This window comes from Sporosarcina sp. Y1009 (genome assembly GCF_057669865.1).
Map to the genome: position 1 here is coordinate 1 of NZ_JBYHFO010000014.1, position 81,453 is coordinate 81,453.

Annotated in this window: 92 protein-coding genes and 1 riboswitch; of the genes, 29 read left to right on the plus strand and 63 right to left on the minus strand. The window is 38.3% G+C overall.

What is annotated here, in order from left to right; translation table 11 throughout:
• Positions 1-320: 320 nt before the first annotated feature.
• The gene (locus tag AC25Y1_RS14860; protein ID WP_488148785.1) at positions 321-1,184 is read right to left on the minus strand and encodes a nucleotidyltransferase-like protein; all 864 of its coding nucleotides are present in this window, start codon (positions 1,182-1,184) and stop codon (positions 321-323) included.
• Between the two features lie 128 nt (positions 1,185-1,312).
• On the opposite strand from AC25Y1_RS14860, the gene AC25Y1_RS14865 reads away from it, so the two are divergent.
• Entirely contained in the window at positions 1,313-1,690 is a 378-nt protein-coding gene (locus AC25Y1_RS14865; protein WP_488148786.1) for a YgzB family protein, read from the plus strand.
• Positions 1,691-1,735: 45 nt separating this feature from the next.
• On the opposite strand, the gene perR is transcribed toward AC25Y1_RS14865, so the two are convergent.
• The 3 genes from perR to bcp all read right to left on the minus strand — a co-directional run bounded on the left by perR (position 1,736) and on the right by bcp (position 3,718).
• Positions 1,736-2,179 (minus strand): peroxide-responsive transcriptional repressor PerR, encoded by a 444-nt coding sequence (gene perR / locus AC25Y1_RS14870; protein ID WP_488148787.1) that lies wholly within the window; start codon positions 2,177-2,179, stop codon positions 1,736-1,738.
• Between the two features lie 104 nt (positions 2,180-2,283).
• On the minus strand, positions 2,284-3,228 hold the full coding sequence (locus AC25Y1_RS14875; RefSeq protein ID WP_488148788.1) for a D-2-hydroxyacid dehydrogenase: 945 nt from the start codon (positions 3,226-3,228) through the stop codon (positions 2,284-2,286).
• Positions 3,229-3,241: 13 nt separating this feature from the next.
• Positions 3,242-3,718, minus strand: coding sequence for a thioredoxin-dependent thiol peroxidase (gene bcp, locus AC25Y1_RS14880; protein ID WP_488148789.1), 477 nt, complete (start codon positions 3,716-3,718; stop codon positions 3,242-3,244).
• Positions 3,719-3,862: 144 nt separating this feature from the next.
• Between bcp and AC25Y1_RS14885 the strand changes: the two genes are divergently transcribed.
• Together AC25Y1_RS14885 and AC25Y1_RS14890 are read left to right on the plus strand one after the other, a co-directional pair.
• Positions 3,863-5,167: a glutamate-1-semialdehyde 2,1-aminomutase gene (locus AC25Y1_RS14885; RefSeq protein WP_488148790.1), complete on the plus strand. Its 1,305-nt coding sequence runs from the start codon at positions 3,863-3,865 to the stop codon at positions 5,165-5,167.
• A gap of 48 nt (positions 5,168-5,215) precedes the next feature.
• Complete coding sequence (locus AC25Y1_RS14890; protein WP_488148791.1) at positions 5,216-6,298, plus strand: FUSC family protein; 1,083 nt, start codon at positions 5,216-5,218, stop codon at positions 6,296-6,298.
• Positions 6,299-6,344: 46 nt separating this feature from the next.
• Here the strand turns inward: AC25Y1_RS14890 and AC25Y1_RS14895 are convergent, their stop codons facing one another.
• The 10 genes from AC25Y1_RS14895 to mutY all read right to left on the minus strand — a co-directional run bounded on the left by AC25Y1_RS14895 (position 6,345) and on the right by mutY (position 16,718).
• Positions 6,345-7,241 carry an ABC transporter permease gene (locus AC25Y1_RS14895; RefSeq protein WP_488148792.1) on the minus strand — a complete coding sequence of 299 codons (897 nt, stop codon included), beginning with the start codon at positions 7,239-7,241 and terminating at the stop codon, positions 6,345-6,347.
• 17 nt (positions 7,242-7,258) lie between these two features.
• A complete protein-coding gene (locus tag AC25Y1_RS14900) occupies positions 7,259-8,263 on the minus strand; it encodes an ABC transporter permease (protein ID WP_488148793.1) in 1,005 nt (334 codons plus the stop codon).
• A 101-nt stretch (positions 8,264-8,364) separates the two neighbouring features.
• Positions 8,365-9,960, minus strand: a complete 1,596-nt coding sequence (locus tag AC25Y1_RS14905) for an ABC transporter substrate-binding protein (RefSeq protein WP_488148794.1) — start codon at positions 9,958-9,960, stop codon at positions 8,365-8,367.
• Positions 9,957-10,970, minus strand: coding sequence for an ABC transporter ATP-binding protein (locus AC25Y1_RS14910; protein WP_488148795.1), 1,014 nt, complete (start codon positions 10,968-10,970; stop codon positions 9,957-9,959). Before AC25Y1_RS14910 ends, AC25Y1_RS14905 begins: the two co-directional genes overlap by 4 nt.
• A complete protein-coding gene (locus AC25Y1_RS14915; RefSeq protein ID WP_488148796.1) occupies positions 10,945-11,964 on the minus strand; it encodes an ABC transporter ATP-binding protein in 1,020 nt (339 codons plus the stop codon). The genes AC25Y1_RS14910 and AC25Y1_RS14915 overlap by 26 nt, the downstream gene beginning before the upstream one ends.
• A gap of 145 nt (positions 11,965-12,109) precedes the next feature.
• Entirely contained in the window at positions 12,110-13,855 is a 1,746-nt protein-coding gene (locus tag AC25Y1_RS14920; RefSeq protein WP_488148797.1) for an ABC transporter ATP-binding protein, read from the minus strand.
• Between the two features lie 26 nt (positions 13,856-13,881).
• Positions 13,882-14,445: a nucleoside tri-diphosphate phosphatase gene (gene ntdP, locus AC25Y1_RS14925; protein ID WP_488148798.1), complete on the minus strand. Its 564-nt coding sequence runs from the start codon at positions 14,443-14,445 to the stop codon at positions 13,882-13,884.
• A 181-nt stretch (positions 14,446-14,626) separates the two neighbouring features.
• Positions 14,627-14,845, minus strand: a complete 219-nt coding sequence (locus AC25Y1_RS14930; RefSeq protein ID WP_488148799.1) for a gamma-type small acid-soluble spore protein — start codon at positions 14,843-14,845, stop codon at positions 14,627-14,629.
• Positions 14,846-14,908: 63 nt separating this feature from the next.
• Entirely contained in the window at positions 14,909-15,655 is a 747-nt protein-coding gene (gene fabL / locus AC25Y1_RS14935; protein ID WP_488148800.1) for an enoyl-[acyl-carrier-protein] reductase FabL, read from the minus strand.
• Position 15,656: 1 nt separating this feature from the next.
• Positions 15,657-16,718, minus strand: coding sequence for an A/G-specific adenine glycosylase (mutY, locus tag AC25Y1_RS14940; protein WP_488148801.1), 1,062 nt, complete (start codon positions 16,716-16,718; stop codon positions 15,657-15,659).
• A gap of 136 nt (positions 16,719-16,854) precedes the next feature.
• Here mutY and AC25Y1_RS14945 point away from each other — a divergent pair, with 136 nt between their 5' ends.
• Positions 16,855-17,844 carry a metal-dependent hydrolase gene (locus AC25Y1_RS14945; RefSeq protein WP_488148802.1) on the plus strand — a complete coding sequence of 330 codons (990 nt, stop codon included), beginning with the start codon at positions 16,855-16,857 and terminating at the stop codon, positions 17,842-17,844.
• A 78-nt stretch (positions 17,845-17,922) separates the two neighbouring features.
• Here AC25Y1_RS14945 and AC25Y1_RS14950 read toward each other — a convergent pair whose 3' ends face one another.
• Both AC25Y1_RS14950 and recX read right to left on the minus strand, forming a co-directional pair.
• A complete protein-coding gene (locus AC25Y1_RS14950; protein WP_488148803.1) occupies positions 17,923-18,255 on the minus strand; it encodes a YfhH family protein in 333 nt (110 codons plus the stop codon).
• Entirely contained in the window at positions 18,245-19,054 is an 810-nt protein-coding gene (gene recX / locus AC25Y1_RS14955; protein WP_488148804.1) for a recombination regulator RecX, read from the minus strand. Before recX ends, AC25Y1_RS14950 begins: the two co-directional genes overlap by 11 nt.
• 91 nt (positions 19,055-19,145) lie before the next feature.
• Here recX and AC25Y1_RS14960 point away from each other — a divergent pair, with 91 nt between their 5' ends.
• Positions 19,146-20,054, plus strand: coding sequence for a TIGR01777 family oxidoreductase (locus tag AC25Y1_RS14960; RefSeq protein ID WP_488148805.1), 909 nt, complete (start codon positions 19,146-19,148; stop codon positions 20,052-20,054).
• 46 nt (positions 20,055-20,100) lie between these two features.
• A complete protein-coding gene (pdaA, locus tag AC25Y1_RS14965) occupies positions 20,101-20,904 on the plus strand; it encodes a delta-lactam-biosynthetic de-N-acetylase (protein WP_488148806.1) in 804 nt (267 codons plus the stop codon).
• Between the two features lie 22 nt (positions 20,905-20,926).
• Here the strand turns inward: pdaA and AC25Y1_RS14970 are convergent, their stop codons facing one another.
• A complete protein-coding gene (locus AC25Y1_RS14970) occupies positions 20,927-22,099 on the minus strand; it encodes an MFS transporter (protein ID WP_488148807.1) in 1,173 nt (390 codons plus the stop codon).
• Positions 22,100-22,645: 546 nt separating this feature from the next.
• Between AC25Y1_RS14970 and AC25Y1_RS14975 the strand changes: the two genes are divergently transcribed.
• On the plus strand, positions 22,646-24,544 hold the full coding sequence (locus tag AC25Y1_RS14975; protein WP_488148808.1) for a heavy metal translocating P-type ATPase: 1,899 nt from the start codon (positions 22,646-22,648) through the stop codon (positions 24,542-24,544).
• Positions 24,545-24,562: 18 nt separating this feature from the next.
• On the opposite strand, the gene AC25Y1_RS14980 is transcribed toward AC25Y1_RS14975, so the two are convergent.
• Together AC25Y1_RS14980 and AC25Y1_RS14985 are read right to left on the minus strand one after the other, a co-directional pair.
• Positions 24,563-25,453 (minus strand): YihY/virulence factor BrkB family protein, encoded by an 891-nt coding sequence (locus AC25Y1_RS14980; RefSeq protein WP_488148809.1) that lies wholly within the window; start codon positions 25,451-25,453, stop codon positions 24,563-24,565.
• Positions 25,454-25,560: 107 nt separating this feature from the next.
• Positions 25,561-25,935, minus strand: coding sequence for a YtxH domain-containing protein (locus AC25Y1_RS14985; protein WP_488148810.1), 375 nt, complete (start codon positions 25,933-25,935; stop codon positions 25,561-25,563).
• Between the two features lie 335 nt (positions 25,936-26,270).
• On the opposite strand from AC25Y1_RS14985, the gene AC25Y1_RS14990 reads away from it, so the two are divergent.
• From AC25Y1_RS14990 to AC25Y1_RS15005, 4 genes are all read left to right on the plus strand, one after another.
• On the plus strand, positions 26,271-26,492 hold the full coding sequence (locus tag AC25Y1_RS14990) for a DUF1128 domain-containing protein (RefSeq protein WP_488148811.1): 222 nt from the start codon (positions 26,271-26,273) through the stop codon (positions 26,490-26,492).
• A gap of 189 nt (positions 26,493-26,681) precedes the next feature.
• Entirely contained in the window at positions 26,682-27,914 is a 1,233-nt protein-coding gene (locus AC25Y1_RS14995; RefSeq protein ID WP_488148812.1) for an aminopeptidase, read from the plus strand.
• Between the two features lie 151 nt (positions 27,915-28,065).
• Entirely contained in the window at positions 28,066-28,206 is a 141-nt protein-coding gene (locus tag AC25Y1_RS15000) for a hypothetical protein (RefSeq protein ID WP_488148813.1), read from the plus strand.
• 108 nt (positions 28,207-28,314) lie between these two features.
• Positions 28,315-28,878: a beta-class carbonic anhydrase gene (locus AC25Y1_RS15005; RefSeq protein WP_488148874.1), complete on the plus strand. Its 564-nt coding sequence runs from the start codon at positions 28,315-28,317 to the stop codon at positions 28,876-28,878.
• 119 nt (positions 28,879-28,997) lie between these two features.
• Here AC25Y1_RS15005 and AC25Y1_RS15010 read toward each other — a convergent pair whose 3' ends face one another.
• Both AC25Y1_RS15010 and AC25Y1_RS15015 read right to left on the minus strand, forming a co-directional pair.
• The gene (locus AC25Y1_RS15010) at positions 28,998-29,543 is read right to left on the minus strand and encodes a GNAT family N-acetyltransferase (protein ID WP_488148814.1); all 546 of its coding nucleotides are present in this window, start codon (positions 29,541-29,543) and stop codon (positions 28,998-29,000) included.
• 6 nt (positions 29,544-29,549) lie between these two features.
• Complete coding sequence (locus AC25Y1_RS15015) at positions 29,550-31,352, minus strand: M3 family oligoendopeptidase (RefSeq protein ID WP_488148815.1); 1,803 nt, start codon at positions 31,350-31,352, stop codon at positions 29,550-29,552.
• Between the two features lie 164 nt (positions 31,353-31,516).
• Here AC25Y1_RS15015 and AC25Y1_RS15020 point away from each other — a divergent pair, with 164 nt between their 5' ends.
• Positions 31,517-32,242, plus strand: coding sequence for a tryptophan-rich sensory protein (locus AC25Y1_RS15020; RefSeq protein ID WP_488148816.1), 726 nt, complete (start codon positions 31,517-31,519; stop codon positions 32,240-32,242).
• Between the two features lie 40 nt (positions 32,243-32,282).
• On the opposite strand, the gene thiT is transcribed toward AC25Y1_RS15020, so the two are convergent.
• Positions 32,283-32,843, minus strand: coding sequence for an energy-coupled thiamine transporter ThiT (gene thiT / locus AC25Y1_RS15025; RefSeq protein WP_488148817.1), 561 nt, complete (start codon positions 32,841-32,843; stop codon positions 32,283-32,285).
• Positions 32,844-32,963: 120 nt separating this feature from the next.
• Positions 32,964-33,064: riboswitch (TPP riboswitch) on the minus strand.
• 81 nt (positions 33,065-33,145) lie between these two features.
• Between thiT and AC25Y1_RS15030 the strand changes: the two genes are divergently transcribed.
• Together AC25Y1_RS15030 and map are read left to right on the plus strand one after the other, a co-directional pair.
• Complete coding sequence (locus tag AC25Y1_RS15030; protein WP_488148818.1) at positions 33,146-33,487, plus strand: magnetosome magnetite crystal formation protein family; 342 nt, start codon at positions 33,146-33,148, stop codon at positions 33,485-33,487.
• 120 nt (positions 33,488-33,607) lie between these two features.
• Positions 33,608-34,354 carry a type I methionyl aminopeptidase gene (map, locus tag AC25Y1_RS15035; protein WP_488148819.1) on the plus strand — a complete coding sequence of 249 codons (747 nt, stop codon included), beginning with the start codon at positions 33,608-33,610 and terminating at the stop codon, positions 34,352-34,354.
• Between the two features lie 48 nt (positions 34,355-34,402).
• On the opposite strand, the gene AC25Y1_RS15040 is transcribed toward map, so the two are convergent.
• The 4 genes from AC25Y1_RS15040 to AC25Y1_RS15055 all read right to left on the minus strand — a co-directional run bounded on the left by AC25Y1_RS15040 (position 34,403) and on the right by AC25Y1_RS15055 (position 38,712).
• Positions 34,403-35,530 carry a DEAD/DEAH box helicase gene (locus AC25Y1_RS15040; RefSeq protein ID WP_488148820.1) on the minus strand — a complete coding sequence of 376 codons (1,128 nt, stop codon included), beginning with the start codon at positions 35,528-35,530 and terminating at the stop codon, positions 34,403-34,405.
• 132 nt (positions 35,531-35,662) lie between these two features.
• Positions 35,663-36,358 (minus strand): cysteate racemase, encoded by a 696-nt coding sequence (cuyB, locus tag AC25Y1_RS15045; protein WP_488148821.1) that lies wholly within the window; start codon positions 36,356-36,358, stop codon positions 35,663-35,665.
• A 39-nt stretch (positions 36,359-36,397) separates the two neighbouring features.
• Positions 36,398-37,441: a lipid II:glycine glycyltransferase FemX gene (locus AC25Y1_RS15050; protein ID WP_488148822.1), complete on the minus strand. Its 1,044-nt coding sequence runs from the start codon at positions 37,439-37,441 to the stop codon at positions 36,398-36,400.
• A gap of 50 nt (positions 37,442-37,491) precedes the next feature.
• Entirely contained in the window at positions 37,492-38,712 is a 1,221-nt protein-coding gene (locus AC25Y1_RS15055; RefSeq protein WP_488148823.1) for a carboxylate--amine ligase, read from the minus strand.
• Positions 38,713-38,993: 281 nt separating this feature from the next.
• Here AC25Y1_RS15055 and AC25Y1_RS15060 point away from each other — a divergent pair, with 281 nt between their 5' ends.
• A complete protein-coding gene (locus AC25Y1_RS15060) occupies positions 38,994-39,170 on the plus strand; it encodes a hypothetical protein (protein WP_488148824.1) in 177 nt (58 codons plus the stop codon).
• Positions 39,171-39,428: 258 nt separating this feature from the next.
• Here AC25Y1_RS15060 and AC25Y1_RS15065 read toward each other — a convergent pair whose 3' ends face one another.
• The gene (locus AC25Y1_RS15065; RefSeq protein ID WP_488148825.1) at positions 39,429-40,289 is read right to left on the minus strand and encodes a YitT family protein; all 861 of its coding nucleotides are present in this window, start codon (positions 40,287-40,289) and stop codon (positions 39,429-39,431) included.
• A 148-nt stretch (positions 40,290-40,437) separates the two neighbouring features.
• Entirely contained in the window at positions 40,438-41,109 is a 672-nt protein-coding gene (locus AC25Y1_RS15070; protein WP_488148826.1) for a hypothetical protein, read from the minus strand.
• A gap of 265 nt (positions 41,110-41,374) precedes the next feature.
• Between AC25Y1_RS15070 and AC25Y1_RS15075 the strand changes: the two genes are divergently transcribed.
• Positions 41,375-41,689, plus strand: a complete 315-nt coding sequence (locus AC25Y1_RS15075; protein WP_488148827.1) for an alpha-helical endospore appendage domain-containing protein — start codon at positions 41,375-41,377, stop codon at positions 41,687-41,689.
• Between the two features lie 243 nt (positions 41,690-41,932).
• Entirely contained in the window at positions 41,933-42,577 is a 645-nt protein-coding gene (locus AC25Y1_RS15080) for a collagen-like protein (RefSeq protein ID WP_488148828.1), read from the plus strand.
• Positions 42,578-42,733: 156 nt separating this feature from the next.
• Here the strand turns inward: AC25Y1_RS15080 and AC25Y1_RS15085 are convergent, their stop codons facing one another.
• The 6 genes from AC25Y1_RS15085 to AC25Y1_RS15110 all read right to left on the minus strand — a co-directional run bounded on the left by AC25Y1_RS15085 (position 42,734) and on the right by AC25Y1_RS15110 (position 50,406).
• A complete protein-coding gene (locus tag AC25Y1_RS15085) occupies positions 42,734-43,429 on the minus strand; it encodes an RluA family pseudouridine synthase (RefSeq protein ID WP_488148829.1) in 696 nt (231 codons plus the stop codon).
• A 156-nt stretch (positions 43,430-43,585) separates the two neighbouring features.
• A complete protein-coding gene (locus AC25Y1_RS15090; protein ID WP_488148830.1) occupies positions 43,586-44,995 on the minus strand; it encodes a SpoVR family protein in 1,410 nt (469 codons plus the stop codon).
• Complete coding sequence (gene yhbH / locus AC25Y1_RS15095) at positions 44,995-46,161, minus strand: sporulation protein YhbH (protein ID WP_488148831.1); 1,167 nt, start codon at positions 46,159-46,161, stop codon at positions 44,995-44,997. The genes AC25Y1_RS15090 and yhbH overlap by 1 nt, the downstream gene beginning before the upstream one ends.
• Before the next feature lie 134 nt (positions 46,162-46,295).
• Positions 46,296-48,191 carry a PrkA family serine protein kinase gene (locus tag AC25Y1_RS15100; protein WP_488148832.1) on the minus strand — a complete coding sequence of 632 codons (1,896 nt, stop codon included), beginning with the start codon at positions 48,189-48,191 and terminating at the stop codon, positions 46,296-46,298.
• A gap of 157 nt (positions 48,192-48,348) precedes the next feature.
• Positions 48,349-49,320 (minus strand): 2-hydroxyacid dehydrogenase, encoded by a 972-nt coding sequence (locus AC25Y1_RS15105; protein ID WP_488148833.1) that lies wholly within the window; start codon positions 49,318-49,320, stop codon positions 48,349-48,351.
• A 477-nt stretch (positions 49,321-49,797) separates the two neighbouring features.
• Entirely contained in the window at positions 49,798-50,406 is a 609-nt protein-coding gene (locus AC25Y1_RS15110) for a class I SAM-dependent methyltransferase (RefSeq protein WP_488148834.1), read from the minus strand.
• A 211-nt stretch (positions 50,407-50,617) separates the two neighbouring features.
• Here AC25Y1_RS15110 and AC25Y1_RS15115 point away from each other — a divergent pair, with 211 nt between their 5' ends.
• Together AC25Y1_RS15115 and AC25Y1_RS15120 are read left to right on the plus strand one after the other, a co-directional pair.
• Positions 50,618-50,764, plus strand: coding sequence for a YjcZ family sporulation protein (locus AC25Y1_RS15115; RefSeq protein WP_488148835.1), 147 nt, complete (start codon positions 50,618-50,620; stop codon positions 50,762-50,764).
• Positions 50,765-50,884: 120 nt separating this feature from the next.
• Positions 50,885-51,043, plus strand: a complete 159-nt coding sequence (locus AC25Y1_RS15120; RefSeq protein WP_488148836.1) for an SAM-dependent methyltransferase — start codon at positions 50,885-50,887, stop codon at positions 51,041-51,043.
• 117 nt (positions 51,044-51,160) lie between these two features.
• Here the strand turns inward: AC25Y1_RS15120 and AC25Y1_RS15125 are convergent, their stop codons facing one another.
• A complete protein-coding gene (locus tag AC25Y1_RS15125) occupies positions 51,161-52,006 on the minus strand; it encodes a DUF2268 domain-containing putative Zn-dependent protease (protein WP_488148837.1) in 846 nt (281 codons plus the stop codon).
• A 346-nt stretch (positions 52,007-52,352) separates the two neighbouring features.
• Here AC25Y1_RS15125 and AC25Y1_RS15130 point away from each other — a divergent pair, with 346 nt between their 5' ends.
• Entirely contained in the window at positions 52,353-53,000 is a 648-nt protein-coding gene (locus AC25Y1_RS15130; RefSeq protein WP_488148838.1) for a VTT domain-containing protein, read from the plus strand.
• A gap of 249 nt (positions 53,001-53,249) precedes the next feature.
• Here AC25Y1_RS15130 and AC25Y1_RS15135 read toward each other — a convergent pair whose 3' ends face one another.
• Together AC25Y1_RS15135 and AC25Y1_RS15140 are read right to left on the minus strand one after the other, a co-directional pair.
• The gene (locus AC25Y1_RS15135; RefSeq protein WP_488148839.1) at positions 53,250-54,296 is read right to left on the minus strand and encodes an LLM class flavin-dependent oxidoreductase; all 1,047 of its coding nucleotides are present in this window, start codon (positions 54,294-54,296) and stop codon (positions 53,250-53,252) included.
• A gap of 12 nt (positions 54,297-54,308) precedes the next feature.
• Positions 54,309-55,289 (minus strand): glutathione S-transferase family protein, encoded by a 981-nt coding sequence (locus AC25Y1_RS15140; RefSeq protein ID WP_488148840.1) that lies wholly within the window; start codon positions 55,287-55,289, stop codon positions 54,309-54,311.
• Between the two features lie 119 nt (positions 55,290-55,408).
• On the opposite strand from AC25Y1_RS15140, the gene AC25Y1_RS15145 reads away from it, so the two are divergent.
• Entirely contained in the window at positions 55,409-55,780 is a 372-nt protein-coding gene (locus tag AC25Y1_RS15145; protein ID WP_488148841.1) for a hypothetical protein, read from the plus strand.
• Positions 55,781-55,852: 72 nt separating this feature from the next.
• Here AC25Y1_RS15145 and AC25Y1_RS15150 read toward each other — a convergent pair whose 3' ends face one another.
• Both AC25Y1_RS15150 and AC25Y1_RS15155 read right to left on the minus strand, forming a co-directional pair.
• Positions 55,853-56,479: a GyrI-like domain-containing protein gene (locus AC25Y1_RS15150; protein ID WP_488148842.1), complete on the minus strand. Its 627-nt coding sequence runs from the start codon at positions 56,477-56,479 to the stop codon at positions 55,853-55,855.
• Positions 56,480-56,608: 129 nt separating this feature from the next.
• Entirely contained in the window at positions 56,609-57,142 is a 534-nt protein-coding gene (locus AC25Y1_RS15155) for a helix-turn-helix domain-containing protein (protein WP_488148843.1), read from the minus strand.
• A gap of 109 nt (positions 57,143-57,251) precedes the next feature.
• Between AC25Y1_RS15155 and AC25Y1_RS15160 the strand changes: the two genes are divergently transcribed.
• The 4 genes from AC25Y1_RS15160 (at position 57,252) to AC25Y1_RS15175 (ending at position 59,413) form a co-directional block, all read left to right on the plus strand.
• Positions 57,252-57,461 (plus strand): tautomerase family protein, encoded by a 210-nt coding sequence (locus AC25Y1_RS15160; RefSeq protein ID WP_488148844.1) that lies wholly within the window; start codon positions 57,252-57,254, stop codon positions 57,459-57,461.
• Between the two features lie 78 nt (positions 57,462-57,539).
• Positions 57,540-58,187 (plus strand): alpha/beta hydrolase, encoded by a 648-nt coding sequence (locus AC25Y1_RS15165; protein WP_488148845.1) that lies wholly within the window; start codon positions 57,540-57,542, stop codon positions 58,185-58,187.
• Between the two features lie 19 nt (positions 58,188-58,206).
• Complete coding sequence (locus tag AC25Y1_RS15170; RefSeq protein ID WP_488148846.1) at positions 58,207-58,614, plus strand: DoxX family protein; 408 nt, start codon at positions 58,207-58,209, stop codon at positions 58,612-58,614.
• A 136-nt stretch (positions 58,615-58,750) separates the two neighbouring features.
• Positions 58,751-59,413: a reverse transcriptase-like protein gene (locus AC25Y1_RS15175; RefSeq protein ID WP_488148847.1), complete on the plus strand. Its 663-nt coding sequence runs from the start codon at positions 58,751-58,753 to the stop codon at positions 59,411-59,413.
• A 59-nt stretch (positions 59,414-59,472) separates the two neighbouring features.
• Here AC25Y1_RS15175 and AC25Y1_RS15180 read toward each other — a convergent pair whose 3' ends face one another.
• From AC25Y1_RS15180 to AC25Y1_RS15205, 6 genes are all read right to left on the minus strand, one after another.
• A complete protein-coding gene (locus tag AC25Y1_RS15180; RefSeq protein ID WP_488148848.1) occupies positions 59,473-59,943 on the minus strand; it encodes a DMP19 family protein in 471 nt (156 codons plus the stop codon).
• A gap of 69 nt (positions 59,944-60,012) precedes the next feature.
• On the minus strand, positions 60,013-61,029 hold the full coding sequence (locus tag AC25Y1_RS15185) for a DUF1835 domain-containing protein (RefSeq protein WP_488148849.1): 1,017 nt from the start codon (positions 61,027-61,029) through the stop codon (positions 60,013-60,015).
• Between the two features lie 241 nt (positions 61,030-61,270).
• Positions 61,271-61,831 (minus strand): hypothetical protein, encoded by a 561-nt coding sequence (locus AC25Y1_RS15190; protein WP_488148850.1) that lies wholly within the window; start codon positions 61,829-61,831, stop codon positions 61,271-61,273.
• Between the two features lie 778 nt (positions 61,832-62,609).
• Complete coding sequence (locus AC25Y1_RS15195) at positions 62,610-63,050, minus strand: carboxymuconolactone decarboxylase family protein (protein ID WP_488148875.1); 441 nt, start codon at positions 63,048-63,050, stop codon at positions 62,610-62,612.
• A 244-nt stretch (positions 63,051-63,294) separates the two neighbouring features.
• Positions 63,295-64,605 carry an ATP-binding cassette domain-containing protein gene (locus tag AC25Y1_RS15200; protein WP_488148851.1) on the minus strand — a complete coding sequence of 437 codons (1,311 nt, stop codon included), beginning with the start codon at positions 64,603-64,605 and terminating at the stop codon, positions 63,295-63,297.
• Between the two features lie 28 nt (positions 64,606-64,633).
• On the minus strand, positions 64,634-65,881 hold the full coding sequence (locus tag AC25Y1_RS15205; protein WP_488148852.1) for an ABC transporter permease: 1,248 nt from the start codon (positions 65,879-65,881) through the stop codon (positions 64,634-64,636).
• Positions 65,882-66,147: 266 nt separating this feature from the next.
• On the opposite strand from AC25Y1_RS15205, the gene AC25Y1_RS15210 reads away from it, so the two are divergent.
• Positions 66,148-66,720 (plus strand): hypothetical protein, encoded by a 573-nt coding sequence (locus AC25Y1_RS15210; protein ID WP_488148853.1) that lies wholly within the window; start codon positions 66,148-66,150, stop codon positions 66,718-66,720.
• 184 nt (positions 66,721-66,904) lie between these two features.
• Here AC25Y1_RS15210 and AC25Y1_RS15215 read toward each other — a convergent pair whose 3' ends face one another.
• Positions 66,905-67,108, minus strand: a complete 204-nt coding sequence (locus AC25Y1_RS15215) for a hypothetical protein (protein ID WP_488148854.1) — start codon at positions 67,106-67,108, stop codon at positions 66,905-66,907.
• Between the two features lie 525 nt (positions 67,109-67,633).
• A complete protein-coding gene (locus tag AC25Y1_RS15220) occupies positions 67,634-67,819 on the minus strand; it encodes an SWIM zinc finger family protein (protein WP_488148855.1) in 186 nt (61 codons plus the stop codon).
• Positions 67,820-68,335: 516 nt separating this feature from the next.
• Between AC25Y1_RS15220 and AC25Y1_RS15225 the strand changes: the two genes are divergently transcribed.
• Complete coding sequence (locus AC25Y1_RS15225; protein WP_488148856.1) at positions 68,336-68,539, plus strand: hypothetical protein; 204 nt, start codon at positions 68,336-68,338, stop codon at positions 68,537-68,539.
• A gap of 342 nt (positions 68,540-68,881) precedes the next feature.
• Entirely contained in the window at positions 68,882-69,250 is a 369-nt protein-coding gene (locus AC25Y1_RS15230; protein WP_488148857.1) for a hypothetical protein, read from the plus strand.
• A gap of 28 nt (positions 69,251-69,278) precedes the next feature.
• Here the strand turns inward: AC25Y1_RS15230 and AC25Y1_RS15235 are convergent, their stop codons facing one another.
• From AC25Y1_RS15235 to norA, 10 genes are all read right to left on the minus strand, one after another.
• Positions 69,279-69,992: a class I SAM-dependent methyltransferase gene (locus AC25Y1_RS15235; RefSeq protein WP_488148858.1), complete on the minus strand. Its 714-nt coding sequence runs from the start codon at positions 69,990-69,992 to the stop codon at positions 69,279-69,281.
• Positions 69,993-70,012: 20 nt separating this feature from the next.
• Positions 70,013-70,681 (minus strand): HAD family hydrolase, encoded by a 669-nt coding sequence (locus AC25Y1_RS15240; RefSeq protein ID WP_488148876.1) that lies wholly within the window; start codon positions 70,679-70,681, stop codon positions 70,013-70,015.
• Positions 70,682-70,694: 13 nt separating this feature from the next.
• Positions 70,695-71,180 carry an HIT family protein gene (locus tag AC25Y1_RS15245; protein ID WP_488148859.1) on the minus strand — a complete coding sequence of 162 codons (486 nt, stop codon included), beginning with the start codon at positions 71,178-71,180 and terminating at the stop codon, positions 70,695-70,697.
• Between the two features lie 53 nt (positions 71,181-71,233).
• Positions 71,234-71,710 carry a hypothetical protein gene (locus AC25Y1_RS15250; RefSeq protein WP_488148860.1) on the minus strand — a complete coding sequence of 159 codons (477 nt, stop codon included), beginning with the start codon at positions 71,708-71,710 and terminating at the stop codon, positions 71,234-71,236.
• Positions 71,711-71,751: 41 nt separating this feature from the next.
• Complete coding sequence (locus AC25Y1_RS15255) at positions 71,752-72,123, minus strand: hypothetical protein (protein WP_488148861.1); 372 nt, start codon at positions 72,121-72,123, stop codon at positions 71,752-71,754.
• A gap of 25 nt (positions 72,124-72,148) precedes the next feature.
• Positions 72,149-72,595: a hypothetical protein gene (locus tag AC25Y1_RS15260; RefSeq protein WP_488148862.1), complete on the minus strand. Its 447-nt coding sequence runs from the start codon at positions 72,593-72,595 to the stop codon at positions 72,149-72,151.
• A gap of 32 nt (positions 72,596-72,627) precedes the next feature.
• Entirely contained in the window at positions 72,628-73,062 is a 435-nt protein-coding gene (locus AC25Y1_RS15265) for an SMI1/KNR4 family protein (RefSeq protein ID WP_488148863.1), read from the minus strand.
• A gap of 163 nt (positions 73,063-73,225) precedes the next feature.
• Positions 73,226-74,176: a hypothetical protein gene (locus AC25Y1_RS15270; RefSeq protein ID WP_488148864.1), complete on the minus strand. Its 951-nt coding sequence runs from the start codon at positions 74,174-74,176 to the stop codon at positions 73,226-73,228.
• A complete protein-coding gene (locus AC25Y1_RS15275; protein ID WP_488148865.1) occupies positions 74,166-74,699 on the minus strand; it encodes a sigma-70 family RNA polymerase sigma factor in 534 nt (177 codons plus the stop codon). Before AC25Y1_RS15275 ends, AC25Y1_RS15270 begins: the two co-directional genes overlap by 11 nt.
• Positions 74,700-74,897: 198 nt before the next feature.
• Complete coding sequence (gene norA, locus AC25Y1_RS15280; RefSeq protein ID WP_488148866.1) at positions 74,898-76,061, minus strand: multidrug efflux MFS transporter NorA; 1,164 nt, start codon at positions 76,059-76,061, stop codon at positions 74,898-74,900.
• 174 nt (positions 76,062-76,235) lie between these two features.
• Between norA and AC25Y1_RS15285 the strand changes: the two genes are divergently transcribed.
• On the plus strand, positions 76,236-76,676 hold the full coding sequence (locus AC25Y1_RS15285) for a universal stress protein (protein ID WP_488148867.1): 441 nt from the start codon (positions 76,236-76,238) through the stop codon (positions 76,674-76,676).
• 48 nt (positions 76,677-76,724) lie between these two features.
• Here AC25Y1_RS15285 and AC25Y1_RS15290 read toward each other — a convergent pair whose 3' ends face one another.
• From AC25Y1_RS15290 to AC25Y1_RS15315, 6 genes are all read right to left on the minus strand, one after another.
• The gene (locus AC25Y1_RS15290) at positions 76,725-77,240 is read right to left on the minus strand and encodes a DUF2798 domain-containing protein (protein ID WP_488148868.1); all 516 of its coding nucleotides are present in this window, start codon (positions 77,238-77,240) and stop codon (positions 76,725-76,727) included.
• A 155-nt stretch (positions 77,241-77,395) separates the two neighbouring features.
• Complete coding sequence (locus AC25Y1_RS15295) at positions 77,396-77,959, minus strand: TetR/AcrR family transcriptional regulator (protein ID WP_488148869.1); 564 nt, start codon at positions 77,957-77,959, stop codon at positions 77,396-77,398.
• A gap of 441 nt (positions 77,960-78,400) precedes the next feature.
• Positions 78,401-78,964 carry a phosphoglycerate mutase family protein gene (locus AC25Y1_RS15300; RefSeq protein WP_488148870.1) on the minus strand — a complete coding sequence of 188 codons (564 nt, stop codon included), beginning with the start codon at positions 78,962-78,964 and terminating at the stop codon, positions 78,401-78,403.
• 33 nt (positions 78,965-78,997) lie between these two features.
• The gene (locus AC25Y1_RS15305) at positions 78,998-79,810 is read right to left on the minus strand and encodes a DUF1835 domain-containing protein (RefSeq protein WP_488148871.1); all 813 of its coding nucleotides are present in this window, start codon (positions 79,808-79,810) and stop codon (positions 78,998-79,000) included.
• 470 nt (positions 79,811-80,280) lie between these two features.
• A complete protein-coding gene (locus AC25Y1_RS15310; protein ID WP_488148872.1) occupies positions 80,281-80,835 on the minus strand; it encodes a GNAT family N-acetyltransferase in 555 nt (184 codons plus the stop codon).
• A gap of 53 nt (positions 80,836-80,888) precedes the next feature.
• Positions 80,889-81,203: a hypothetical protein gene (locus tag AC25Y1_RS15315; protein ID WP_488148873.1), complete on the minus strand. Its 315-nt coding sequence runs from the start codon at positions 81,201-81,203 to the stop codon at positions 80,889-80,891.
• Between the last annotated feature and the right edge of the window lie 250 nt (positions 81,204-81,453).

Here is an 81,453-nt window from a genome sequence, read left to right on the forward strand (position 1 = left end):
CGATATATCTTGACGTTTTGCTGTTCAGTTTTCAAGGTTCAATATTTCAATCTAATTACCTAATCAAGTCCTCTAATCGAAGTGTTGCAATTAATTAATAACGACTTATTATATTGAAACAACATCGTTTTCGCAACGTCCTCTAAAAGCGACTTCTCAAATATAACATCGTCTTCCAAAAGAGTCAAGAACTATTTTTAATTCATTTCAGTTCAATGAATCTGTTGAAGCGACAAACAATAGAATAACACATATTTACTAGAACTGTCAACATAATTTTAATGGAGCGCTAAACTAGTGCTCCATTAACTATGTTCCAGTCACTTAACCTTATATTCGCGGTGGAATATCATTTCATTTTTAGACATCGATTCAACCACTTGAATAAAACCTTTTTCTACAAGAAATTCAATGAAGACTTCTAATTCAATAGAGTAGATACGCAACTCCTCGTGGTCATGAAGTTCTTGGATCTCCCAACTTCCTTTCGTTGCCATCACCTCTAATAAATGTTGTGCACCATCTGCTGTTCTATTATGGATGAAAAATTCACTCGCTAGAAATAGAAGTTCTAGGCGTTTTTGTAATGGTTCTTCACTGGTAATTAACTCTTCATAAAGTTTGTAAATTGCTGGGTCAATTTTTTTCACCTGAGACCAAATTGTAACTTCCGGCGATATTCCTTTTTCAATGATTGCTAATCTAGCTAGATTATGCAATGAATTGACTACATGATTATACGCATCCATATAGTTTTCGTGATCAAAGAATGTTTTTCCTTCTATATAAGCGCGCACAAGTCTAGATAACTCAATTCCCATTTTTATTTTCCTACCTATAAATGGATACTCTATTAATTCTCTCTTCAACTTCTCAACATATTCGTTACGGTCAAAATAAACTTTACCGTAAAAAAGCCAATCCACTACTTTTCTTTGCGTGCCGACTAGTAACCACTTTTGAAGTTGACTTTTACTAATCACATGCATCGATGCTATGCCAGAATCTGAAGTATAATGTTTAGTGAAAATGGGTCTATCCTCATTTTCTGTAATGATTAGGAGAATCGCATCAAACATATCTGTTATTGGATCTCCATCATTTCTTTTTTCAACAAGTATAACACCGAGTGTCTCGGGATCACTTGCACGTTCCTGGTAAATTGATCTTAATACTTGTTCCAATCACAAAACCTCCCCGCAGCTTTACTTTCGACAATCAAACCTAAAATCCTTTTTTAAGGCTTCAAAAATATCGCATGAAATTTTTTTATGCTATAGTAGTTGAGGATATACCAAGGAGGTAACAACTGATGAAACCATATAAAAACAAAATAAATCGAATTAGAACATTTGCACTCTCACTTATCTTTATAGGTGTAGTCATTATGTATCTAGGAATATTCTTCAGAAAAAATGAGATTGTTATGCTTATCTTTATGTTCCTAGGTGTACTCGCAATTATTGCCAGCACGGTTGTTTATGCATGGATTGGGATGCTCTCGACTCGAGCTGTTCAAATTGTTTGCCCTAGTTGTGGCAAACAAACGAAAATGCTCGGCCGTGTAGATATGTGCGGACACTGCCGTGAACCACTCACTCTTGATCCTTCGCTTGAAGGTAAAGAATTCGACGTATCATATAACCGACCAAACAAAAAAGCCCAGGATACAAAAAACAAAGAACAATAAAAATATCCAGCAACCTTTTTTACTCAAAGGCTTGCTGGATTTTTTTTAATTCATTTCTACTGTTTTTTCTGCACATGCTGGACAAGTCCCATAGACTTCCAACCGATGAGCATTAACCTGGAAACCAGTTACATGAGAAGCAAGATGTTCAACTTCCTCAAGTCCAGGATAATGAAAATCAACAATTTGATCGCATTCCGTACAAATGATGTGATAGTGATCATGTGTAACAAAATCAAATCGACTTGATGAGTCACCATATGGTAACTCTTTAATCAGATTAACACCTTGAAACACACGAAGATTATTATATACCGTTGCAACGCTCATGTTCGGAAAAGTACCTGCAAGTGATTTATATATTTCATCGGCCGTTGGGTGTGACTTAGAAGTAACAAGATATTCTAATATCGCATGTCTTTGCGGAGTAATACGTACCCCTTTTTCTTTCAACGTGTCCAGCGCGCCTCTTAACGTGACTTCAGACATCGCTATGCACCTCAATCCTATAGAGATTCTTACTTTGTAATGATTATAATTAGTGTACTTAAAAAGATGCTTGATTGTCAACTAAAGCGATGCCTATCATTTTCTTAATAACCGAACTTTAGGTCAATGACATTACTAAATTCTTTGTCATTCTCAATCCATTTCGTTAAATTTTCTTTAAAAACAACAAGTGATCTTTCGATATATTTTCCAGACTTGCTAGAAACATGTGGTGATACTGTACAGTTCGAAAGCGTCCATAATTCATTGTCCGCTTTCAATGGTTCTTCTTCAAATACATCCAGTACCGCATGCCCGATTAGATTATCCTTTAAAGCTTCCACAAGTATTTGTTCATCGATGATATCACCACGTCCAAAATTCATAAACACTGCAGTCTCTTTCATTGCATGAAGGTGATCCGTACTTAAGAGAAATTTTGTCTCTGGAGTGCTAGGAAGCACAGAAATTACAAAATCTGCTATAGGTAGGTTTTCCACCAACTCATTAAAGGTGATAATTTCGTCCATTGAGTCTACGTTTCGTCCTGAACGATTACAGCCAATTGTACGAACACCAAAAGCTTGTAACAGACGCCCAATTTCAGAGCCAATTGCCCCAGGACCCAAAATGAGTGCAGTACTCCCTTTTAGTTCAGTCGATTGAAACTTTGTAGACCATTGTTTGGTTTCTTGAATGGCATAGATTTCGGGAATTGATCTTTTCAGTGCTAAAATATGCGCGAGCACTGACTCTGCCATTGGGGTTTTATGAATGCCTCTAACATTGGTCACGAGTATGTCTCGTTCAGCAATTTCCTTCAGCGGCATTTTTTCTACACCGGCCGAGGCGACCATCAACCATTTTAATGCTTTCGCGCGGTCAAGTACCGCTACATCGATATTACCTCCATAAGTGACAATAACATCCGCTGACTCAACTTCCTTATGTTCAACTTTTCCATTGAAATAGAATGTCACTGTTGGAAACTCTTCGATGAGTGCTAACTCTTCATGTTCCTTTATTTTAAGTGTAAATAATACCTTCATTGCTCATTCCCCCTCAGGCGTTTACGATTTCCGACAATGTCGATAATGCTTCATCGATATGGCCTTTAACCTTTACTTTACGCCATTCCTTGACGATTTTTCCAGAAGGGCTAATTAGAAATGTGGAACGTTCAATCCCCATATATTCCTTGCCAAACATCTTCTTCAATTTCCAAACATCGTACATTTCTGCCACTTCATGATTGTCATCGACTAGCAGCGAAAATGGTAAACCTTTATTTTCGATAAACTTAGTATGGGAAGCTTCATCATCAGGGCTCACGCCTAAAATGACTGCATTCAATTTACTGAAGTCCTCATAGGAATCTCGAAAATCACAAGCTTGTGTTGTACATCCTGGTGTCGCATCTTTTGGATAAAAGTACAAAATAACATATTTTTCTCCTGCAAAATCAGCAAGTGAAACTAGGTCACCTTTTTCATTGCGAAGCGTAAATTGTGGGGCTTGTTGTTCTTCAAGGTTTGTCATCATCGATTCCTCCATTATAATTTAGATACAATGCTTTCGTTCTACCTTAATGGTACTTGACACATCAGTTACTTTCAATTTCTTTGGCGTATCAAGTGAATTTTGTTTAGAATAGAGAGGTAAGATACGAACGGAGGAAACAACATGATTAGAACACAGTCCGAAACAATCTATAACGAAGCAACCGAGCATATTGTGGGCGGCGTTAATAGTCCATCGAGAGGTTACCATGCAGTAGGCGGGGGTTCTCCAACTGTCATGGAACGTGCAGAAGGTGCATATTTTTGGGATGTAGATGGCAATAAATACATTGACTATCTAGCTGCATATGGTCCGATTATTACAGGTCATGCGCATCCACATATTACAAAAGCAATTACGCATGCTGCTGAAACTGGTGTGTTATATGGGACACCGACACAACACGAAGTGAAGTTTGCAAAAATGCTTAAAGAAGCCATGCCGAAGATGGATAAAGTCCGTTTTGTCAATTCTGGTACTGAAGCGGTCATGACAACAATTCGTGTTTCGCGTGCTTATACGGGAAGAACTAAAATTATGAAGTTTGCAGGATGCTATCACGGACATTCTGACTTAGTCCTGGTCGCAGCGGGATCTGGCCCTGCAACATTAGGTACTCCGGACTCTGCTGGTGTGCCGAAGTCCATCGCTGAAGAAGTGATTACCATTCCTTTCAACGATCCTGAAGCTTATAAAAATGCTATGGCAAAATGGGGAGATGAAATCGCTTGTATTCTCGTCGAACCTATTGTTGGGAATTTTGGAATCGTAGAACCTAATGAAGGTTTTTTAGAGTTAGTGCATGAACTTGCATCTAACCACGGGGCACTTATCGTGTATGATGAAGTCATTACAGCATTCAGGTTCCACTACGGCGGCGCACAAGATATGCTTGGTTTAACACCTGATTTAACTGCATTAGGTAAAATTATTGGTGGCGGATTGCCAATAGGCGCATACGGTGGCCGAAAAGAAATCATGGATCAGGTTGCACCGTTAGGACCAGCTTATCAAGCGGGGACGATGGCTGGAAATCCAGCTTCGATGCTATCAGGAATTGCATGTTTAGAAGTATTACAAGAACCGGGTGTTTATGATGAAATGGATCGTCTCGGTGCTTTACTCGAAAATGGCATTGTAGAATCTGCTAAAAAACATGGCATCACATTGACCACAAATCGACTCGGCGGAGCCCTTACATTGTTTTTCACTGATGTAAAAGTCGAAAATTATGAACAAGCTGAAGCGACAGATGGAGAGATGTTCGGTAAGTTCTTCAAATTATTACTTCAAAACGGGATTAATATTGCACCATCCAAATATGAAGCTTGGTTTTTAACAACTGCCCATACAGAAGACATTATTCATAAAACAGTTACCGCAGTTGATAAATCATTTCATGAACTTGCAACTGTTCTTAATAGCTAACTTAGGAAATTAGCGTAAATACTTTCCACTAAGAAAGGGAGAGTTCGTATGAGACTTGGTGCCCGTATTATTAAAACTGGCGTTGCAATCGTGTTGGCATTATTCATAGCCGACTTGCTCCAACTCCCGCAAACTGTGTTCGCAGGGATTGCAGCTATTTTTGCGGTCCAACCCTCCATATATCGTTCGTATTTAAGAATTGTTGAGCAAGTTCAAGGTAACGTAATCGGCGCTGTTGTCGCAATTACTTTTGTGCTCATATTCGGACATCAACTCGTCGTTATCGGGTTAGCAGCTGTAATGATTATATTAATCATGAACAAATTAAAGCTTGAAACTTCCATTACAATGGCCCTGGTCATGATGATTGCCATTATGGAGATTCAAAATGATGACTTTCTAATCTATGCCGTTCTCAGATTTACAACGTTTTTCGTAGGCGTTTTCGCTGCCTTTTTAGTTAACTTATTGTTTATGCCACCCAAATATGAAACTAAATTATTTCATACAATCAATCAAACCCAAGACGAAATCATTCGCTGGGCTCGAATTACTGGTAGGCAAACTTCCGATCATATTTCAACTAAAAAAGCGTTGAAAACGATAAAGGCTAGACTCACTACAATCGATCAAACATTTCTTTTCTATAAAGAAGAACGCGGCTATTTCAAAAAAACAACGTGGGCAAAGGCAAGAAAACTCGTTGTGTATCGCCAAATGATCGCAGCATCTAGAAGTAGTTATGAAGTTCTGCAACGAATTCATAAATTTGAAAACGAGCTAATCGATTTACCTGAGCAATTTCGAATGATGGTCCAGGAAAGACTAGATTCACTACTCACCTACCATGAACAATTACAACTTAAATTTGTGGGCAAGTTGAAAACTGAAAATATGAATTCTGATACCAATGAAGAATATATTCAGCGACATGAAGTATTAGAGATTTTCGTGAAAGAAATTGCGTTAACTAAGGAAGAGGAAGAGTTTTCTGCCTATCATCTTCTTCACGTTCTATCTGCAATTTTGAACTACGAAGAGCAATTAGAACATCTAGATACATTAATTGTTTCGATTCACAAGCACCATAAAGTAAAGATTAATGTCAATAACTACGAAGGTAGTTTTTAAATAATAATCCCGCACATCGACCGTAAAATCGTTGTGCGGGATTATTTTAGTTTTTCATCTTCGGATCCATTGCATCGCGTAAACCATCTCCCATTAGGTTAAAACCTAGGACGGTCAGCATGATGGCAAGCCCGGGAAAGATCATCGTCCAAGGTGCCGATTGTAAATAATTTTTCGAATCTGCTAGTATTTTTCCCCATTCAGGTTGGGGAGCTGCAGCGCCTAATCCGAGAAATCCAAGGGCCGCTGCTTCAAGAATCGCAGTCGCAACTGCAAGTGTTCCTTGAACAACAACAGGCGCCATGGAATTGGGCAAAATATGAGAAAATAATATTCGTAAATCCTTCATGCCCACTCCCTTGGCCGCGGTAATATATTCATCTTCCTTAATGCTCAACACCTTAGAACGTATTAAACGGCCAAAATTCGGTACGTTGATAATGGCAATGGCAATCAGCGCATTTTGCAGGGAAGGGCCAAGTACTGAGACGATCGCAATTGCCAGTAGAATCGAGGGAAAAGCGAGCATGATATCAAAGATTCTTGAAATAATCGTATCCACCCAACGACCATAATATCCCGCGACAATACCAAGAATACTGCCGACTACGACTGACCCAATCACTGAAAAGAACCCCACCCACAAAGAAATACGCGCACCGTGAATAATTCTCGATAAAATATCGCGCCCAAAGTCATCCGTTCCAAGCCAATATTCTGCCGAAGGAGGTAGAAGACGATCAGCCATAAATTGCTCATTAATCCCTTCTTTTGCTAAAAACGGGCCTACTATCGCAACAATTATAAAGAAAAAAACAATCACTACACCAACAACGGCAACCTTGCTTTTCTTAAATCCCTTCCAAGCCTCACGCCAAGGACCCGCGGATCGATCAATATCAGCTTCCGCGACTCCATCTACTTTCGGTAATAGTTCAGACATCGCCACTTCCCCCTTCCTTAATCATATTTAATCCTTGGATCGATGAAGCTATACAATAAGTCGACCAACAAATTTATCATGACAAAGAAAAATGCAATGATTAAAATACCTGACTGAATTACGGGATAATCCCGGTACCCAATTGCATCGTAAATGTATCGACCCACACCTGGCCAAGCAAAAATGGTTTCAGTTAATATTGCACCGCCGAGAAGCATGCCCATTTGTAGACCTATTACTGTTAATACTGGAATAATTGCATTTTTAAGCGCATGTTTATAAACAACCCAAAACATTTTTTGTCCTTTTGCTCGCGCCGTGCGAATATAATCGGAACGCATGACTTCGAGCATACTCGATCTAGTCATCCGTGCAATAATCGCCATCGGAATTGTCGCAAGTGCAACCCCAGGTAATATTAGATGGCGAATGACTTGCCAAAGTTGGTCAAAACGGCCAGCTATGATTGTATCTATAATATACAAATTCGTTATCGCTTCCACGGGATCTCGAACTTGCATCCGTCCAGTCGTTGGCAACCACCCCAACTCCAACGAAAACAACCATTGTTCCATAAGACCCAACCAAAAGATCGGCATCGAAACACCCACAAGTGCAACAACCATTGCTGTATAATCGAACCATGAATTTTGAAACCAGGCAGAAATAATTCCCGCATTAATGCCGACAACAATGGCAATAATCATTGCAAAGAAAGCAAGTTCAGCCGTAGCTGCTAAATAAGGCCAAATTTCATCTGCTACAGGCGCGTGGGTTCTCATTGATTCGCCTAAGTCACCTTTTAAAATACCACCAAGATATTTAAAATATTGAATATACCACGGATTATCGAGTCCTAACTTCACCGTCAGCGCTTCAACAGCCTCTTTCGTTGCTTGTTGACCAAGAATCATTTGTGCTGGATTTCCAGGAATCGCTCTGATAATCATAAAAACAATAAAAGTCATCCCCAGCAACACTGGGATAAGATGCAGAAGCCGTTTCCCTATATAGCTTAGCAATCAATTCACCCCTTCGACTTTACAGGATACTTTTCGTATTATGTACGAATAGTTGGAATGAAAAAGAGGAGAATCCGTCAGACTTCTCCTCTTTTCATTAATTACTCAAAGTCTACATTTTTCAAAATATCCGAACCCGTTGGATGTGCTAGGAATCCTGTTAAATCTTTAGCCCCTCCAAGAAGCGGTGTTGAGTGTGCTAGAGGTACCCATGGTGCTTCTTCATGAATGATTTCCTGTGCTTTTTTATAGAGCTCAATACGCTTATCTTCATCTACTTCGGACTGAGCTTCAATGAACAAATCATGCATGGCATCATTTTTAAAGTACGTATAGTTGTTACTACCGATATTATCTTCATCTAGTAATACATACATGAAGTTATCCGCATCTCCGTTATCCCCAGTCCAACCAAGCATAAATGCATCAGCGTCTCCTTTACTCGCTAATTCCAAGTATGTTGCCCATTCATGCGTAACAATTTTTGCGGTAACGCCAATATCCTCTAGATTTTTTTGAATAACTTCAGCTACTTTTTCACCGTCTGGCATATAAGGACGCGGAACTGGCATTGCCCACAGTTCCATTTCAAAACCATCCTCAAACCCAGCTTCTTTTAGTAATTCTTTTGCCTTTACCGGATCGTATTCATAACCTTCAATATCATCGTTATAACCTGAGATTGATGGTGGCATTGGATTTTTAGCTATCTCAGCGCGTCCTTCAAAAAACGATTCGATAATCGTTTTCTTATCAATCGCGTGGTTCATCGCTTGACGAACTAATTTATTGTCAAATGGTGGACGTGTAACCGTTAAACCAAGATAACCGACATTCATCGATGGACGTTCGAATAACTGTAACTCTTCACTTTCTTCAATTTTTTTGCCGTCTGAAGGATTAATGCCATCCGCTAGATCAATATCTCCTGCAAGTAATGCGTTCAAGCGTGCCGAGTTATCTGGAATCGATAAGAAAATAACCTTTCCTAGTTTCGGCAGTCCATCTTGCCAATAGCCGTCGAATTTTTCTATTGTAATTGAGTCATTTGGCTTCCATGCAACAAATTTAAAAGGACCCGTTCCAACTGGGTTTCTTGCAAATTCATTGTCACCTTTTTCAAACGCAGTTGGACTTGCGATTGCAAACATGTCCATCGCAATGTTTTTCAGAAAAGGCGCTTGTGGTCTTTTCAGTTTAATAACGACTGTGTAATCGCCATCTGCTGTCACTGATTCAATAACATGGCTCTCATCGTCTTTAAAGCCGCCGAACATAGAGGCATAGTACGGGAACATCTCTTCATCACCGTTTGCCCATCTTTCAAAGTTTTTGACAACTGCATCGGCATTAAAGTCAGTATCGTCATGGAACTTAATTCCTTCTTCTAATTCAAACGTATACGTCAAGCCGTCATCAGACGTTTTCCAATCATTTGCGAGCCCTTTATTTATGGTGGTGTCTTGTTCACCAAAATTAAGAAGCGTTTCAAAAAGATTTACTGTAACTTTAAAGGTTTCCCCTTCAGTTACCCGTGATGGATCCAGCGATGTTGAATCTCCACCACGTCCAAATACTAATGTTCCCCCACTTCCTTCTTTATCTTTAGTTCCAGTATCCTCACCACATGCAGCAAGAACAGTTGATAAAACGAGTAGCAGTAAAATTGCTAATGACCTTAGCTTACCTTTTCTCATCGACTAACCCCTCCGTCTGTTTTTATATCATTGCGCGCACCATCTGCATAAAGATGACACGCAACAGAATGACCTTTTTTAATGTCTAACAGCTGCGGAACAACTTGCGTACAAATATCCATTTTAAATGGACATCGCGTATGAAAAGTGCATCCAGTTGGTGGATCTGCTGGATTGGGTATATCTCCTTCTAAAAAAACTTCTTGCTTGATATAGTCCGGATCCGGAACTGGAACTGCAGATAATAAGGCTTGTGTATATGGATGGAGTGGATTTGCATAAAGTTCTTCACTCTCTGAAACTTCCACCATTTTTCCTAGATACATAACGCCCACTCGATCACTAATATGGCGAACCACTCCGAGGTCGTGAGCGATGAAAATATAAGTTAAGTTAAATTCTTTTTGCAAGTCTTGCATTAAATTCAAAACTTGTGCCTGAATCGATACATCAAGCGCTGATACAGGTTCATCTGCGATGATCAATTTCGGATTTGTCATCAGTGCTCTTGCAATTCCTATTCGCTGTCTCTGCCCTCCACTAAATTGATGTGGATAACGTTTGGCATGAAAGTCACTTAATCCAACAACTTCTAAGAATTCACGAATTTTTTTATTTCTCTCTTTCACGTTTTTCATTCCATGAACTAATAATGGCTCCCCTAAAATTTTTTCGACTGTATGTCGTGGATTGAGTGATGCATATGGATCTTGAAACACCATTTGAATATCACGCCGCGTTTTCCGCATTTCTTCCGCAGATAATTTCGTAATATCTTTTCCGTCGAATTCGACCGTACCTTCAGTGGGTTCAAGTAATCTTAATAGCATTCGACCAGTTGTCGATTTACCACAACCTGATTCCCCGACAATCCCTAACGTTTCTCCTTCATTTACGTAAAAGGAGATATCGTCCACCGCTTTAACTTGACCGACCACCCTTCCAAACACGCCTTTTTTAATGGGGAAATACTTTTTTAAGTGCTCAACTTTCAATAAGGGTTTTGTCACGCGCTGCCACTCCTTTTTCGTCATATAGGAAGCACCGAGTTTGGTGGCCAGTGGATGCCTGATATAATTTCGGATTTTCGATGAGACAACGGTCAAATGCATATTCACAACGAGCAGCAAACCTACAACCATTTTCGATCGTACCTGGTCTTGGGACATTACCTGCAATGGAATACAATCGGTCCTTTTTATATCTTATGTCTGGCACGGATTGAATAAGCCCTTTTGTGTAAGGATGCTGAGGATTTTCAAATATGGTCTTAACGGGGGCTTCTTCAATGATTTGGCCTGCATACATGACAATTACACGTTCGCATGATTCAGCAACAACGCCGAGGTCATGCGTGATAAGGAGAACGGCTGTGTTTAGTCGAGTGTTTAGTTCTTTCATAAGTTTTAATATTTGGGCTTGTATTGTGACATCAAGTGCAGTTGTCGGTTCGTCTGCAATTAACACCTCAGGATCACAAACAAGCGCCATAGCAATCATGACACGTTGCCTCATTCCTCCGGACAATTGGTGGGGATAATCCTTCATTAAGTCGCTTGCTCTAGGTAGTCCAACAAGCTTAAGCATGTCAATAGCGCGCTGTGATGCTTGTTTTTTCGACCATTTTTTCTCATGGATTAATACTGCTTCAATAAGCTGATTGCCAATCGTAAAGAGCGGATTTAAAGAGGTCATTGGCTCTTGAAAAATCATCGCGATATCATTTCCGCGAACATGGCGCATTTGTGCTTCAGATAACTTTAGTAAATCCTGCCCTTTAAACCTTATTTCTCCTCCGACTATTTTACCTGGTGGACTTGGTATGAGCCCCATTATCGAAAGTGAAGTAACGCTTTTTCCACAACCTGATTCGCCAACTATACCAAGCACTTCTCCCTCGTTTAAGTGGAAGTCGATATGATCTACGGCTGGAATTTCTCCTGAGTCAGTGAAAAAAGTAGTCTGCAAGTCTTTCACTTCTAGAATTGTTTTCCTATCCTCCATCAGATCACCCTTTTCTATTCATCTGATTAATTAGCATATTTCAATTATACTGTGAATGATAAATAATACAACAAGTATTTCGGTTGTTAAAATAAAAAGAACGATATTGCAGTCCCATAATTGGGCGACAATATCGTTCAATAATTTAAATATGTTGTACTTGGAATAAACTGAAGTAAATTCCTTCTTTTTTCATTAATTCTTCATGTGTGCCCATCTCTTTCACTTCGCCTGCATCGACTACAAAAATCTTATCTGCATGTGTAATGGTAGATAATCTATGGGCTACAATAAGTGTTGTTCTTTCATGCGCCAGGACCTCTAATGAATCTTGAATGAGTGCTTCACTTTCAAGGTCTAAGGCTGAAGTTGCTTCGTCTAAAATAAGTAATGGCGGATTTTTCAAGAATACGCGCGCAATCGCAATGCGTTGTTTTTGACCTCCTGAAAGTTTAACGCCGCGCTCTCCAACAGTCGTGTCATATCCTTCTGGAAGCTCTTCTATGAAATCATGTGCATTTGCAGCAATCGCGGCGGCAATGACTTCTTCATCCGTTGCGTCGTGTTTACCCATCATGATATTGCTTTTTACAGAGTCGCTAAATAATATACTATCTTGCATGACAATGCCTATTTGATCTCTCAATGATTTTATTTTAACATCTCGAATATCATGCCCATCAATTCTAACTGCCCCGTTTTTCACATCATGGAACCGTGGAATTAGCCCGACAATTGTCGACTTTCCTCCACCACTCATCCCCACGAATGCGACTGTTTCACCAGGACTTGCTTTGAAACTAATTCCTTTTAATACATTTTCGCCATTTTCTTCATAGGAAAAACTGACATTATCGAACTCGATTTCACCCTGAATTTCAGGAAGGGAAACTGCATTTTCTTTGTCTGTTATATCGTACTTTTCTTCCATTAATTCAAAGACACGGTCCATAGATGCAAATGATTGTGTCAGTGAAGTTGAAGAATTTACTAGCCTACGAAGCGGACTATACACACGCTCAATAAACGCGATAAACGCAACCATCGTTCCAACAGAGAGATTTTCGTTAATGACTTGGTACCCGGCATAACCAATAACGAGAAGTGGTGCAACATCTGTAATCGTATTGACTACTGCAAAAGCTTTAGCATTCCACCTTGTATGGTCAATTGCTTTATCTAAAAAGTTGCCGTTTGTTTTATTGAAACGTTCCTGCTCTACATCTTCTAGCGCAAAACTTTTAATAACACTGACTCCTGAAACACGTTCATGTAAATAACTCTGGACATCTGCAAGAGCCTGTGATCGTTTTCTAGTCAAAGTACGGAGTTTTCCAAAGAAGTGTTTAACGCTATAACCGTAAAACGGAAAGGCAAGGAGCGTAACGATTGTAAGGGGAATATCCATTGTCAGCATGATTCCAACCGCAATAAGAATCGTTGCCAAGTCAAGCCAAACGTTCATGAGACCTATCATGACGAAATTTCTGGTTTGCTCAACGTCATTAATCACACGTGAAATGACTTCCCCGGCGCGCGTATTTGAATAATAACGCAAACTAAGCTTTTGTAAATGTGAATAAAGATTTTCACGAATATCGTATAAGATTTTATTGCTCACCAACTGAGCATAATATTGTCGGTAGTATTCGACTGGAGGACGGACGGTAAAGAAGATCAGCATCGTTCCCCCGACCCAGTAAAATAATTGTTTCGTCGCTTCCTGCGCTGATAATGATGGTTCACCGATAATATCATCGATGACGATTTTCATTAGTAGCGGCATGAATAGTGGTATTGCAAATTTAATGATTCCAATGACTAAAGTTAGTATTATCAACCATTTATATGGCTTAACAAATTTTAAATAACGCTTAATACTGCCACCCATCAATTTTTCCCCCTACTACAGAAAACTTATTCGTTGTGCGGCGGTTGTTCACTGCTTTGAATTTTCTTTTGAAATTCATACCTTGCCGTCCATGCTTCTATGAAATCTGGGGCAAATGGACCGCGTCGCTGCTTTATCCAACCAAGTAATTTATCGAGATTATTGTATAATATTTGATCGAAAACCTCTGGATAGTTCATTTGCTTTTTATGGTCTTCATATTCATCTTCATCTAAAATCATATAACTCATATCTGGAAACACTTTTACGTCCAAATCATAATCGATATATTTCAACGTTTTATTGTTGTAAACAAATGGAGAACTCATATTAACATAATAATAAACCCCATCTTCTCTGAGCATGCAAATAATATTAAACCAATATTCTGCATGGAAATAACAGATGGACGGTTCTCTTGTCATCCATGTTCGGCCGTCAGCTTCTGTAACTAGCGTTCGCTCATTGCCTCCGATGATAATATTACGTGTTCCTTTTAAAACAATTGTTTCTTGCCACACCCGATGGATATTGCCATCATGTTTATAACTATGTACTTGAATTGTTTCCCCTTCCTTAGGAATCACCATTTTTCACCACACCTTTTCGTCGCCCTAGAGTTTCGATACGCTTATATTATTTCACTAGTATATCAATAGAACGGTTAAAGATGAAACCATAGCATTTATTTCCGCAATAATTGTTTATACTCAACCATGCAAAAAACCGGCAGAAGTATTTAGCTTCTGCCGGCAGGTGATGTCTATCCACTTATCTAGAACCGTTGTCGAATCGATTAGCACGCATGCCTGAAGATTGTTGTTGCTTTTTAGCTTCAGACTGCTGGTTTTGTTTCCTAACCTGATTTAAATCAGTTTCGGATCCAAATTCCTCACCCATCGGATTTTGAGATTGACCTTGTAAGGATTGCTGATTCTGTTTTCTAACTTGATTAACGTTAGTTTGATTCGGGTTTTGGTTTTTAGTCATGGATATTCACCTCCGTGCTCCTTAACATGTGCAGGAAATTATTTTTTATCCATGTATTTTTATTTACATGACAATTGATCGTCCACCGTCCACAATAATCGTTTGACCGCATATCATGTTCGAGTCATCTGATATTAAGAACATAGCCGTTTTAACCATATCTTCAATTTCAACCATGCGACCTGCTGGCGTATTTTTTCGGGCGTCGTCAAGCAATTCTTCCCGATTCGGAAAATGTTTTAACGCATCTGTATCTAATGCGCCGCCTGACACCGAGTTAACAACAATTCCTTTCGGCGCAAACTCGACAGCTAAATAACGCGTCAAAGATTCTATTGCTGCTTTCGAGACACCGATTGTTGTGTAATTTTCAAGATAGCGAATAGAACCAAGTGAGCTAATTCCAATAATTTTACCGCCATTATCCATGAGTTTAGCTGCTTCTTGCGCGCCAAATAACATAGCTTTCGCGTTAATGTTCATTGTCCAATCCCAATGCGTTTCCTCTAGTTCCATAATTGGACGCAAAACACCAGAAGCTGCGTTGGATACGAAAACATCTAATCGGCCAAACTCATCTTTAACTTGTTCAAACATGGTACGAAGTTTTTTCACATCACCCACATTTGCTCGAAGCATGATCGCTTTTCTACCTAATGCTTCAATTTCTTTCACAGTTTCTTCTGCGGCAGATTTACTACGGGCATAATTAACAACAACGTCATAGCCATTTTTTGCGAGCTCGATTGCGAGTGCTTTCCCCAATCCTCTTGAACTTCCTGTGACCATAGCGACTTTATTTTTCGTCATATTAAATTCCTCCATTTTTAATAGATTCCCATATTTTTATAATGGGGACTGGTTTAGGTAACGATTCAACTTCTTCTCTTGTGAAAAATTGATAACCTTCAAGAACCGTTTGTCCCACAGCTAATCGGGCTCGAAAACCTTTCATCTCCCAAGTTATATGAGTGAAGATATGCTTAAATTCAATGATTTCACTTAGTGATTTTATTTCCAATCCTGTTTCCTCTGTAAAATGATTGGCAGGAGAAAGATTGTTTTTGTATTCAACAATTGGAAATTCCCATAAGTTTGCTAGTAGTCCACTGTCCGGACGTTTCCTTAGCAACCAATCTCCTTCTTCATTTTGAATTGCGAATGAAGCAACAGGAATAACTTTACCTTTTTTCTTTTTGGTTCGAACTGGCAATTCGTCTTGACGTCCTTCATCGAATGCTGCACAAAATTCACGAACGGGACAAAGTAGACATTTGGGTCTCGGTGTACAAATTGTTGCACCAAGTTCCATTACTCCCTGATTAAAGGAAGACGGATCTTGTTGATCGATCAGCGACATAATAACTTCTTCAAATATTCGTTTCGTTTTTGGGATGGTGATGTCTTCTTCAATTATAAGCAATCTTGACATCACGCGCATTACATTACCATCTACAGCATGTTCTGGGACGCCAAAAGCGATGCTGAGTACAGCGCCAGCAGTATAAGGACCGACACCTTTTAATGTTGAAATTTCTTTTCGATTGTTCGGTACAATACTTCCGTAGTTTTCGACAACTTCGCGAACACCACTCTGCAAGTTTCGCGCTCGAGAATAATAACCAAGACCTTCCCACATTTTTAGTAGTTCATCTTCATCTGCAGTTGCTAATGATTCCATCGTAGGGTATTTGTCGATGAACCGATTATAATAGGGGATAACTGTGTCGACTCGGGTTTGTTGAAGCATCACTTCTGATACCCATATATAGTAAGGATCCGATGTTTGTCTCCACGGCAAATCCCTTTTCTCCTCGTTGTACCAAGTAATAAGTGCCTGACGAAATTTTTCTTTTTCTTCTATAATTCGCATGTTTTCCTCCATAAAGCGTATGTTATGATTACATAGAAAAGGGTATACAAGAAATAAGAATATCCCTAAGGACAATTCCAATTCCATTTTTGTTAGGAAGATGTCATTTTATCTTCCGTAAAAGGAGCTGATTTTTTTGGATACTGGAACTCATATTGTCATGGGTGTTGCTATTTGTGGAATTGCCTTATCAGATCCCGTCGTTTCTGTGGATGCAGTAACAACGAGTGCAGTGTTTAGCGGTATTATTATTGGTTCGCTGATTCCAGATATCGACACTGTTTTAAAACTTAGAAATAATGCGGTATACATCCGACATCATCGCGGAATAACACACTCCATTCCTGCAGTGCTATTATGGCCGCTTTTGCTAACAATATTATTAACATTGATTTTCACCGGTTCTAGTTTTTTTCATGTATGGGCATGGACATTTTTAGCTGTTTTCGTCCATGTATTTGTCGATATCTTTAATTCTTATGGGACGCAAGCCTTGCGACCTTTTTCAAAGAAATGGGTAGCCATTGGGGTTATTAATACTTTCGATCCAATTATTTTCACTTTGCATTTACTAGCCATTACGATATGGCTCTTTGGTGTAAAACCAATTTATCCGATTTCGATTATGTATGGCGTCATATTCATCTATTACTTGATACGTTTTGCCTTGAAGTATGCGGTTAAACGCGCAGTTTCGAATCGGATTCCAGATGCAATTGAGATTATTATTGCGCCAACCATTCGATTTTTCCAATGGAGAGTCGCCGCCTCTACCGAAACCCACCATTACGTAGGACGTGCATATGGGCGTTCAATTACGATTTATGACCAATTTACAAAAGATCCATTGCCAGACTTGCCTGAGGTTAAGGCTGCCTTAGCGAATACTGATGTAAAATCATTTACCGAATTTTCACCGATTTACCGATGGGAAATCACAAAGATTGGTGAATTATGCGAAATCCGATTAATCGATTTACGTTATCGAAACAAAGACTACTACCCGTTCGTCGCTGTCGCTCATGTCGATTCTGATATGAATGTGATTAATTCATACACTGGGTGGATTTTCTCAGAGGACAAGCTCAACAAGAAACTGAATTTCATGCCACATTCGCGAACCTAATTTAGGGTTGAAAATTTACAAGAGAACCGAGTGTTTCAAACACTGGGTTCTTTTTCGTACATTTATGCTAAGTAAGTGTTATTTTCCTGTTTTCACTGGTTTTAACATGGATATAGGCAATGCTTCGTTAGTTAGATTACCGCCTAATCTATGCCCCCAGGCAAAACGCCCTTTTAAATAGTCCACCTGGAAAAACATACCTTCATCGCCTTCGATGCGATAAATTTCTCCTTTTTCAATTGTTGCTGGATCGATTAAAAAAGCCTCAGCCATTAGCATTTTACGTTGATAAACTGCAAACTCATTGAGAATTCCCAGTTGCTCTGCTTTCCGTGATTTTTCACGTAAATTTGCAATTTCAGTGCGTAACTCATGTTCTGTCATATCGCTATACTTTTTCTCAGTTGTCATTTTCATTCTCCTTCATCTCGATAAACCGATCGATTCGGTCAAGTGGAATTCCTTTTTGGTACATGGATTGTTTTACACGATTGTTTAAATCTCTTCCGCTAAATTTCGAACTGTAGCGACGCCAAGCTTTTTCGCCAATGGACTCCGTTACACCTGCCCATTCATCTTCATCAATCGTTAAATCTAGATTTTCTAAAGCTTGTTTACTTACTTCATACGAATACCCTTTTCTCAATAAAACGTTATGAATCCGCTGTTTGGTTTGTGCAGGGGATTGGGACCGTTTTTTTGAAGCTTCTTTTTCAGCCAACTTCTTAGCAATTTCTACTTGTTCATCGACTGAGTAGGTATCCAACACTTGCTCTTGCAATTCTTTTCCAATCCCCTTTTTTTGAAGTTCCTGCTGGATTGCACGTGGACCACGGCTAGATGATCTTTTCTGTGTTTCTAGCAAAGCTGCAGAAAATGTTTCATCATTTAAAAAGCCTAAATTTCTTAATTTCACAATTGCTTCCAGAACAATTGCTTCTCCGTAACCTAAATCTAATAGCTTTTGCTTCACTTCAAATTCACTACGCATACGAAACCCCAAAAAATGTAGCGCTCGATTAAACGCCTTACGAATTTCATCTTCATAGACCATTTCATCGACTGACCAATCTTCCAAGGATATCCCTTTTGTCAATTCGAATTTAACTAATACAGATTCATGCACACTGAATGCATACTTGTCATCTAGAAAAATATTATAGCGTTCCTTATCTTTCTTTTGTTGTGTTATCTTTGTAATAACAGGCACTTTGATTCCCTCCTGTACTTTTCTTTAGTATACATCTTCACCCTGCTAGATTCAGCTTTATAAATTACCGATAAAAGATGGGGCGATAAATATGAAAATTGTACTTGCTGGTGGCTCTGGGCTAATTGGCCGAAAAGTAGCAGAAACATTGAGAGCTGCGGGACACCAAATTACTATCCTCACTAGGCACCATAAACCGAATGAACATGGCATTTTTTATGTACAGTGGCTCCGTGAAGGTCTTACGCCAGAAGATGAAATCGGCTTTGCAGATGCTTTTATCAACCTTGCGGGTGTTTCTATTAATGATGGACGATGGTCGGCAAATCATCAACAACAAATTTATGAAAGTCGAATGGCAGCAACAGATGAACTGCTTCGAATCATTCGAGCACTACCAACAAAGCCCGCTACATTAGTAAATGCAAGCGCAATTGGCATATATCCTGCCGACAACCACACGCATTATACAGAAGAATCAACCCAAGTTGCAAATGACTTTCTCGGAAGGACCGTTCTTGATTGGGAACAAAAAGCATTTGAGGCAGAAAACGATGGACTCCGCGTTGTTTCAACAAGATTTGGTGTCGTTCTTAGTTTAGAAGGCGGTGCATTTCCATTGATGGCACTTCCTTATAAATTATTCGTAGGTGGTACAGTCGGTAGTGGTAAACAATGGGTCTCTTGGGTTCATATACAAGACGTCGCAAACGCGATTCTTTTTGCGATTGAAAACAAAAACATCAGTGGTCCAGTAAACGTAACTGCACCTTCTCCACTACGCATGAAGGAGTTTGGCGAAACGATTGGCGCTGTCCTTCGAAAGCCACATTGGATTCCTGTGCCGTCATTTGCGATGAAATTAGTGCTAGGTAAAAAGAGCGCTTTAGTATTAACCGGACAATATGTAACACCAAAAAAACTACTTGAAAATGACTTTAAATTTTCCTTTCCCACATTAGAATCGGCTCTAAAAGAGCTATATACTAAAAACGTATAATTACAAATTAGAAACGCATCCTACTTAAAAAGGAGGGTGCTTTTTTATGGATAAATTTCATTGGCGAGGTTTTTTACTGGCTACCATCATTATTTTCGCGGGGATCTTATTCAACCCCTTTACTGCTGCCGCAGAAGAATTTCACTGGGGATTTAAAAAAGCAACAAATGGTGTACCGCCAGATGCAGGAGCGGCTTTTAATGGAATCCTCGACAAATACGGTGCCATCTACAAAGGAAATGCAGATGAAAAAGTCGTTTACTTAACATTTGATAATGGTTACGAAGCGGGATATACCGAATCGATTCTTGATACGTTAAAAGCCGAAAATGTCCCAGCAACTTTTTTTCTAACCGGTCATTATCTAACGAGTGCCACACCAATACTGAAACGCATGGTTAAAGATGGTCATATAATCGGGAATCATTCATATGATCACCCAAATATGGCAAACTTATCGGAGAAAGAAATGGAAGATGAGTGGAGCAGGTTCGACAACAAGCTCAAAGAATTAACAGGAATTGAACGAACCGTTTATGTAAGGCCACCGAAAGGAATTTTCAACGAAAAACTACTTAGTTTCGGCAACGAACTTGGCTATCGCCATATGTTTTGGTCCGTTGCTTTCATCGACTGGCATAAAGATAAGCCACGTGGAAAAGATTATGCTTATGGTGAACTGATGAAACAATTGCATCCCGGTGCAGTCATCCTAATGCATACAGTCTCCTCTGACAATTCACAAGCACTCCCATCTTTTATCAAAGAAGCCAAGAAGGAAGGCTATCAGTTCAAATCTCTAGACGACCTCGTCATGGAGTACGAGGGAATCGATAAATCGGTATTTTAACGAACTCAAGCCGCGCCCGGTTTTATACGAGGCGCGTTTTTGGTTTTTTAACGACTGAAATGATGAAAATTATGCCAAGAAAGAGCGAAATGAGCAATAAAAAACTAAATGTCGCTTCAAACTCTAAAAATAATCCACCTAAAAACGGGCCAGATAAACTCCCCAAACTAAAGAAAATTCCGCATAATAGATTCCCAGTTGGTAATAATTCTGTCGGTGTTAAATCTGACATATATGAAATACCAAGCGAATAAATGGAGCCGACAAATAGCCCTGCAATAAAGAATGTGACCAAAACGAGAACCGTAGAAGATTCAACTAGACTTGCCGCAAAAAACGCTGTAGCACCACCGCCGAGCGCTATAACAAATACTGGTCGTCTGCCAATCCGATCAGAAAGTATGCCGAGCGGGATTTGCGAAATGATGCCACCTATAGAAAATGTCGCTAGCATAATTGAAACAGCAGCTACGTCAACACCGTTACGAAGCGCATACACGGGGAAAATAGCATTAAGAGATGATTCGAGAAACCCATAACCAAATGGGCCTAAAAATGCTAACCAAGCAAAAGCTGATGTCGTCTTAAATCGATTCATAAAACCAGTTTCAGCGGCGGTTCCTTTTATGACATCAGGGAATTCATTTTTCAATAAGAAAATTAGCGACCAAGCCAGCATGCATAATACACCTGAAACAATAAAGGGTAATCCTTCAAACACGTTAACCAGCGGGACAAATAATGGACCTGCCGCAAACCCAACTCCGAACGACAATCCATACACAGCAATATTTCGACCCAGTCGGTGTTTCAGCGAAAAACTTGTAATCCATGTCTGAGAGGAAAAATGCAATGCATGATCTCCAATGCCTATAATTAATCGCAAGACAAACCAAAAAACCATACTTTTCCACAAAGGGAATAATAATAAAGAACAAAAGACAAATAACCCACCAATAACAATAATAGGTTTAAATCCAAACCTTCTTAAGGGGGCTTCCATAAATGGCGAGATAAGCAGCGTTCCGATATATAATCCTGTCGCATTTAACCCGTTTAGTGCGCTTGAAACACCATCTTTTTCAAATATGACTGAGATTAGTGGAAGAAGCATTCCTTGTGAAAACCCCGAGATTGCAACAATCATAACAAGGACTCTAAATCGCGTTTTCTCAACATTTTTAAAACTACTCATCCGTGCACACTTCTCCATTTCCATTGTGAAATCGTGTTTAATTCTACCATATAAGATAGCTAATTTCGCATGAAATACACAATGGGTATTCTAGAGAACTCAAAAGGCTTAGACCATCTCTGAATTTCAGATGAACTAAGCCTTTTATGTTTGAAATGATTCTTGACTATCTTCTACCATAAATCGTATTTGTCCTCGTTGGGATACTTCAATACCAACAGACGTTTACGAATCCCCTCCTCCGATGCTGAATTTGAGTTCGTCTATACAAATATAGCGTCCTCCCTTCCGCTTGATTACTATTATATTAACACATTAATTATCTATTAACAATCTTATAACTACCTGAAAATTCAATTGAATCTAAAGTACTAAATACACCTTCTCTCTTGCCAGATAATTAAACGAATAAATCTCTTACTATTCAATACTTCATATGCTATAATTAGAATCATTATCATATAACACTAATACTAATATACTTTCTGAACGATAGAAACTTCTGGGTAAGTTGGGGCATATGAACATTAAATAGGAGGCATTGTAATGGAAATCACGACTCAAACGCAACGTAAAATAAACTGGATTGAGCATCATGAATTGATAGCTGCGATGATTTCAGGGATTTTAATATTAACTGCATGGTTAATCGGAGAAAACGAATCAGCACCGCTATCCATTTCACTATATATCATTGCATTCATCATCGGGGGGTATGCAAAGGCAAAGGAAGGTATAGAAGAGACAATTAAAAACAAAGAACTGAATGTCGAAATGCTCATGGTGTTTGCGGCAATTGGATCTGCACTAATTGGCTACTGGACGGAAGGCGCAATTCTTATATTTATATTTGCCCTTAGTGGTGCGTTAGAAACTTATACACTAAACAAAAGCCACAAAGAAATTTCTTCACTGATGAAAATGCAGCCTGAAGAAGCGTGGCTCATACAATCAGACGGAACTTCGAAAAAAGTCGCGACTGACTCTCTTCAGCTCGGAGCAGTATTACTAGTCAAGCCCGGAGAACGTATCCCTGCTGACGGTAAAATCTTGGATGGAACGACATCTGTTGATATGTCAGCGATTAACGGAGAATCGATTCCCGTTACAAAAGGGATTGGCGACGAATTATTTGCAGGTACAGTTAATATAAACGGTTCAATTCAATTAGAAATGACAAAACCGAGTTCTGAAACACTTTTCCAAAAAATCATTACACTTGTCCAAAGCGCTCAAAGTGAAAAATCCCCTTCTCAACAATTTATTGAAAAATTTGAAGGGACTTATGTAAAAATCGTCCTAATTGCAGTGTTGGTGATGATGTTTCTACCTCACTTTTTATTGGGGTGGGATTGGACCACCACTTTCTACCGCGGAATTGTTCTGTTGGTCGTCGCTTCACCTTGTGCATTAGTCGCTTCGATCATGCCAGCGACTTTGGCGTCAATATCAAACGGGGCTAAAAATGGGGTGTTGTTTAAGGGTGGCCTTCATCTGGAACTCTTAAGTTCAGTAAACGCAATTGCTTTCGATAAAACAGGTACGTTAACAACCGGAAGGCCAATTGTTACTGACTTCATCGTACGCGAAGGAGAAGACGTTGAAGAAACGCTAGCGCTCGTTGCTGGCATTGAGTCACAATCTAATCATCCACTGGCCATTGCAATTACAAATTTCGCCTTAAAGAAAGGGATATCCCCTTTACAAGGCATTCAAATTGAAGATTTTCCCGGACATGGTCTTCGAGCAATTTATCAAGACAAAGAAGTGCTTGTAGGCAATCCAAGATTTGTTGGTGAAGAACTGGCAGAAAGTTTTAATGAAGGTACCGCACTGAAACTTACCGAAGATGGCAAGACCGTTGTGTTCTTAAAAGATGATAATGGGATTGTAGCAGCCATTGCTCTAAAAGACACTTTACGAAAAGAAGCCATTCAAGCAATTAAAGCATTAAAAAAATCTGGTATCCAGACAATTATGCTCACTGGTGATAATGAAAGAACAGCAGCCGCAATTCAAAAAGAAGTTCAGATTGATCATTATGTTGCAGAATGCTTACCCGAAACGAAAGTTGAAAGATTAAAAGACCTTCTTAAAGAATACAAAACCGTTGCAATGGTCGGTGATGGCATTAATGACGCACCTGCACTTGCTACAGCAACATCAGGCATAGCGATGGGTGACGGGACAGATGTCGCACTTGAAACAGCTGACATTGTCCTGATGCAAAATGATTTAACCAAAATTTCATATGCGATTAAATTATCACGAAAAATGCAACGCATCGTTAAACAAAATATATTCTTTTCTATTGCTGTTATCGCAGTGTTGATTGTTTCAAACTTTATGCAAGTAGTCGATCTACCCCTCGGCGTAATCGGGCATGAAGGCAGTACGATACTGGTTATTTTAAATGGACTACGAATGTTAAATAAGTTGAGCTAACAAAACAAAGCAATGCGGTCAGGTGATCGCATTGCTTTTCTCTTTGGCTATAATCTCTTGTCGGCGTTCACTCATGACTGCATTAATTTGACCGCCGAGCATTAAAATAATGGCAGAGAAGTATAACCACATCATCAAGACAATAATTGCCCCAATACTCCCGTATGTATTTGAGTAATTTCCAAAACTACTCACATAATACGAAAACCCAAGAGATGTAAGGATCCAACCCAATGAAGCAAAAGCAGCACCGGGAAGAACACTTTTAATATGCAACTTTATGTTTGGCACAAGCCAGTATAAAATCGTAAAAACACCGAATATCAAAAACGGCGGAATAATCCATCTTAAGTTATTCCATAAGGATAGAAAACCAGCTTCTAATCCCAGATAAGAAAATGCAAAGATTCCAATTTGCTTACCGAATATCGGCAAAACGAGTGCGACAATTAACGCTGAGATTAGTAATACTGTGAAGACTACAGACATACCCCGTGCCACAATATAGGACCTTGTTTCTTCTTTAAAATAAGATCTGTTAAGTGCTTTTGTCAGTGCATTCATACCTTTCGAGGCAGACCACACAGTCGCTATCGCCCCTACTGATAATAAGCCCGAATTCCGGCTACTTAAAATTTCACCCAATGTGTCCTCAATAAGCAAGGCTACACTTTCAGGCGCGTAATCTCTTATAAATAAAAAAAGCTCTGATTGATCTAAATTCAAATACGGTAATAACGTAAAAAGAAAGATTAATAGAGGAAAAAGAGATAATAAGAAAAAGAAAGCGAGTTGTGAACCAAGACCGGTAACATCAACTTTCCTTATTCTTGTGATTAATCCTTTTATAAATCCACTAAAAGTTGTCACATCAAACGTATTTAAATCTCCCTCTTTTATCTCATCCATAAACTTTACGACGGCTAAATTCGAAAAACTCGAATTTTTTTTTTGTTTTTCTCTAGGAGTATTTGAAGTATTTTTCTCCACTGCTTCCCCACTCCTTTCCCCAAAACTTACTTTACTTGTGAGTTACTTACTGAATGATCCTTAACGATTGATTTATAATCATCTTTCGCATCTGTAAATGCATCCTTAGTGTCAACAACTAACTTCTTCACTTGTGGACTTAGTTCTTTTAACTCATCAACTTTCGATTTGAAATAAGTAGCATCATTTGCAATTTGTTCATAAATTGATTGGTATTTCTCAGCTTGCACTTGGATTTTTGATTTGACCACATCTGGATTTTTCGAATAATACCGCATATCATAAAAAAAACTCTTCGATTTATACGTGACGTGTTCACGTGTTGCTCTATCACACAAACTGATAAATGCACCAGCCAATGCACCGATAACGATAAACCTTCCTAATTTGCTTTCGCTCATTTCATACCCTCCACTAATAAAGAATTTGCATATTGCATTATACCCCTAATATTACATAAAAAAACATGGATGAACGAATATTAAAATAAATCTTGACGAAAGATTTCTCATTTCGGAGGAGAGTGGATAATCTTTAATCTGATTAGAGAAGGATGATAAAGTCTATTCAACATGGATGCAAACGAGAACAAGCTAATTTAGTATTTTTTAGAAACCAAGACCAAAATAGAACAAGCTGAATCGAAAAAAATCTTAATCTTTTTATCCATTCCATTTGACAGGTTTAACAAATAATGAAATGATTAACGGTAGTTAACGAAAGGCGGCTACTAATCATGGATTTAACACAACCGACTGATGAAAATATTATGTATATGGTTGAACAGATAAAAGAAAAACTTCGCATGGTAAATGTCGATGCGATGAAAGCAGAACACTTCAATACTGATAAATACGACGACTTGCTGTACATGTATAATATGGTGATGAAGCGTAAGCATATCAGTTCAAATGAAATCGAAGCAATTGCTGCGGAGCTAGGTTCATTACGTAAATAATAGAGAAGCTTTCTATCCATACTCTTGGATTGAAAGCTTCTTTTTTTGTTGGACATGCGGGATGTCCAATGTATGCTAATTCCAGATAAGATAACTTCATAGATTCCGAATGCGTAAATTCACAAAACAATGTATACTCTCTGGTTAGATATTGGTACTATTGAAACTATACTGAAAGGAGTAGTTAATATGTCAACATTTGAACAACAGCTATCCAATTACGCAGAACTAGCCGTAAAGGTTGGTGTCAATATTCAACCTGAACAATATCTCTTTATAAACGCATCCACTGAAACTACTGAATTGGTTCGTCTAATCACTGAAAAAGCCTATGATGCTGGCGCACGCCAAGTAATTGTCGATTTTACAGACGATGTGATTTCACGATTACGGTTTGAAAAAGCCCCAGCTGATTCTTTTGCTGAATTCCCTGAATGGAAGGTAATGGAACGTGAACAACTTGCTGCGAAAGGCGCTGCCTTCATGACAATCGTCTCGCAAAGCCCTGATTTATTGCAAGGCATTGATCCTTCACGAATTGGTGATGCACAAAAAGCTTCTGGGCAAGCACTTGATCGTTTTAGACAAGATATGCAAGCTGACAAATTTAGTTGGACAGTCATTGCTGCACCATCTAAAGCATGGGCAGCAAAAGTATTTCCAGAACTTTCTACTGAGGAACAAATTCCAGCCCTTTGGGAAGCTATTTTCAAGTCGGTTCGTGCGGATACAGACAATCCAGTTCAGTCTTGGATTGATCACGATAAAACATTGCATGAAAAAGTCGATTATTTAAATGAAAAACGCTACAAGAAACTACATTACCGAGCACCTGGCACAGATCTTATCGTCGATTTACCAACAGGACATTTATGGTGCGGAGCCGGTAGTTTAAACGTAGAGGGACATAGTTTTATGGCAAATATGCCAACAGAAGAAGTTTTTACGGTGCCTCATAAAGATGGTGTTAATGGATTTGTTTCAAGTACAAAACCATTAAGTTATGGCGGGAATATTATTGATAACTTTAAAATCACTTTCGAAGCTGGCCGGGTGACTGATATCCAAGCTGAACAAGGTCATGAAGTACTAGCCCGGTTAATCGATACGGACGAAGGCGCTAAACGTCTTGGTGAAGTCGCACTTGTACCACACGCTTCTCCAATCTCACAATCAAATGTTCTTTTTTATAATACTTTATTTGATGAAAATGCATCTAATCATTTTGCCCTTGGGAGTGCGTATGCATTTTGTCTTGAAGGCGGAAAAACGATGGCTCGGGAAGAACTTGAGCGTAATGGTTTAAATCAAAGTATTACCCATGTTGACTTTATGGTTGGTTCTGAAGAAATGGATATTGACGGCGTCAATGAAGACGGCACAACTGAAGCAGTGTTCCGCAATGGTAATTGGGCATTTTAACTTAGGCGTACAATTTAACGTAATTACGCACCATTAATTGTTCATTAATTCGACACATTTCAGGAGGAATCTTTCTTAACCTCTTAAAATTAGCATCTAAATAAGGTATAATACAGACAGAGAGATTACACTTATGAGAGGGGTCAGTGAAATGGGCTTAATGTACGCAACAGTTATTGGATATACAGTCATGCTTGGTCTATCAGCAGGATTCATCATGTACTTTCTAACTAAAACATTTGATTCTTCTGATGCAGTTAAAATAGATCCAAAACCAGATACGAATTACTAAGAGCTGCCTAGGCGGCTCTTTTCTTTTTCCTATTTCTTCAGTACAATGGTTAGAATGAAACCAAAGGCACCGCCTGAGGCCGAAATTCAAACAGATAGGAGCTTTTCTATGACACTTCTTGGAGATATACTAGAACATAATAAAGCGTTTGTTAATGAAAAACAATATGAACAGTATTCCACAACAAAATTTCCTGATAAGAGAATCGTTATTTTAACATGTATGGATACGCGGCTCACTGAACTTCTCCTCAAATCAATGAACTTGAAAAATGGGGATGCCAAGCTCATTAAAAGTGCAGGTGCCGTTGTCACACACCCTTTTGGCGGAATCATGAGAAGCATTCTAATTGCTGTCTATGAACTGCAAGCTGACGAAGTATTTATCGTTGGACATCACGATTGTGGCATGAACTCGATTGATACAGATGTCATTATTGAAGACATGGTTTCACGCGGAATCGACAAAAGCCTCTTTAAAACCCTAAAATATTCAGGTATTGACATGAAGAATTGGTTGCATGGATTCGATGATGTAACGGAGAGTGTCAAAGCAAGCGTAGAACAGGTTCGTAATCACCCATTAATGGATGCTAAAGTTCCTATTCACGGATTAGTGATTAACCCAACAACTGGTGAATTAGATACAATTGTTGACGGGTACCAAAAATAACTAAAATATCGACATATTTCCCGGGCAATTTATAATTTACGACAAAAAAAGCCGATTCCTTTTTACAGGAATCGGCTTTTTATTTTTGCTTTTAGTTTCCGCAGAGCGGCCTTACCCTTTCAAAAGTCGTCTTCAATCATTGCATACATATAATGATCCTCCCAGACACCGTTGATATATAGGAGTTGCCGTAATAATCCTTCGAGATGATATCCAGCTCTTTCAAGTACAATGATTGAGCCTTTGTTACGAGGAGATACATATGCCTCAACACGGTGCAAACCAACTCTTTCAAAGGCAAATTCAGTGACCAGTCGAACGGCTTCGGAACCAATCCCTTTTCCAGTATGCTTTTCATCAATTGAATAGCCAATGAAGCCACTTGAAAAAGGAAGTCTTTTAATACTGTAAAGTGATATATGGCCAATCAATTGACCTGAATCATATTTGAATATTCCGAAGTTATATTCTCTACGATCTCTCATTTGAAAAAGTGACTCTCTGATTTTATCTCTTTGAACCGTAACCGTATAAAAACCAGGTTCTTGTCTCGGTTCGAAGATTGACCAATACTTCTTATTCGCGCTTAATAGTTTTGTAAAAATCGTCGCATCCTCTTCAGTTAAAATCCGTAAATAACAACGTTCACCTTCGAGACGATTCATGTTTGATCAACCTACTTTAGCAGTGAGTTCAAGAAAGTCCTCAACATCTTTCACACATAGTGCAACGCCTTTGGCCCAGAATTCTTGTTTTGTAATGTCTTCCCCAAGATGTTTCATCGCAAGGTCTTCGACACTCATGACCGCAGTATCACGTAGAAGCGCGATGTACTTTTCTTCAAATCCTGCTCCTTCTTCCAACGCTTTTGCATAAATACTAAGCGAGAACAAGTAGCCGAATGTATATGGGAAATTGTAGAACGGAACACTCGTAATATAAAAATGTAGTTTCGATGCCCAAAAATGTGGGTGAACCGTATCGAGTGCATCCCCGTATGCTTCACGTTGTGCTTCTTCCATTAACTCATTTAATCTTGTTGCTGACACAATTCCTTTTTCACGTTCTTTATAAAAACGAGTTTCAAATAAGAATCGTGAATGAATATTCATGAAAAATGCAACACTCCGCTGTATTTTATCTTCTAATAGTGCAATTTTTTCTTCTTTTGTTTCTGCTGCTTTAACAGCTGCATCTGCAACAATCATCTCCGCAAATGTAGATGCTGTTTCCGCCACTCCCATCGCATAGCGACGGTTCATCCAATGGACTGGACGCAGGGCATACGAATGGAACGCATGGCCAAGTTCATGTGCAAGTGTCGCTACGTTTGACATAGAGCCGCTATACGTCATAAAGATACGTGACTGCTCTGACATCGGCATTCCGGTACAGAACCCGCCTGGACGTTTGTTTGGACGATCCTCTGCCTCAATCCAATTTTCTTCGAATGCTCTACGTGAAAATGATTCTAATTGTGGACCAAACTCACCGAAATGCTTTAAGATAAATTCTGCACCTTCTTGGTAAGACAGTTCCTTCGTCGATTCTGTTACAGGAGCGTCGAGATCATACCAATTCATCTTTTCAGTTCCTAGTATGTCGGCTTTTGCATGTAAATAATCTACAAATGGTGCTTTGTTAGCCCCGATTGCTCCCCACATTGCGTCAAGCGTTTCTTCGCTCATACGATTTGTTTGTAAAGGCTCTTGAAGGACCGAATCCCAGCCACGTTTTTTATAGACAGCTAATCTAAATCCAGCTAGATGGTTTAATGTAGCTGCAAAAAAGTCCTCTTTTTCTTCCCAAGCATTTTCAAGTGCCTCGAATGACCGTTTTCGAACAGAAGCATCTGCACTTGAACTCAAATTGGCTGCCTGCCCCACCGATAATACTTTTTCTTCACCATCTATACTGATGGTAATCTTAGTATCGCCAACAAGTTGGTCATAAAGCTTTCCCCATCCATGATAACCATCAACGCTAAGTGCAGTGACTAAGCTTTCTTCTTCTTCTGAAAGCTTTAAAGCCACCTCTTCTCTCCACTCTGTTAATATAAATGAAAACTCTTTTAATTCCTGGGATTCCATAAGACTATCCCATACCCCATCTTCTGTCTTCGATAGGGTTTGTTGAATTTTCAGCATAGCTGTTGAGAACCGTGCACTTAACGAGCTAGTTTCACCTTGTAATAATAATGCTTTTTTATCAGTTGTATCAGCTGCAAGATAGCATCCAATGACTGCACCTGCTTGAGATAAATTCAGTGCTACGTTTTTAATAGAATCGATTACGTTTATAATGTCAGATGCTGCTTCCACAGATGTCGGAATATTGAAGTCAACTGCTGCTTTTTCTAGTGAATCAAGTTTTTCATCTACACCATCTAGATGTGTTCTAAGCTCTTCTGAATTACTTCCACCTTTAAAGAATACATCTAAATCCCATACTTCAGAATACTTTACCGTGGTCATTCAATTTCCTCCTTGGGCGTTTTCAATTTTCTAAATATGCTTTTCCATTATAACATGAAATTTCGAGAATCGAAAAAAATCCATCATTGTGACAGAAGTTTCATAATTATGATGAGCAGAGTCATGATTTCAAATGTATACTGATGAATTAGGAGGATTTTAACATGTTGCGAATATTTTTGATGACAACTTCACTCTTTATCACGATTTTTGTTTATATTACTTCACTCATCAACCCTATCAATAATCATACTGCAACTGAAATTATGAATCGGTTACCTATTCTATTTACACCTGCCAGTTATGTCTTACTGATTTGGGTTCTCATCTATATAGGTCTTTGTGGATGGCTTTATAATTTTTGGCGCACGCAAACTAGTCATAGTCAATCAGTCCTAACCACAAGAGCGATTTTATTCATTTTTATTACATTACTTAATATAGTGATGCTATATTCTTGGCATTATGAATTATTCACCTTAGAATTTGTTGTGATATTAATTCTTCTGTTATTGACAATTGCTCTATATTTTACGTATCCCAAAAGAGAGAACCGCTTATGGGATCGTGTTCCGATATCTTTACTTTTAGGGTGGGGTATCCTATCCATGATAGAACTAACCAATTATCTCCTGAGGCTTCACGAATGGGGCGGTTGGGGACTAAGTCATTCACTTTGGACTGTCTTCTTTTTGACCATAGCAACAGCAATTGCTCTCCACTTTATATATCATTACCATGATATTACATTTAACGCAGTATTCATCTGGTTTTTTGTTGGGATTGCAGTAAAAAATGGATGGGACGAACTATTTGTTACGACAGCTGCTCTTTTCTTATCCGCTGTCATTAGCGCTAGCTTTTATTTTATAAAACCTTCTGAAAAATAAAAATCGCCTATGCATCCATTTTGGAAGCATAGGCGATTTTTTATATGCGCTTTAATAATCTAGGTGCTGTTGTGAATAGTAATACGGCAACAATTGCACAAATAATTATGGAAGGAATCATATAGCTACCGTTATATATTAGCGAATAAAGCCATGCTGGTTGCCCTTCAGGCGCGAATTCACCAAAAAAGACAATCCCGCCGAGATAATGTATTAAGTAACGAAGCAGTCCGCCAATTACTGTTCCTATAATAATGGCTAACGCCATACCACCTTTGTTCTTTTTCGCAACATTTCTGATTAACCAAATACTTGTAATTGCTGCTAATCCAACGAGGGTATAGGCTAACGTATAATCAAGCAGCGCTTGTGCCCAGTGAAACACTTTACCACCAGTTATTAGTTGTAATAATCCGCTTATAAAACCAGTTAACATACCGCCAGCTAGTCCCCATCTAAATGCCATGAGAATAATCGGCAACATTGAAAGCGTAACTGATCCACCTTGTGGCATAACAAATACTGTTAACTGATCAAGTACAAAAGAAAGCGCCCCTAAAATAGCAATTTCCAATAATAATTGTAATCTACCTCTGTTCAAAATAATCCTCTCCCTACTAGTTGTCGCAAGGATGTCGAAGTGAAATAAAAAAAGACATCCCGGATAGAACGGGACATCTCTATGTAAGAAAGAAGTACGGCACGCACTTCTTCCATTAAGGTCTGTTTCCATCCACATCCCTACGCAAGAATAATCTTACAGGTTCGAAGGGTCAAAACGTTTGTCTTATCTCAGCCGAAAAGGCTCCCCTTGTGGTTTAACTTATTAAGTTTTCCTTATCAATTGTATAATAGATGCTATTTTATAGCAAGCTGACCCTATACGTTCAAGGAGGGCTTCGGGTGACAAATCAAAAACTAGTAGGTTCCTTATGTTACTTTAGTGTATTCTTTTTTCCTTTATTGCTGCCGTTTGTCATCTATTTGGTTACGGATGAACAGGAAATTAAAACTCACGCAAAACGTGCATTCATTTCACATATGATTCCTGTTATTCTTTTAATTGCAGGTGTTATCATTTTTTCTCTTTCTATATTTTCCTTTGAGAACAGAGTCACTAGCATTCTAAGCGGAAGCTTTGATTTTTGGAGTCTGGCCCCATTTGTTTTCACCTTAATTTATTCAGCATTATTTTTAGTTGTTATCGTGTGGAATGTTTTCCACGGTGTCAAATTGTTAAAATGAATAGTCGTCTCCCCTATACCTCCTGCATATATTGATATTATGTGTAGGCTTTTTTATACCGTTTTTTATGCTATAGTGTAGGATGGAAATATAGGTAAGCAAGAGAGGATTGTATAATACATGATTGCTAAAACAGAACAAGATTTTACAGGCTTAAAAAAAATCGGAAAAATCGTTGCTGAAATTAGAGATACAATGAAAGATGCAGCCGTTCCCGGCATGACAACGAAGGAATTAGACGAAATCGGCGGACGTCTTTTTAAAGAAAAAGGTGCTGCTTCTGCCCCTATAGCTGAATATGACTTTCCAGGATACACTTGCATTAGTGTCGATAATGAAGTGGCACACGGAATCCCAGGATCACGTGTTATTAAAGATGGAGATATTGTAAATATAGATGTTTCAGGATCTCTAGGTGGATACTTTGCAGATACAGGTATTTCCTTTGTCGTGGGGACACCTGATGAAAGAAAACAAAAGTTATGTGATGTGGCGAAAGAGGCATTCGATCGTGCAATGTTACGCGTAAAAGCGGGCTCTAGTTTAAGCGGCATCGGGAAAGCTGTCGAACGTGAAGCAAAAAGAAATGGCTTAGCTGTTATTCGTAATTTAACTGGCCACGGGATTGGAAAATCGCTACACGAAGAACCGCAACATATTCTAAACTACTACGATGCTTGGGATAAAACATTACTAAAAGAAGGAATGGTTTTAGCTGTTGAACCGTTCATCTCAGAAAAAGCGGAAAACATTGTTGAATTAGGCGATGGATGGACATTTGTAACGCCTGACAATTCACTTGTTGCACAAATTGAACATACAATTATTGTGACAAAAGACAAACCGATTATTCTGACTCAAATTTAATTATAAAAAGTTGTCGATAAAAATCCGAGGATTTCATCGACAACTTTTTTATTTCTTTTTATATACCGGTCTTTTAGGAATTGAAGACATTTCCTGAAGTCTTCCATTCCGCCAGATCTTTTCTACTGGGCGGATTCCTCTCGTCAACTTGCGGTAATCTCGCTCTTCGGCAGGTGTCAATAAGGAAAGCACTTCCCCGTCAGCACCCGCGCGTCCAGTTCTCCCAGAACGATGTACGTACTGCTCAACTGTATGCGGCGTATCGACATGGATAACATGTGTAAGACCTTCAATATCCAATCCACGTGCTGCCAGGTCCGTTGCGATTAAAATCGAAGCTTCTCCCTTACGAAAACTTTCAAGCGCAATTTGACGATCATTTGAACGCATATTGGAATGAAGAACGACGATCGGTGCTTTATCATAATTTAACTTCATATCTTTCACTCGGGCTTGATCAATATGATTTACGAAAGCAAGAGCTTGCAGGCCTTTTAAGTGAGATAACCCTCTCAATAGATCCGTTTTATCTCGAACGGTCGTGTTAATGTATGAGTGAGTAATTGTCCCCAGTTTCGGCATATGTTCCGCTTCAAGATGAATACGCAGCGGTTCGTTCATAAACTCGCTTGCAACCCGTTCAATTTCATCTGTAATCGTTGCTGATACAACAACCACTTGACGGTCAGGATTTGCACCATTAATCATATTTTTAATGATGACGCGATGTTCGCGTGATAATAGTAAATCGCCTTCATCAAGTACGATATGTTTAACTTCAAATATCTTAAGCTTTTTTGATTTAATAAGTTCAGCAAGTCTACCCGGTGTCCCGACGACAATTGTGGGTTTCTTTTTTAATCGATCAATTTGGCGTTTCGTATTAGCACCGCCAATTAAAGGAGCTACAGTTATATTACTTCCAACGATCCACTCTCGAATAACATCAGTTATTTGAATGGCTAATTCCTGTGAAGGCGCTATAATGAGTCCCTGAGTTTGTTGTTTGCTGCCATCTACTAAATGTAAAAGAGGTATCGTGAAGGCAAGCGTTTTTCCAGTCCCAGTTGGAGATTGGGCAACGATATCCTTACCTGCTAGAATTTCTGGTATCATTTTTATTTGAATTGGCATTTCATTTTTAAACTTCCATTTATCTTTAAATATATCGTCCATTTTTTCTACGAAAGACATCTTTATCCCTACTTTCAGTCTGTTCTCTCAAGTGTATCACAGCTTATTACCATCATTAAACTTTCCAACAAAAAAACATTCAGAAGTTGCGTACGCACACCTCTGAATGCATCATTATTTCAATCGATAACCACAAGTCGTAATTGCTGCTTCTGCAAGGACAAGTAGCGAATCGATACATCCTTCAAGCTTAAGTTCTTTCCGCACGATTGACAATTCTGTACAGCCAAGAATGAGTACATCGCAACCGACTTCCTTCATCGCATGACTGATTGCCGCCCACTTATCAGGATCGGCAGGATTCCCCGCTTTTACATCCTCATAAATAAGTGACATAACGAGTGATTGGACATGAGGATCTGGCAAAACAGGTGTCAACCCATATCTTTCACACGCATCCTGATAAACGCCAGAGGAAATTGTCCCTGTCGTCGCTAGAATCCCTACTCGTTTTGCTTGAATCTGTTTTGCACGTGCAACTGTTTCATCGATCATATTAATAATAGGCAGTTCCGATTCCTTTTGAATTTGATCGTAAAATGTATGCGCAGTGTTGCATGGCATAATGATTACTTCAGCTTCAGCAACACGAAGTCGATTCGCATCTGAAATTATATAGGGAACCGGATCATCTGTGCTCTCCCCTAATATAAATGCGGTTCGGTCAGGAATTGTTGTATTATTGGTAATCACCATATTGATATGTTCTTGGTCTGTATCAGCATCCGTAAGACGGACAAGCATTTCACCAATATACATTGTCGCCAATGGACCCACGCCGCCAAGAATTCCCAACGTTTTCTTTTTCATATCCTCTTCAAAACCTTTACTATATGATGTCACCGACAGTTATCTTCGACTTATTTTCTTCCGTAAGTTTTGGACTTTCGGAACTAATGACACGACCACATTGTACATAAATGGTTTATAGACCTTATTAATCTCACCTATGTACTGCGCTGGTTCATCTTTATCGCAAAAACTCTTTTTGAACATGTATAATCCATCATTATTTGATAGTTCAAAAACACCACCAAAGTCGTATTGCTCAGCGCCTGTCTCTATTCCCCATTTAATCATTTCGTAATTCATAAGATGGTTCGGATTTAAGTTCCGTTTTACATTCGTACTTCCTGCATAGAGGAAATATAATTTTCCGTAATAATTAATCGTCAAGCCAGCTGCTAATATATCATCCTCATGTGTTGCAATATAGATTCTGCAATCTTCCCCAAAGGAATCACGAATCTGCTTAAAGTATTCAACTGACCTCGTTGAAATTTTGTTCCGCTCAGCCATTGTCATATAAGCATCATGTAGGATTTCAATATCTTCATCACTCCTAGAGTAACGAACTTCGACACCTTTTTTAGCTGAACCACGAATTGAACTTCGGCATCTTTTAGAAAACTTCATCATGATTGAATCTTCATCATGATCCTCCAAATAAAGAATCATGTTTAATCTTGGTTGTATTAACTTGTCTTGATCATCATCTTTGGATATTAACTTGAAACCACTATTTTGATATAGATTGTACAAGTCATCTGAATAATTCACTTCCGGATCAAACTTCAGCATGATTGCCTTATTTTTCTTAGCAACAACCTCTACTTCTTTTATCAATTCTTGCACTAGGTTAATATCTGAAATGTCACATACTGGTCCTCTCGGAGCATATAAAACGGAAAATCCACCTGGTAATCGTTTTATTAGTATAGAAAGTGCAGCGACAATTTCACCATTTTCCTCCAGATAAACATGTTCGTTCCCCCAATCATCCTTTACCTCAGACCAAAGTCGATCCTGAGTTACAGAGCGAAATGTTGAATTTCGAACAAAATCATCATATCTTTTCACGTCTTGCTTATTCGATTTATCAAGCAAAGCCATTTCATTAAACCCTCCATTTTCTCGAACGCAATACCATTCGAGACATTACCTTACTCTTTCACCTTAAAATACTTTTCAAAGCGACCATAATAATCTTTATAAAACGAATTTAATTTAAATCGGCGAATGAGTCCTAAATCTTTTGGATAATAAAGTGTACTCGATGATTCACCTTTTTCGAATCGATCCACCACTTGTTCTTTCAATTCCTCATCCATCGTATATTTAATCAAAAGATCTTTGGGAACGGTGTGCCATAGATGGTTATTCGTACCGTATTCAGTCGATGCTGGACGGTCATAAACGCGGTCTTCTACAAGGTATTTTGCCATATTATATCCATTTGCTGTTACGAAGTAGCTACTTCTTCCTTGACGAATATTCAATTCGAAGATTTTATATTTTCCGTCTCGACGATCGTATTTTAAATCGATGTTCGCGTAGCCTCTAAAGCCAATTTCTTCAAGAAACTTTTTATACTTTGCATATATTTCTACGTTTTCTTCGCCAATAATCCCGACATAATTCCCGATAAGAATCGGTGTGTAATCTTCAAGAATCACCCGTCCTAAACACATCATTCGAACTTTTCCATGCTGGTCGACATACGCATTTAACACACGCATCACCGTATCATTTCCAGGTATGTAATCTTGAATAATCAGTGAGTCTTCATATGCAGATGAATAGATAGCTTTAATCGTTTTCTGAAAGGATTCATTATCATGAAGAACATATGCTTTTTTCTTTCCTTCAAACTGTGCATTGAAATACGTCATACTGTCCGACGGCTTAACGACGATTGGAAACTCAAAAGGAAGCGTCATTTCAGGATCCATACCTTTTTTGAAAATTAGCGTATCTGGATAATCCAGTCCATACTCCTCGCAAATCTCATAAAATCGTTCTTTATAAACGACTTGATCCATTAACGCCTCGCTAATGAATGGCAAAATATAATGTGGTTCAAGTTCTGCTTTGTGTCGAATGGCAAGTTCAGCATAATTTTCGTTACTCGCAATCACAAGTAACTTTTCCGCACGACTTTCAAGTTCTTTATATAAATCAAGCATACTTTCAATAAAGTATGTAGGTTCGTCCAACTTTTCGTAAATCTTTTTTTCAACAATCTTGCTGTGCATCGTTGGCAATATATGCCCTTTCGTTACAACAATGCTCTTAATACCGTATTGTTCATGGAATGCTCTTGCCATGCCATACGCATTATCATCTGATCCCAGTATCACGGGTAGAAAATCTTTTTTTCCCATCATTAACGCCTCATTTCTTTAGGAGGAACTCTTCAAAAGGTTATCCCAAAAACGAAATTTAAATAGTTTTTTTGCATTATCATACGAATGCATACATGTTTAAATTTACGTGATAAAACAAGCTCTGTCAATTTTTCAAGCGATTTCCGACCATTTCTTCATAAACACTATTAGTTATTCAGGTAGTCATTTAAAAGGATAATTAATCCAGTTTAATCTCTGGTGAAGTGGGGAAAATAAAGAACAATACATGCATTGCAACTCGAATGGAGGTTTATTAGATGGATCCATCAAATAAAAAGAAGAACGAGAACGTTGAAATGGGTACTGATTGGGCTAAAAATGCGGAAGATGCTGCAAAAAAAGCAGAGGCTCAAGTTTCAAAATTAAAAGAAGAAGCACAACAACAACTAAGGGGTAGTAAAAGTGCTTACAATAACCCGACTGATAATAAATAAAAATGACTATCCAGTACTCATAGCGAGTACTGGATTATTTTATGTTTTATTCTCTATTCCGGCAGAGCTATTTTTGATAAGATCCTCAAAAATATGCCTTAATGTCAAAACCAGTTTTGACTAGTGATTCAGGGTTGTTTTTTGAACGAAGTGCNTTTCCGGCAGAGCTATTTTTGATAAGATCCTCAAAAATATGCCTTAATGTCAAAACCAGTTTTGACTAGTGATTCAGGGTTGTTTTTTGAACGAAGTGCGCGTTCAAAAACCTTTATCAAATTGTGCTTTTGAAAATCCACGTCCGAGAATTTCAGATGCATTAACAAAAATAACAAATGAATCTGGTTCCACTTCTTGTAGTAGTTTTTTAAAATAGATGGCCTCTGATTGTTCCACTACACATAATATCATTGTTCTTTCTTCATTAGAATAACCACCGAGTGTCTTCACTTTTGTGAGGCCACGGTTAATTTCGTTCTGAATAATCGATTGGATTTTTTCCTCTTTATCAGTAATAATGAGAATCAATTTTGTCGGCGACGTTTGCAGTTGAACAAAATCGATGACCTTACTCGTTACATAAATTGACATTAACGCATATAATGCCAACTCAAAATTAAAAACAAATGCAGATGTCACAACAACTAATCCGTCCACTAGCAATTGAGAAAAACCACTCGATAACCCTGTAAACTTCTTCAATACTTGAGCTATTAAAGCTGTTCCGCCTGTAGAACCGTTTCCACGATAAACAATTCCAAGTCCAACGCCCAACATAATCCCACCATATATCGCGCTCAGTAAGGGATTATCTACGGAAAGATTCATATCTGTTGTTAGCCATGTTGTAAATGGTACAAATAATGTTCCAACGAGCGTTTTCGTACTAAACTCCCTGCCGATGAAGATTATTCCGATGATCAATAATGGAATATTAATGAGCCACTGCACGTATGCAGGATTAAATTGAAATAATTCATATAGAATCGTACTGATTCCTGAAACGCCACCTGCTGCCAATCGTGAAGGCAATAGAAATATATTAAACGCTAACCCGACCAATGCTGCGCCGAAAATAATTTGTATATACTCAAATGCTACTGAATTTTTAAATGTACGCAAATGCTACTTACTCCTTTCATACCCAACTTCCCTATTCTAACAAAAATCTTGTGGTTCGTCTGTAGAATATTTGAGCGCATAAAAAAAAACATTGCTGCAGCATAACCCTCTACGGTTACTACCTGCAACAATGTTTACTTAAGTAGATTTAGAAATCCTCTTCACTAACAGAGATGACGGTCCAACTATCCGAGTTAAACAAGTCATCGCTCTTCACACGCTCACCATGACCCAATATCACTTCATCTCCCATTATAGCAACGACCATCGCTTTAATGCCGTTGTCTAGATTCAGGTAGATGTCACCGACTGATGGCATAATAGATATCTCTTCCACTGCTTTTTCTTGTAAGGCCCGATCTTTTTCAGCTTGTTCTTCTGTAACCAGCGTTGGATCTAAGTAATCAATTTCTCGACTACCAGGCACCACACTAGGATCTAGTACTAAATACTCTTTTGGTTTCACAGTATTATAAAGTGTTGTATACACTTTATCACCAATCAATTCGCTAACTTTCTCAAACTCATTTAACGTGTAATGATCTAATTGGCCCGGATCAGGATGAGTGATTAGGATATAACCATCAACCTTTGCTGGCTTATCTTTGAGTAGTGTATAACGAACACCTTGAAAAATAAGCGAATCTAAATGTTTGGGCCGATGTAAAGTAATTTCATCAGCTCTACACGAAACTTGTTCCATATCTTTAATTCGAAACAGCTTTATGGACAATTTTGATAAAGGGCGTACGGAATAAACTTTGTGTAATTCATTTTTATAATAAACAAATTGACCCTTTCGTACTTGCAATAAATTCATACATAACCCCTCCAATACTACTACCGTTGCTCTCATATTATAAGATACCCACTGAAAAGTCCAAGATGATTCATCTATTTGTCCAAAATTGAGCCTATGTAAGCATTACCTTTATTTGACGTAATTTAAACCACCTTATGAGGAATATTGAAACACACACATTATTTTTCATCAATTATGGTCAGTTAGTACAAGTCCTAAGGTACGAACTACATATAGTAAGTATGTTCGAACAAATAATTAAACCAAATTGGAGGTGATAGTAATGGAACAAAGAAAAGCATTTTCAAATATGCAAACGGCTATGACTTTAGGTGATACAAACGCCAATGCCTTAGGTGGACTAGTTATCATTTCTAGTTTATTAACGGAACTCGCACTTACGGATATCCTTTTTGCTGAAGCCGACAAGATAAGAGCAGCAGCTGATTTAAACAATGCAACTGCTCCTCAATTGGCTGAAGTTGATAATTCCGTGGCTAGAGTATTAGACCAAGTTTGTTGCATTGAAAGACGAGTCATTGAAAAAATCGATCGAGGCATCGAAATTAGAAATGGCGTAGCAAGACCACCGATGTAATCTGAACAGACGTGTTAGCCGTTGATTATCATGCGTCTTTTATGGCCAAGCATTCGCTCCTATTTTCAGTTCAATTAAAAGAACAAATTCAGGTGAAGAAAAATCATCATATTTCTTCACCTGCATTATGTTTGTGATTGATGAAACCATGCATTCCATACGCTATGTCATTACACCTACCCCCACACAACTCTCGTACATATACTAGAAATACGTTTACAAAAATAGAAGGGAGGAGAATGAATGGACGACTGTAACTATTGCAATGAATGTGATTCTTGTAAGGGTCCAAGTGGGCCAAGAGGATTCAGAGGCCCGAGAGGCTATGAAGGCCCTACAGGATACGAAGGAAAACAAGGAATACCGGGACCGAAAGGCGATCAAGGTAAGCGAGGACCTCAAGGTATTACTGGAGACACAGGAGATAAAGGCGAACAAGGACCGATTGGCATGAAAGGCGAAAAGGGTGAACAAGGACCAAGAGGAGAACGTGGTCCAAAAGGGACTTTTTCTTCATCATTTGGCTACGCTTTCAATCAAACCGGAAGCGCCAAATCAGGTATTGTCAAATTTTCCGATGCGGGTCCTTTATGTGACGTCAAAGTTACCAATAAGGGTTTAAAAGTTTCTAATCATGGCGTTTATCAAATTGACTATAAAGTAGTCCTCGTAACGAAAGCAGGACCTCATAAGCCTTCTTCTTTTCAAATTATGATTAATGAACTGTATGATTTCCCATATTCAATCACCGAATCACTGACTTCCACAACTGTGAGTTCAACGCAGCTAGTCAAATTGAATGAAGGCGATATTGTCATGCTTCTTGCCAATTTACAAGAGGATTCCCACTATAAATTAGCGACCTTACAAGTCTTACAAATAGGTTGAAAACCTGGTCTAAATCGGGAATATCATACAGTACGCAAAGTGAAAAGGTTTAGAAATGATTTCTAAACCTTTTTTCACGTCTATTATTTTCCAGTAATTTTCTATAAATTGTGTGCCCACCTCGCTTGAATGCGGGGACAAGAAGGACAGCTGCCATCACTTTTTTCGAGCTAGATTGTTCATCTTCCAAAGGTTCCATGGATACTCGTTGGGTGGTTGTGATTCGACTCGAATGGTTTCCTTTGTCGTTGGATGTGGAAATTCAAGAACATTTGCCCATAATGCAATTTGCTGCCCGGGACGATTTACATGTTGTCCGTATTTTTGATCACCGTATAAGGGGCAGCCAGTTTCGGAAAGTTGAACACGAATTTGGTGTGAGCGCCCTGTATGTAAACGCACTGACAACAAGCTAAGTTGTTCGGCGCTACCAAGCATTTCATAATCAAGCACAGCCTTTTTAGCATTCGCTCTCGAAGCTGATACAGCATACACTTTGTTTTTCTGTGTATCTTTATATAGATAATGTTCTAGCTGTGCTTGTTTTTTTTTCGGAACCCCTCTTACAACTGCTAAATATTTGCGGTCTAGTTCATTTTTACGAATGACATCTGATAACCGCGAGGCTGCTTTCGATGTCTTTGCAAATACCATCACGCCGCCCACAGGACGATCTAATCGATGAACAAGCCCCAGATACACATTTCCAGGTTTATTGTAACGAACTTTTAAATCTTCTTTTAATAGTGTGAGTAAATCTTTATCACCACTGTCATCCCCTTGCACAGGAATATTTACTGGTTTTTCGACCACAAGTAAATGATTGTCTTCATATAAAATCGGGATTTTCATAGCCAAGTGACTCCTTCAATAACAAATATTCATACCACTCTCATTGTACGTCATCCACATGAAAGATGAGAACAATAACGATATAATTCTTAAAAAAACAGAAAAACACCCATTTTAGAAACAATCGAACGCTGCTCCAAAATGGGTGTTTCATATTTAAATATAAGCCCGATGAACCTTCTTTCCGCCATAGGAAAAGATGACCTTCCTTCTATTAACAGTTGTTTCGATGTGTACAATCCGCCCCCAAATTTGGTAAATATACGGAAGGACGTTTTCCAAATAACTAATGTCTAATTCTGTATCCTCATAACGATGTTCCAAGTAAAGTTCCCCGTTGCGTAAATAATCACCGTCTTCGACAACAATATAGGGGAACCCCCCATTCACTCGCATTTTGACCAGTTGATCTCTAACACTTTCATATTCCTTACTTGTTATTTGATAATTCTTCCCTTTTTTCTCAAACAAATATAAATCTTCTTGTTGAACAAGTTCCTTTGTTAAATAGTTACGGATAAATGAAATATCTGATTCGACCTCTCGTACTTCAAATATCTTATCTCGACCCATATTTGGTTTAGCACCATATTTCATCATTTCTTCCGTAGGATGATTATAACGTTTTTCAATGTCTTCAAATATTTTCAGTCCCAAATAATACGGATTAATGCCTGTTTTGGATGGTTGGACAACATCCGCATTCAATTTCGCGAATTCAATCGATTCGTCCGAGGTCAATTCCATCTCTCTAAGGATTCTTTGGTGCCAAAAAGATGCCCACCCCTCATTCATAATCTTTGTTTCAAGTTGCGGCCAAAAATAGAGCATCTCTTCACGCATCATCGTTAAAATATCACGTTGCCAATCCTCTAGTTCACGACTATTTTGTTCAATGAATAATAATATATCTTTTTCAGGTTTAGGCGGAAGTTTTCTTTTTGGCACATCCTTTATTTCTGGTTCTTCCGCTCCGTTTTCGTCTAGCCCCCATAAATCATCGTAAGGCCCTTTACGGCTGCCTTTCTTCTTTTCAGCCTGGTCACTTAATTCTTCAGCTACTAAGTCCCGCTGAATCATCGAAGGATCCACATGTTCTTGAATCGCTAATACAGCATCTAGAAAGCTCTCAACTTCATATTTCCCATGTATCACTTCGTACCTTGCGATGCGCTCAGCCGTGGCTGTCATGCTCTCTACCATGTCCGACCTTGTATTTGAAAAACGCACATTATTTTTAAAGAAATCACAGTGCGCCAAAACATGCGCGATGATTAACTTATTTTGTATCAAGCTATTCGTGTCCAACAAAAATGCATAACACGGGTTCGAATTAATGACAAGTTCGTAGATTTGACTTAACCCAAGATCATAATGCAATTTCATTTTATGAAACTGTTTCCCAAAACTCCAGTGTGTAAATCGTGTGGGCATACCGTATGCACCAAAAGTATATATGATATGTGCAGGGCAAATTTCATAACGCATTGGGTAAAAATCGAGACCGAAATCAGTCGCTATCTCCGTGATTTCATCGATTGCATAATGCAGCGATTTTAACTCCATTAATCGAATCCTTCCGATTTTTTTTGGAAAAAGCTCTTCAATGCATGATAGACATCTCGATTTTCCTTTAATACATAATGCCGAAATTTTGGATTTTCAATTTTCTTATACGTATTCATCAGTGTTGAATATCGACTATAGGCATTCACTTCGCCGTAGCCAAACATATTAGACACATCCATTAATTGCCCGACAAGATCAATACAAAGATTATTATCGGATGACATATTTTCACCATCTGAAAAATGAAAAGGATAGATATTATAATGGGCTGGATTGTACTTTTCTTCAATGAGTTCTAATGCCGTTAAATAAGCGGATGAACACCGCGTACCGCCGCTTTCACCCTTTGTAAAAAAATGGTCCTCCGATACAACTTTTGCTTCTGTATGATGGGCAATAAATTCGATTTCGACGGTTTCGTATTTGGTACGTAAAAATCGAGTCATCCAGAAAAAGAAACTTCTCGCAATATATTTTTGAAAAGTACCCATAGATCCACTTGTATCCATCATCGCTAGAACAACTGCTTGAGATTCCGGATTCTCTACCACATTCCACGTTTTAAAGCGTAAATCTTCATTATGAATAGGCGATATTTCAGCTTTACCTTTAATCGCATTTCGCTTTATGGCAGTTAATATCGTTCGCTTTTTATCAATATTTCCAATAAGACCTTTTCTTCTAATATCATTAAACTCAATATCCTCAGAATCAATTTCTGTTTGTTCTTTCTCTTCTAAATCTGGAAGTTCTAACTCTTTAAAAAGGACTTCTTCAACATCTTTCATGGAGATTTCGGTTTCGTAATAGTCTTGGCCTGGTTGATCTCCTGCCTGTTTTCCTTGCCCCGCTCCATCTGCGGACTTCCCACCATCACTCGCTACAACATCACCAACTTGACTGTCCCCATCTCCTTGACCTATATGTTTGGACTTGTCGTTATCGTAACGAATTTTATATTCATCTAATGATCGAATTGGGATTTTAATAATTTCTTGCCCATTTGATAAGATAATACTCTCTTCACTGATTAAATCTGGTAAATTATTATTAATCGCTTCTTTCACTTTTTCCATATGACGGTCTTGGTCTTGATAACCTTTCCGATGAAGAGACCAATTTTCCTGTGAGACAATAAAAAGATCATTTTCTTTCTTGTTCATTTTATCCTCACCTACTGTCCTTTAAAAGTTTATGACCCACACTTTCTTCATCATATGCAAGTACAAACAAGTAATTTCCTAGATGAAAAAACAAGACTACACAAAATAAATAGTCTTGTTTTCTAAAAGAGGACTTATCGGTTTAGCAAACTGCCCACGTAGCGTAGTAATTCATTTGCTGAAATGGAGTTATACCCATATTCATCGATGAGACTTGCAACAACTTCGTTAATCTTTTTCAATTGCGATTCATCTGGCGTTTGCGAAGATGTTGTAATCTTAACAATATCCTTCAAATCCGAAAATAGTTTCTTTTCAACCGCTTCACGTAAACGTGCATGTGAGTTGTAGTCAAATCGATTTCCTTTTCTTGCATAGGCTGAAATTCGTATGAGTATTTCTTCTCTAAATGCTTTTTTCGCATTTTCAGACACACCTATTTGTTCTTCAATCGAACGCATCAATTTTTCGTCTGGATTCATTTCTTCTCCAGTGAGCAAGTCCCTCATTTTATTTCTATTGCAATAGGCTTCTACATTATCAAGATAATTATCAACTAATGTTTTAGCAGACTCCTCATATGAGTAGACGAACGCCTTCTGGACTTCTTTCTTTGCAATATCATCATATTCTCGTCTTGCAATACCGATGAAATTTAAATACCTTTCACGGTCTTCATTGGAAATCGAAGCATGTTGGTCGAGTCCATCTTTCAAAGAGCGAAGTACATCGAGCGCATTAATCGCTGGGACTTCCTTTTGTATTATTGCTGATGAGATTCGGTTGATCACATAGCGTGGGTCGATTCCGCCCATTCCCTCATCTGGAAATTCATTTTTCAAGTCTTCCACATTTACCCGGTTAAACCCTTCTACATTTTCTCCGTCATAAAGACGCATTTTTTTAACAAGGTCGACGCCTTGTTTTTTGGAATCTTTTAGCCTTGTTAAAATTGAAAATATAGCCGCAACCCGTAAAGCGTGCGGAGCAATATGGATATGCTCCATCTCACTATCGCTAATCATTTTTTGATAAATCCGTTCTTCTTGGTGTACTTTTAAATTATACGGAATTGGCATCACAATAATTCTTGAATGGAGTGCCTCGTTTTTCTTATTCGAAATAAACGAACGATATTCCGTCTCATTCGTATGCGCGACAATGAGCTCATCAGCACTGATCAAAGCGAATCTTCCTGCCTTGAAATTTCCTTCTTGCGTCAATGATAATAAAAGCCAGAGAAACTTTTCGTCCAACTTTAACATTTCTTGAAACTCCATGATTCCGCGGTTCGCTTTGTTTAGTTCACCATCGAAACGGTAGGCACGTGGATCAGATTCTGAACCAAATTCAGCAATTGTTGAAAAGTCAATACTGCCTGTCAAGTCTGCGATATCTTGAGATTTCGGGTCGGAAGGTGTATAGGTTCCAATGCCGACTCGTTTATCCTCTGCGAAAAAGATTCGTTTCACAACTACGTTTTCAATTTGCCCGTCGTACTCCTGTTCCAGCCGCATGGCATTCAGTGGCGACAAACTTCCTTCGATTCGAATCCCGTACTCCTCATAAAAGTCATCACGTAAATGATTTGGGATTAAATGAAGTGGATCCTCGTGCATCGGGCAGCCTTTAATCGCATAGACAGCGCCCTCATCTGTTTTAGAATATTCCTCAAGTCCACGTTTTAGCATCGTGACAATTGTTGATTTACCACCGCTGACAGGCCCCATTAATAACAAGATTCGTTTTCGTACATCAAGTCTTTTGGCAGCGGGATGGAAGTATTCTTCTACCAGTCGTTGAATGGATTCCTCTAGACCGAAGATTTCTTCCCCGAAAAAGTTGTATAGTTTACTGCCATCATTTTCAGTCACCCCAGCGCTTTTGATCATATTGTATACACGTGAATGTGCAGTTTGGGCGACTTCTTTTCGTTCCTTCAATAGGTTTAAATACTCTTCAAATGTGCCCTCCCATTGAAGTCTGTCTTCTTCTTCTCTGAAATTCCTTACTTTGTTTAATATACCCATTCTATCCCCTCCATTTAGGGTATGGTTTATACCATAGTATGCAGAGGGGATTTTTATAATTCACAAGTCTTTTACATCTGAACGGTAAAAACACTGATTAGGTTAAACATTGAACCTAAATCAGTGTTTTTTTGTTACCTGACTACAATCGTCATTTTCACCTTACAGGATTGATAGATGCTTTGCCTGTGAGCACAGCAACCAGGTTTTCGGCAGCTCGCATCGCCATCGCTTCTTCCGTTTTTTCTGTGGCTGAACCGATATGCGGGACAGTCACGACATTTGGAAACCCGAGTAGTGGATTGTCAGACTGAACTGGCTCTATTTCGAATACATCTAAACCAGCACCGTAAATTTCTTTATTTTCGATTGCGCGTATAAGTGCTTGTTCATCGACAACTTGTCCACGAGCTACATTAATAAAGATAGCCGTCTCTTTCATTAACTTAAATTCCTTTTCCCCGATTAAATGGTGAGTTTCCTTTGTTAATGGAGTCATCAATAATACATAATCCGCTTTCATAAGTAGTGCTTCCAAACTGCAATACTCCGCGTCGTATTTCTTTTCTGCTTCACTATTTCGGTGACGATTATGATATAGAATGTCCATATCGAAGCCGAATTTCGCACGTTTGGCTATTGCTTCCCCAATCCTGCCCATGCCAATGATGCCTAACGTAGTTCCCTGTATGTCTTTTCCATAGAAATCAACATAATCAGTTGCCGTTTCCCAATTTCCTTCCTTAACAAAACGGTCTAGCTCTGGAATACGCCTAGCCGTAGCTAATAAAAGGCCAAACGCCAAGTCTGCGACAGTTTGATTTAATACTTCTGGTGTATTTGTTCCAATTACATTGTGTTTCTCCATTGCGCCCAAATCGAAGTTATTGAAGCCCACCGAAACATTGCTCACAACTTTTAAATGAGGCGCGTGTTTTAGTAATTCTTCTCCAATTGGCATCGTCATGCTTCCAGATGTGTAGAGTCCTTCCATTTCCGCTATTTCTTCGATCAGTATTTCTTTCGGAACACGTCCACTTCCGTCCCATTTATGAATCTCACAATGTTCCGCTATGAAAGCCTCCACATTTTTTGAAATTGGATAGGCGATATAAACTTTTGGTTTCACTAAACTACCCCCTGAAATATAAACATAAGATTTCAAATAATTGTACCATAATGAAAAAGCAGTTTGATTGTTTCGGTGCATAATTAATAGATGCCGTGAATATAATTTATCAATACCAAGTTAAAGGAGTGGATGGGTGACAAAGTGCAAAAAATGTAATGCACCGAAAAGTGCGTGCAAGTCCTGTAAAAAATGTGCTTAATCTCAAAAGCATCCTTATAATTCGAATTCCTTACTACTATATATATCACTAGAGAGTTCCCTATCTATTTCGGGAACTCTTTTACATACATAAGGATTTACAAGTAACAGAACCCTGCTTATTATACAGTGAGTCTGTGAGTCTAACACCGGAGAATTATGCAGAGATAGGATTCACATGGATTACAGACGGTTCTCTTAGTAAATTTCAAATTCACTTGAGATTAAATATTTTATAACAAATCCCCAAATCATTTGTCGATTTGGGGGTCGTTTTTAGCCTTTGTAGCGATAGATCAAAAATCTTTCATCGTTATTGATTTGATAAAGATTTGGAACTTGAATCTCCCGGTGTAACTCAAATGGCGTCATTACTTCGAGGTAATCGATATAATCGGAGATTGGATAGTAAAGAATGATGTCCACTTCACGAGGATGTTTCTCTACAGACTTTAAAATATGATTTACAGTTTTCATGAAAATTTCCATTGAAAAAGGGTTAAAAAAGTAAAAGCGGTTTTCTTTTTCATCCACATGATACTCTTCAGCTTTACATCGACTAACACGTATCGTCGGATGATTTCCTTTTGACTTCTGTAAATAATGCGTCCTATTCGCAAGCGCTTTATGATAAAGCTGCTCATTCATTTCAATCCCTGTTACCGCAACATTAAAACGGCTGTGCACATAAAACATTACACGTCCTTTTCCACATCCATAGTCGACAAGACGGTCTGTTTTGGCTAGTTTGTATGTACTAAAAAGTGCATCTAACACGATATATGGCGTTGCCTCATAATGGTTATAATGTATGGATTGACTTGGTTCCTCACTTAAGCTGGTTGTATTAATTCGAAGCAGACGATCATTATTCTTAACGGTCATTCTTAAATCCTCCCTAAAAGTCATAGAAAGCACCAACTTTCTAGCACATCTTTGAAATCGGCGTATTTAACCTTGATTGTAGCACATCTAGTTGAGGAAATAAGTTAGCGCAAACTAAGTAATTCGAAACAACTATTTTTCACACCCGCCCTACGCTTTTCTAAACCAGTTCATATTCTATATAGATACCGGACAGTAAAGGAGGGGTAGAATGTCATCTAAAAATGAAGGAATAAATTGTAATAATGGTGGTGGATACGGCGCAGGCTTTGCGTTGATCGTTGTATTATTTATCCTGCTTATCATTGTTGGCGCAGCTTTTATTGGTAATGATTATGAAGGCGGTTATGGCTTCTAGTAAGTCGAAAATGGAAGTATACTAAGAGAATATTTGATGTGTAATAACTAACTAGATTTAGTCGCTAACTTCGGAATTGGCGGTACACATCCTGGTGGTTTTTCGCTAACACAGTCCATCTTGAAAAATGAAACCATTCAACCAAATGAATCTGTTTTAGATATCGGCTGCGGTACCGGCCAGACAGCTGCATTCTTAGCCCAACGATACCAGTGTCAAGTGACTGCCGTTGATAATCACCAAAAAAACACTTCGAAAACATTGACTCTCCTATCTTAATGAGTGAAGGAAATGCCCATAATCAATTCACAACTCAATATTATGAGCAAGTTATTTGTAGAAAACATAAAAACAATCTTTTTTCTAGACACTATCTAGAAAAAAGATTGTTTTCATTTAAGGCGATTTAGTAGCCGGAAAGTTGGAGCCTGCAATTAGCTTATCAGAGGACATTCGGTATAACTTTGAGTTGTGAAAAGGACCGTGTTTCTTTTGGAACGAATCAACAATTTGATACCCGATATGATACCCAATCCATTTAGGAAAAGGGCTTCTCGCTTTCCCATATAAAAAAATATGATGATTTTCAGTGCCAAGCAAATTCAAGTATGGAATAAAGTGTTTGGTCCATATTTGTGTGGCCTCATTTAATGAATAAAGGTCAGTCCATGGCGCCTGCCACTTTTCTCCGTATAGTTCTTTGACTGCAAACTCACCAAAACCTTCAATAATGAGTGAATCCTTTAATGGTATTTTTTTTGATTCTAATCCTAAATGATTTAATCGACAAATATGGCTATATTCATGTGCTAATAAAGCCTTTATTTCTTCTACTCTGAGCCCTTCTGATAAAAACATAAACAATGTACTTCTATAGGCCACACCGTTTTTAGTAGGCGCTTGTTCGCTTTTACTCTGGTGCACAGTATCTAATGGATAAATATAGATTGATATCTCTGGACCTTTCCAAAAAGTCTTTAAGAACCTATATTCCTGTTCAACAATTTGCCAAATACGTTGTTTTTCCAATTTCTCAACTTGTATTCCTACATCCCGCCATTTATAAGGATCAAACAAGCCGTAATTTAGAAGCTCATATTGCAATTCTTCCGGGTTTATTTTAGGAAAAGATTTCACGATAGGTGCACAGAGCATCTGACATTGAAGCTCATAGGGACTTTCTTTCGATTTCTCCGCACAGGCACGAAAAAATTTATAGAGCCATGATTGTGTTTGAATCACTGACGATTTTCTCATCCTTTGTATTTTTGACTGGTTTAAGAGCCCAAATCACCACAAATATGGACAGGTCTAGACGTTTATCTATTGCAGTGCATTTTTTGTATCATATGTTAACAGTACATGCTATGTGTAATAGAATCGAAAGAACTATCCCCAGATTCTCGTCTGATTTTTAGTGCGGACAAGATTCGGGATATAGTTCTAATAGGTTTTGATTAGAAGATAAGGTAAAATATACATATGTTTAGCTGAAAAATAGCGATTCTTCGTGACTATGGTGGAATGAAACTGTATAATTCAGTAGAGTTATCTATAAAGTCCATTTTATGTGAAAGCGAGTAAATGCATGTCTATTATTCAAGGGTTAATTAGTTTCATTATTCATATCGATCAACACCTAATTGACATCATCGATATTTTCGGTGTCTGGTCATATGCTATTTTATTTTTAATCGTCTTTGTTGAGACGGGGCTTGTCATATTTCCATTTTTACCTGGTGATTCATTGTTGTTTGCGAGCGGTGCTTTTGCAGCTATGGGTGCATTCAACATTTCTAGTTTGCTCATCGTATTTTTTACAGCAGCTGTCATTGGTGATACCGTCAACTATCATATTGGTAAAAAAGTGGGGACATCGATTCCACCTAATAGTTTTCTTGGGAAAGTGATTAATCAAGAAAGAATGCAAGCCGCAGAGAATTTCTTTAACAGACACGGTGGTAAAACGATTGTAATTGCACGGTTTATGCCGTTTATCCGTACGTTTGCCCCGTTTATTGCCGGTGCAAGTCGTATGAATTACCGCTATTTTGTAATTTATAATATTGTAGGTGCGGTCTTGTGGGTTGGTATTTGTACAATTGCGGGCTATCTGTTTGGAAATATGCCTATTATAAAGGATAACTTTTCTACTGTCCTTTTACTTATTATCTTCCTATCCGTCCTACCAGCTATATTCAGCATTGTTAAAAACCGTTTTGCAAAACCGGTATGAGGCACTCACATTGAGCGCTTCATACCGGTTTTTTTTAGTTTAGTGACACTTAAAAATTCATTATCATCCTGTTTTTAAGCGCTGTTCATATCCGCTAGAAGATCCGATTATCAGTTCTGACCATTCCCAATGGCATACACAAAGATGATTACATTGTCCAACCTTAATAAAGGAAAAATAACTCCAAGTAATTCTAGAATGCTTTCTAGGTTACCTGGAGTTTTTTAATATGGACAGAAATCTAACCAGTTATTCCGCTTCCCACCGCTCAATTTCAGCTTTTACAATCGGTGCGACTTTCGTGCCTAATAATTCAATTGCGCTTAACACTTCTTCGTGGGGCATTGAGCCAACAGGTACATGAAGCATGAAGCGTTCAATACCAACGTTTTTACGAAGAAAAATAATCTTTTCTGCTACTGTTTCAGCATCACCCACGTACATGGCACCTTCTAAACTACTCGCCTGCTCAAAAGTGCTGCGCGTATAAGGCCCCCACCCACGCTCTTTCCCTAAAACATTCATTGCATGTGCAGTTGAAGGGAAATACTTATCTTTTGCTTTGGCAGTTGTTTCCCCAACAAAACCATGAGAATGAGAAGCAACTTTTAGCTTCGAGACATCATGTCCTGCTTGTTCTGCCGCTTGCTTATATAATTCGACAATCGGTGCAAACTGCAAAGGACTTCCCCCAATAATCGCTAACACAAGGGGTAATCCAAGCACCCCTGCACGAACGGCGGATTGTGGTGTTCCACCGCTGGCAATCCAGATCGGTAACTTGTCTTGTTCAGGACGAGGATACACACCTAAATCTTGAAAGGATGGGCGATGCTTTCCATTCCACGTCACTTTTTCAGATTCGTTAATTTTTAGCAATAACTCCAATTTCTCATCATACAATTCATTATAATCTTGTAAATCATAACCAAAGAGAGGGAATGATTCGATGAATGAACCTCGTCCTGCCATAATTTCCGCCCGGCCATTTGAGATGGCATCGATTGTCGCAAATTGTTGATAAAGACGCACAGGATCATCTGATGATAATACCGAAACAGCGCTCGTCAATTTAATACGTTCCGTCCGCGCCGCAGCTGCCGCAAGTAAAGTAGTCGGTGAGGAACATGCAAAATCCGCGCGGTGGTGTTCCCCTACTCCGAAAACATCCAATCCTACTTGGTCCGCTAGCACAATTTCCTCTACTACTTCACGTATCCGCTCTGCATGGCTAATGACTTTACCCGTTTCTACATCCGGGGACGTTTCTACAAATGTTGTTACACCAATTTCCATGATAATTTCCTCCTATTTGATTAGAAATTTTTCTACTGTATCGCTTAAATGCTGCCGATCTGGTTCCGTGTCCCATCCCGATAAGTCCGGACCCTTTGGTATAATGACATTTCCCTTTTTCTGATCAGCCGATAATCGAGCAGATAAATGATAATGTATCTTAATCGCTTCAAAATCTGTTGTATCACCAAAGCCAGGTGTACGATACAAATCGCGTGCATACCCCCATAAATTCGGGAAATCAATCAGCCTTTTTTTGTTTGCTTTAAATACGGAATAATAAGCAACATCAAATCGTGCTAACGTAACATATAATCGAACATCAGCATCTGTGATAAAATCGCCTACTAAGAAACGTTGGGTCGATAGAAGTTGTTCTAGTATTTCCAATTTTTCGAACAAATTATCGTAAGCCTCATCATAGGCCTCTTGTGACTCGGCAAAACCACATTTATATACGCCATTATTAATATCAGAATAAATGACATCATTCATCTCATCAATCCGCTGACGTAATGGTTCTGGGTATAAATCAGGTGCGTTTTTCTTATGAAAAGATGCCCAAACAGTTTCGAACGCGTTTGTCAGAGTGAAATAGTCATTATTCACAACTCTTTTCGCTTTACAATCAACCATAACCGGTACAGTTGGGCGTCCTGCATAGTTGGGATCTGTCTTCATGTAAATCTCACTCAAATACTTAATCCCTAACACTGGATCTACATCATTTTCATCTAATGAAAACGACCAGTCAATTCGAGGTACATCAGGACGAATCGGGTCCACTGCACCTAAACTGATGACATCCTCTAAACCTAGAATCTTTCGAACAATAACCGCTCGATGTGACCACGGGCAAGGCGCTGACCAAATAAGACGATATCGATCTTTTTCCACAGGAAGCTCCCCCGCTGTCGTTCCAAATGGCGTTGAAAACAACGTATTTTGACGATTAAAAGAACCATCTGCTTTAATTTCCTTTGTTGGTGACATTGTCATCCGCTCCAATTCTTTTAGATTTTCTTCTTTTATTAAACTGAATCCTTTTCTAAAGACATTACGTCTAGTTACATGAGAGGTGGGAGAATATGAAAAAAAATATCGTAATACTTTTGACAGTTCTAATCATTTCTGGGTGTTCAGCAAAATCAGCAGCGCAACATGGACATGGAATATCAGTAGAAATGGCCGAATCATTAAACATTAAGCATATGTCTTTATTTATGTATGTGGATGGTAAAGAAGTTTTTAGTCAGCATGTCATTAATGCGAATAGTAGTCCCTTTGAAAAAGGTGAAATCATTTGGTTCGATGTTTCACCTAGTGCTACTAATTCAACTGTTGAATTAACTTTATCATATAGTAGAAACTTGAACGGAACAAATGAACAGACTACTAAAAAAATCGATATTTCTAATGCGAATGATTGGGTGAATATTAAGTTTACGAAGAATTATGATTTGCAATTGATCAAAATGCAGTGATTGATAGCTAAGATTTTCAAGTAAAGAAAAAACTGAATCTGCTATTGAATTTTTGAATGGAATTAAAGTTACTCAAACTCTTGGTTTTACTTGATACCTAAGAACTGTTTTCAATTTAGATGGATCAACCCGTCTCATATCCGAAAGGTAAATCTCTCGATGTGTAAGAGAGGCTCTTTCTAGCTGATGACTTTCTAGATATTCAGCCATTTTTTCAAAAGTTTTCGGTTCATCCTCGAATGGACCTACGTGAAGCATTTGCAACGACATCCCATCTGCCATCGCTTCAAACGTGACATCATCGAGTAATCGGTGAGGCTTCTTTTTTCTTACACTTTCAAATGCACGCTCCACAACTTCATTTGTAACAAAGTCTGGTTGTCTAATCATTATTGTATAGAGAAGCTCGTCTTTATCTAATTCCTCTAATTGCCTTCCCTCTTCAGATAAATCCCAGATTCCTTCTAGCGGATAAACGGTATATTCAAAATAGCCTTCAGGGGTATATCCATTTTTAGGCATCATCCGAATTGCATAAGCTAATGAATAAAGCACTCCGATTCTTTCAGCAAAATCTTCATTGTTCGGGTTCCCACTTCCCTTAATCATAAAAAATTTTTGTTCTGGAACAGTAACCAGTTCTGGTTTCTGCTTTGGTATATAGAGTTCTTTTTCTTTTTTTCTCCATTCGTGTTTCATAGTAAATCATCTCCTAATTCTATCCCACTAAAGAACGTTAGTTCGTTACATTTGATTTTAACATAGATATATACTAAGAAACGCCCACTTTCATAACTAAATGAAAATGGGCGTTTATTATATTTAGGATCAAAGATTTCTATCTTCAGTGTAGACAGCAATCAGTAAAATTGCCTCTTCTTCACCAATATTTTTAACATAATGGGGTACACTAGCATTCCAGCTGAAAGAATCTCCTTCTTTTGCAATAACCTGATCTTCACCTTGTTCAGCATGTACGGTTCCTTTTATGACAAGATGGCTCTCTTCACCTTCATGGGCAATTGCTTCACGGGTTGATGCACCGGGTGGTAATTTAACATGCATGAGTCGTAAACCGCTTTCTGTAGCCGTAAGATGTTCTATATTTATGTCATTAAAAGTTGTATAAGCTCTTTCGGATTTCCTCACAACTCTCATATGCTGCTTCTTTTCAAGAAGTAGATAGGGTAGCGGAACGTCTAAGAATTTAGCAATGGTTTGTAGTGTATTAAGAGATGGTGAAGTATTATCGTTTTCAATGTTGCTAATGAATCCTTTAGACAGTCCCACTTTATCGCTCATTTGTGCAATCGTTATTTTTTTACGTTTACGTATGTCTCGGATTTTAGATCCAATCTCCATCATTATCCCTCCAAAAGTTCCCATGGAATTATAATAGCACATGTTTGTTGACAATATCCACGAAGTAATGTTAACTTGTAAGAAGTTAATATTCATATAGGAATACAAAATGGTTTTCGAAAGGGGAAAAATGATGCCGATTATACGCATAACAATGCTCGAAGGTAGGAATGATGAAACGATTGAAACATGCATGCGGGATGTTGCACGCACTGTACAAAAATCATTGGATATTCCGCTAGAAAGTATACGGGTTATCGTGGATGAGGTTCCGAAAAATCGTTTCTCTGTCGGGGTTAAGTTAAAAAGTGAAAGTTGATTAAAAAAGAACCATATTTTTTTAATCAATAAGTTCACTCATAAGAATATTATCTTCTCTAAGGGAAGGATTGATAGAATGGATAAACAGTTTAACTATGAACTTCGTAGACCAGCTAATATAGAGCCAGGAAAGAAATATCCAGTTATTTTCTTAATGCACGGAATGGGAAGTAACGAACAGAATATGCTGCCTCTTGTTGCGGAGATGGGAATAGATCTGTTTGTAGTAAGTATTAGAGGACCTTTACATCAGCCGCCCGGTTATGCATTTTTCACTATTCAAGAATACGGGAAGCCACACAAGCAAGCCTTTGATGACGTTGTCAATAAACTCGAAGATTTCATTGACTATACTTTGGGTAATTACCCAATTGACGAGAGCAAGGTGTACTTGATGGGGTTCAGCCAAGGCGCAATCCTTTCCATGACACTCGGATTGAAGCTAGGAAACCGTATTAAAGGAATTATTGCATTAAGCGGTTATATTCCAGCTATCGTCAAAGACGACTACGAGATTAGCCCATTGAATGGTGTAAATGCTTTTATTTCGCACGGACAGCATGATCAAGTCCTTCCATATGAATGGGGTCTTGATGCTGAAAGATTTTTAGAACAAAAGGGAGCTATCACAACCTTCATGTCCTATCCAGAAGGTCATACAGTCTCTCAGGAAAATTACAATGATTATACGACTTGGTTCACGAACTTAGAAAAAGAAAATTAAAATTCAGGGGGAAATAGAAATGAAAAAAATTGAAGTAAGTACATTTATCTTAAGAATCGTCTTAGGAATAAGCTTTTTTTTACATGGGCTTGTGAAGTTTCAAGGCGGAATCGAAAATACCGTAGGATGGTTTGATAGTATTGGCCTCCCAGGATTTCTAGCATATATCGTAGCTACTATTGAATTAGTAGGTGGTCTTGTATTAATTTTAGGTCTCGGAACGAGAATCGTTTCTACATTGGTCGGGTTAATTTTGATTGGTGCAATTGTAAAAGTTAAATTAGCTATTGGTTTCTTAGGTACGGCTGAAATGGTGGGATACGAACTTGATCTTGCATTTTTAGCAATTGCACTATTCTTGGTGGTAAACGGAAGTAAACATTGGTCTATCGATGGGTTTATCAGTAGTAGAAAAGAAAACCAGTAACTATTAGTACTTGAGAATATTGGGAGGGCGACTTTTTTCAGAGTTGCCCTCTTTTTCATATACAAATGTATAGATAGCTTCTAAAATATCATCGCTTTAGGTATACTGCAAGGACATACAGGTTGGAGGAATCGAGATGAAAGTTATAATCGAATGGCGTTACAGATCGCCTAAAGGAACGGAAACCGTCTTTCACTCGCAGGAATTGAAAGCAGCACATGCGTTGCTCATTGCGGAAGATATGGTAAAGACCGGTCGAGTGAAAAGTTTGAAGTTTATCGATGGATATGACACCTCTTGGACGATTAAAGAAATTAAGAGCTATTTAGAAGAAATTAAAACAGAGCCACATAATGTTACTGTCTATTTCGATGGCGGCTTCGACCTGGAAACGAGGGCATCCGGATTAGGTTGCGTCATTTATTATGAACAAAATGGAAAGTCCTACAGACTAAGACATAATGCAGCTGTGGCGGAGCTTAAATCGAATAATGAGGCGGAATATGCAGCTCTTCATCTTTGCATGCAGGAACTTGAAAATTTGAACGTCCATCATCTACCAGTTCAAATCATTGGGGATTCCCGTGTCGTCATCAATCATTTAACCGAGGAATGGCCGGCGATTGAACAGGACTTATACAGTTGGGCAGACCGAATCGAAGCCAAAATGAAAAACATTGGGATTACACCCGAGTATGAATTGGTATCGCGAAAAGAGAATACTGAAGCAGACAGACTAGCTACACAGGCATTGAATGGAATTGAAGTTACAGCGACGATTGAAATCGAAAAGACCTAATTGGTCGCTACTAATTAATAAAGTGCCTATGTGAAAACATATAGGCACTTGCTAAAATTTTAATCCTCTACCACTTGAATTAATTCAGTATGAATAGCTACAAAATACGATTCTAATTGTTTGTCCAACTTGTTGTTCAAATTGTGATAATCATTGTCAGCTTTTTCAACAACGCTATAAAATTCATCTTCTTCTATCTCGTCATTTTCCAAAGCCAGGTACAATCTCCACATTTCTACTCCATGCGCTTTTTCAATCGCAGCATATTCATGCGCATCGATTTTCTCAAGAATAGCGATGAGTTGCTCCAAATAATGAGTGATGCCTACTTCTTGTATGTAATCCGAAAACCATGTAAATAGACTTTCATGACCTCCGCTCTCTAGTTCGGAGTAGTATTGAAAAATAATAAATGCATCATTGACAGTTTCATTTTCACCTGGAAAATCATATTCACTTATCACGGAAATTACTGCGTTCCAAATATCCTCAGTATTTACTAACTCATTTCTATTAATCTTAGCCTTCATTTAATCCCTTCCCTTCATGTTTATACAAAACAGTCGCCAATAATGTACGAACGATAATTTTGAACACTGTCATTTTAGCTTTACACTATAATATCGCATGGATTTCAGATTCCCTTTCATATCAAATACACCATCGTGGATTAAGTGCCTGATTCTATATTCCAAAAATGTATCGCTCATTCCACCCTCCAACTCCCCTAATATTTCACCGATTAGCAAAGCTGATCTCATGAAATCTTTTTCTATTTGTTCGGTATGTACTTTTTGGGCACATGCAATAATTAATTGGTCAAAGTGATTTTCATTTACAGACTTCACTTGATTATTCTCCCAAACGCGCAGCACTTCTGCAGTTTCAGAAAGTGAATTCCATTCAAGATGAAGCTGATCTTTAGCTTCAAATGAAAGTGGTATTGATAATTTCTTTTGATATATCAGGTTGAGTTTCTCAGGTTCAACATGTGCCGTATGATAACAAAAATACTGAACATCACTTGTATTAAAAAATTCCTGGTACGCTGTCGTCGTATTTATCAAAGATATATCATTCTGTTTTTCCTTCAATAAATTCAGGATATACCGTATTCCCGTTTGTTCATCAGCATTATCCCCACTCCAAATCACAATGGGGATATTATTAGGTATTGCTTCAATTTCCTCGACCGTTTTTGAAAACCTACTTTCGTACTCTTCCTCGATATAATTCATTTCAATTGTTAGATGACTGTCCAACCAATCGTAACGATGTTTACGTCCAACATATTTATCAAGTTTCCAGAGTGGCCCGACTGCAAAGAAATCAGGAAAACCAATCACTTTATGTCCATGACCTAAACCCACCCGTAATGACCCTGCTACTGATTCCCCACAGACGATATGTACGGCTTCATATTGCCTTTCATCATATTCACGGCTTGCCGAAGTACCTGCAATTTCATCGTATAATGAATATAATTCCGCTAACTTTTCTTCCGGTAAATCAGACAATTCTTTAATGTCCCTTATCCGATACATCATATTTAAAAGCGCGTTCTTTGCCTCGCTGCAAGATAATTTTTTAATAGATTGATGTAATTCATCTATCATTGATGCTTCACCCTGTTCTTTTTAGTTTTAGCTACCAGGCTCTTTCAGAATCGGATTAGTTATAACGCCAAGGAGGTCCTCCTCACACCATAGATACAATTCTCCCCTAACCATCCAATGTCAAAGAAGCCCCTCCTACTAGAAATTTAAATCAACTTTCCACTATTTCAACTAAAGCAATCTAAATTCCTTCTTTTGATATTTAAAACTAAAATCTCTAATTTCAGACACAGAAACCTAGTTAATCAATTGGTATTTGACCCGCAGCCGATTCCTTATTTTGAAAAGGAGGATATTCCTCATCAAAGCACATATACCAGTATCCCGATTCGTCTTGTTTACAGATAGCGTTTCTTATTTCATCTAAACCAGATGGTGTAAAATAATAAGCAATAACTCGTTCTAATTCAAGCTCAGCATCATAATAACGATAAACCATTAATACGTTTGATTTCTGAACTGCATTCTTTTTAACAATTAAGTCATTTATATACTCTATCCTTTTATCTGATTCCAAGTATTGTATTCCTATCACATTATGAGGAACATATCCTTCGATTGTGTCTGAAAAAAGTTTTTCAATAGTATCTACATCTTTATTCGAGACACTTTCCCGTTCTAAATGAAGCGCAGGGGGCTGATATATTTCATTATCAAATCGTGCATCCCATTTCCACCAAGATAAATCCATAGGTCTCGATCGTCCTTTTAGCTTATCAAACTTGGAATCTTCTACATAGGCATCAAATCCCAACATTTCACCTAAATTAGCAAAATAGTCAATCTCTCGTTTTGTAAACATCGAACGATTATGTTGGTAAGATAAATTCATCCTTCGGTAATTCTTAACATAGCCCTCAAAGAATTGCATTAGGTTGAAATATTGTTTTTCCATCAGCAATTTCCACTCCCTTGTGTATTTGATTTTCTATTTGCATCTTTGGAGTAAACACTTACAAACCATTGGATGATTGCCGTCAGGGTCCTTGAAATTAAAATAATGGTTATGTTCAATTTCCCTCGTTAACTTAACTTCCTTACTCTACATATACCTATATATGTTTCTACAATAACCTCGGTATTGAAATGAAATGGGGGTATATTTAAAATATTTTCATCCGAATATGTTTCTCAACTTGCATCCCCCTACTTCGATACATCCTGATAAACCTGGACAAGATATCCATTGTTTAATGACAATATTGATAGGAGATTTCAGACACCTAATCTAATTCATTTTATTGAATTATTGTATAAACTCATTTCTTTTGCTTCCTACGGCGCTGGGTGGTTTTCTTTTTGTCTAAATGCATGAGGTTAAAATATTGTTTTTTCATCAGCAATTTCCACTCCCTCTGTATATTTAATTTTCTATAGCAACTTTAGAGTCAACACTTACAAACCATGGTTAATTCCATCAAGGTCAAAAAACTCCTCAATGAACCCCCCACTTTATTTTCCACTCATATATACCTTCGCTTTTCCACTTAAACTATCCTGCTAAGTGAAAAAGTTTAATGAAGGTTTAAATAATCATGCCGCCAATCTTGATAAGATTGGCGGCAAAACGTACCACTTATTTAGCTATTAACTTTATTCCCCATAGAAATGGCTAACCTATTCCACATATTAATCTGGTTTATAATCATTACTAAATCTACATAGTCTTTTTCATCATAATGTTCTCTCACTCGATTATACAACTCATCATTAACTCCTTTTTCCGAAATTAATGTCATGTTTTCAGCTAGTTCTAACGCTGTTTTTTCTTTTTCACTGTATATATTCGTTTCTTTCCAAGTGCTTAAATGGTCAATCTGTTCATCTGTTACTTTTAATTTCTTCGCTTCTTCTGTATGCATATTCAAACAGTATGAACAATCGTTAATTTGAGACACTCTAATTTTCACCAGTTCTCTCAATCTTCTATCTATCGATGTTTTCTTTACATACTTCTCTAATTCCATAATTATCTCTAAAGCTTCTGGTGCAACCTTGAAATAGTTTATTCTGTTTTTCATATTCATCAGCCCTGCTGCTTTCACAATACTTTTGTTAATTAATTTACCCACTTCAAGCTCCCCTTTTATATGCTTTTATTCATCTTATAATATTGATAAAGAAATGAAAGCTAAATGAAGATATTGACCGTCTAATAGGTGAAGAGGTTAAGAAGGGGGTTCGATTTGATAAATTTAGTTAAGAGAGCAATGGCGATCCTCTATCATTATTCCACTAATTATGCAGCGCTTGTTTTATAAACATTCACACAGATATACTTTTAAGTTCATCCAGAAACGCAGGCTTCCTCTTATATAACGCAGTTAATTCCCCGACTAATTTCTGTTGATGAGCTTGACCAGCTACATCCTTAAAACGATGCAGGATTGCGCATACACCTTGATATGCCTTACGATTACTTGATGATTCAGCAGCCCTCATAACCTTAGTTTCAAAAAGATGAATCACTTCTTCCTTATGATCTGCCATCAATTTCGAAGCAAATCTTTCAATCTCCCCAGGATTTTCCTGAACGTATTCAAGCATTTCATCCAAATCACTTTCTTCTTCAATTAACAAAAGATATAGCCTGTTCCATTGATAATTCCTATCTTGCTTAAGTTGATGCTTAATTTCTTCATAAAGTTCTCTTTCCTGTCCCGGAGCCAATTCCTTCAGTTCCTGATAATAATCCAGATTCTCACCTAACAACAACTCACGCCCCAAGCGTCTCTGCTCAACATTCATTGAAAGAGCTTTATATGCAGCATATCGGTTTTCCTTCCATTTAGACACAAGACCTCTATATTCTTTATCCTGCTTTTCGCCCTCCATAGCTAGCTCCAAAACCTTTTGATATTCCCCCTCTTGCATGCTTTGCTGAATCAACTCTTCTCTAAAAAAAGTATAGCTCAAATGGTTCTCCATGAAGTGCTGCACTTCATGCCGTGTTCCATAAACTTTTAGGATATCAAACAGCATTTTCAAAATCATTTCATTTCTATATGTACCGTAATGACCACCTGATTGCTTAACCAACAAACTTTCCAATTTAGTTGTTAGCCTGTGACGTAAAACTTCATTCACCGCAAATTCAAGACAAACCGACAGTAGTTCGATTCGATAGTCTTCCCATTCATCGAACACCTTACTTTCCGATACAGTAATTATTTTACTGAGAATCTTTTCTTGTTCATCAAAGCTATCAGTTTCCGTCGCAATTTCCCGAATGGTTTCAATCGTACTATCGATTAAATCACCCAAGCTTCCATCCGAGTCATCTGAATACTGAGTTGCTTCAATGGAATTTTCAAGTAGTATTCCCGCTATGTCCAAAGCTAAAAAACAATCATCTTCAGCTTGTACGGAGATGTCGGTGTTCTTCTTTCCGAGCAGCTCAATTTTCCCTTCCTGGGACGGCGGCAGGTTCGTCATGCAGTTCAGGAGCGTCGTCTTCCCAGAGCCGTCCGGTCCGACAAGGGAGATGATCTGCGGCTCGCCTACCGTCATATTGATTCCCCGCAGAACGTGTTGTTTTTTATAGTGTTTTTGTAGATTTTCGACTTGGATGATCATCAGGTTTCCTCCTTTTTGGCCGGGGTTTTCATGCCCGTTTCCCCTGCAGACCGGATATTAGATAGGCGGCGGCGAGCAGGACGGCGGATGCACCGCCGAGCACCAGCAGGCCTAGCGGGAATGTGAACCGGAAATCCTGCCAGATTGCCGCCGTCTGCATGGTGACAATGTATTGGGGCGCCAAGTAGGCGAACGGCAGGTACGGCGCGAACACAAGTCCCGCCACCTGGTTGCTGTGCTGGATGCCGAGCAGGATGACGGCAGCTGTCAAAACAAGAGCTGCGATGGCACGTTTCGTGACATACGAGAAGAAAAACAGCAGTGCTGCCGTAAACAGCAGGCCGAAGAAGAACAGGACCGCTATTTTGACGAGATACATACCGATCGGCATGAAATCATATGCATAATTTTCTCCATACACGAAAACGGGATAATTCCAGTCTCCGAGTTTGTCGAAGCCGGCGCCGAGTCCGAGCGCGAACAGGGCTGCCCCCAGCAGAACCGCTGCGCCGGTGAGAAGCACTGTCACGAACTTCGCCAGCAGGATGAGCGGCCGCCGGATCGGCTGTGTCTGCAGGAGATGGATTGGCCCGTTCGCACCGATGCCTTCCTTTGTCACGATATCGCTGAACAGCAAGAGGAAGAACAGCAGTCCCGCGAGACCGAACAGCAGATCCGTGACCTGTTTCAAGAAGTAGATGCCGGCCGACGAATTCAGTGTACTGTGCTCCGTCACAAATTCTTTCAGGAATTCGTCGTCACTCGATCCGTCTGCCGGGAAATTAAGGTCATAAAGAGTTCGCCAGGCGAATATGTCCACAGGAAGGATCGGGGCTACGTCGTGTTCCTGCATATACTGGAACAGTGCCCGTCGCGTCTCCGTTGTGAACAGAGTCGGAAAGGACGACGTGTAATACTGCCGGCTGACAATGAGAGTGTCGAGATCGGGCTGTATCTTATCGATCTCCATCTGAAGGACTGTAGACCAGTCACCCGTTTCATAAGCTTGCAGCTGGTCCTCCAGTTTCTGGTTATACTCCTGCCAGAACTGCGCCGCTTCCGAAGGTTCTCCTTCCTCCGATTCCGGCTGCTCCTCCATCTGTAGTTCGTTCTGCCGGATTTCATCCCGGATTTCGAGTGCCACATCCGGCACTCGCACGGTGTTCATGTAAGCGTATACAAAATAGCAGGCGATACTGAGGAAGAAGGCGACGAGAAGGATCTTGAAAAGCCCGGACGTCCACAACTTCTTCCATTCGAATTGTACTAATTTCACGATACAGCCCCCTTTCGAACAGCCGGCATCCCCCGGCTGATTCGCGATCCAACATATGTATGATTGATAAATAAGCTCCCGTAAGTTGTTCGTACAGCGTATGCAAGGGCAGCCTTTTAGATACCCAGCAGTCACAATAGCATCTGCTTCCATAGTACCTCACGGTGTAGTGAAAATAAATAATAATTTGTATATTTTGCAAACATTCTCCTGTACAATGAATGTAACATACCACTCCAACTTATTAGGAAAGGAGGAAGACAAGCATGGTGAACCGGAAAATTCGCACCATCCTGTTGATTGCACTGCTGGCGCTATTCGCCTGCAGTCCGCAGCCGCAAACCGATGTGAAACCAGTTAAGGAGACCGTAGAGCAATCGATAAGCAGCCCCCCAGAAAAAAGAGAATTAGGAAGACCGGGGGAATTTCACGCTTTCAGTAACAATCAAGTCGAGAATCCATCTGCCATGGTGCTAGGTCATTATTGCTGGAGTGAAAATGGAAAACCCTGCACGGCAGAATCGCAAGACCCAAGGGATCTGATGTTTGGGGAACAGTCTGGCAGAATGAGACCTGGAGAACGGATCCAGTTTACCATGGGCATCAACCCCTCGTGGACATGGCTCTCTGAAAGTGGTCTGAATACCATACAGGGCACCCGAATTGACATCACTCAAATTTTCGAAGGAGTCGAAACACGATATGAAAACGTCGGGCGCAGTCTGGATGTGCCAGAGGAGCCGGGGTTGTATTTCTACCTGGCGACCGTCACCTGGGATTTGGAAGTGAAAGGCCAGGCGAACTATGCCTTCGCGTTTTTGGTGTCGCCGGACAACTAGGCATGCATGGGAAACATCGAGCACAAGACCTGAACCCTTCAGATCTTGTGCTCGATCACTTTAGTCATTTGGATGAGACAGTTTGCGGGACCGCGCAATTCCCGGAACACTTGACAGTTCCGGAATAGATGACGAGATATCCGCCATCGACCACCTGCTTGGACACAGGATACAAGGTACCTTTTCAGCCTCCTATATTGTAATTCAAACTCGCAGGGTTAACCTGTCCCGTCGTAAAACTTCTTGTCAAGCTCACCACTTTACTATCCGCCGCGACGATAACTGGATCTGCAGGGCTCACTTCCGCAAACGACTGGCTTGGCACGCCAAACGACAATGTTAATGCAATTCCTGCTGCTGCAACCGTACTTCCGATTTTCTTCTTCATGTGTTATCCTCCATTCTTGTTATCCAGCGAAGTGAAACTTCACTGGTTAGGGGTATATTCTACAAGAAGATAAAATATCCTCCTATTGTTACAGATATTTTAAATAAACTAACAAGTCTGTGTTGTATTAAAGATGATATCTTGCTTGAAGGAGGGAAGAAAGCGATGCACAAACCGTTAATATATACTATTTCACTGGTTTTCTTACTCCTTTTACATGCCGGCAGTCCGCAGCCGCGAACCGATGCGAAGCCAGTGCAGGAGACCGTACAGCAGCCGACAGTCAGCCACAAAATTTTAAAAGAATCCTTTCTCTCATCACCAAGTCCTGACTGGAAATATCCATAATGATGTCAATCAGCTGATCCTTCGATAAATGCTTAACATTTCTTTCAAATCAGACCGCTTTTTCGGCTGTGTAGACTTGCTTTGATTCGCTTCATTCATCATATCCTGGAGTTCATAATACACGGCTACTTCATGTTTGCAAATGTCCCCCATATTGTAAGGGCAGTCACAGTTGGATTATAGGATTGTGCTATGGTCGTCGAGTCTTATGATAACCTCGTAGTTTTCCGTTCCTTCAATAAGGAAAGAGTATGTATTGTTTTCCTGATGTTCCACGTCAAAAATATGACCATCTTCAAAATAAGCTAGCCCACGAGCTAAAATTTTTGCACTCACTTGTCTCTCAAAAGAATGGATATTCATCTTTAAAAATCCCCTCCTTGTCACTCTTCAACCAAATTTTCATTATAAATAAGGATCCCCGTCAATAATTTCCACCCTTTCATCCACAGACCATGATAAATAATCAGCGTAACTATATTTTCGATTCTTTCTTGGCAATGACACTTTAATCCCTCCAGATTCTATTAACCCTTAGATACATACAATTTTCTCCTTATCATTCATGACCCCTGACTTTAGAAGTTGTATGTCCAATTGATTGGAAACTGATTGCAGAGAAGCTAGTGCTAGAAAGCAGAACTCGTACTTTCATTTTACAAGATGTTTGTTCCTTTTAATAGTAAATCGTTTTTTTTGAACGATATTCAATTCGAGGAACTAAGGGTATCAATAAGGGTACCTGTGTCACAAACATTCACGAAAACTCACACATATGTACAATCATACAGAAGATAAACAGTTGATATCAGCTTTGATTAATTTTTATACACTTGTATTGTATTAACAGAATAGTTTTTCACACAGGTACCTTCTTCTTTGCTCGCTTTGGATATTTCTCCGAATGAATTATTCGATTTTCAAAAGCTCGCTGGCGCAGCGGATATTAAGGAGAAAAAACTTATGCTTGGTATCCATAACTCACTACTCATGGAAAGAGACTTGGATGAAATTAAATATATTCTAAGAACTACGAAAGACTTTGTCGATACAATAGATTCAAAAATAAATAGCAAGAATTAAAAACCACCTGCACCAGAAAAAAGACCTAAAAAAAACGGTACCAATAGCATTTTAGCTACTGGTACCATTCGAGTTTCAACGACCAAATCACTGGATCATTTATTATTGCTTTGATCATGGTCTTACGTGATACACTGTCAAGATAATTCAGAACTAGACATCTTATTTACTTCTATCTTCGGTTTAATTCATGTAAAATAAGAATATAATAAAAAAGAGAGGTGCTTGAACACTTCTCTCTGCAACCTCTACCGTCAGGGTGGTGGTTATCATAGTTATTTAGTTTTCTGAGAACCACCCTTTTGCTTGTGACGGCGTAGGGTGGTTTTCTTGTTTTCTAGAATGTTTTTCCGAAAGAAATGCGCACTTGCCGCACGCATCGTCATCCGAAGATTTGATGATTTCAAACTAATTAAGAACGCTCTTCCTGCTTCATGGAAAAACGACCAATCTATGAAAAGTGATGTTCTTTTTTTGTGGGATGATATTGATGATGAGATTGTGCTTCAAAAACTAGTCATCAAACCAGAGATTGATAAAGTCATATACGTGACTGGAGCAATTCTATGGTCGGTTGATACGATAAATGTATCCAAAAGTGGAAAAGCCAAACTCATCGGCACGAATTTATACAAAAAAATGACGATCAGAAATGTTAATACGACTCGCAAGATATATGAAATTATGCAATCCACAGTTGTTGAGAATTAATCCTGTAATGTAGTTTTCTATCTTTACATTACTTCACACCATGAAAAATAAGTGATTTTGCCTCAGCTGTCGCGGGTTTGAACTCCCAATCTTCATATGCCCGAACCGAAGTAAAACCAAACTGTTGTAGCGATTCGCTTATTTCCTCATAGCTTCGAAAATTAAGTTGTACCTTGTCTTCAATCACTATGTTTGTTCTTTCATTTTTCACTTTTTCATAAAAGGTGAAGACGGGACCATCTAATCCTTCATATTCATCCCACAACGTTAGTGTGTCTCCCGTGTTCAAATCTTGAAGTCGGTCTACTGAATCATCTTTCTGCCATTCTTCCCATGCCTTTGCATTAGGATTACGTGTATCAAAAATGAAATGACCACCTGGTTTCAATGCACGATAAGCATCATGAACAACAATTTGCCAGCTTTCATCTGTTATAAATACTTGAGCAACATTTGCTGTCATGATAACTGCATCATAAGCAACTGGCTCCAAGTCTGCGCTATCCCCTACAATCCATGTTACATCTTGTGCATATGCTTTTTGCTTTGCATACTCCAAAGCTTCAGCATTCGGGTCAATAGCAGTAATATGATAGCCCGCCTTTGCCATTTCCACTGTTATTCTTCCCGTACCGCAACCTAAATCAGCAATCGTTTTGGACTTTGTTGATTTAAGCAGCTCCATAAAAAAGTCATCATCTTTTCCCCAACGATTTAATTGATCATATACAAACGCAATCATATGTTTTCCTCCACTCACTGCTATTTAATATTAATATCATAAATGATTAACGGCAATTCACTCAAATCTTCAATAATGAAATCAGCTTCAACATGATTCCATTGCCTATCCTTTTTCCAGACACCGATCATTCCTATATTTTTAGCACCTTTAACATCATTTTCAGGATGATCACCTACGTACATGCTTTCATTCGCTAAAACATTTATCTGGCTTAGAGCCTTCTCAAAAATAGTTGGATTAGGTTTTTTAATCCCTTCCGATTCAGACACAAGTATTGTTTCAAAATAGTTTTCAATCCCTAACGCCCTTATATTATCCATTTGAAACTGCTCTTTTCCATTTGTTATGATTCCTAAACGAATTGAACTATTTTTCAACTCTGTTAACATACTATGGAGATTTGAAAATGGAATGTAGCACTTGTGAAATTCTTTGATGTAATCATGAAGCAACTCTTCCCAAGATATTTCATCAATGTTGAATTCAACAACTATTTGTTGGTACACCTTATCTTTCCAGACAAAACCGCGACAATCCAACTCTATAAATCTAGATATGTAATTTTCTTTCGGGATAAAACCAAGCCATTCTATCAATCTATCATATTGATTGTCTATAAATTTTTGTACGGAAGCATCCCTGTCTAGCAGCGTACCATCTAAATCAAATATAACCGCTTTGATTATTTTCAACACATCCTTACTTATTTAATTCTTCCTCTAAGTCCCTAATTGCTTTCATAACTATTTTCATGTTTTCCACATCATTCATTTTATTTCTTGCATGGAGCAAAACAGGCCGAACCGATTCTACTGACCTTCCAAACTTATACATCCATTCATAACGTGGAACCATCCAAGTATGAAAATGGTGAGTCGTATCTTCATTATAAAAATAATAAACATGTTCAATCCCCAAGACTTTTCTTTGAGCCCCTCTAATCTTTGATAAGGTATTTATGTAATCAATTCGTTCTGCTGCGGATAATTCATCAAAAGATTTAATGTGACGCTTAGACGCTAATATGATTAATCCTTTTATCGGATATGCCACATCTTGGTGTGCATGAAAATATTCTGTTTCGATTACTACACCACCGTCTGGCTCAATAATTCCATTTGTCAAAGCGCAGCTTAAACATTCCACTTCTATTTCTCTTCCGTTTGAAAGTGTAATCCTTCTCATGGAATCACTCCTTAAAGTAAATGCCACTTAAAATCGGGGTCGAAATTAACATGCTAGTTTCTGCTCTCTTTCAACTGATTTTTAGCTTCTTGAACAATCAATGAAGTTAAGGAAGAGCGGGTTAATTTTGCAATATTATCGCCATATCGAAAATCATCTATCATCTCACTAATTCCATACCATTTTGATATTGATAAATCTTCAGTATATATATGCTCACTGTTTACATTATATATTTCATATGCAATTTCAATAGCATTATTTTCATCTCGCAAAATAGTTTCCAATAAGTGGTTAATGAAATACTGAGCACACTCTTGATGCGAAGGTTTCCGCAAACCGATTTCACTTAAAGCTCTATTAAAATAATCTTCCACTTCAAATATATTCAATGGTTCCTCTAGGGCCGAAAGGATATTTATACTAAACGAGGAACACTCGTTGTCCACCATGTTCAAAGCCCATTTAATATAATCGGAAGGCTCAACATCACCTTCATATATTTTGTAATACAACATATTAGTGTCCATATTTTTCCCTCGTCTTTATATAGTTGGTTGGCATTAGTAGATTACTGGGCCTTTGGAATTTGAAATAGAACATATTTCCCTGTCCACATTTCACTTACGATAATTAATTTTTCATTTTCTTTTCGGAAAAATAATCCCGCTCCCATTTGTTCCTTAAAAGTCCAGCCTTTACTTTCCATCATTTGTTTTAGTTGTTCATTTGCATTTCCCTGATTCATTTTTGAGATGTACCATTCATACCCATTTTCTTCCGTCAATTTTATGATCTTTTCATTGGAGGTATTCGCCATATTAACGACTTCACGCTTAGATACTGAATTTATTGGCAAAGCGGGATAGTATGCTTTTGAATAAAATAACAATATAAATGCAATTACTAAAAATATCGGTATAATCACGAACAACCTTTTCAACTAACCAACTCCTATCAAATTTACTTCAATCTACTTTTGCTACTTTCAAACCAGGAACTTGGCCAAGCAACTTTCTATAATAGTCAGATCGAATCGAAAACCCGCCAAACTCCTCATGAGTCGTGCAAGAAAACCAAGTAAAGTCATTTTTCTTAAATGTTAAGTCCTCTGGCAAATTGGGTGCTACCCAGTCATATAGCGATTTCGCTGATTGTTGCAGTAGCTTACAAGTATCATGATTAGCTTCAATGACATACACCGTTGCAGCTGGCCCTTTAGTTTCTGTGTTCGCCCATTCCTTTGTTTGATAAGTTTCAACAATGAATGGTTCAAATTTCGCAAGTATCTCCCTATCATATTTCAACTCTTTTCTTGTCACAAAATAGAAAGAGTCCGAGTAATCACACAGTATTTTAATTAATTCACGATACGTCTCATCTGTCGGGTTTTCAATTAACGCCCAGTATTCCATTTCATCACCTCAAATATTTTTGATTCGAAAGTTTATACAGAAATTCTGTCATTCGCCCAACCTTCAATAAAATCCTTTAATGAAGAGGCAACCCATTTTCTGCTATCCGACTCATGATCCCAAACAAAAACATCATCTCTTTGAATGCTTCCATTTAAAATCGCAAATCCAAATAGATCACCATTTCCTGCATCCGAGAAAAAAAGCAAATGATCGAAAGGCATATAAATATCTTTATAATCACAAAAAGTTCTAAAGAACAAGTTATCCTTTAGGATTTGTTTGGTTGACCAAACAAGTGGGCAATTAAACTCGTCAAATACTCCGTTCGTTTCACTCAATAGCTCCAACAAATCGGTAGATAAGTCCACATGTAGCCGCTCTCTTATATGATTAATTTCAGTTATATTTGCGGGCTTTGCGAAATGATAGCCAGTTGTTGCCGATTGAATATATTCTTTCCACATATATACATCTCCTTTTTTATTAATAATCTTTGGTTAGAATATTACTGTACGTTTTCTCCAGCTGATATGTTTCATTAACGACCTACAATAATTATTGTAGGTTGAGTATATATTCAACAAAAAGACACTGAAAATAATTCAGTGCTTTTGTTTAATAATACCTTCACTTAAGTTCGCTCCACATTTTTGAAAACACGCCCTCGTTCATTTCAAAATACACGGCCGTAAATCCATAATAGATATATCCATCTTTAAGAAGAGTGAGTCTAACCTTCGAACCGTCATTTAAGTTAACAGTTAATTCCCTGAAGTCCTCGTTGTTTCGAGAATTACTTATTGGGTCCGAATTTGGTTCGCGGGGAAGCGGCTTCACCTGATTTAGTTCTTCTAGAAAGATATTCAATGTTTCCATATCTGTAACGGGCTGATAATTATCAATATCGTTATCCCAATCACTAAGGCTTCTATACTGTGCAAAGGATACATTATTAACAATATTTAATTGACCAAACACGTCCGCACCACTATTTACCGTTATCCCGTTAAGGTTTTCATAAAACTCTGCGTATTGCTTACCATCCAGTTTTTGATATGTCATTATCCTAAAGTCTTTATCGTATCCCTTTACAGAATAAACGTCTGTTTCTCCGACTGTTGAAGCGAACTCTTCATCATAGGCTTCTTGCTTACTCCATTCATCAATTGTTGCCTTAGTAGTTCCGATTTTTTCACCTATAATGGCTTTTGCATCTGCTGGATCTATCCCTGTCCCTGTTTGGGTATAAATTTTCCCGTTATATACAATCAAGCCAATCATACTCGCACTTGAAGTGTCTTTGGGTAATTTAATAGCTGGGATTTCTATACTTCCATCATCATTAACAACGAGTGTGCCTTTATTGCCTGTTACAACATCTAAGATACCATAATTAAATAAGATGAATGCTCCAACAGACACAAGTATAGCAGTAGCAATTCCGATGCCTCTTACACTAAATCTTTTTCTATCCTTTTTTATTTCTTTCTTTGCCTGTGAAACCCCCAATTTACTTCTTTCACTTAACCCTTCAGGTATTTCAATTTTATTAATTTCTTGTTTAATATTATTGTTCATTTACGCCATCCCCTTTTAGATTATTGCGCAGCTTTTTTAAAGCGCGGTACAATAATGTTTTCGCGGTGCCCAGAGGTATATCCAATGTTTCTGATACTTCTTTAATCGTTAAGTCCTGGTAAAACCTTAGTATAATGACGCTCTTTTCATTTTCATTTAAACATTTGATTAGATCTTGAACGGTCATTTCTAAAATATTAATATCATCAGCATCTTCAACATCATCTGTAATATATTCCTCAAATTCTGGATTTAAGAGAATTACTTTTTTTCGTTTCCTAAGAATATCAAGTGAGCAACTAATTGCTATTCTAATCAACCAGGTTTTGAAAAATTTAGGCTCTTTGAGATTTTTTATTGACTTAAATGAACGGTATGCTGTGTCCTGTACTACATCGAGTGCGTCATTTTGATTTTTCACGTATATAAATGCCGTTCTGTAAATTTCCTTCTCGTATTTCTGAAATAGTTTTAAAAATGCCTCATCATCACCGCTTCTTGCTCTCTCGACTAAATTTATCAATTCCAACCTCCTCCTTCTTCATCTATTAGACGGTCAATGGCTTCGTTTGGCTTTCATTTCTCTAATTTAATAAAAAATCCTTTGTATTATTAAAGCTTAACAAAAATGGTATACAAAAAGCACCGCTAAATGCGATGCTGATGGGTGTAATACTTCAATGTTATTTGTCTAGTTATTCCATAATTTGTACCAATGATCCTATAACGTTACATGTCTTGGTTTCTTCCAAATTAGGGCCAATATAGTTCCTAATAACAGGACGATCGCGGCAAAGTAATAAGGGAAGTTTAAATTGATATCAAATAGAATGCCACCGATAATTGGTCCGATAATATTACCTATACTTGTAAATGTGGAGTTCATGCCACCAACGAATCCTTGTTCATTGCCTGCAATTTTCGATAAGTATGACGTAACGGCTGGCCGTATTAGGTCAAAACCAACGAATAAAACGAACGTCGTCAATAAAACCGTAATGTAAGAATTGACAAAGGTCATTAATAAGACCAAAACTGTTGAAATGGCTAGGGATAAACGAATCAGATTTATTTCTCCCATTAATTTAGTTAATCGATCAAACAGCGCAATTTGCGCAACTGCCCCAATAATTGCACCGCCAGTAATCGCAATGGCTATGTCCTTTGGCGTGAAGCCGAATTTATGATCTACGAACAGACTAAATAACGATTCAAAAGCAGCAAGGCCGAATGATAAAACAAAAATTATTACAAATGCAATGAAATACATAGGGATAAATATGCGACGAAATCCAGTCATCTGACCAGGTAACGGAATTTCCGCCTCCGCCCGTTTCGGTTCTTTCAATAGAAGAATGGAGAGAATTGCAGCAACCACTCCGAGTACCCCTGCTGAGTAGAACGGGACGCGGGTGCCAATCTCTGCCAAAAATCCACCAAGCCCAGGCCCAATGATGAAACCCGTACTGATGGCAGCCGACATATAGCCAAGCGCCTTCGACCTATTTGTCGTTGTCGTAATATCCGCAATGAATGCCGTCACTGCTGGCATGATAAATGCGGCACTTATTCCACCAAGCATACGAGAAATAAATAGGACCTCAACTGTTTTACCCATCCCAAATAAAAACTCCGAAAAACCAAAAACGAATAAGCCTATGACAATCATGATTTTACGTCCGAATTTATCAACCCACTTACCTGCAATTGGAGAGAAAATCAACTGAGTAATCGCAAATGCAGCTACCATATATCCCACAACCGAACCGCTAATATTCAGCTCGTTCATAATCGTAGGCAACACTGGGATGACGAGTCCTATCCCTAAAAATGCGATAAATAAATTCATTAAAAGAATGGCTAAAACGCCTTTTTGATTTTCCATACTTAATCTCCTTAAATTTTCTGCAAGATGGTCGATTGTACAATACTTATAGGTTTTCCATCATTTGAAGATTATAGCATTTTTCGTGTATATATTGCATTTATGTTATCTGATGTATGGTATTTTTAGATAGAACAACTGGTTGTTGATAATCTTAAAAGGAGACTACGACATATGACAAATCACTATGAAAATATTATAGTAGCTGTTGACGGTTCAAAAGAGGCTGAATATGCCTTTCGTAAATCAGTAGAGATTGCATATCGAAATCAAGGATCACAATTACACGTCGTTAATATTATTGATTCCCGTTATTTGGGACCTCTTGATAAAGAAATTGCTGAGCAAGTCAAAGAAAAATCTCGAAAAGTTTTAGATCGCTATAAAGCACGCGCCGCTGCTCTTCGAGTTAAAAATGTAACGCTCATTATTGAAATCGGTTCACCTAAAACGATAATTACAAAAGAAATTGCCAATTGGGTGAAGGCAGACTTAATTATTTGCGGTTCTACGGGGCATCCGCCAGTAGAACGCTTCTTAATCGGTTCGGTTTCTGAAGCAATCGTTCGTACGGCTAAATGCGATGTCTTAGTTGTACGAACGCCTGCTGATTGAACAATAGAAAAAAGCGCTTAGACTTTTTCGTAAGTCTGAGCGCCTTTTTCATGCATTTTGTTTAACTGTTTGAACTGCAGCTTTTCTATCTTGCGCTGCGTGCATCTTAACCATTACTAAACGTGCAAATGGTTGGATAACCACGCTCTCCAAAAATAGGGCGATTAAGAAGTTACGGGGCCAGATCTGGATAAAATGAGCAAAGAAATCAGATGTAAAGCCACTTCCGATAAGATTTCCAATAATCGTCATTGTGAAAGACATGCCTAATACTGTGAAAAGTGTACGGAACATTATACGAGCAGCAAAACCATCTGTTGGTGAAATAAATTTAGATGATAAAAATTCTGCGAAACGACCGATTGCTACAGGTTCAATAATCATAACGATAACCCAAATAATAGGTAACGTGATTAACATGCTCATTGCAACGTCCTTGTTGAATCCTCCAGCTGCAAGGATTATGTTGATTGACCCTATTAATAATACGGATAGTGTGCAGATAATTGCGCCGAATATCGCGCCCTCTTTAGCGTTTTTTGGTAATCTGTTTTCTTGATGCATAGTTTGTTTTTACTTCCTTTCAAAATTATGTTTTTGAGACCAACGCTAAATACAATAAGCAAATACAAAGATGAATATGCCGTTAATAAATCACGCTATGGAGTGAATATACGCAATAGTAAAGGGCTGCTTTTACGCAGCCCGATTTGTCTACTTTATTTATTCACTTTTAATATACTCGGCAATAATGTGGCAATTGTTTTCAAAGGGGTTGCAGATTTTTGCGTTAAGCAAAGCATCATTGCACCCTCGATCGATGCTGTCATCAATAATGCGATAGCGGAAGCTGATTCATTCGAATAACCTTCAGTTATAAGTTTCTCATAGTAAAGGTGTTGAATGTTTTCATATAGAGCACTACAAGCAATGCGGACCGGTTCACTCATCGTGGCCATTTCACTGACGATACTACTAAATGTATAACCGATAATGGTACCATTTTCTTCAAAGTTGTGAATTAACTTATCAATCATTGAGCGTACCGCGTCCTTAGTTAATGGATGCCTACTAAAAATAGCCTCGATATCTGTGGTAATGACTTCATTTAAACCGTGTAAACAAGTAATCAGTAATTCTTCTTTTCCATCTGGAAAATGATGATAAAGCGCTCCTTTTGTAACATTGGCGACTTTTAAGATTTCATTAAGCCCGACACTTTTATAACCTTTTTGTTGAAAAAGGGTTGTAGCAGTATCGATTAGTAGCGATTTTGTATCCATATTTGATGTATAACTCCTAACATACCAACTGGTCTGTTATTAGTATAACAAATTTTCATTCGGAATAATAGTTTTTAGTTTTTTCAATGTTTATACGGGTAAGAACGCGCCTTATTTGAAGAAGTTTTTCTAGATAGATACGGAGTAGAGATTTATTGCGACGGTGGCGGTTGGCACTCCCTTGAGAAAGGGGGTGCTATAGATGATGATAACTTGCAATTTCAATTTGGAATATTCCTTGCTACAGCATTAACAGCGATTGTAGCTATTTTGGTCGCAATTGTTATCACAAACCAAAAAATACCCACCTGTTACCTTTAGCCAGGTCCAATGGGGGTTACTTTTTTACATCTTCGTTAACACTGTTCAGCCGTTCTTCAAGCGGTATATGGCTGTATCAGCTTCGATTAATATCATACATTTGTATTGTAGGTATAGATTTTAACATTTAATTTGAAACCAACCTGTTTCGTGTGGGAAATCTTTTCGGGAAAGACTTTGCTCTGAAATCAATTGTCGATAAGAAGTTATCGTACCATCATGGGAAACGATATAAATCTTTTCTCTTTGTAACAGCTTGCAATTTGCAATGAACGCTTCTGCAATTTCTATGAATTTCGTTTGCTCCATAACATTTATGCCATTCGTCCATAACTCAAGAGGCACATTCTTATCAATTTCAAAAGTTGGATAATCCGCTTTGATTATTTCTAAATCAATTATATTGTCACAGGGCAATGCATTTTCACTTGGAAGTATAGGAAACATTCTCGGAGAGACTAAGGGCGTTACAATCTTTGTACAGGCTACATGCTCACTCCAAATAGACGCTGTTTGTAGCGTTCTTCTTAGCGGACTAATATAAATAATATCTTTATCCGTTAAAGGGAATTTATTTCTTAACAATTCTGCTTGCTTTACGCCTTTAACTGTTAAAGAGGGGTCTTTTATTTGTAAGCTATTTGGTAGATTTACTGTATGTTCTCCCTGACCATGGCGAATCAATACCAACTCCACCTAATCACCACTCTCTATTTGTTATATGACTTTAATCTCATACATACGCATTGATTGAAGATTTCCTGCATATGCCAATTGATTGGAAGCAATGAGCGAACGAATTCTATATTCAATCCATATGTCCGACAAAGATTGATTTGAATTACCCAACACTTCACCAATAACTCTGATAGCATTTATATATTCTAGAGTAGGCATTTCATTATGTAGCCTTATGGCATATTCCAATATAAATGCATCATCCTTTGTTTCTGTATCATCAATAAGTTCTCCTTGTTGCCAAGAACGAACATTGCTCTCACCACTTAGCAATCTTTCTCCTTTTTGTGCATAATCGCTTTTCATTTTCTTTGAAATTGGGCGAGTAGAATTCTTATAAAATTGAGCGAGCTGCTCTGCGTGACATTCTCCCGTATGCCGAATATCAATTCGTACATTTTTGTGTTTCATAAATTCATGCATTGCCGTGAACGTATTTACAAAATTTATTTCGACGTCCCTATCTTTCAATAAATAGCAGCTGATTCGAAGACCTATTTGCTCTGTTGCATTTTCACAAGTCCAAATCGTTACTTTCTCGCCGTCTTCTATTTCCAACAATTTTTGCAAAGTCTGCTGATAGGCTGTTTGATCATCTTCAAAATTTCCCCACTCATTTCGAAATGAAGATTTCAACCAATCATAATGTTGTATTATGCCACTTTCCTTTTGTATATTTGTGATCGGACCAACCGAAAAATCAATTGGGAATCCAATAATCCTATGATTTTGCTTACGAAAAGCATGTTTTAAACCGCCTGTTGCAGAGTCTCCAAACACAAGATGAATCACATAAATCGCCTCCTTAGGACAAATTTAATTGTTTAAGATAACACTGACCTTTTTTTATAAATTCTTTCCAAACACCAACGGTCAAGTAACAGGTAGAAGATAGAAAACATGATCCCTAGAATTGCGAAAGACAATGAAGAACTGCTGCTTAGAAAAAGAACAAACTCTTCAGGACTAAATAGTGCTATAAGAATATAGGGTAGTATAAACCCACAGGGTATCTTTCTTTTTCTCTATGTTTATCCTGTTTATAAGTATTTCAGACAATATAGACCATATCGGCGCATAGAACAATAAAATGGGAACTGCAAATAGACTTACATAAAATAAAAATATGAGTTCAACTCCAATTAGTAAGCTACTCAATAACAAAAATGCAGAAGATAACACTAAAAACAATAATCCCACTACAAGTTTTCTCATAATAACTTCTTTTATTGACATACTAAACGCTCCCTAAAATTGACATGTCACCTATTTCCTCTCAACCAATCTTCTCTCGTCAACTTCATATTCACCGAGTCAATCCAATCCCCTTCAAATTCCATTTCATTTTCATCTATGCTTTCCACAAGAAAGCCCACTTTTTCATAAACATGCCTAGCCCTTGGATTAAAATCAAAAACACTTAGCGTTAGTGCATTAAGTGTTGCATGAGAAAACAAATAATTTATGAATAGTCGGGTTGCTTCCGTTCCAAAACCTTGGTCTCTTCCCCTAGGTCCAATTAATATTCTGAAATTCATACTATGACTTTTTTCATCATATAAATTTGCGACGACTTCCCCAACTAGAATATCTTGAGATTGATCAACAATTGCGAGGTCTAAGCGATCAGTTTGTTCATTTCTCGTATTATACCAGTTGAGCGTGAAATCCCTGTCATAGTGTGAATCACTGCCTGTTAACTTAATAACTTCTTCATCCTGTAAACATTCCTCAATATAAGAAAAATCCCCTTCTTTAAATGGGCGAAGAATGACTTTCTCTCCTTTGAGCGTTGGTTTATCTTTTAAATTTATCACGCTATTTACACTCCAGTTTAACTTTTTATATTAAATCCAATTGAAGCCATTGATTACTCGAATTCATTTTTTGAGACAACTCGCCAACCGTGTGCTTTCAACCTATCAATATAAGTCTCCGTCTCAATATCTTCCCGCTCCAGTACAAGTGGCGACAATGAGACCATGCATTCTTCTTTGGCATAATTAAGCGTGACTTTCACAACCTCATAGCCATTGTGATAATCAGGGGTAAACCCTGGGTCATCCAAAATATCCCCTATTTCTGGACGGAAAGTCGATTCAAAAGTTTTGATTATGACTTCACTTCTATTATTTTCAATTTGATTCTTTATAGATGAGACAAAAATAACTAAATTAATTTTCATTGTGAGCTCCTTCTGTTATAATTTCTCAATTCATCTGTTAATGCTTATCATACATTATTCTGTGTGCTTGTTGCTACTGCTAGTGAGGTAGCTATGCAAGCTGCAACTGTGACTCTTCTAGAATTTTTATAAACGAAAAAGCACTGCAGTAATTGCAATGCCCATTAAGGTCTACTATATAGTTATTTGAACTATCCATATCGAGTTTGATGAACCTCCCGCCACTTAAAACGTACCGTTTTTGAAGTGG

Coding starts and splice junctions, on each gene's coding strand:
- AC25Y1_RS15220 (WP_488148855.1), bottom strand. CDS start 67,819: ATGAATATCCATTCTTTTGAGAGACAAGTGAGTGCAAAAATTTTAGCT.
- bcp (WP_488148789.1), bottom strand. CDS start 3,718: ATGACAAACCTTGAAGAACAACAAGCCCCACAATTTACGCTTCGCAAT.
- AC25Y1_RS15210 (WP_488148853.1), top strand. CDS start 66,148: ATGGTGAACCGGAAAATTCGCACCATCCTGTTGATTGCACTGCTGGCG.
- AC25Y1_RS15140 (WP_488148840.1), bottom strand. CDS start 55,289: ATGTCACCAACAAAGGAAATTAAAGCAGATGGTTCTTTTAATCGTCAA.
- AC25Y1_RS14895 (WP_488148792.1), bottom strand. CDS start 7,241: ATGTCTGAACTATTACCGAAAGTAGATGGAGTCGCGGAAGCTGATATT.
- AC25Y1_RS14975 (WP_488148808.1), top strand. CDS start 22,646: ATGGAAATCACGACTCAAACGCAACGTAAAATAAACTGGATTGAGCAT.
- AC25Y1_RS15270 (WP_488148864.1), bottom strand. CDS start 74,176: ATGAACAATAATATTAAACAAGAAATTAATAAAATTGAAATACCTGAA.
- AC25Y1_RS14970 (WP_488148807.1), bottom strand. CDS start 22,099: ATGAGTAGTTTTAAAAATGTTGAGAAAACGCGATTTAGAGTCCTTGTT.
- pdaA (WP_488148806.1), top strand. CDS start 20,101: ATGGATAAATTTCATTGGCGAGGTTTTTTACTGGCTACCATCATTATT.
- AC25Y1_RS15130 (WP_488148838.1), top strand. CDS start 52,353: ATGTCTATTATTCAAGGGTTAATTAGTTTCATTATTCATATCGATCAA.
- AC25Y1_RS15165 (WP_488148845.1), top strand. CDS start 57,540: ATGGATAAACAGTTTAACTATGAACTTCGTAGACCAGCTAATATAGAG.
- AC25Y1_RS15085 (WP_488148829.1), bottom strand. CDS start 43,429: ATGAAAATCCCGATTTTATATGAAGACAATCATTTACTTGTGGTCGAA.
- AC25Y1_RS15080 (WP_488148828.1), top strand. CDS start 41,933: ATGGACGACTGTAACTATTGCAATGAATGTGATTCTTGTAAGGGTCCA.
- AC25Y1_RS15200 (WP_488148851.1), bottom strand. CDS start 64,605: ATGATCATCCAAGTCGAAAATCTACAAAAACACTATAAAAAACAACAC.
- AC25Y1_RS14915 (WP_488148796.1), bottom strand. CDS start 11,964: ATGGAGGATAGGAAAACAATTCTAGAAGTGAAAGACTTGCAGACTACT.
- AC25Y1_RS14950 (WP_488148803.1), bottom strand. CDS start 18,255: ATGACAACTGAGAAAAAGTATAGCGATATGACAGAACATGAGTTACGC.
- mutY (WP_488148801.1), bottom strand. CDS start 16,718: ATGCGAATTATAGAAGAAAAAGAAAAATTTCGTCAGGCACTTATTACT.
- AC25Y1_RS15265 (WP_488148863.1), bottom strand. CDS start 73,062: ATGTGGAAAGAATATATTCAATCGGCAACAACTGGCTATCATTTCGCA.
- AC25Y1_RS15055 (WP_488148823.1), bottom strand. CDS start 38,712: ATGGGAAAAAAAGATTTTCTACCCGTGATACTGGGATCAGATGATAAT.
- AC25Y1_RS15070 (WP_488148826.1), bottom strand. CDS start 41,109: ATGAATTTATTGCAAGTACGAAAGGGTCAATTTGTTTATTATAAAAAT.
- AC25Y1_RS15015 (WP_488148815.1), bottom strand. CDS start 31,352: ATGACCACGGTAAAGTATTCTGAAGTATGGGATTTAGATGTATTCTTT.
- AC25Y1_RS15060 (WP_488148824.1), top strand. CDS start 38,994: ATGGATCCATCAAATAAAAAGAAGAACGAGAACGTTGAAATGGGTACT.
- AC25Y1_RS14960 (WP_488148805.1), top strand. CDS start 19,146: ATGAAAATTGTACTTGCTGGTGGCTCTGGGCTAATTGGCCGAAAAGTA.
- AC25Y1_RS14990 (WP_488148811.1), top strand. CDS start 26,271: ATGGATTTAACACAACCGACTGATGAAAATATTATGTATATGGTTGAA.
- map (WP_488148819.1), top strand. CDS start 33,608: ATGATTGCTAAAACAGAACAAGATTTTACAGGCTTAAAAAAAATCGGA.
- AC25Y1_RS15155 (WP_488148843.1), bottom strand. CDS start 57,142: ATGGAGATTGGATCTAAAATCCGAGACATACGTAAACGTAAAAAAATA.
- AC25Y1_RS15005 (WP_488148874.1), top strand. CDS start 28,315: ATGACACTTCTTGGAGATATACTAGAACATAATAAAGCGTTTGTTAAT.
- AC25Y1_RS15180 (WP_488148848.1), bottom strand. CDS start 59,943: ATGAAGGCTAAGATTAATAGAAATGAGTTAGTAAATACTGAGGATATT.
- AC25Y1_RS15050 (WP_488148822.1), bottom strand. CDS start 37,441: ATGGCTTTGCTTGATAAATCGAATAAGCAAGACGTGAAAAGATATGAT.
- AC25Y1_RS15170 (WP_488148846.1), top strand. CDS start 58,207: ATGAAAAAAATTGAAGTAAGTACATTTATCTTAAGAATCGTCTTAGGA.
- AC25Y1_RS15150 (WP_488148842.1), bottom strand. CDS start 56,479: ATGAAACACGAATGGAGAAAAAAAGAAAAAGAACTCTATATACCAAAG.
- AC25Y1_RS14995 (WP_488148812.1), top strand. CDS start 26,682: ATGTCAACATTTGAACAACAGCTATCCAATTACGCAGAACTAGCCGTA.
- AC25Y1_RS15290 (WP_488148868.1), bottom strand. CDS start 77,240: ATGCATCAAGAAAACAGATTACCAAAAAACGCTAAAGAGGGCGCGATA.
- AC25Y1_RS14885 (WP_488148790.1), top strand. CDS start 3,863: ATGATTAGAACACAGTCCGAAACAATCTATAACGAAGCAACCGAGCAT.
- norA (WP_488148866.1), bottom strand. CDS start 76,061: ATGGAAAATCAAAAAGGCGTTTTAGCCATTCTTTTAATGAATTTATTT.
- AC25Y1_RS15020 (WP_488148816.1), top strand. CDS start 31,517: ATGTTGCGAATATTTTTGATGACAACTTCACTCTTTATCACGATTTTT.
- AC25Y1_RS15000 (WP_488148813.1), top strand. CDS start 28,066: ATGGGCTTAATGTACGCAACAGTTATTGGATATACAGTCATGCTTGGT.
- AC25Y1_RS15195 (WP_488148875.1), bottom strand. CDS start 63,050: ATGAAAAACAGAATAAACTATTTCAAGGTTGCACCAGAAGCTTTAGAG.
- AC25Y1_RS15100 (WP_488148832.1), bottom strand. CDS start 48,191: ATGGGTATATTAAACAAAGTAAGGAATTTCAGAGAAGAAGAAGACAGA.
- AC25Y1_RS15215 (WP_488148854.1), bottom strand. CDS start 67,108: ATGAAGAAGAAAATCGGAAGTACGGTTGCAGCAGCAGGAATTGCATTA.
- AC25Y1_RS15260 (WP_488148862.1), bottom strand. CDS start 72,595: ATGGAATACTGGGCGTTAATTGAAAACCCGACAGATGAGACGTATCGT.
- AC25Y1_RS15230 (WP_488148857.1), top strand. CDS start 68,882: ATGTTTTTCCGAAAGAAATGCGCACTTGCCGCACGCATCGTCATCCGA.
- AC25Y1_RS15040 (WP_488148820.1), bottom strand. CDS start 35,530: ATGGACGATATATTTAAAGATAAATGGAAGTTTAAAAATGAAATGCCA.
- AC25Y1_RS15160 (WP_488148844.1), top strand. CDS start 57,252: ATGGTTTTCGAAAGGGGAAAAATGATGCCGATTATACGCATAACAATG.
- ntdP (WP_488148798.1), bottom strand. CDS start 14,445: ATGGTGATTCCTAAGGAAGGGGAAACAATTCAAGTACATAGTTATAAA.
- AC25Y1_RS15115 (WP_488148835.1), top strand. CDS start 50,618: ATGTCATCTAAAAATGAAGGAATAAATTGTAATAATGGTGGTGGATAC.
- perR (WP_488148787.1), bottom strand. CDS start 2,179: ATGTCTGAAGTCACGTTAAGAGGCGCGCTGGACACGTTGAAAGAAAAA.
- AC25Y1_RS15250 (WP_488148860.1), bottom strand. CDS start 71,710: ATGGACACTAATATGTTGTATTACAAAATATATGAAGGTGATGTTGAG.
- AC25Y1_RS14930 (WP_488148799.1), bottom strand. CDS start 14,845: ATGACTAAAAACCAAAACCCGAATCAAACTAACGTTAATCAAGTTAGA.
- AC25Y1_RS14865 (WP_488148786.1), top strand. CDS start 1,313: ATGAAACCATATAAAAACAAAATAAATCGAATTAGAACATTTGCACTC.
- AC25Y1_RS14920 (WP_488148797.1), bottom strand. CDS start 13,855: ATGGGTGGCAGTATTAAGCGTTATTTAAAATTTGTTAAGCCATATAAA.
- AC25Y1_RS15110 (WP_488148834.1), bottom strand. CDS start 50,406: ATGACCGTTAAGAATAATGATCGTCTGCTTCGAATTAATACAACCAGC.
- AC25Y1_RS15075 (WP_488148827.1), top strand. CDS start 41,375: ATGGAACAAAGAAAAGCATTTTCAAATATGCAAACGGCTATGACTTTA.
- yhbH (WP_488148831.1), bottom strand. CDS start 46,161: ATGAACAAGAAAGAAAATGATCTTTTTATTGTCTCACAGGAAAATTGG.
- fabL (WP_488148800.1), bottom strand. CDS start 15,655: ATGACGAAAAATAAAGTCGCTATGGTCACAGGAAGTTCAAGAGGATTG.
- AC25Y1_RS14905 (WP_488148794.1), bottom strand. CDS start 9,960: ATGAGAAAAGGTAAGCTAAGGTCATTAGCAATTTTACTGCTACTCGTT.
- AC25Y1_RS15235 (WP_488148858.1), bottom strand. CDS start 69,992: ATGATTGCGTTTGTATATGATCAATTAAATCGTTGGGGAAAAGATGAT.
- AC25Y1_RS15295 (WP_488148869.1), bottom strand. CDS start 77,959: ATGGATACAAAATCGCTACTAATCGATACTGCTACAACCCTTTTTCAA.
- AC25Y1_RS15185 (WP_488148849.1), bottom strand. CDS start 61,029: ATGATAGATGAATTACATCAATCTATTAAAAAATTATCTTGCAGCGAG.
- AC25Y1_RS15175 (WP_488148847.1), top strand. CDS start 58,751: ATGAAAGTTATAATCGAATGGCGTTACAGATCGCCTAAAGGAACGGAA.
- AC25Y1_RS15285 (WP_488148867.1), top strand. CDS start 76,236: ATGACAAATCACTATGAAAATATTATAGTAGCTGTTGACGGTTCAAAA.
- AC25Y1_RS15190 (WP_488148850.1), bottom strand. CDS start 61,831: ATGTTTACAAAACGAGAGATTGACTATTTTGCTAATTTAGGTGAAATG.
- AC25Y1_RS15010 (WP_488148814.1), bottom strand. CDS start 29,543: ATGAATCGTCTCGAAGGTGAACGTTGTTATTTACGGATTTTAACTGAA.
- AC25Y1_RS14890 (WP_488148791.1), top strand. CDS start 5,216: ATGAGACTTGGTGCCCGTATTATTAAAACTGGCGTTGCAATCGTGTTG.
- AC25Y1_RS15135 (WP_488148839.1), bottom strand. CDS start 54,296: ATGGAAATTGGTGTAACAACATTTGTAGAAACGTCCCCGGATGTAGAA.
- AC25Y1_RS14985 (WP_488148810.1), bottom strand. CDS start 25,935: ATGAGCGAAAGCAAATTAGGAAGGTTTATCGTTATCGGTGCATTGGCT.
- AC25Y1_RS15245 (WP_488148859.1), bottom strand. CDS start 71,180: ATGAGAAGGATTACACTTTCAAACGGAAGAGAAATAGAAGTGGAATGT.
- AC25Y1_RS15090 (WP_488148830.1), bottom strand. CDS start 44,995: ATGGAGTTAAAATCGCTGCATTATGCAATCGATGAAATCACGGAGATA.
- cuyB (WP_488148821.1), bottom strand. CDS start 36,358: ATGAAAAAGAAAACGTTGGGAATTCTTGGCGGCGTGGGTCCATTGGCG.
- AC25Y1_RS14980 (WP_488148809.1), bottom strand. CDS start 25,453: ATGGATGAGATAAAAGAGGGAGATTTAAATACGTTTGATGTGACAACT.
- AC25Y1_RS15315 (WP_488148873.1), bottom strand. CDS start 81,203: ATGAAAATTAATTTAGTTATTTTTGTCTCATCTATAAAGAATCAAATT.
- AC25Y1_RS14875 (WP_488148788.1), bottom strand. CDS start 3,228: ATGAAGGTATTATTTACACTTAAAATAAAGGAACATGAAGAGTTAGCA.